Here is a 113,362-nt window from a genome sequence, read left to right on the forward strand (position 1 = left end):
TGCTTGTCACATCGCCGGAAACGCGCTCCTATGTGCGCATGATCATCGAACGCCTGTTCGCGACCCTGCCGGTTTTGTCGCATGTGGAATTGGCCAAGGGGATCGAGATCAAGATTCTAGGTTCCATTTCATGATATCCGACCCCCAGGGCACCATTCTGGCGTTGTTTCTCGCCTTCTGCCGCATCGGCGGCTGCATGATGGTGCTACCGGGGTTTTCGTCAGGCCGCGTGCCGCCGCAGATTCGGCTGCTCCTTTCGGCTGCGCTCTCGATGGCGATCCTGCCGCTTCTCTGGGACACGATCTATCCGGAGGTGTCCAAAAGCGGCGCCACCTACATTGGTCTGATCTTCAGCGAAACGGTGATCGGCCTGATGTACGGCATGATGGCACGGCTCTATACGCTCGGGCTGCAATTTGCCGGCACCGTCATATCGATGCTGATCGGCTTCAATGCTCCGGGCGGCATGGACATCATCGAGGAATCGAACGAGACGTCTCTCACCAGCATGATCAGCTTCTGCGGACTGATGATGCTGTTCATTCTGGACTTCCACCACTACGTCCTGCAGGCGCTGGTTGATTCCTATTCCGTCGTCCCCTTCGGCGGCCATATCGATGCGCGCACCTCGCTGGTATCGGTGACGGACACGCTGGAATCGACCTTTTTCATCATGTTGCGGCTGGCGAGCCCTTTTCTGCTTTACGGTCTGATGTTCCAGATTTCGATCGGCTTCATCAACAAGCTTGCGCCGCAGATTCCGATCTATTTTATCTCCACACCCTATCTGCTGATGGGCGGGCTGTTCATGCTCTATCTCAGTATAGCGGCGATGATCAGCCAGTTCGCCGATGCCTTCCTCGGCGTCTTTAACGGGCATTAGCGGGGCGAGGCGAAAGCTGTGGCAGAAAAAAACCGATCCGAAAAATTGAAGCGCCTCGTCGCCGTACAGCGCCATCTTGAGCGGATAGCGGAAAACGAGCTTGCGGATACGACCCGCCAGCGCAACGAGGTCAGCCAGTCGATGGAAAAGCTGATCGATGCGATCAGCTCGGCCGATCCGGTGCATATGGTGTTTTCGGTCCAATACGCCGAGCGCTATGCCCGCCTGACGCTCAAGGATCAGCAGCTCGACGGCATCCAGAAGCTGATCGAAACGAAGGTCCTGCAAGAGCGCACCAAGGCCGATCGGTTGGAAGATCATATGATGGACGCTCGCGAGTTGGAAACGCGCGAGGCGGACGACAATGCTGTCTATGATATCATCGATCAGCGCTTCGCGGACGCCACGCCAGCCTCCAGCAAGGTTCAAAAACCATAATCACCACGATCTTAGAACAAGGTGGCGTATCGTCGAATGGCCGCCTTGCTCTAACCGTTCGATCCGGCATGACCTTGCTCGATGGTTGCTTCACGCGTCCCGGGATCATGCTTTAGTGAAAGGAAACGTGACGTGGCTATTTCGCCTCCGAGTGATTTGGTCCTGGATGTCGTCCAGGCCGCCAATCCAGCCGACGTGCAGGCGGCCCAGGAGAAGCTCGCGGCCAACAGGGCTGCCTTCGCCGCTACCAGCCTCGCGGAAAACGGCAATGGTTTCGGCTCCACCGTGGACGCGCTTAACAGCGCCGCAACACAGGCCGGCCTGAGCAATGCCAATACGCATACCGCGCCGACGAAAGTTCCGCAGGTCTATCGCAAGTTCGAAGCCATGGTGCTGCAGAATTTCGTAAAGAACATGCTGCCGAACAGCGAAACACTCTATGGCAAGGGCTCCGCCGGCGAAATCTGGAAGGGCATGATGGCCGAGCAGCTCGGCAATACCATCGCCAAGAACGGCGGCGTCGGCATAGCCGAGAAAATGTATCAGGAACAGGTTTCCAAGATGCGCAACACCGGCGCCATCAACTCGGCGACCAATGAGAACGACAAGAAGATGGCCCTGAGCGCAATCACCGATTTCCAGCGAAAGACACTCGCCGCAGCCGATACCAATGGTGACAGCGATACGACGGTCACCAATCAAGACACGCTGACGTCCAAGAAAGTATGAGCGGGGGGAAAAACATGGAAGTAATTTCGAACGACTACCGGATCAAGACGGTCCTTGGCCGCCTGGAGATGATCATCGACAACGAAAATAGCCGGATCGGCACCGATCCGGAATTCGATCTCAAGGTTTCGAATGCTCACAAGAGCCGCTGCCTCTACGAATTGTCGATGCTGTTTCGCGATACCAATCCGGCCGAACTCGCCGTCACCCATATCGAGCAGTTGCACGGACTGAAGAAGAAGCTGGTCTTGAACGCGCGTCGCGTCGAAGCCCATCTCGAAGCCGTTCGAGCCGTCGCCGATATCCTGAAGAATGCGGTGCAGAACGCGGATGCGGATGGCACCTATTCGCAGGAGCAATTCCGCGTTCGTGAGGCCGGATGATCAAGCTCGTCCTCACCGGCCTCTGGGTCTGCGCCGTAACGCTGGCTTCGGTCTATTTTTCGGTGCAGATGGCGACGGCGCCCGCGACCAATCCTGACGACGCCAAGAAGGCGCAGCAGGAATTCGTCAAGGGCGAATCGATCAACGTCCCCGTTATCGCCAACGGCCAGGTGAGCGGCTATTTCATCACCCGTATCTCCTTCATGATGGAGAAGGGCAAGGCGAGCCAGCTACAGACGCCGCTGACGGAATTGACGACGGACGAACTCTATTCATTGCTGGTGGGCAATAAGGCGATCGACATCGCCCATACAGCCAACTTCGATGTTGCGAGCTTCCGCAGCGACATCAAGAAGAACATGAACGAACGCCTTGGCGGCGATTACGTCGCCGATGTTCTGGTCGAACAGCTCGACTACCTCTCCAAGGATGAGATCAACAACGGCGGCGGTGCCGGCAAGAAAACCGTCAAGCCCGTAAAGATCGTCCAGGGCGATCCGACGCCGGACATGGTGCCGAAGGCCGCGGAGTAGGCTTGTTGAACCCCGTGATGGCCGCTCCGGTTACGGAGCGGCCTGCTACGTCCGTCGCCCGAAACAGCGTTAACAAAACCCTGCTTCCCTTCCGCAATTCCGATCGATTTTCCTAACGGAAGCTTGGGATCGCCTTGTTATAAGCACCATCAGCGACGTTTCCGATGTCACCGATTGGACAGGCGGTGGAGGATCTGCGTCGAGAAATTTGCCGGCGTCGGGCGTATGAAGCGTCTGCGGCAGGAGGTCTTGGGTGAATCTGGTCGCAAATTTTGCCGTGCTCGCTTCGCGTCGAATGATTTTCGACTTGCCGGTCTGCGACCTCAATTGGGAAGATGCACTGACCTTCATCAACGAGCTGGCGTCCCTTCCGGTCGGCCAGACCGTCATCTCCTTCGTCAACGCCCACAACATGCTGCTTATGCTGAACGACGGAGGTTATCGCGACGTACTGGCGCAAAACCTTATCCTGCCCGATGGCGTCGGCCTGGATATAGCCTCGCGGGTTGCCCATGGCGTCTCCTTTCCGGCCAATTTGAACGGCACCGATTTCGTGCCGGCTCTGCTGACCTTCATGGAGCGACCGAAGCGTATCGGCCTGATCGGTGGTCGCCGCGATGTTATTGAAAAGGCTGCGGAAAATTTCCGCAAGCATGCACCGTGGCATGAGTTCATCGTCATTGCGGACGGCTATTTCGATAAGGCGCAAAGCAATCTGATCACCGCGGAGGTCGGTCGTCAGAATATCGATGTGCTGGTCGTCGGCATGGGGACGCCGCTGCAGGAAAAATGGGTTGCTGAGCATATCGATGCGCAGCATGCCCGGCTGGTGCTGACGGTCGGTGCGCTTTTCGATTTCGTCTCGGGCACAGTGCCGCGTGCTCCGGCTCTGATGCGCGCACTGCGCTTTGAATGGATGTACCGTCTGCTCCAGGAGCCGAGCAGGCTGTGGCGGCGTTACATGCTCGGCGTACCGCTCTTCCTTTATCAGGTCATCCGACATCAGTTCGGCCGAAAGGAGCGCATTCTGCGTGCCACCGAGCCACAGTCCGCGCCTCTGCTGCAGCTTCCTTCGCGCGACAAGCTTGCCGGCTGATCGCTTTCGCGACGGCTGTTAACCTTTTCTTTGCCATGAAAATTTAGAGTGGGTTAACCATCTGCATCGGTCGCTGACCATGCGCGCGAGATAACCCGCCATGTTCGAAAGCAAGGCCAGGACCAGACCTCACCCCGATGATGCGGAAGCCTTCGAGGCCGCCCGCGGCACCGGGCGCCATGCCTATTTCAATCGCGGGAAGGATGGCTATCTCATTGCAGCCAATATCCAGACGGCCGATCGCCAAGCTGGGAGCGATGCGGAATTGCTGGCCGTCATCCAAAAGATGCTGGACGGCGACCACTATCCTGTCTCTGGGCAGAAAAAATCCGCAGTGGCCGAGGCCAAAGAAGCTCAGCCGTTGCCCGATCGCATCCGCGGCATCCTGCAAAACCGTCCCATCGTTCGCGAAATGATCGTTGATCGGCAGCCGGAGCCGATCGTCGATCAATCATTGGTCTCTCCCCGTATTGAAGACACCGGGATCGACCTTTCGCTTCTGGTCGATTCGCCAGCCGTTTCAACGATCGCGCCCTTGCCCCATCGTAGCTGGACGTTCGGGCTCGGCTCCATAGCCTTCGTCATCGTCGCCTCGATGGCAGGCGCGTTCATTCCAACAATGTTGCCGGCTCCACCGCGTTATGTCTCTCACACCACGCTGCAGATAGAAGGGCAGGGGGCCGCGCGACAAGCGCTTCTGGATGTTACTGCCAAACGCATCGTCGCGCCGTCCTTGCTTTCCGATCTCGTCGCCAGACTGAAACTCGACCGCGATCCGGAATTTACCGGCGATCAGGCCGGCGCGTTCGGTGTTGCTGTGGAATTGCTGTCCGGCAATGGCAACGCTTCCGATGCGCCCTCGCGCGCGCAGGCCGAACTTCGCAAAGACGTCACCGTCACCACGGATCTGCCGAGCGGCACCTTGCATCTCGCCGTCGCCACAGCCAATCCCGCAAGATCGGCCGAGATCGCCAACCGCCTGGCCGATGCGACGATTTACGACGCCACCGCCGCGCAAGGTGCGGCCCTGGTTGGCAAAGCCAGCCCGCCTGCCGACCGGCGCCTGACGGACCTCGATCAGGCCAAGGCCGCCTTAGCCGATTTCAAGGCGCAATATGGTGACGACAAGATCGAGGCGGCGCTGGATCTTCAGCAGCAGCGCCAGCAGTTGGATGGCGAGATCAAAGCCTCCGAAGCCGCAGTACAAAGCGCGAAGGCCCGTGTCTTGGCCGCCAAGTCCGCCACGGCTGCCAGCGTCATGAGTGGCGCGCTGTCGGGCGATCTGTCGTCTGCCGGTCTCGATGATGTGCGCAACCGCTACAGCGCTGCAAAGGTTGTGCTGTCCCAACTGTCGACGCAGCTCGGCCCTCGCCATCCCCGTCTGCTGGCGCAGCAGGTGACGGTCGACACCCTGGCTGCCGATATCCGCAACCAGCTCCAGCGTCTGGTCGCCAACAGCGATGCGACCCTGAAAGATGCAACTGAGAACCGGACGACACTCACAGCGCGAATGACTGCTCTCACCCAGAAAAGCATCGATGTCGACATGGCCCGCCTGGTCCAGTTGCAGGACGAGGTTGCGGCGGCCCAGAGGCGCTATGATGCCGATCTGCAAGACACAGATACGGCTGCGCCCGAAGTCGAGGTGCCGATCGCCGTTATCGCTCCCGCCGTCGCCGCCAAGGCGCCGCTCGACGACAATCTTGCGGGCCGTCAGACCGCGGGTTTCCTGATGGGCCTCGGTGCGGCGCTTAGCCTGGTTTTCCTGCGAAAATGGATGGGTGGGGCGCCGCTTCCGGAGGATCAGACAGCTGGGCGCATCATAGTGCACGAACCGGTTTTCAATCACGACGCCGAGCCGGCCCCGCTGCCGCGACCGATGCCCGACCTGCCGCAACCTCGCTTCGATGTCACCATTCCCGTTGCCAATGATCGACCCGTCGTCACGGGGGAGCTGATACAGGTCCAGCGCGAACTGGCGCAATTGCGCGCGAAAGTGGAGACTTATGCTTCGCGCCGGCAGACGGTGCGCGACTGACCTTGCGGCCGATTTCTCCTTGCAATTACCGCTTTCAGACACCATAGGGCGTTGGCAGGCAAATCAGCCGGGCTGAAGGCTTGTAGATTGCCGCCGAAATTATACCGGGAGATAGGCGTGACGACTGTGATCGATGGCAAGCAGGTGGCTGCTTCGGTAATTGATGCGGTGAAGACGGCGACCGCAGCACTGGAAAAGGACACGGGTGTGAAGACCGGCCTGGCCGTCGTCATCGTCGGCGACGATCCGGCCAGCCACACCTATGTCGGGGCCAAGGGCCGCATGGCCAAGGAATGCGGCTTCACCTCCATCCAGCACACGCTGCCGGCCGAGACGACGCAGGACGAGCTGGCAAGGCTGGTGGCCTCGCTGAACGAGGATGCGTCCATCCACGGCATCCTGGTGCAGCTGCCGCTGCCGAAACATTTGAACTCGGAGGCGATCATCCAGTCGATCCGGCCGGACAAGGATGTCGACGGCCTTCATGTCATCAATGCCGGCAAGCTGGCCACCGGCGATCTCGCCACCGGGCTGATCTCCTGCACGCCGGCCGGCGCCATGTTGTTGGTGCGCCGTGTGCATGGCGAGGACCTGTCGGGTCTTACCGCCGTCGTCATCGGCCGCTCGAACCTGTTCGGCAAGCCGATGGCGCAACTGCTGCTGCATGCCAATGCGACGGTGACGACGGCGCATTCGAAGACCAAGGACCTGCCGGCGGTTGCGCGCAGTGCCGATATCCTGGTGGCAGCGGTCGGCCGGCCGGAGATGGTCAAGGCGGATTGGGTCAAGCCCGGTGCCACCGTCATCGATGTCGGCATCAACCGCATTGCCGCACCGGACAAGGGTGAAGGCAAGACACGCCTTGTCGGCGATGTCGCCTTTGCCGAGGCGGCGGAAGTTGCTGCCGTCATCACGCCGGTGCCGGGCGGTGTCGGCCCGATGACCATCGCCATGCTGATGGCCAATACAGCCATTGCCGCACATCGTGCTGCCGGCAGGCCGGCGCCGAGGTTCTGACCGTTGGAGCATGATCCCGAACCGAAGGACCGCGCAGCGAAAAGTGTGCCGTGGTTTTCGGATGAGATCGTGCCAATTAAATGTGTTACTCGGCCGGCGCCACGCCGGTCGAGGCGCGCACGATCAGCTCGGTTTTCCAAAGTTCCTGCTCGGGAAATGTATCGAGTTGTTTGATCTCGCCGATCAGCCGCTCGGCGACGCGTACGCCCGCAGCGCGCAGCGACGAGCGCGTGGTCGTCAGCGGTACGGTGAAATTCTCCGGTTTCAGCAGCGTCAGCACATCGTCGTGGGCGATCAGCGAAATATCCTCGCCGAGCTTTAGTTTCGCTTGGTTGATGGCGCGCACCGCGCCGAGCGCCAGCACGGTGCTGGAACAGAGGATGGCGGTTGGCCGCTCGTCGAGCTGCAGGATGCGCTCCATGGCGAACAGGCCTTGTTCATCGGTCATCGCCGTATGGCTGACACAAGCTTCGTTCAGCGTCAGGCCGCGTTCGGCAAGCGCTGCGGTCACGCCGTTTTTCCGCCGGATGGCGAAATCGAGATAGATCGGGCCATTCAGCAGCGCAAAACGTTTGTGGCCAAGCTGCAGTAGCAGTTTCGTGGCGTCGTAGAAGGCCGCCTCGTTGTCGATGTCGAGATAGGGGTAATCCGGCTCCGTCCCAAAAGATCGTCCATGCACCAGGAAGGGTATGGACAATGATTTCAGCATTTCGAGGCGTGGATCATGGCCGCGCATATAGGTGATGAACAGCGCGTCGACATTACCGCTGGCGGCAAGTCGCTTCAGCGCACCGACTTCATCGTTCGGATCGGCCGGCGTCAGAACGAAATGGAAATCATGCCGCAACGCCTCTTCACCGAGGCCGGTCAGGAACTCGCTGAAATGCACGTCGGAGGGATGGCCGGGCGCCGTCGGCATGACCAGACCAATGGAGCCGGCCTTGCCGGTCGCCAGACGTTGCGCCGCCTTGTTGGGACGATAACCTGTTTCCCGAACCGCTTTGAGCACCCGCTCGCGGGTCTCGCGATTGACCTCCGGATATCCGTTCAAAGCACGGCTGACCGTGGTCTGCGACAGGCCTAACATTTGCGATAGCTGCTTCAGATTCACGTGGCTCCGCTCCTCCATTTGCCCATTATCAGTGGCGCGATAGCTTCCCCCCGCCATGTTACTGGCTTCCAAAGCGCTTTTGACTATGTAGCAGGCGACGCATTTGAAACAAGGTAATTTGCGAAATATTGATGCTCATTACATGCTGCATCGCGAGATTTAGGTGTATATTAGTCGAATTCACAAATTCGCTTGACTTTGCTCTGCCCGCAATGGAATGAGTGAGTAGCCAAAGCGCTTTGAGAAATGAGCGCGTAACACGCGGGATGTGTTCGGGCTCGTGGGATTTGTATTTGGGAGGACAACCACATGAAGAAATTGTTTTTGATGACCGTCGCCGTTGCAGCCTTGGCCGCCGGTACGGCAATGGCTGCCGATTTGAAGTTCCAGCCAGGCCAGGACTCCAAGTTCAACTGGAAGAGCTTTGACGATTTCAAGTCTGCCCATGCGGATTTGAAGGGCGAGACGCTGACCATCTTCGGACCATGGCGCGGCGAAGATGAAGCGCTCTTCACCAGCGTCCTGAATTATTTCACTGAGGCGACAGGCGTAAACGCCAAATATTCGTCCTCGGAAAACTACGAGCAGCAGATCGTTATCGACACGCAGGCCGGCTCTCCGCCGAACGTCGCGATCCTGCCGCAACCGGGCCTGCTCGCCAACCTTGCCAGCAAGGGCTATCTGACGCCGCTCGGCGACGATCTCGCTAACTGGGTCAAGACGAACTATGGCGCCGGCGATAGCTGGGTTGGCTACGGCACCTATAAGGGCAAGGACGGCAAGGACGCCTTCTACGCCTTCCCCTACAAGGCCGACCTGAAGTCGCTTGTCTGGTATGTGCCGGAAAATTTCGAAGAGGCCGGCTATAAGGTCCCCACGACCATGGAAGAGCTGATCCAGCTTTCCGATCAGATCGTCAAGGACGGCGGCACCCCCTGGTGCATCGGTCTCGGCTCCGGCGGCGCCACCGGCTGGCCGGCGACCGACTGGGTCGAAGACCTTATGCTGCGCACCGTATCGCCGAAGGACTATGACGGCTGGGTCGACAATAGCCTGAAGTTCAATGATCCCAAGGTCGTCAACGCCATCGATGAATTCGGCAAGTTCGCCAAGAACGCCAAATATGTCGCCGGCGGTGTCGCCGCCGTCGCTTCGACCGACTTCCGTGACAGCCCGAAGGGTCTCTTTGCGGTTCCGCCGAAGTGCTACATGCACAAGCAGGCTTCTTTCATCCCGTCGTTCTTCCCGGAGGGAACGAAGCTCGGCCAAGACGCCGACTTCTTCTACTTCCCGCCCTTTGCATCGCATCCGGAACTCGGCAAGCCGGTTCTCGGCGCCGGCACGCTGGCAACGATTACCAAGGACTCGAAGGCCGCTCGCGCCTTCATCGACTTCCTGCAGACGCCGATCGCCCAGGAAGTCTGGATGGCGCAGTCCGGCTTCCTGACCCCGTATAAGGGCGTCAACACGGCTGCCTATGCCAACGATACGCTGAAGAAGGAAGGCGAAATCCTGACGACCGCCACCACCTTCCGCTTCGACGGTTCCGACCTGATGCCGGGTAAGATCGGCGCGGGCGCATTCTGGACCGGCATGGTGGACTTCGTCGGCGGCAAGTCGGCTCAGGACTCCGCCGACGAAATTCAGAAGGCTTGGGACTCCATCAAGTAATCATAACATCGCTGTAGCGCGTCGCCGGTATCTCCCGGCGACGTCCTCTACCCTGTCGCGGCCGATGCCTTGGGGGGCGCCGACGCCGCCTGACGGGTGGCTTCAAAAAAGCAATAAATCGGGAGGGAAGGATGATTTCGCAGATATTGACGGCGGTTGGAGCCATGATATTTGGCGTTGCCGTTTGCGCCGCCTATTTTCTCTTTTCCAACAAGCTGCTGGACATAATTTTCCCGGCAAAAGAGGGTGGTGACGTTCACCGGGTCGCAGTCAATCTGCGTCGCCGAGGCCAGATCCGCCCCTGGCTTTTCCTCGGGCCGGCACTTTTCCTCCTCGCCGTCTACCTGATGTATCCGGTGGTTGCGACGCTCATCCTGTCCTTCTACGGTCCTGACGGCAATCAATTCGTCGGTGGTGCCAACTATGCGTGGGCCATCAACGACAACGAATTCCGCCAGTCGATCTTCAACAATATCCTCTGGCTCGCCGTGGTGCCGGCTGCCTGCACCTTCTTCGGTCTCGTTATCGCCGTTATGACCGATCGCATCTGGTGGGGTAACATCGCCAAGGCAGTCATCTTCATGCCGATGGCGATCTCCTTCGTCGGCGCATCGGTCATCTGGAAGTTCATCTATGAATATCGCGGCGGCACCGACACGCAGATCGGCTTGCTGAACGCGATCGTGCAGCTTTTCGGCGGCACCCCGGAAGTCTGGATCACCATCCCCTTCTGGAACAATTTCTTCCTGATGGTCATGCTGATCTGGATTCAGACCGGCTTCGCCATGGTCATCCTGTCGGCCGCCCTTCGTGGCATTCCTGAGGAAACCATTGAAGCGGCCGTCATCGACGGTGCCAATGGCTGGCAGATTTTCTGGAAGATCATGGTACCGCAGGTCTGGGGCACGATCGCCACCGTCTGGACCACCATCACCATCCTCGTTCTCAAGGTCTTCGATATCGTGCTCACCATGACCAATGGTCAGTGGAACACGATGGTCCTCGCAAACCTGATGTTCAACTGGTTGTTCCGCGGCGGCGGCGATTCCGGCCGAAGTGCCGTCATCGCCCTCGTCATCATGGTCGCCGTTACGCCGATCATGATCTGGAACATCCGTCGTGCAAACGCAGAAACGAAGGGTCGCTGACATGCTTGGAAACCTCGGCCGCATCGGCCCCGCCCGCCTCTTCGTTCACTTCGCGGTTCTGCTCATCGTCCTCATCTGGCTGCTGCCGACGCTCGGTATCTTCGTCACCGCCTTACGCGACAGGGACCAGATCGTCGTCTCCGGTTGGTGGACGGCCTTCGCTGGCTCCACGCAGACGACCGCCGTGCGCCTTGCCGGCACCGACAAGGCAACGCAGGATGGTCCCAACTACGTCATCACCGGCACTGTCGCCGGTGAAGGCAACAGCGGTTACGGCAAGATCGAATCCTTCGGCATGCGCGTGCAGGAGCCGGCCGCCTACAAGGTTGGTTCGCCCGCCGATCTCGGCAATGGCGAGACGCTCACCGTCAATGCCGACGGCACATATCGCTATCAGAAGAATGCCGCTTTCGACGCGGATACGCGTGGCAAACGCATCTATCTGACCATCGCCACCCCGCCACAATTCACCCTGCAGAACTATCGCACTGTTCTGACGGGCGAAGGCATCGGTCAGTCCTTCATCAACTCGCTGACTGTCACGATTCCGGCGACGATTATCCCGATCCTGATTGCGGCTTTTGCGGCCTATGCGCTGGCCTGGATGGAGTTCCCAGGCCGCGCACTTCTGATCGCGCTTGTCGTCGGCCTCATCGTCGTGCCGCTGCAGATGTCGCTGATCCCGCTGCTGCGCATCTATAACGATATCGGCCAGATATTCGGCGTGCCGTCGAAGACCTATCCCGGCATCTGGATGGCGCATACCGCCTTCGGTCTGCCGCTCGCGATCTACCTGCTGCGCAACTACATCGCCGGCCTGCCGAAGGAGATCATCGAGTCCGCCCGCGTCGACGGCGCCAGCGATTTCGATATCTTCGTCAAGATTATCCTGCCGCTGTCTTTCCCAGCACTCGCCTCCTTCGCGATCTTCCAGTTCCTCTGGGTCTGGAACGACCTTCTGATCGCCATGGTGTTTCTCGGCACCGACAAGGATCATCTGGTTTTGACGGCGGCCCTGAATGCCCTGCTCGGCTCGCGCGGCGGCAATTGGGAAATCCTGACGGCCTCTGCCTTCGTCACCATTCTTATTCCGCTCCTCGTCTTCTTCGGTCTGCAGCGCTATCTCGTGCGCGGTCTGCTCGCCGGGTCGGTGAAGGGGGGCTGATCGAAGACCTTTCTATCCATACAGGACCTATTCAGAATGAGCATTGCCTCTCAATCGATTTCGACGGTGGACAAGGACTGGTGGCGCGGGGCGGTGATCTATCAGATCTATCCGCGCTCCTATCAGGACTCCAACGGCGATGGCATCGGCGACCTGAAGGGGATCGCCGTCCGCCTGCCTCATATCGCCGCCCTCGGTGTCGATGCGATCTGGATTTCGCCGTTCTTCACGTCGCCCATGCGTGATTTCGGCTATGACGTCTCCAACTATGAAGATGTCGATCCGATCTTCGGCACACTTGCCGATTTCGATGTGATGATGACCGAAGCCCATCGTCTCGGCATTAAGGTGATGATCGATCTGGTGCTGTCGCACAGCTCCGACCGCCATCCGTGGTTTGTCGAAAGCCGTTCGAGCAAGGACAATCCCAAGGCCGATTGGTATGTCTGGGCCGATGCAAAGCCTGACGGCACGCCGCCCAACAACTGGTTGTCGATCTTCGGCGGTTCGGCCTGGGCCTGGGATCCGACCCGCATGCAATATTACATGCACAACTTCCTGATCTCGCAACCGGACCTGAACCTGCATAATCCTGAGGTTCAGGACCGGCTGCTCGATGTCGTGCGTTTCTGGCTCGACCGTGGCGTCGACGGCTTCCGCCTCGACACCATCAATTTCTATTTCCACGACAGGGAACTGCGCGACAATCCAGCACTGGAGCCGTCGCGCCGCAATGCCTCGACCGCTCCGGCGGTCAATCCCTATAATTTCCAGGAGCATCTCTACGACAAGAACCGTCCGGAGAATCTGAAGTTCCTGCAGCGCTTCCGGGCGGTGCTCGACGAATATCCGGCGATTGCCGCCGTCGGCGAAGTCGGCGACAGCCAGCGCGGGCTTGAGATCGTCGGCGAATATACCTCCGGCAACGACAAGATGCACATGTGCTACGCCTTCGAGTTCCTGGCGCCCGATCCGCTGTCACCGGACCGCGTCGAAGACGTCATGAAGGATTTCGCCGACGCCGCGCCGGAGGGCTGGGCCTGCTGGGCATTTTCAAACCATGACGTAATGCGCCATGTCAGCCGCTGGGGCAGCCTGGTGGCCGATCGCGATGCGCTTGCCAAGCAATATGCGGCGCTGATCCTGACACTGCGCGGCTCGGTCTGCCTCTATCAGGGCGAAGAGCTCGGCCTGACGGAAGCCGATCTTGCCTATCAGGATCTGCAGGATCCCTACGGCATCCAGTTCTGGCCGGAATTCAAAGGTCGGGACGGCTGCCGCACACCGATGGTCTGGGACAGCCAAGTTGCCCAGGGCGGCTTCTCGACGGTGAAGCCCTGGCTGCCGGTAGCGGTGGAGCACATCCTGCGTGCCGTCAGCGTACAGCAGGGCGATGAGAATTCGGTGCTGGAGCAGTATCGCCGCTTCCTCGCATTCCGCAAGCAGCACCCGGCTTTTGCCAAGGGTGAGATCGCCTTTACGGAACCGCAGGGGGACGTGTTGCTGTATACTCGTCACTACGGCAACGAAACCGTCCTCTGCGTGTTCAACATGAGTGCGACGGAGGCAGCGGCAACTCTGCCTGAGGGGAGTTGGCAGGCTCTGGCCGGTCACGGTTTTGCAAGCAACAACTACGGCAACAAGATCGATATTCCGGCCTGGGGCGCTTATTTCGCGCGTCTGGCCTGAGCTTTTGGGGAGGAGAGCATAGATGACGGGACTTGTTCTAAGGGACATCCGCAAATCATACGGAAATGTGCATGTTCTGCACGGCATCGATCTGGATATCCAAGAGGGCGAATTCATCGTCTTCGTTGGGCCGTCCGGATGCGGCAAATCCACATTGCTGCGCATGATCGCCGGGCTCGAGAGCATCACCTCCGGTGACATGCTCATCGCGGGGCAAAAGGTCAACGAAGTGCCGCCGTCTCGGCGCGGCATTGCGATGGTTTTCCAGTCCTACGCTCTCTATCCTCACATGACGGTCTACGACAACATGGCCTTCGGCATGCGGATCGCCAGGGAAAGCAAGCAGGAGATCGACCGCCGTGTTCGCGCCGCGGCAGCGAGCCTTCAGCTTACGCAATATCTCGAGCGCCTCCCGAAGGCCCTCTCGGGCGGTCAGCGCCAGCGTGTCGCAATCGGTCGCGCCATCTGCCGCAACCCGAAGGTCTTTTTGTTCGACGAACCGCTATCGAACCTCGACGCTGCGTTGCGCGTGGCGACGCGTATCGAGATCGCTAAGCTCAGCGACTCCATGCCTGAGACGACGATGATCTACGTCACCCACGACCAGGTGGAAGCCATGACCTTGGCCGACCGCATCGTCGTATTGTCGGCCGGTCGCGTGGAACAGGTCGGCGCGCCGCTTGAGCTTTACGAGCATCCGGCCAACCTCTTCGTAGCGAAGTTCATCGGCTCGCCGGCGATGAACATCATCCCGGCGACGGTCACCGCGACCGGCGCGACGACGACAGTGACGCTAACGGGCGGCAAGGCGGTGGTGCTCGACATCCCCACGGCGGCGTCCGAGCAAGGCAAGACCGCAAGCTTCGGCGTTCGCCCGGAAGACCTGCGGGTGGCGACCGACGAGAATTACCTCTTCGAGGGCGAGGTCTCTATCGTCGAAGCGCTTGGCGAGGTCACGCAACTCTATATCGAAGGCCTGGTGGATGGTGAGCCGATCATCGTCAAGATACCGGGCATTGCAGACGTTAAACGCGGGCAGAAGATGCGCTTTGCGGCCGATAGACAGAAGCTGCATCTCTTCGATGCTGAGGGCCACACCTATCGTAAGCAATAAGGCATCCTCCCAAGGGCGCGGGAGCGCTAGTCCAAGTGTACAAATATAATAAAATGCAACTTGGTCTAGCGCTTCCAAACCTTCTGTTAAATACCGGCTGATAGCCTGAGCTTCGTAATATACTTTAGGGATTTACGACATGGCAGCTTCCGGCACGGCTAATCCAGGCCACCATTTCCTCAACAAGGAAGAGTCCTTCATGTACGACCGCGAGGTGCGGTACAGGATGGAGGATACGATGAACGCGGCGCGGATCGAATATACGGAAAAAGGCGTCATGAACCTGGCTTCACGCCGCTGCGACATCATCCGCATCTCGCAGAGCAGCGCGATCCTGGCGATCCTCACCCAGTATAATCTGCCAAAGCAATTCTATCTCGACATCCCCGATGCCCGCATCACCAAGGTGGGTTGCATCCTGATGAAGATATTCCCCAACAACACGGTGGAAGTCCGTTTCTTGCGCCTTCTGTCGGAGAAGGAAATGAACAAGATCTTCGTCTACAGCACCCACCCTTCGCACCGCGACCGCGTGCTCGATATCCGCGCCTGATTTGAGCTGAAACAAAAAGCCCCGCGCAGCGTCAGCCGCGCGGGGCTATTTTTGGCTGTTATCGTCTCAATGATGGAACAGGACGCTCGCCCCCTGATCGGCCGGGCCGGCGCCGCGGCGGAAGGGGGCGAACAGTTCGCGGCCCATGCCGAATTCGTTCGCAGAGAGGTCGGCGACCACAGGATCGCGTTCGGCCATGTCCGCGGCGTCGACCAGCACTTCCAGCGTGCCGGCAATCGCGTCGATGCGGATGATGTCACCTTCCTTGATACGGGCGATCGGTCCGCCCTCGACAGCTTCGGGGGTGACGTGGATGGCGGCCGGGACCTTGCCCGACGCGCCGGACATGCGCCCGTCGGTCAGAAGTGCCACGCGGAAGCCGCGGTCCTGCAGCACCCCCAGCGCTGGCGTCAGCTTGTGCAGTTCCGGCATGCCGTTCGCCTTCGGGCCCTGGAAGCGGACGACGGCAACAAAATCGCGGTTCAGCTTGCCGTCCTTGAACGCCTGCTGCATTTCAAGCTGGTCGTGGAAGATGACGGCGGGCGCCTCGATGACATGGCGCTCCGGCTTGACGGCGGAAATCTTGATCACCGCCTTGCCGATATTGCCGCGCAGCATCTTCAGGCCGCCATTGGTTTGGAACGGCGCGTCGACGCCCGCCAGCACCTTGGGATCGCCGCTCTTTTCCGGCGCCGGCTCGCGGATGACGCCGCCATCGGCGCCCATCTTCACCTCGATCGAATAGGCGGAAAGGCCCTGGCCGGCGACCGTGCGGACATCGTCGTGCAGCAGCCCCTTCTTCAGGAGCTCTTTGATCAGGAAGCCCATGCCGCCGGCGGCGTGGAAATGGTTCACGTCTGCAAGTCCGTTCGGATAGACGCGGGCAAGCAGCGGGATGATGTCCGAAAGCTCGGAAATGTCCTGCCAGGTCAGCACGATGCCGGCCGCCCGCGCCATGGCGACGAGATGCATCGTATGATTGGTCGAGCCGCCGGTCGCATGCAGGCCAACGACGCCGTTGACGATCGAGCGTTCATCGATCATCTCGCCGGCGGGCGTGAATTCATTGCCCATGGCGGTGATGGCGAGCGCCCGCTTTGCGGCCTCGCGGGTCAGCGCTTCCCGCAGCGGCGTACCGGGATTGACGAAGGAGGCACCGGGCATGTGGAAACCCATGATTTCCATCAGCATCTGATTGGAATTGGCCGTGCCGTAGAAAGTGCAGGTGCCGGGGCCGTGATAGGACTTCGATTCCGCTTCCAGCAGCTCGGCTCGGCCGACCTTGCCTTCTGCAAAGAGCTGGCGCACGCGTGACTTTTCGTCATTCGGCAGCCCCGAGGTCATCGGTCCCGCCGGAATGAAGACGGCCGGCAGATGGCCGAAGGAGAGGGCGGCGATGACGAGGCCCGGCACGATCTTGTCGCAGACGCCGAGGAAGACGGCCGCATCGAACATATTGTGCGAGAGACCGACGCCGGCCGACATGGCGATCAGATCGCGCGAAAACAGCGACAGTTCCATGCCCGGCTGTCCCTGTGTGACGCCGTCGCACATCGCCGGCACGCCGCCGGCGACCTGGGCGATGCCGCCGGCCTCTGCAGCTGCCTCGCGAATGATCGCGGGATAGGTCTCGAAGGGCTGATGCGCGGAGAGCATGTCGTTATAGGAGGTGATAATACCGAGATTGGGCACGCGGTCGCCCGCCAGTGCATCCTTCTCGGAGGGGGAACAGACGGCGAAGCCATGCGCGAGGTTGGCGCAACCGAGTACGGAGCGCTGTGCGCCCGTCGTCGCAGCATTGCGCAGGCGGTCCAAATAGCGTTCGCGTGTCGGCTTCGAGCGCTCGACGATACGTGTGGTAATCGCGGAAATGCGGGCGTCAGCGGCCATGGTCGATCTGCCTCCGTCTGTTCTTGCGCATAATCCCGAAGATCGAATTCGATCTTATCTAGGGAAAGGACTAGGCGCAGACTTCAAATGTCACTGCTATGCCGGTACGCTCTTTCGGGCGCACGGCGCAGCACTGGTTGCTGTGTCTTTCAAGGTCCAATGACGGCCGTTCGGCCTGTCAGGGAGCCCAATAAATCGCGACCGGAGAGGCGGCCCGACGCAGGACGGCGCGGATCGGCATCTCGGTCTCTTCGCCCGGCGCTTCAGCTTTGGCAAGAACGTCCTTTTTGCCTTCTCCCTCGATATGGAGCACCAGCAATCGGGCATCCTGAAGGCTGGAGAAGGTGAACGTCAGCCGGGGTTCGCCGGCCCCTTCGGCTTCCATGGTAATGATGCCGCGCGGGGTCTTCGCATCGAGCGCAGTTGCGAGATTGCTCCCGCCCGGGAAGAAGGAGGCCGTGTGGCCGTCATTGCCCATGCCGAGGATGGCGACATCGAAGGGATGACCGAGAGCCTTGGTCTTTTCGGTGGCGATGACTGCGGCCTCCTCGACGGAAGCCACTGCCTGGTAGAGCGGAAGGAAGTTGGCGGCTGCCGCCTTGTCCCTCAGCAGGTTTTCCTGGACGAGCAGGTGGTTCGAGCGCGGATTGTCTGATGGCACGAACCGTTCGTCGACAAGGGTAATCGTCACCTTGCCCCAATCGAGCGGACGCGATGACAGCGACTGGAAGAAGGCCTTCGGCGTCGAGCCGCCGGAGACCGCGATGCTTGCGGAACCGCGCGCGGCGATGGCGTCCGAGAGGGTCTCGGCTACCTTGTCCGCGAGCTTGCCGGCAAGTTCGGCACCATTGGCGAAAGCATTCATGTTCGCTGTCATCGTCGTTGTCCCGGATTAGATATCGTCGTGCCAGGTGCGGCCGTCACGCTCGATGAGCGCGATAGCTTGGCTCGGACCCCAAGTGCCGGCGGTATAGCCCTGCACCTGCTGGCCGGCTTCTTCCCAACCCTTGAGGATCGGGTCCACCCACTTCCATGCGGCTTCCACTTCGTCGCGGCGCATGAACAGCGTCTGGTTGGAGCGGACAACGTCCATCAGCAGCCGTTCGTAGGCGTCCGGGTTGCGGACGTTGAAAGCCGAAGCGAAGCTCATATCGAGCGAGACGTTGCGCAGGCGCATGCCACCCGGACCCGGATCCTTGATCATCAGCGACTGCTTGACGCCTTCGTCCGGCTGCAGGCGGATGACCAACTGGTTGGCGACGATGCGGCCGGCGGCCTGATCGAAAATGTTGTGCGGAATGGGCTTGAAGGTGATGACGATTTCCGACATGCGGCCGGCAAGACGCTTGCCGGTGCGGATGTAGAAAGGAACGCCGGCCCAGCGCCAGTTGCCGATTTCAGCCTTGATGGCGACGAAGGTTTCGGTGTTGGAGACGCCGCCTTCCAGTTCGTCGAGGTAGCCCTTGACGGGACCGCCTGCGGAAGCGCCGGCGCGATATTGGCCGCGCACGGTCGCCTGTTCGACGTTGGAAGCGTCGATCGGCTTCAGCGCCCGTAGCACCTTCAGCTTCTCGTCGCGGACGGCTTCGGAATCCATCGAGGAGGGGATTTCCATCGCGGTCAAGCAGAGGAGCTGCAGGATGTGGTTCTGCACCATGTCGCGCAGGGCACCGGCCGTATCGTAGTAACCGGCGCGGCCTTCGAGGCCGACCGATTCCGCGACCGTGATCTGCACGTGGTCGATGTGGTCGGCATTCCACAGCGGCTCATAAAGCGCGTTGGCGAAGCGCAGCGCCATCAGGTTCTGCACCGTTTCCTTGCCGAGATAGTGGTCGATGCGGAAGATCTGCTCTTCCTTGAAGACCTTGCCGATCGTGTCATTGAGCTGCAGGGCGGAAGCAAGGTCGCGGCCGATCGGCTTTTCGACGACGATGCGGGTCTGCTTGGTGATCAGCTTGTGATCGTGGATCTTCTGCGAGATATCGCCGAAAATGCCGGGAGCGACGGCGAGATAGAAGGCGCGAACGCGGTCCTTGCCTTCTTCCAGAATCTTCTTGAGCTGATCCCAGCCGGCATCGGTCCTGGCGTCGACCGGCACGTAGAACAGGCGCGCGCAGAATTTCTTCACTTCTGCTTCGTCGTATTCGCCCTTCTTCAGGTGCTCTTTCAGCGCGGCTTCGGCGAACTTTCGGTATTCTTCATGTGAAAGCGCGCTGCGTGATGCGCCGATGACGCGGGTCGGTTCGGAAAATTGGCCTTCGATTTGGCGGTGATAGAGGGCGGGCAGAAGCTTGCGTTCTGCGAGGTCGCCGCTGCCGCCGAAAACGACATAGTCAAATGGTTCAACGGGAATGATTTGGCTGCTCATGAGGTATCTCTCAATCGGTCTTGGTTAAGGCCCCTTTTAATCTAATCGATTTAAAAAGGCCAGTGTGCATCGCGAAATTCAGACTCGGCTTTTAGAGCGAATTGCCCAGATAGGAAATCCACATCGTCATTAAAACCTGTCGCGCAACGCAAACCACGAGAGCGCCAGGAACAGGAGAGGCGCGCGCATGCGTGCCCCACCGGGGAAGGGTGGGATGTTCAACGCCTTGAAAAGCGCAAGATCGTCGGCGTTCCCGAGAACTGTTTTCGCATAGAGTTTACCGCAATAGTTTGACAGCATGACCCCATGCCCGGAATAGCCTCCGATGGAGGTGACGCCGGGCATGACCTCGCGCACGAAAGGCTGGCGCGGCATGGTGATGCCGACGGACCCGCCCCAGGCGTGGGTGATGTTGACGTTGCCGAGGGCCTGATAGATTTCGGCGATCTGGCGGCGGATGTGCTGCGTTATGTCGCGCGGATTGTCGGAAGTGTAGGCCTCACGCCCGCCGAACAGCAGACGTCCGTCCTTCGACTTTCGGAAATAGCGCACCACGAATCGCGAATCCGCCACCGCCTCTCCGCCGGGCAGGACGTCGGGAAACTTGTCGAGCGGTTCCGTGGCGCCGATGAAGGAGCGGATCGGCATGACGTGGCTCGCGGTCACCGGTTCCAGATTGCCGATATAGCCGTTGCAGGCAATCAGCGCGCGGTCGGCGGTAATCGTGCCGCTGTCGGTCTCGATCAGTGTCTTGCCGCCCGATTGCCGGATCGCTTTTGCCGGCGTCATTTCGAAGATCGATGCACCGGCAGCCTGCGCTACCCGGGCCAAACCCATGAGCAGTTTCAGCGGATGGATATGGCCGGTACCCATATCCCTGACGCCATAGAGATAGAGCTTGGAGCCAAGCCGCTCCTGGGTTTCCGCCCGATCCATGAAGCTGACATGCGGATAGCCGTAGCGCGTCGCGGCGATCTCGGCGTTCTCCATATAGGCGCGCTTGTGGCTCGACTTGTGCGTGACATTCATCTGGCCGGGCATGAAGTCGATGTCGATGTCATGCTCGGCGGCAAAATCGAGAAGATGATGCTTGGCATCCTCGGCAAGATCGAACAGCGCCTTTGAGCGCTCGTAGCCGATCTTCTCTTCCAGCTCTTCGGGCCACGAGCGTTGGCCGGTGCCGAGCTGGCCGCCATTGCGGCCCGACGCGCCGTCGCCGAAGCGGTTGGCATCGATGAGCACGACATCGACGCCGCCCTTGGCAAGATTATAGGCAGCCTGCAAGCCGGTATAACCGCCACCGATAATGGCAACGTCGGCGCGACGGGAACCGTCGAGCTTGGGATAGGCCGCGCGAGGGCCGACGGTTGCCTGATACCAGGAAAGGCCCGGCGCGATCGGGCTCTGCCATGCTTCCTGCAATGTCATGGGCGGGCCTCCTCACACGTTGAGCAGAAGGAATTCGCGCTCCCAGGGGCTGATCACCTGCATGAAGGTTTCGAATTCGCCGCGCTTGACGCCGACATAGATGTCGATGAACTCCTTACCCAGGACCTCTTCGAAAGCCGGCTCGTCTTCCAGGAGCGCAATGGCTTCGAGAAGACCGCGCGGCAGGTCGATGGAGCCCTCATTGGCCGAATCCTCGGTCGGCGCCGTCGGTTCAACCTTTTTCATGATGCCGAGCAAGCCGGAGGCGAGCGAAGCTGCGAGCGCCAGATACGGATTGGCGTCCGAGCTCGGCAACCGGTTCTCGACGCGGCGCGCCTGCGGATCGGAGACCGGTACGCGGAAAGCCGTGGTGCGGTTGTCGTAGCCCCAGGCGTTGTTGACCGGGCAGGACATGTTCGGCGCCAGACGCCGGTAGGAGTTCACGTAGGGCGCGAGCATCGCTAGCGCATTCGGTACGTAGCGCTGCATGCCGCCGATGAAGTGGAAGAATTCGGGCGAGGGACTGCCGTCTGGATTGGTGAAAACGTTCTTGCCGGTCTCGATGTTGACCACCGACTGGTGGATATGCATCGCCGAGCCCGCCTGGCTCTGCATCGGTTTGGCCATGAACGTGGCATAGATGCCGTGCTTTAGCGCCGCCTCGCGAATAGTGCGCTTGAACATGAACACCTGGTCGGCAAGCTCGATCGGGTCCCCATGGCGCAGGTTGATTTCGAGCTGTGCCGGACCCTCTTCATGGATCAGCGTGTCGATCTCCAGACCCTGCTTTTCGGAGAAGTGATAGATATCGTCGATCAACTCGTCGAATTCGTTGATGCCGGCGATCGAATAGCCCTGGCCCCCGAGGATCGAGCGGCCTGAACGGCCCTTCGGCGGATGCAATGGATAGTCCGGATCGTCGTTCTTAGCGACGAGATAGAATTCGATCTCGGGCGCCACCACCGGCTTCCAGCCGCGCTCGCGGTAAAGTCCCATGATCCGCTTCAGCAGATTGCGCGGCGTATAGGACACCGCCTCGCCATCGGAATTGACGATGTCGCAGATCACCTGCGCCGTCGGATCGCTTTCCCAGGGGACGACCGAGAGCGTCGAAAGGTCGGGCACCAACTTCAGGTCGCTGTCGCGCGGCTCGTAGCGGAAGTTTTCGGTTTCCTCCGGATATTCGCCCGAAATCGTGTGGCGATAGATTGCAGAGGGCAGGGCCAGCGAGGTGTTGGAGGTGAATTTCGACGTCGGCATCATCTTGCCGCGCGGCACCCCCGCAAGGTCCGGCGTGATGCATTCTATGTCTTCGATCCCGCGCGCCCGTAGCCATTGTGCCGCTTCCTTCCAATTTGCCACGCCGCGGGCCGATCTTAAACTCGGGGGAACTGTTGCGACTTTCGAGACCGGCATAGAAGCTTTCAGCGGGGTCTTTTTCGCAGGCATAAAACACCGTATTTGCGTTGATCGGAGATTGCATCATAACCGCAGTTTGCCAATTGGCGAGGGGGAAACCGCTCGGACTTTCGCCATATGATGGAAAAATGACCATGCAGCGCAGCAATCGATAAAGGAATGAAACGTGGCCGGCAGATATGATGTGATCGTCCTTGGCGCAGGTGCCGCAGGCATGATGTGCGCCATCCGCGCCGGCCAGCGCGGTCGCTCCGTCGCCGTCCTCGACCACGCCGCCGCACCGGGGGAGAAGATCCGGATTTCCGGTGGCGGCCGCTGCAATTTCACCAACATCTATGCCGGCTCCAAGAACTTCCTCTCCGCCAATCCGCATTTCGCCAAGTCGGCCCTGGCGCGCTTCACGCCGAAGGATTTCCTGGCCATGGTCGAGAGCCACGGCATTGCCTGGCATGAAAAGACGCTCGGTCAGCTCTTCTGCGACAACAGCGCCAAGGACATCATCCGTATGCTGACCGACGAGATACGGTCCGCCGGTGTGGATTTGCGGCTGCGCACCGACATCGGCGCGATCGAGCCCGTTGCCGGTGGAGGCTATCGCGTCGCCACAACAGAAGGCGCGTTGTATGCTGCCTCTCTGGTCATCGCCACCGGCGGCAAGTCGATCCCGAAGATGGGTGCCACGGGCTTTGCCTATCGCATCGCCGAACAGTTCGGCCTGCCGCTCATTGAGACGCGTCCAGGCCTCGTGCCTCTGACCCTCGATCCCCAGCTTCTCCAGCGTTTGGCGCCGCTTGCCGGCATTGCCGCGCCCGCCGAAATCCGCCATGGCAAGACGGCGTTCCGCGAGGCCCTGCTTTTCACCCATCGCGGCCTCAGCGGTCCGGCGATCCTTCAGATTTCCTCCTACTGGCGGGAAGGGGACGAGATCACCGTCGCGATCGAGCCCGATATCGACTTATTCATCACGCTGAAAACTGCGCGGCAAGCCAACGGCCGGCAATCGGCGCAGACGGCTCTCGCGGAGATATTGCCGAAGCGGCTGGCGCAGCATTTCGCTGAGGGGGAGGGCATGTCGGGTAATATGGCGGATCAACCCGATAAGCGCCTGCAGCAACTCGCTGCCGCCGTGCAGGCCTGGCCGGTCAAGCCGTCAGGCTCCGAAGGTTATCGGACGGCGGAAGTCACGCTTGGCGGCGTCGATACCGCCTGTCTGGATTCGAAGACGATGCAGGTGAAAACCGTCCCCGGCCTCTTCTTCATCGGCGAGTGCGTTGATGTCACCGGCTGGCTCGGTGGCTATAATTTCCAGTGGGCCTGGGCTTCCGGCCATGTCGCCGGCAAGGCGGCGTGAGGGGCTCGTTCTCATATCGCCTACGCCTCAAGCTCCTGTCATAAGTGCAATTCCCGAAATAACCATGCAGATGCGTCAAATCCGAAGCCGGCAACACGCCGCCGAATTGGCGATTGATCCCGCTGGTATCGTGTTGCCGAAGTAGAACTCGCGGTTACAATGTCTTAAGCCTTACAAGCAAATATTCGCAACATGCGACAATTGCGACTAGGCTCTAGTTCTGGCGTTTTCCTTTCCTACATCTTTATTTTCTACATTGGCGGTTGCCGGAACGACCTTTTGCCGGTTATCGTGTCAGTGCGAAAATGGGATTTAGGCTCATGAACAGAACACAACGTCGCGCTCGCGCCATTGCAATTGCTCAAACCCGTGACAATGCCAAGTTGGTGGCCACTCGGCTGCTGATGTTGGCGACCGGCGCCACGGCTGCCTGCATTGCTTACCTCGCGGTGCGCAGCTTCTAATATCGTCGACCTGATCGGCTTCGGTCGCCATTGCTCGGCGGTCGTTATGTGCGCATACGCGGGACATTCTCTCGGCTGAGCTCTCGCATCCCCTGCATTTCCAGGCTTTCTTCGGGTGTCAAACGCCTTGCGGCTCCCTGCCATAGCCCCTTATCCGAAAATTAATCAATCAGACTCACAATCCGCGGAGATTTTCTGGGGCGCTTCTACAACGTAGAGCCGAAGCAATGATTGCCTCCTGACTCTGGTCAGGACCCCGCCTGCGAACATCTCAAGATTGATGGTTATGCATCCGGTCAGCGCCGTGTGGGCGTCGGCAGGGGGAGCGGTGTATGAGAGGCCAGAGCCACCATGTTCATTGACAAGATCCTGTCCCGTTTCAAGATCAAGACGAAGGTTCTGATCTTCGTCCTGCCCTTCGTCATCAGCATTTCCGCCGTCGGCCTCACCGGGCTCTACGCTTCGGGCCTGCTGCAGGGGCGCATGGAAATCTCCAACAGCGTGCTGCAATCGCTGACGGGCTTCAAGAATCTCTACGGTTCGATGGATGATTTCCTGCGCATTACCAATGAGCAGCAGCGCGACAAGCTTTATCAGGATATCAAATCACAGCAGGGCGTTCTGAATTCAACACTGGCCCAGCTCGACAAGGATGCGGAAGGCCGTGATAATCTGACGGACGCGACGACCAAGACTGCCGACATGGCAAATCTGGTTGCCAAGCTCTGGACGCTGCACGAGCAGGAAGTCGCCTTTCGTAAAGTGATCGACGATGCGCAGAGAGCGCTGATCAGTGCTCGTTTCAGTGTCGATTTCGATGGCCAGCAGTTGGAAGACCAAATGCGCAAGGACCAGGCCGACGCGACGTCGACGCTGCGCGCCGCCGACCGCCTGCTGAAGGGCGGCGATCTGCTCGTTTCCGTTGCCGACGATTTCAACAAGGCCGCGACGCCCGCCGACAAGGTCAAGTTGCTCAAGGATCGGCTGCCTGACCTCAACAAGGCGCAGCGCTCAATCGACCTCGCCGTGCCGCAGAACCAGAAGAGCGTCGTGCAGTCGCTGGTCGGCACCATCAAGGATCTGACCGCCTTCGCTGAAAGTACGGATGTGCCGACGGACGATACCGTCGCCGGCATCAGCCGGCTTCTCTCCCGCTTCCGGCAGATGTCGACCTATACGCAGTTGACGGCAACACAGATGATGCGCCAGGCGACGACGACCTTCGTCGCTTTGGACGCCCGTGTCGTCCAGACCAATTCCGTTCTGCAGGATACCCGTCGCCTCGAAGGCTCGATCTATTCCTTGCAGCTCGTGCTCGCCGACTTCACATCCAATACCAATAAGGACAATCTCGTCCGTCTGCGCCAGGAAGTCTCCAAGCTTGGTGGCGACATGGATACGTTGAACCAGAGCGCCAAGGGCATGGATTTCGCCGGCGATATCGACGCAGCCATCCGCCCGGCCATCAAATCGATGGATGAAGCCGGCGGCAAGCTGGTCGACACCTTCGCTCAGCGCATCACCGAATATGCCAGTGCCCGCCAGCAGCTCGATCAGGTCTGGGGCCAGCTCACCGCCTTTGCCGAAACGCAGAAGCAGAGCGCCGGTACCGAGCGTGATCAGGCAAACTACATCTCGATCCTTGCCACCACACTCGGTATCATCCTCTCGGTTGCCGGCGGCATTGCCCTTGTCTTGACCCTGCAGCGCCCGATCGGCCAGATCACCGCTGCCATGCGCCGCATCGCCGACGGCATGCTGGAAACCGCGATCTCCGGCGAGCTGCGCCATGACGAAATCGGCGACATGGCCCGCGCGCTCGGTATCTTCAAGGAAAACGCGCTCTCGAAAATCCGCATCGAGGAACAGAGCGACGAGGAACGCACTGCCGCCGAGCATGAGCGCCAGCGCAACGACGCCGAAAAGCGCGAGCTCGATCGCCAAATCGATTTCGCCGTCAGCGAACTTGCCGCCGGTCTCGAGCGCCTGGCCCAAGGCGACATCTCTTCGACGATCGAGACGCCCTTCATCGGCCGCCTCGAACAGCTCCGCCAGGATTTCAACAGCTCGCTGTCGCGCTTGCAGCAGACGCTGAGCCAAGTGCGCGACAATGTCGAGATGATCCAGAGCAACGGCAGCCAGATGGCTGCCTCCGCCGAGGACCTGTCGAAGCGCACCGAGCAGCAGGCCGCCTCATTGGAGGAGACCGCTGCCGCCGTCGACGAGATCACCGTCACCGTCCGCTCGTCCGCCGAGCGCGCCAAGGATGCGGACGCGATCGTGCGTGAAGCCAAGCGCAGCGCCGACGACAGTTCCGTCGTTGTCGGTAACGCCATCGACGCCATGGCGCGCATCGAGGATGCTTCACGCCAGATCGAGCAGATCATCGGCGTCATCGACGAAATCGCCTTCCAGACGAACTTGCTGGCGCTGAACGCCGGCATCGAAGCTGCCCGCGCCGGCGAGGCCGGCAAGGGCTTTGCGGTCGTCGCCATGGAGGTGCGCGAGCTCGCTCAGCGCTCCGCCGCGGCGGCGCAGGAGATCAAGGGGCTGATCAACAAGTCGACCCACGAAGTCAATTCCGGCTCGCAGTTCGTGCAGGAAGCCGGCTCTGTATTGGCGCAGATCAGCAGTCAGATCGTCACTATCAGCCAGCACGTGGAAATGATCGCTCGCGCCAGCCACGATCAGGCAAGCGCGCTGCAGGAGGTTAACGCCTCCGTCAACCAGATGGACCAGATGACGCAGAAGAATGCGGCCATGGTCGAAGAGACCACGGCGGCCAGCCGCGAACTGGCCTCCGAGGCGGACGCGCTCCTCTATCTCATCCAGCAGTTCAAGATCGAAGGCGGGCAGGGCGCGGGCTATATGCGGGCGCAAGCCGCCTGACCGCAGCAATCGTCACCATCACAGGCGGACCGGTCGATATCAGGCCGGTCCGCTTTTTTCGTTTTGAGCCATGCATAGCCCGAATCGAGAGCATTCCCGAACCAGGTGAACAGTGCCAAAGGGTCATGGCCGTATTCACGGTAGAAAGCGTCCTCGTTGCGGCGCCATTGCGCGTGGCGGGCTTCGTTCTGCAGTTGGATCATTCTTGCTAAAGCGATGCTGTCGATCACGGGAAGTCTCCATGTTGAAAGGCATCCCTTCAATTACACATAGGAATTTACTTTATAAACAGCCGCTTTCGCCCTATGTTTTTCAGCTATGAAAAATGCCACCTGGGATGCCTATCAGCTTTTCCTCGACGTCGCCCGCGGAGGCGGGCTGACGGGCGCAGCATCTTCGAGCGGTTTGAGCCCGGCAACGATCGGTCGGCGCATGCTGGAATTGGAGAGCCAGGTGGGGCGCTCGCTTTTCCAACGCAGCCAGACAGGCTATGTGCTGACTGGCGACGGCCAGGAACTGTTCGACCAACTGCTGGAGATGGAAGCGGCCGCGCGCAAGGTCGATAGCTGGCAGCGCGATGCCCAAGGCGCAGCAATCGTCCGGATCGCGGCCGGCACCTGGGTCGGCTGGCTGCTCAGCCAGAACATGCCGTCGATCTGCTCAGAGCGGGACGGCTTCCGCATCGATCTCCATCTCGCCGAGCGCCGTGCCAGTCTCGCCCATCGCGAAAGCGACATCGGCATTCGCGCTTTCGAGCCGGAAGAGATCAATCTGGCGGCCATCAAGACCGGCGATGTCGCTTATGCCGCCTATCAGGCGCGCAATATGCGCTTTGCCGGACCAAGACGTTGGATCGCCGTCACAGAAGAAGAGGCGATCTCCGCCTATCTGCGCTGGCCGCATCAAAACCACCGCGAAGCGATCGCGGTAACGGTTAACCGACCGCGCTCCCTTTACGATCTCGTGCTTGCGGGATCTGGCGTCGCCGTTCTCCCTTGCTTCGTCGGCGATCTGGAGCCTCGGCTGGAGCGGGTGGGCGAGGAAGTCACGTCTCTGCGTCACGGGCAATGGATCGTCATGAACGACGCCGACCGCCACCGCCGCGAAATCCGCACCGTGGTCGATCGCATGACCCGCCTGTTGAAGAGCCATGCCGATCTCTTCGCCGGCAACCGCCCTACCTACATATAAAAGCCCCTACATATGAAGGCCGGCGGCCAGAGTAGCCGCCAGTATCTTCGTCCTGGATGAAGGGCTGGCGTTCAGCGAGCTGCGTCGCCCCAGCGATATTCCACCGTCGCGTCGTCCAGCTTTGCCTTCAGCGCCGGATCGAGCTTGAGGTCGATGGCGGCGAGCGTGTCGGTCAATTGGTCCGGGCGGCTGGCGCCGATAATGGCGGAGGTGATCACCGGATTGGCGGCCACCCAGGCGACGGCGAGCTGAATGAGCGAATGGCCGGCCTCGTCGGCGATGCCGCGCAGCTTTTCGATCGTCGCGAATTCGCGTTCGTGCCAGTAGCGCTGCAGATAGTTGGCGCCGGCATTGCGCAGTTGCGAGCTGAAGCGGCCTTCCGTCGGCGCGACGTCGTGCTTGTGCTTGCCGGTCAAGAGGCCGCCGGCAATCGGATTGTAGGGAATGACCGCGATGTGCTGTTCTTCTGCGAGTGGCAGCAGTTCGCGCTCGATCTGGCGGAACAGCAGATTGTAGCGCGGCTGCACGGAGACGAAGCGGGCAGTGCGCAGGAAATCGGCGCGGCCGAGCGCCAGGGCCAGGCGATAGGCGAGGAAATTCGATACGCCGACATAGCGTGCCTTGCCGGAACGGACGATGACGTCGAGCGCCTCCAGAGTCTCGTCGATCGGTGTTTCGCGGTCGTCGGAATGGAGCTGATAGAGGTCGACATAGTCTGTGCCGAGACGCCGCAGCGATGCGTCGATAGCGTCGAGAAGGTGCTTGCGTGATGCGCCCTGATCCCAAGGGGACGGACCGACCTTTCCGACGGCCTTGGTCGCGACGATGAAGCGGTCGCGTCTGCCCTTCAACCAGCGGCCGACGATTTCCTCGGTACGGCCGGCAAGCTGCTCGCCGCCGCCGAGCGGATAGACGTCGGCCGTGTCGATGAAGTTGACGCCGGCGTCGGTCGCCTTGTCGAGAATGGCATGTGCGATGTCTTCCTGCTCGATCTGCAGGCCGAAGGTCATGGTGCCCAGGCACAAGCGCGAGACGCTGAGACCGGTATTGCCGAATTTTTGATACTGCATGGTGGAAACCCTTGAAAAACACGGGTTGAGTTTGCCCTTTGGACAGGGCGGCGAAAACAGGCGGGAGGTTATTCGTAGGATGAGACGGCCCATGTTAGCAAAGCTCATCCCCGCATTCACCCAGGAAGCGGGTCTTGTGTTCACAATCGCGTGCGCTTGCGCGGTGCGGTTCCCGCGGCCGGACCACCGGTTTCCAGCAGATCCGCGAAAGCTTATACTGGCTTACTTTTCCCCCTTGTGGCCTTCGGATTTCCTTTCTAGTCTGACGGGAAAAACAGAGGGTTGGGTATCGCCAAGATGCCCTTGAACAAAACAGGAGAGACTATGAAGTCCATGTTCGCACGGCTCGCAGCAACGGCTTTCGCAGCCGTTTCGCTGGTGACGGCAGCCCAGGCAGAAGACAAGGTCGTCAATATCTACAACTGGTCGGATTATATCGATGATTCGATCCTGGCCGATTTCACCAAGGAAACAGGCATCAAGGTCGTCTACGATACCTTCGATTCCAACGAGACGCTGGAAACCAAGCTCTTGGCGGGCAAGACCGGCTACGACATCGTCGTACCGACAGCAGACTTCATGCAGCGCCAGATCAAGGCCGGTGTGTTCCAGAAGCTCGACAAATCGAAGCTGCCGAACATCTCCAACATGTGGGACATGGTGATGCAACGCATCTCCACCTACGATCCCGGCAATCAATATGCCATCGACTACATGTGGGGCACCAACGGTATCGGCTACAACGTCGACAAGGTGAAGCAGATCCTCGGCACCGACGACAAGCCGACGCTCGATGTGATCTTCGACCCGAAGGTCGCCGCCAAGTTCAAGGATTGCGGCATTTACATGCTCGACGCGCCGAAGGACGTCATCCCGACAGCGCTGGCCTATCTCGGCCTCGATCCGAACTCGACCAAGCCTGAGGATTTCAAGAAAGCCGAGACCCTACTGACATCGATCCGTCCCTTCGTCCGCAAGTTCCATTCGTCTGAATACATCAATGCGCTCGCCAATGGCGATATCTGCATCGCCTTCGGCTATTCCGGCGACATTCTGCAGGCGCGCAACCGCGCCGAAGAGGCGAAGAACGGCGTCCACGTCGATTATTCGATCCCGAAGCAGGCGCAGATGTGGTTCGACGTCATGGCGATCCCGGCCGACGCGCCGCATGTGGCTGAGGCGCATGAATTCCTGAACTACATCATGAAGCCGGAGGTCATCGCCAAGGCAAGCAACTTCGTCGCCTATGCCAACGGCAACAAGGCTTCGCAGCAGTTCGTGAACAAGGATATTCTGGAGGATCCGGCGGTTTATCCGACCGATGAAATCATGAAACACCTGTTCACGGTGACGCCGTGGGATCCGAAAACGCAGCGCCTCGCGACGCGCTTGTGGACCAAGGTCGTGACCGGTCAATAAGTCAGAACAAAGGCCCGGACGGAAACGTCCGGGCCTTTCCTTAGAACCGTGGTTCAGGACGGCGCAGAGCAGTCTTGGATAGGATAATATGAAATCTGAACGCTACCGGGTTGGGGAAAAACCGGAGCGGCATCCATTCATTTCGGGGATAGATGATGAAGTCTCTCGGTAATATCCGGCGTTCCTTTGCTCCTTGGACGGATCCTTCGGCAAAGCCTTATATTTCTTTCAAGAACGTCACCAAGAAGTTCGGCGATTTCACCGCCGTCGACGACCTCTCGCTGGATATCTACAACCGTGAATTCTTTGCTCTGCTCGGCGCCTCGGGCTGCGGAAAGTCCACGCTGCTGCGCATGCTGGCGGGCTTCGAGCAGCCGACGACGGGCGAAATCGTCCTCGACGGCCAGAACCTTGCCGGCACGCCGCCCTATCGCCGTCCCGTGAACATGATGTTCCAATCCTATGCGCTGTTCCCACATATGACGGTGGAAAAGAACATCGCCTTCGGGTTGCGCCAGGATAGCATGCCGAAAGCGGAGATCGCCGAGCGTGTCGCGCAGATGCTGAAGCTCGTCAAGCTGGAGCAATTCGCCAAGCGCAAACCGAACCAGCTCTCGGGCGGCCAGCGCCAGCGCGTGGCGCTTGCCCGCTCGCTCGCCAAGCGGCCGAAGGTGCTGCTGCTCGACGAACCGCTCGGCGCGCTTGACAAGAAGCTGCGCGAGGAGACCCAGTTTGAGCTGATGGACCTGCAGCAGAATCTTGGCCTCACTTTCGTCGTCGTCACCCACGACCAGGAAGAGGCGATGACCATGGCCGACCGCATTGCGGTGATGAGCCATGGCAGGGTCGTGCAGGTGGCGACGCCGGCGGAGATCTATGAAGCCCCTAATTCCCGCTTTGTCGCCGACTTCATCGGTGACGTGAACATCCTCGACGGCAATGTCACGCGCGCAAATGGCGGTACAGTCGAGATCGCGGTCGACAACGGCTTCACGTTGCGCACCGCAACCGGTGAGACGCCCACCGAAGGCAGCCGCGCCGGCTTCGCCATTCGGCCTGAAAAGCTGCGTGTCACGCCGCGCCCGCCGGCCAACGCCTCGGTCAACGCCGCCGAGGGCGAGATCTGGGATATCGCCTATCTCGGCGACATGACGGTTTTCCACGTCAAGCTGAAGAGCGGACAGGTGGTGAAGGCCTCGTCGCTAAATGCGGTACGCGCCGTGGAGGAGCCTTTCGCCTATGATCAGGACGTCTGGGTTTCCTTCGATGAAAATGCCGGTGTGCTGCTGAAGGATTGATCATGAAGACGCTCGGCTCTTCCATCTACCAGCGCCTCGTTATCATCGTTCCCTATGCCTGGCTGCTGATCTTCTTTCTCGCGCCCTTCCTGATCGTCTTCCGCATTTCGCTGTCGACGAAGGCGCTTTCCGTTCCGCCCTATGATCCGGCTTTCAGTTGGTCGGACAGTTTCAGCGATTGGTGGGACAAGCTGCAGAGCATGTCCTTCGACAACTACACCTGGCTGACCGGCGATCCGCTCTATATCAACGCCTATCTCCAGAGCCTGAAGATTTCAGGCATATCGACGATCCTGACACTGATCATCGCCTATCCCATTGCCTACGGCATGGCGCAGGCGCCGCGCAGCATCCGCCCGACGCTGTTGATGCTGGTCATTCTGCCATTCTGGACGAGCTTCCTGATCCGCGTCTATTCCTGGATGTCGATCCTCAGCACCACGGGGTTGCTCAATCAACTACTGATGTCGCTCGGCATCATCCATGAGCCGCTGGTGATCCTGAACACCAACACCGCCGTCTATATCGGCATGGTCTATTCCTATCTGCCTTTCATGGTACTGCCGCTCTATTCCTCGCTGGAAAAGATGGACGGCACGCTGATCGAGGCGGCACAAGATCTCGGCTGCACACCGATCGGCGCCTTCTGGCGCGTCACCTTCCCGCTATCGATCCCCGGTGTCATCGCCGGCTGTATGCTGGTCTTCATTCCGGCGGTCGGCGAGTTCGTCATTCCAGATCTGCTCGGCGGCTCGGAAACACTGATGATCGGCAAGGTGTTGTGGAACGAGTTCTACGGCAATACCGATTGGCCGCTGGCATCCGCGGTGGCAACCATCCTGCTGCTCGTGCTGGTGGTGCCTATCGTCTTCTTCCAGCATGTACAGGCGAAAGCCGACGAGAAGGGGAGATAAGCCATGATCCGGTGGTCCCGCTTCAACATCATCTCCGTCACGCTCGGTCTCGCCTTCCTTTATCTGCCGATCCTGTTGCTGGTCATCTATTCCTTCAACGCCTCGCGGCTGGTCACGGTCTGGGGCGGCTTCTCGACGCAATGGTACGGCCATCTGCTTCGAAACAATGACATGCTCAACGCCGCCTGGCTGACCGTGCGCATCGCGGTGTTCTCGGCGACGATCGCGACAGTGCTTGGCACGCTGGCGGCGCTGACACTGGTGCGCTACACGCGCTTCCGCGGCCGCATCCTGTTTTCCGGCATGATCTATGCGCCGCTGGTCATGCCCGACGTCATCACCGGCCTGTCGCTGCTGCTGCTCTTCGTCACCGCCGGCGTCGATCGCGGCTTCTGGACGATCGTCATGGCGCATACGACCCTGACCATGTGCTTCGTCGCCGTTGTCGTGCAATCTAGGCTTCTGAGCTTCGATCGCTCGATCGAAGAGGCGGCGCTCGATCTCGGCGCGCCGCCTGTGCGTACCTTCTTCGAGATCACGCTGCCGATCATCGCGCCGGCCGTGTTCTCCGGCTGGGTGCTGGCGCTGACGTTATCGCTGGACGACCTGGTGATCGCCACGTTTGCTTCGGGGGCCGGCGCCAAGACTTTGCCGATGCTCATCTACAGCCAGGTGAAGCTCGGCGTGACGCCGGAGATCAACGCGATCTGCACCATCCTGGTAGGCGTCGTCACCATCGGCGTCATCTGCGCCTCCCTCGTCACCAAGCGCCGCGAAGTGCAGCGCCAGAGGGACGAGCAAGCGGCTGCCGCGGCATAAGATAAAGCCGCGGGCGGGGCCTATTGTTGTTGCGGCTGCTGGTCGGACTTCTGCAGCAGCGTCGCGACCGGCGAAATCACCGGATCCGGCCAGGTGCCGCCGATGAAGAAGGGCAGCATCGGCAGCTCCGGCGCATTGGTCGGGTCGCTCGCCTGGATTGCGCCTGACAGCGCCAGTCCGTTGCTGCGGAAGGGGACCACGCCGTTCAGCGTCACCGTTTCGTTGCGCCCTACGATCTTGGCGCTGTGAACTTCGACCGATCCCTTGGCGAAGCTTGCGTCGACGTTCAGGCTGTCGAAATCGAAGGCCGTGTCGGCGATGTCGCTCATCCGGAAAAAGGCCTTGTTGGACGCAAGCGCACGGAAAGCGGAGATGTTGAACTGCCGGAAAGAACCGGTGGCCGAGGTGAAATGCACCTTGCCGGCCACATCACTGAGATTGGCAGCCCAGATCGGTTTCGATGTGCTGAGTGAAAGCTCCATCGATCCCGTCGTTAGCGGCAGTGGTCCGGCAAGGTTGAGCCGGGTGAATAGCCCGCCGAAATCGGCGTTGTGAATGGAGATCTGCAATTTGCCGCCGCCATCGAAATCGCCTTGCGTGACCTCCAGATGCGAGGTGAGCTCTCCGCCCTCGAAGCCGCTGTCGCCGATGTCGAATTTTGCCTTGCCGCCTGCAACCAGCAGGCTGGCGCCGATATCATCGAATTGAAAGGGGCCGAGCACGGCTTTGTTCGACGAGAGCCGCATATCCAGGTCAAGACGCTGCAGCGGATTGCCGTTGAGCAATGCGTCGATGGCAGTATCGGCGGCCAGCCGCATGGAAAATGCCGCCAGGAAAGGATTGAGGTTCATCTGGTCGAAGGCGAGCGTGCCGGAAATCTTCGGCTTGCCTGCCGTCGAATAGCTCAGATCCATGACGCCGGATGCGGCAGAGTCGTTGACCTTGAAGTTCAGATTATTGAAGCGCAGGCCATTTGGGATCGCGGCAACGTCGGCATTGAGGGAGACGTTCTGCAGCGTATCTGCAGCCGGCAGATGCTCCCCGCTCCAGGCCAGGAAAGAAGGCACATTCGGCACGCTGAGATCCAGATTTCCGGCCAGCTCGGCGAAATTGGAAATGCTGGTGGCGCCGGTATAAGTCCAGTTGATCAGCGGCGAGGAGAAGCTTGTCTTCGCATCGACCATCTTGCCGGCAAAGAGCAGCAGAGGCTGGTCGGAATTGAAATCGATCTTGACGTCCTGACCATTGAGACGAGCCAGGATGACGGCGGTCATCGCGCGGGATAGCCGCGGCCAGGAGATGTCGGCATTCACGCCGCTCATCTTGTAGAGGTTGCCGCTGCGGTCATCCGTCATCTCGACGCTGCCGTCCTCGATGGTCAGAGTACCGATGGCGGCATCCTGATCCCGGCTCATCGGCATGCCCTGGTTGGAGGATTTCTCCACCCGTTCGATTGCCTTTGACAGCAGCCCTTCATTCGTCCAGTCGATAAGACCGGTCTCGTCACGCCGGATATAGATCACCGGCCGCAGGAAATGGAACTCATGAAAATGCGCGCGTCCACGCAGCGCGGCAAACAGCGAGAAATCCGCCGAGAGGCTGTCGACATGGCCGAGCACCTTGCCGTTTTTCGTGGGTTCGCGGATGGTGACCTGGTTGAGCGTCACGCGCGGCGTCGGCCAGAACTCCAGCGTCGGGGCGCCCTCGATCTGGGCGCGATATCCTGTCCAGTCCGACAGCGCTTTCTCAATACCGGAGCGCACCAGGCCGCTGGAGATCAGAAATGGGGCGGTTGCCCTGAAAACGGCAAAGACGATGATGATGGTGAGAACGGCGATGCCCGTGGTGCGCGCAACTGCAGGCAACCAGCGCGAGGCAGATCGCATCGTCATCAACCACTTTTTGTTTCTCGACGCTCTCATGATCCCACGCAGACTTTCATACTCATAGCGCTGATATGCCTGTGTTTGCCGGATATAGGAAATGATCGGCGGATGCAAACATTGTACAGCGGGAAGACCGCGACTAACTTTATAATGCGCTGCAGCATGCTATATAAACCGAAAAACCGGGGGAGATAATATGCAAGACAGTCAACCGCTGTGGACCCCATCTGACGAGTTTCGCCATCACAGCCCGATGTTTGCCTTCATGCAGGAGTGCAACCGGCGCTTTGGCCTGTCGCTTTCCGACTTCGGCAGTCTGCATGCGTGGTCGATTGCCGACCGCGAAGCCTTCTGGACGGCAGTGTGGGATTTCTGTGGCGTCAAGGGAAAACGCGGCGAAAGGGCGCTGATCAACGGCGACGTCATGCTGGAAGCACGTTTCTTTCCGGATGCCGAGTTGAACTTCGCGGAGAACCTGTTGTCGAAAAGCGGCGAGGGCGATGCGCTGGTCTTCTGGGGGGAAGACAAGGTGCGTGACCGCTGGTCCTGGGATCGGCTTTCGGCCACGGTGTCACGCTTGCAGCAGGCCTATCGCGCGCTCGATATCGGCAAGGGAGACCGTGTTGCCGCGATGATGCCGAATATGCCGGAAACCATCGCCTGCATGTTGGCCGCCGCCTCGATCGGTGCCATCTGGTCCTCCTGCTCCCCGGATTTCGGCGAGCAGGGCGTCTTGGATCGCTTCGGCCAGATCGAGCCTAAACTCTTTATTGCCTGCAGCGGCTATTGGTATGGCGGCAAACTGCAGGATGTGACGGCAAAGGTCGGCGCCATCGCGCAACGCCTCGGCGCGCCTGCGGTCATCGTGCCGTATGCCGGTGATGCCGATGCGGTCACAGCGGCGACGCCTGATGCAAAGACGCTTGCCGCCTTCATCGCGCCCTTCGAGGCGAAGGCGGCCGAATTCGTGCCCCTGCCGTTTTCGCACCCGCTCTTCATCCTGTTTTCTTCGGGTACGACGGGCGTGCCGAAATGCATCGTCCATTCGACCGGCGGCGCATTGTTGCAGCTCATCAAGGAGCATCGCCTGCATTGTGGCGTCGTCCCCGGCGAAAAAGTCTTCTATTTCACCACCTGCGGCTGGATGATGTGGAACTGGCTGGTGACCGGGCTTGCCGCCGGCGCCACGCTTTGCCTCTACGACGGTTCGCCCTTCGCGCCCGATGGCAATATCCTCTTCGACTATGCGCAGGAGGAAAAATTCGTCCTGTTCGGCACTTCTGCCAAATATATCGACGCGGTGCGCAAGAGCGGCCTGACGCCGAAGACATCGCATGATCTTTCCAGCCTGCGGCTGATGACCTCGACCGGTTCGCCACTGTCGCCCGAAGGCTTCTCCTTCGTCTATGAGGGCATCAAGGACGATATCCAGCTCGCCTCCATCTCGGGCGGCACCGATATCGTGTCCTGTTTTGTGCTTGGCAATCCCTTGCAGCCGGTTTGGCGCGGTGAGATCCAGGGGCCGGGCCTCGGCCTTGCCGTCGATGTCTGGAACGAGAACGGCCAGCCGGTGCGTGGCGAAAAGGGCGAGCTTGTCTGCGCCAAAGCTTTTCCCTCGATGCCGGTGATGTTTTGGAACGATCCCGACCGCGTCAAATATCACGCCGCCTATTTCGAGCGTTTCGACAACGTCTGGTGCCATGGCGATTTTGCCGAGTGGACGGAGCATGATGGTCTAATCATTCATGGCCGTTCGGACGCGACGCTCAATCCCGGCGGCGTGCGCATCGGCACGGCGGAGATCTACAATCAGGTCGAGCAGATGCCCGAAGTCCTCGAAGCGCTCTGCATCGGCCAGGATTGGGATGACGATGTACGCGTCGTGCTTTTCGTCCGTCTGGCGACTGGCGCGGCGCTTACGGAAGATCTGGCCAAGGCTATGAAGACCCGTATTCGCACCGGCGCCTCACCGCGGCATGTGCCGGCGAAGATCATCGCTGTCACCGATATTCCCCGCACCAAGTCGGGCAAGATCGTTGAACTCGCCGTCCGCGACGTCGTGCATGGACGGCCGGTGAAAAACAAGGAAGCGCTCGCCAATCCCGAGGCGTTGGACCTGTTTGCCGGACTGGATGAGCTCAAAAACTGACCCTTCTCTTAAAACTGAGGGGCAAACGATGACCTATGGGCGGTAACCCGGCGTTAAGAGAGATTGGTCAAAGGTAAAATCCAACTTGGGGCCGTTCGCATGAACTAGGACGGCTTGGAGCCGCGAGGCTCCCGAAACATGACGTTGATCGACTCGAGCTCTCGTTAGACAGCATCAATTCAAAGGCAGCGCTATCCGCTGCCTTTTTTTCGTTGTGCATCGCACAAATACGCGCCCGCTCTGTACATTGGCGTGCCGACCAAGTATGTGCACGCTTGAAGAAGAGGCCTGCAACGTGCGGGCCACGATGATCCGCGCCGGCTGGCGCGAAGAATTCCGAAAGACAAGATATGACCGAATTCGAAGGCATCGTTCCTGCGATTGCCCAGGCTTTGGCAAAGCGCGGTTACGAAGCGCTGACGCCGGTACAAAAGGCTATGCTCGATCCTGGCCTCGCCGGTAAGGATGCCCTTGTTTCGGCGCAGACCGGCTCGGGAAAGACGGTCGCCTTCGGCCTGGCGCTGGCTCCGAGCCTGCTGCAGGGCGCCGAGCGCTTCGGCCGCGCCGGTACACCACTGGCGTTGGCGATCGCTCCCACTCGCGAACTGGCGCTGCAGGTCCAGCGCGAGTTGGAATGGCTGTATGAACTGACAGGCGCGACCATTGCCTCCTGTGTCGGCGGCATGGATATGCGTACCGAAAAGCGGGCATTGGAACGCGGCGCGCACATTGTCGTCGGCACACCAGGCCGCCTTTGCGACCATATTCGCCGCAACTCGCTCGACATCTCCGAGCTCAAGGCCGTCGTGCTGGACGAGGCCGACGAAATGCTCGATCTCGGCTTCCGTGAAGACCTGGAATTCATCCTGGAAACTGCGCCGGCGGAGCGTCGGACGCTGATGTTTTCGGCAACCGTGCCGCGTTCGATCGCAAAGCTTGCTGAAAACTACCAGCGCGACGCCGTCCGCATCGCTACCGCCTCGGAAGCCAAGCAGCATGTCGATATCGACTATCGCGCCCTGACGGTCGTCCCGAGCGACAGGGAAAACGCCATCATCAACGTTCTGCGCTACTACGAAGCCCAGAACGCCATCGTCTTCTGCTCGACGCGCGCGGCCGTCAACCATCTGACGGCGCGCTTCAACAACAGAGGCTTCTCTGTCGTGGCCCTGTCGGGCGAGCTCAGCCAGAGCGAGCGTACGCATGCGCTGCAGGCCATGCGCGACGGCCGCGCCCGGGTTTGCATCGCCACGGATGTCGCCGCTCGCGGCATCGACCTGCCGGGCCTCGATCTCGTCGTTCATGCGGATTTGCCGACCAATCCGGAAACGCTGCTGCATCGCAGCGGCCGCACGGGCCGCGCTGGCCGCAAGGGCGTCAGCGCTCTGATCGTGCCGCTCAGTGCCCGCCGCCGTACGGAACGCCTTCTCGAGGCTGCCCGCATCCGCGCGACCTGGGCAAAGCCGCCCTCGGCCGAGGAAGTAAGCGGTCGCGACGATGAGCGTCTTCTCGCCGATCCGGTTTTGTCCGAGCCGTTACGCGACGACGAACGATCTTTCGTCCGGCAATTGCTGGAGCAACATGGCGCCGAACAGGTCGCTGCAGCCTTCTTGCGTCAATATCGCGTCGGTCATTCCGCGCCGGAAGACCTGCTGGATGTTCCTGCTGAGGGCGAACGTAAAAAGCCCCGTCGCGATGAGTTCGCCGCTCCGCGCGATGAGACGCCCTTCACCCGTACCGACTTTACGGACGGCGTGTGGGTGTCGCTTTCGGTCGGCCGCAAGCAGAATGCCGAGCCGCGCTGGCTGATCCCCATGCTCTGCCGCAACGGCAACCTCACTAAGCGCGATATCGGCGCGATCAAGATGCAGCCGGAGGAAACCTTCGTCGAGTTTTCCGCCGAAGGTGCCGAGCGGTTCCTGACGGCGATCGGCCCGGACAAGACGCTGGAACGGGGCATCCGCGTCAAGCCGCTTGCCGGCATGCCGGATTTTTCGCAGGCCAAGCGGGAAGGAACCTACGGAAAGAAGAAGCCCTTCGCCGACAAGGCTCCCCGTCCTCAGGAGGATGGTAAACCAAAATGGAAGTCCGCCCGCAAGCCGGAACGGACACAGGGCGGCGAGGGCGCAGTTTCGGAACGTCCGGGCAATAAGCCCTGGGCCAAGAAACCCGGCAAGCCGAGTTTCGCCAAAAACGACGGCCCTCCGCCGGCGGGCAAGCCGAACTCGCGAGCCAAGCGCAAGGCTACCCGGTCTCAGGGGGAATAGTTTCGGCCTTCTCTGAAAGGAGGAGGCCGCTCAGGCGACTTTTCTGCGAGGCCTCGCCGCGCTGGCGTGACCTTGTGGTCCCGGCAGCGAGCAGCTATTCGAAGAAGACTAGGCTCGCCGGCGATGGCGGCAATGGTTTTACCGCCGCGTTCCGAAAGCCGGCCCGCTGCGCCATCTCGTTCAGATCCTTCTGTGTATAGGCATCGCCGCTTGGCGTCGTGGCCAGCATGGCCAATGAGAAAGCGGCCGCAAAGGGAGGGCTGATGCGATCCTCGTTCGGCACGAATTCCACCGCGATGACCTTGCCCCCGGCGCTAAGGCTTCCCTTGACCTTCCGGAGCAATCCGGCGCAGGTTTCCATATCGAAGTGATGCAAGAAATTCGGGAGAAGGATGAGGTCGTAATCCCCGCCCCAATCGACCTCGAAGGCGCTGCCGGCAATCGTCCTGTAACGTTCCGCCACGCCGAATTCCCGCGCATGATGCTTGGCGAGTTCCAGAACAGAACTCCAATCGACCGCGACGATTTCGGCCGACGGAACGGTCTTGGCGATCTCGATGCCGAACCGTCCGTGGCCGGCGGCAATGTCTAGCACCTTCTTCGGCGGTCTCGCCCAACTGGCCACTTCGGCGGCAACGCCAGCGATACTGACCGCCATGAACGCTCCCATGCCGCGGGCGAATTTCACCCAGACGGGATTGTCCGCCGAAATATTCGCCAACCCCACGGACCCGCCATTGCGCACATAGGAGATCGGATCGTCCAGAAACTGGCTGTTCATCTCGGGTGCGGCGAGGAATTCGACGGCCGCGCCCATATAGGCCGGCGAATGCCGGTCGAGAAACGCGCGACTCGATGGTGTAAGGGCATAGTCGTCGCCCGTTTTCGTCAAAAATCCCTCGACGACGAGGTAGTCACACAGAATGCGCAAGCCGCGTTCTGCGGCATTGGTGGCGGCTGCCAGGGACGCCGCGCTGCCGCCGTCGCCGATCAAGGTGAAAATATCGAGTTCTATGGCGGCCTTGATTGCAGCCGTTTTCCGACATGCAAACATCGCATCCACGATCAGATTGGGCGAAACCTCGTCCATGCCTGCTTCCGCTGCCGTCGATGACATTGGAGCCTCCCCTTGCGTCCAACGACCGGCCGGGATGGCCGATCCCAACGGGGCCAAACTATCCCATAAAAAGCAACCCTGTGTAAGTGAGTAGCTATTTAAGTACTCATAAGGGGTATTGCCGGCTTGCCCGACGAAAAGGCTTATTCTGGAGCGGTTCAGTTTTTCACCGAAATACTGAACTGCTCTATCCCTTTGTTTTCACGCAATTTCGGACGGAATACCGCTACGCACTTTTCCTGGGATTGCTCTAATTCGCCAATACGCGCGGCGACGGGAAAGTGATTTCCACCAGGGTTCCCTCGTTCGGCGCCGAATTGATCGAGAAGTTCGCCCTGTTAGCGTCGACCATGGCTTTGGTCAGCGGCAGGCCGAGGCCGGTGCCGTCGCCGCGTTTGCGAGCATTGGTCGAGACCTGGCGGAAAGGCTTCATCGCCTGTTCCAGTTCCGAGCGGGTCATGCCGACGCCGGTATCGCGAATGCGCATCACCACGCTGCCGTTGCCCTCGTAAGAGGTGGAAACCACGATCTGGCCGCCCGACGGCGTGAAGCGGATGGCGTTCGACAAGATGTTCAGCGCGATCTGCTTGATCGAGCGCAGGTCGGCGACGACATTCGGCACGGCCTGCGACAGCGCCGTGCGGATGATGACTCGCTGGGTGTTCGCCTGTGGCTGCACCAACGACACGGCTTCGGCAATCGCCTCGTTGAGGCCGACAGAGGAAAATTCCAGGTCCATCTCACCGGCTTCGATCTTGGAGATGTCCAGCAGATCGTTGACGATGTCGAGCACGTGCCGGCCCGAGCGGCCGATGTCGGTCGCATATTCGATATAACGGGAATGGCCGATCGGCCCGAAGCGCTCGCCGGCCATCATGTCGGAAAAGCCGATGATGGCGTTGAGCGGCGTGCGGATCTCATGGCTGACGCGGGCGAGGAAATCGGTCTTGTGGGCATTGGCGGTCTCCGCCGCACGCTTGGCATTGCGCAACTCTTCCTCGGTGCGCTTCCACTGCGTGATGTCGCGGATGACGGCGCAATAGCCATTGGAGGAGTTCAGCCGCCCCATGGTCATGAACAGGGGCACGAAGCCGCCTGAGGCCTCGCGACCGATAACCTCGCGGCCATCGTTCAGCACGCTCGCGACGCCATGGCCGGAGAGCCCGGCGAGATAGTCGAGCACAGCTTTCTGGCTCTCATGCGCAAACAGCATGACGAAAGGTTTGCCGCGGGTTTCCTGGTCATCAAAGTTGAAGAGCGCGCTTGCCGAGCGGTTCATCGAGCGGATCTCGCCCTCCTGCCCGATGATGACGACGCCATCCGTTGCCGTTTCCAGGGTCGAACGCAGCTCTTCGATTTCGACCTGCAGCTTGGCGAGTTTTTCGACCATGCGCTCAGGCCGCGCTTCTTCGGGCACAGGCTCCGATGGCGGCGTGGAGGTCTCGCTTTTTTCGAGCGGCATCAGCGCCAGCATCAAAGCGGTGCCGTCCTCCCAACGGATCGATTGTAGCCGTGCGGTGACCGGCACGAGCGCATCGTCGGCGCGTACGACCATCATCGTGCCCGGCCGTTCGGTCTTGCCCTCAAGGTCGTGGCGCTGCAAAAGCGCATCCAGCCCGCCGACATGGTCGAGGTCTGTAAGGCTTTCATAGCCCGTCAGCCGCAGGAATTCCGGATTGCCATGAATCAGCCGGTCGCCGGCATGGACGAGAATGGCAAGCGGCAGTTGGTCGACGATCTCGGCCGACAGGCCATCGCGCATTTTCACGCGTGGCGGAATCGCGGTGCTTAAGACCTCCAGCGGGTCGAAACCTTCTTCCGGCTCGCCGGAGGTTTTCGATCCCTCCAGGTCGGGGGTGGCTTCCTCTTTCGGCTTTCCGATCTCTGCCGGAGGTTCGGCCATGTCCCGTTCGGATCGTGCCGCCTCGTCGGTTTCCGGCACTGTTTCGGCATGCGGCGTCTCTTCGCCAATATTGCCTTCGGCCGGCGCCTCGACGGTGTCGGATAGAATCTCGTCTGCTGCATTCGGCTGCGGGCTGGCGTCGGCGATCTCCTCGGGCTGCTCCAGCCCTTCAGGCTGATGGGCTGATGGCTCGGCGCGTTTGCCGAAGGGATCAAGTTGTCGGGCGATCTCGCGGAAGGCTGCTTGTTCGCTGGGCGACAGGCCTCCTTGCGTCAACGGGCGGCGCTCATGCAACTGGATGACCTTGTCGGATTCGCGGCGGTTCGGCGTCTCGGCAATCTTCAGGGCCGGCGGCTCGTCGTTCCCCGAAGCAGGCTTCTCGGTTGCCTCGGGTCCAGCTTCGTGCGCAGTCTCCTCGCCTGCGGCAACACCGTCCTCCGTCGGAGCATGCAGCGCTTCTTCAGCAATTGCCGGCGCGGCCGTCTCCGCAACAGGCTTTTCTGCAATGCCCGGCATCGGGGCTGCCCGTTCTTCCTCTGCACCCAACGTCAAGCCAAGCTTCATCGGATCTTCGATGGCATCGGAGAGGCGGACGACGCCGAAGCCTCTGAAGCCGTCGAAATCGCGGCTTCGCGTGTAGGTCGGCAAAGCGGCCAGATCGACTGGCACCATCAGGCTGGTCTTTTCCACCGGCCAGTAGATCGTCCGCCCCGACCATGTATCGCGTCGCGCCAGAAGCTCGGCGATCTTCCCGTCCGGATCGAGATTGAAATGCCTGGCAATGTCGGCGAAGGCAACGCCCGTTACCTTCGTGGCATGCGGGCCTACGGCTTCTGCAAACTCGCGCGAGACTTCGCTGAAGCGGCCCTCGGCGTCGATCCTCCAGACGAAGCGCGTGGCGCGACCGTTGCGATGAAAAATGAAACCCTCTGGCTGTCCGACCTCGGAAGCGGCAGCCTCGGCCCTGGCCGGTTCCGCGCTTGCTTCCGCATGCTCCACCGGCCTTTCCGCGGCGCTCGGCGGAAAATCGTCATCGGCCTCCGGGACAAGCTCGTCGGCATGCGCTGCCGCCTCGATCTGTTCCGGCGTCGCGCCGTCCATCATCACCAGCGCATCGATATCCTGGCCTGCAGCATCGGACTGTGCATGTGTCTCTTCATAGTCGGCGGCAGAACCTTCCGGCGCGTCCTCGACCTCTTCGATGTCAGCCACTGCATCAATGACGTCAGGAGACGGCACTTCTGCGGCAGATACGGGCGTCTCCTCGGCCGCTGCGGCTTCGAGTTCCTTCCGCGCCTCTTCCGCCTCCGGCTCGGTCGCTGCGCCCGTGGCAGGGGCGGCAGATGCGCCAGCACCGAGGCTCTCCGCCGGATCGAGATTATTGGCTACGGTTTCGACGACGAAGAGCAGATGCAAGGCAGGGATTTCCGACAGCTTGCCGACGGCGGCGGGCAGATAACCGCGGCCGGTCGGGATCGGCCGCTTGATCAGTCGTTCCGCCTGCGCGCCGGCCATGGTCGTCAACATCTTTGTTGTCTGCGGCGTCACGCCAAGCGCATCGAAGCGGGCGGAAGCAGCGATGACCTCGCCGTCACGTCCGATCACGGCCATGTGCGTATCGGGATCGTCGAAACCGTCGATCATCCGCTTTGCGCTCTCGGCTGCGGCCAGCGGCTTGGAGGAGACCGGTGACGAAAACAGGATCGCCTCTTCGCCTGCCTGGACGCGGATGATTTCGACCGCGGCGTTGACGACTGCGCGCTGGAAGCCGGAGGCCATGCGGATCAGGAAGGTACGCTGGTCGCCGACGGCACCAAGTCCGCGTGCCGTCGCCTCGATCTGCCGGAAGGAGACATCACCGGCTTTCGGCCCTTGGTCGAGAAAATCATAGATGATGTCGAAGCCGAAGAGATTGGCGCCGGCGCCGTTGGCCCAGAGCACGCGATCCATCCCGGTCGAAAACAGCACCATGGCTTCGCCGCGCGCAAAACGCTCCCGAACGCGGGGATGCACGGCAATGTCAATGAATGGGTACTGAATTGCGGGCATGTTCCAACCTGCTCTGCGGGCGTGATCGCCTCTCTTGCTTTAACGCTTTATTAATAACGGCGCCCCGGTTTCAGGTCCAGCGAAGGGCCAGGTTTTCGACTGGCAGGGTTAATGCGTTGTGCACCGCACAAATATGTTGCAATGCACAATAAACTATATTATATAAAGCTCAATCAGTTCACGAAGGGCGCCTCTGAGGAGGGCCCGTATAGGAGCGCTATCATGGCTACTGTAAAGAAAGACGACGTTTTTTCAACGGCTGCATTCGACCCGTCCAAGCTGTCAGAATCCTTCCGCGACTTCGCGGAAAAGGGTGCTGCACAGTCCAAGGAAGCCTTCGCCAAGATGAAGACGGCCGCCGAAGAAGCCGGCAAGACCGTAGAAGCCACTGTGCAGACCGCACAGGCCGGCACTGTGGAAATCGGTCTCAAGGCCATCGACGTGCTGCGCACCAATGCCGAAAGCTCGCTGGCGCACATGGAAGCCCTGCTTCGCGTCAAGTCCGTCGCCGAACTCTTCGAACTGCAGACCTCCTTCATCCGCAAGCAGGCTGAAGTGACCGTCGAGCAGGCCAAGTCCATACAGGAAACCACCAAGAAGGTCGCCGAAAAGCTGGCAAAGCCGGCTAAGGACGCCGCCGAAAAGGCCATGTCCTCCTTCAAGGCTGCTTAATCTTCCAGAAGCCTCCCAAGGCCAAACGTCCCGTTTTCAGGTGAAAACACTGAAAGCGGGACGTTTTAGATTCAAGGGCATAAAGCGTCCTTTGCACGTTGGTCCAAACGCACGACGCTTTGTGGGCTGGGCATCATGCGCAGCTTTTTTATATTGCGGGGAGATAGGACTTGAAATAATTTCAAAGTCCTCGTATGTCACCCCCGTTCGCGGCGACGCGAGCATGTGCGGTTGTAGCTCAGTTGGTTAGAGCGCAGGTTTGTGGCACCTGAGGTCGGAGGTTCGAGACCCCCCAACCGTACCATTTCCACAAAAAATCAGAAAGTTTCCAACTCTCCCGGCCGGTATCCAGCGCCGGTCTCGGATGTTTTGGACACTCTGCGCCGACCGCCATCGCTTGAAAACTGCCGCATTATGGCGTTATCGGCCGCAGGCTATTTCTTGTCCTCAGGCTTCTTTTCGACATGTCCCGGCGAAATCGGATCGCTTGCGGGAAACGTTTCCTCAAGCGCTTCCTCGAGATAGTCGTCCTGTTCTTTGATTTCTTTTTCGGTCAGTTCCGGTTTCTTCTTCTCGCTCATCATCCCAACTCCCCTTGGTGCTTTCAAGGTAACTAGAATATCTCGGGCGCTTGTCCAGCGTACTCGATCCTCGGGCTGACCTTGGAAGCGGCGCATGCTCCCTGTTTCTCGGCAATGTTGCTGCCGACCGCCGTGGTGATGGCCGTCTCGGCCACATCTTTGCGCAGAACCTTGTTCGCTTTCACCATCCCCTGGATTCCACCGCAGCTTTCACGATGGGCCGGCGGAATTTCCTTTGGAACCGCGCATGTTCCCGACCGTTCCCCAATATCAACAGCAAGAGGGAAGGAACTGGCCATGTCCGTGCCACGCGAGCCGATTCCCAAGAAGCCACCGATGCCCGGTCCCGGCTGGACACCGGAGCCGCCGATCCTGGAGCCGGATCCCGACTGGCTGCCGGATGAAATTCCTGTTCCCAATCCCGATGAGAACGAGGAGCCTCCGAAGCATGCCTTAGGCCTGACGTGGCTTCACAAAAACATCCGCCGTTCCTCGCTCACCAGCTCCTGGAGAAAGTCTGCGACGGTACGCACCCGCACCAGATCGCGGGCGCTTTCGTGATAGGTGGTCCAGTAGGCGCGCTTGATCGAGATATCAGGAAGGATGCTGGTCAACTCCGGATATTGCCTGGCGATATAGTCGTGCAGGATACCGATGCCGGCACCGGAGCGCACTGCCTCCGTCTGGCCGATGGCGGTGGAGATTTCGAAAGACGCATCCCAGCTACGCATGATTTCGCCGGAGAAATTCAGCGAGGCGGTAAAGATCAGGTCTTCGACATACCCGATACGCGGGTGCAATTTCAAAGCTTCGACGCTGTCGGGGAGGCCCGCCTGGTCGAGATATGCCTTCGACGCGTAAAGGCCAAGTGTATAGTCCGTCAACTTGGACGAGATCAGGCGGCCCTGTTCCGGACGTTCCAGCGTGATGGCGATATCAGCCTCGCGCTGCGACAGCGAGAAGGAGCGCGGTACCGGCACGAGCTGGATGCGCAGTTCCGGATAGCGCGCGATCAGCCGCCCCAAGCGGGGCGCGAGGAAGGAAACGCCGAAACCGTCCGGCGCGCCAATACGCACCGTGCCGGTAATGGCGCTATCGAGATGGCCGACGCTCGCCTGGGCGCGCAGCATTTCCGTTTCCATGCGCTCCGCCGCATGAACAAAGATTTCGCCCTCCGCCGTCAGCTCGCAGCCATTGGTGCGGCGGATCAGCAGCCGCGTTTTCAGCCGCTCCTCCAGCGTCGTCACCCGCCGGGAGAGCGTCGCGTGGTTGACTCCAAGCCGTTTCGAGGCCGCCAGGATTTGTCCTGTACGGGCAACAGCGAGGAACATACGGACATCATCCCAATCCATCTGCACATCCAGGACTTCAATTTCTGCACAACGGTTGCTTATAACAGCTCATTGATTTGTGCAAATTGAAGTGCCATCCTGCATTCATTCCAGAAAACGAGGAGGCACATCCATGCGTGAGATCGGTCATTTCATTGGCGGCAAGCACGTCGCCGGCACCAGCGGACGCACGAGCAACGTCTACAACCCGGCAACCGGCGAAGTTCAGGCGACGGTCGCGCTCGCCGATGTCGCCGACATCCGCGCCGCCGTCGAAAACGCCAAGGCAGCGCAGCCGAAATGGGCCGCCACCAATCCGCAGCGCCGCGCCCGCGTTTTCTTCAAATTCGTCGAGCTTTTGAACCAGCATATGGACGAGCTGGCGACGATGCTCTCCAAGGAGCATGGAAAGACGGTTGAGGACTCCAAGGGCGATGTCGTCCGCGGCCTGGAAGTTTGCGAATTCGTCTGCGGCATTCCGCACCTCGCCAAGGGTGAGTTTACCGAAGGCGCCGGCCCGGCGATCGACATGTATTCCATCCGCCAGCCGGTCGGCATCGGCGCCGGCATTACGCCGTTCAACTTCCCGGGCATGATCCCGATGTGGATGTTCGCGCCGGCGATCGCCTGCGGCAACGCCTTCATCCTGAAGCCGTCAGAGCGTGATCCTTCCCTGCCGATCCGCCTAGCTGAACTGATGATCGAAGCCGGCCTGCCGGCAGGCATCCTCAATGTCGTCAACGGCGACAAGGCTGCGGTCGACGCCATCCTGACGGATCCGGATATCGGCGCCATCTCCTTCGTCGGCTCGACGCCGATCGCCCGCTACGTCTATGGCACGGCGGCTGCGAACGGCAAGCGCGCGCAGTGCTTCGGCGGCGCCAAAAACCACATGATCATCATGCCGGATGCCGACCTGGACCAGGCCGTCAACGCCCTGATGGGCGCGGGCTATGGTTCTGCCGGCGAGCGTTGCATGGCGATCTCCGTCGCCGTTCCCGTCGGCGAAGACACGGCCAACCGTCTGGTCGAAAAGCTGGTGCCGAAGATCGAGTCGCTGCGCATCGGACCCTACACCGATGACAAGGCCGATATGGGCCCGCTCGTCACCAGGGACGCTTTCAACCGCGTCAACAGCCTGATCGACCGCGGTATCGAAGAGGGCGCCAAGCTCGTCGTCGATGGCCGTGGCTTCAAGCTGCAGGGTTACGAGGACGGCTATTTCGTCGGCGGCAGCCTGTTCGACCATGTCAAACCCGACATGGATATCTACAAGACCGAAATCTTCGGGCCTGTTCTCTCGGTCGTCCGCGCCAAGAATTACGAAGACGCGCTCGACCTGCCGATGAAGCATGAATATGGCAACGGTGTCGCGATCTATACCCGCGACGGCGATGCCGCCCGCGATTTCGCCTCGCGCATCAATATCGGCATGATCGGCGTCAATGTCCCGATCCCGGTTCCGCTCGCCTACCACTCCTTCGGCGGCTGGAAGTCGTCAAGCTTCGGCGATCTCAACCAGCACGGCACGGATTCGATCAAGTTCTGGACCCGCACCAAGACGATCACCGCCCGCTGGCCGTCCGGCATCAAGGATGGCGCCGAATTCGTTATGCCGACGATGAAGTGATGCCCGTCCGTATTGGCTGATATGCACCGCCGCTCAATGCTGATTTGGGCGGCGGTTTTTTGTTGCGGTTATTTTCTGCTGAGTCATCTTGCTCCGGTACGCGTTTTGTTTTAGAACAAAACAAGAACAACTGGAGGACCGTGCGATGCCCGTGACCTATCAGATCGACTATCTCGAATTTCCATCGACCGACGGGTTGAAGACCCGGCGCTTTTTCGAGGAAGCCTTCGACTGGAGCTTCGTCAGCTACGGGCCGACCTATCACGCCATCGAGGCAGCCGGCATCGACGCCGGCATCCAGGGCAATGCGGCAGAAGCCACCGACGCGCCGCTGCCTGTGGTGCGCACGACGGATTTGGAAGCGGCGCAGCGCGCGGTCGAACTCGCCGGCGGCGTGGTCACGCGACCCGCCTTCGACTTTCCCGGCGGCCGGCGCTTTCACTTCCGCGAGCCTGGCGGCTGCGAGATGGCGGTCTGGGTTTCGGCGACCTGAACTAGGGGCCGGGTCGTTGGTGTGGCATTGAAGCCGCAGTCGCGGTGCCTGTTTTTACCTGTCCTATGACGTACTTTATAAAACGCGATTTTCCCATTGATTGCGGCAGGATTTCCTGTTCTCAAATACAACGGTTGAGCGAAACTTTCGCCGAGCGACACACCCCTCGGCGGACGAATTATGCCTATGGCGTTAGCGATCGCCGGTAGCTCAACGCGGCTGCTCTCAAGGGGAACAGCCTTCGGGGAAACAGTATCGGGCACGGGGCACATCAGATCATGGCAGTTGCGGAACAGTCTTACCCATTCGGCTTTAAAAGCGCCTACAAGCGCGCCTCCTTCACTGGCAGCGCAAGAGAATATTTCGGCATCTGGATCGTTAACATCCTACTGACCATCATAACACTCGGCATCTATTCGGCTTGGGCGAAAGTCAGGCGAAACCGCTACTTCTATGGCAATACCGTGGTGCTGGACCACACCTTCGAATATCACGCCAAAGGCAAGCAAATTTTGATCGGGCGCCTGATCGTCTTCAGCTTCCTGGCAGCATTAAATGTTCTTTCCCATGTCGCGCCACTGGCGGCGATTGGACTCTGGATTGTTTTGATTCCGGCGTTGCCGTGGGTGCTGATGCGTGGCTTGCGCTTCAACGCGCGGGTGACCAGCTATCGTAATGTCCGTTTCGATTTCGTCGGGACCTATGGCCAAGCGTGTAAAGCAATATATTTTGGCTGGCTTGTTATGATCATCTCCTTTGGTTTGGCGACGCCAGTGGCCAGCCGCTGGCTCTATTGCTATGTCTTCAATAATTTGCGTTACGGCGACAGGCCGTTTGCGGCCGACCCACCGTTGCGCGAGTTTTACAAGGCTTTCGGTGTTGCGTTCGCAATTCTGATTGGGGGTCTCATTGCCACGACCTTGGCGACTGGCATTATCAGCTCAATTTTCGCCGCGCCAAACAACACCCTGTTGGCGGCAACGCGCGATGTCAGAATCATGTATCTCGGGCTTTTTTTCTATCCGCTCTTTTATGTCGTCGCTCTGCTTTATTACCTGGCGACCGTGCGGAACATTGTCTGGTCATCCATTAAAATTGACCGTCGCGCCGAGCTGTGGAGCGATCTTGGTCGCCGGCAATACGCATGGATCGCGATCTCAAACGTGGTCATGACGTTCGTCACGTTGGGCTTGATGCGTCCTTGGGCCGCGGTCCGCATGCGGCGCTATGTGATCGAGCATACCTCTATCAAGGTCGACGGTGAGATCGGCGTGGTCTTCGATCATATACGTTCGACCGGCAGCGCCATGAGTGCGGAGTATCTCGATGTCGACGGCTTCGACTTTGGTTTCTGATCCGGCATCAATCGCCCGCGGCACCTGGCATCCGCCCCATTCCAGCCGGGCGGTTGCCGCCCGGCTGGTTGACATCGGCGGCTCGCTCACCGTGTTCTCGGATGAGGATGACGACAAGGACAAGCGCCTCGCCTGGGGCATCCGCTCTGACATTGAAATCAGCCCGCGCGTAGGCTCAATTCCGCGGCGCGTCACCTTCAGCAACGAGTCTGTCTTCGAAATCCGCGACAACGACGCCGTCGACGCCTATCTTCAAAGCCGCGGCGAGGGGCGCAGCAGTTTTGTGCACCGGCTCGAGATTGTTCGCCCGCGTATGATCGCCTTCGCCATAGCGACGGCTGTGCTGGCATCGACCATTTATCACTACGCCTTGCCGGCGTTGGTGGAGATCGCCGTGTTGGTGACGCCGCCGGTCGTGCCGGAGATGATGTCTGCGGGTACGTTGAAGACGCTGGATCAGGTGACGCTTAGTCCGAGCAAGCTGCCCGAGGCCAAGCGAAGGGAAATCACCGATCAATTCGAAAAGATCGCTACGCGCGCGGAGGGCGGTGTCGGCCGATACAAGCTGAATTTTCGCGATGGCGGCGTCATCGGCCCGAATGCCTTCGCGCTGCCGGACGGCAATATGGTCCTGACCGACGAATTGGTGGACCTTGCCGGCGGCGATACGGAAATGATCATGGCCGTTCTCGGCCACGAGATCGGCCATGTCGAATATAAACACAGCCTCCGTCAGCTTTACCACGCCGCCGGCGTCGCTGGTTTGGTCATGTTGATTGCCGGCGACGTCGGTTCCGGCGTGCAGGATGTTCTGACCCAAGGCGGCGGCCTCTTGGCGCTTTCCTATTCTCGTTCGGCCGAAGCCCAGGCCGACCGCCGTTCGGTCGAATTGATGCAGGAAGCGGGTATGGACCCGACCGCACTGTCGCGTTTCTTCGATGTTCTGGAAACCAAGCTCGACGATCATTCCAATACCAGCATGCTGTCGACCCATCCGGGCACGCCGGAACGCAAGCAGGCAATTCTCGACTACGCCAAGGAGCTGCGGGCCAAGCAGAGCGAACCGGAAACAACCGGCATCCGCCCGCCGAAATCGGACTGACAGCCGATATCTCCATCAGAATAACGTGAATGTGAATTTCATCTTTTGGAATTGTTCAAAACTACGAAAGGCTCTATATACCTCTCGAACCGTCCTATGCGGCCTTGATTCCAGGAGATCGGCATGCGCTTGACCAAGCAGACCAACTACGCAGTGCGCATGCTTATGTATTGCGCCGCCAATGAAGGCCACTTGAGCCGTATCCCGGAAATTGCCAGAGCCTACGGTGTTTCCGAGCTGTTTTTGTTCAAGATTTTGCAGCCGCTCACCAAGGCTGGCCTTGTTGAAACCGTGCGTGGCCGCAATGGCGGCGTGCGTCTCGGCAAGCCGGCGACCAATATCAGCCTGTTCGACGTCGTCCGGGTGACCGAAGATAGTTTTGCAATGGCGGAATGCTTCGAGGAAGGGGTCGTCGAATGCCCGTTGGTCGATAGTTGTGGCCTGAATTCGGCGTTGCGCAAGGCGCTCAATGCCTTCTTCGACGTGCTGACGGAATATTCTATCGACGACCTCGTCAAGGCCCGTCCGCAGATCAATTTCCTGCTCGGCTTGACGGACGCGGATCACAGGGCGATAGCCAAAAAGCCGGCGATCACGGCGCCCGCCGCCTGACATTGAATTTGTGTAGATTTTCAGTCCGCGGCTACCTGAGGTGGCCGCGGATTTTCATTTGTATTGCCACGTAATATTAGGGCAAATTATTAGTATTTTCGAAGAAGCAAGCACGAAATTATTCAGATTGCGTCTAAAACGCGCACGATTTCGCCAGATTGTTGCCAATCCAAGACCTTTTTTGTCTGAAAATTTCCAAACTCCACAATTTGGAAAAAATTTAGGCGGTGCGTGTTGCTTTCGCACATTAAATAGCGTTCCATCGGCGCGATCCGGATAGGAACCTTTGGGGATCCACGGCTTCAAAAGAAGAACAAACCTGGGAAACGATATCATGAAAAAGATCTCTGTCCTGTTGGCAGTGACAGCCTTGACTTCGGTCATGGCGACGTCCGCCTGGTCCAAAACGCTTGTCTACTGCTCGGAAGGTTCGCCGGAAGGTTTCGATCCGGGAATTTATACCGCCGGCACCACCTTCGATGCCTCTTCGCGTACGGTCTACAGCCGCCTCGTCGAGTTCAAGCACGGCAGCACCGAGGTTGAGCCGGGCCTCGCCGAAAGCTGGACCGTTTCCCCCGACGGTAAGGAATACACCTTCAAGCTCCGCAAGGGCGTGAAGTTTCAGACCACCGATTTCTTCACTCCGACGCGCGATCTCAATGCTGACGACGTCATCTTCTCCTTCAACCGCCAGCTCAAGGAAGACAGCCCGTGGGCCAAGTATGTCGCCGGCGGGTCCTATGAATATGCTGCGGGCATGGGCTTCCCGACCCTCATCAAGTCGGTCGACAAGGTCGATGACCTCACCGTCAAGTTCGTGCTGAACCGTCCGGAAGCGCCGTTCATCGCCGACCTCGCGATGGATTTCGCATCGGTTCTTTCGAAGGAATATGCCGACAAGCTGCAGGCCGACGGCAAGATGGAACAGATGAATCAGCAGCCGCTCGGCACTGGTCCGTTCACCTTCGTCGCTTATCAGCCCGACGCAGTCATCCGCTACAAGGCGAATGAAACCTACTTCAAGGGCAAGGAAAAGATCGACGATCTCGTCTTCGCGATCACGCCAGACGCATCGGTTCGCGCGCAGAAGCTGAAGTCCGGCGAATGCCAGATCATGCCTTATCCGAATGCCGCCGACATCAAGGACCTCCAGACCGACAAGAGCCTGAAGGTTCTCGAACAGCCGGGCCTGAACGTCTCCTATCTCGCCTACAACACGCTGATCGCTCCCTTCGACAAGGCCGAAGTGCGCAGGGCGCTGAACATGGCCGTCGACAAGCGGGCGATCGTCGATGCTGTCTTCCAGGGTTCTGGCTCCGTTGCAACCAACCCGATCCCGCCGACCATGTGGTCCTACAACAAGGACATCAAGGACGACCCGTACAACCCCGAAGAAGCCAAGAAGATGCTCGAAAAGGCTGGCGTCAAGGATCTCAGCATGAAGATCTGGGCGATGCCGGTTTCGCGTCCCTACATGCTGAACGCACGTCGCGCCGCCGAACTGATGCAGGCCGACCTCGGCAAGATCGGCGTCAAGGTCGAGATCGTCACCTATGACTGGGCTCAATATCTGAAGCTCTCCTCCGCCAAGGACCGCGATGGCGCGGCCATCCTCGGCTGGACCGGCGACAACGGCGATCCGGACAACTTCCTTGACACGCTGCTCGGCTGCGACGCAGTCGGCGGTAATAACCGCGCTCAGTGGTGCAACAAGGAATTCGACGATCTCGTGAAGAAGGCCAAGCAGACTGCCGACGTCAAGGAGCGCACCAAGCTCTACGAACAGGCACAGGTCGTCTTCAAGCGCGAAGCTCCGTGGATGACCATCGACCATTCCGAGGAGTTCATTCCGATGAGCACCAAGGTTTCCGGCTACGTGCAGGATCCGGTCGGCGTTCACCGCTTCGATGGCGTTGATATCGCCGAATAACGGACACGCTCTGAAATACCCGGTCGAAAACCGGGTGAAGCCGGCGGTCAGGCAATTTGCCTGACCGCCGGAAAACTTTGGACATCTGCCATGTTGCGATTTCTTTTCAGCCGCCTTGCGGTGCTGATCCCGACATTTCTCGGCGTATCGATCGTCGCTTTCTCTTTCATCCGCCTGCTGCCCGGCGATCCCGTCATGCTGTTGTCGGGCGAGCGCGTCATGTCGCCGGAACGCCACGCCCAGATCTCCCATGATCTCGGCTACGACCGCCCGCTGGTCGTTCAATATGGCAACTACATCTGGAATGCGCTGCACGGCGATCTCGGCACCTCGATCACCACCAAGCGCGACGTCTTAACCGACTTCCTGACCTTCTTCCCGGCAACGCTGGAACTATCGATCTGTGCCATGATCCTGGCGATCTGTCTTGGCATCCCGGCCGGCGTTTTTGCCGCCGTCAAGCGCGGCACATGGTTCGATCAGAGCGTGATGGGGGTGGCCCTTGTCGGCTATTCCATGCCGATCTTCTGGTGGGGCTTGCTGCTGATCATCGTCTTCAACGGCTATCTGCATTGGACGCCGGTTTCAGGCCGTATCGGGCTTATCTATTTCTTCAAGCCGATCACCGGCTTCATGCTGATCGACAGTCTTTTGTCCGGCCAGAAGGGCGCCTTTGCTTCCGCGCTCAACTCGCTGATCCTGCCGACTGTCGTACTCGGCACCATTCCGCTCGCCGTGATCGCGCGGCAGACGCGTTCGGCCATGCTGGAAGTGCTGGGCGAGGATTATGTCCGCACCGCCCGCTCCAAGGGTCTCGCGCCGCTGCGCGTCGTCTCCGTGCATGCCCTGCGCAACGCCATGATCCCGGTCGTCACCACCATCGGCCTGCAGGTCGGCGTGCTGCTCGGCGGCGCCATCCTGACGGAAAGCATCTTTTCCTGGCCGGGTATCGGCAAGTGGATGATCGACGCTGTCTTCAAGCGCGATTATCCTGTGGTGCAGGGTGGCTTGCTGCTGATCGCGGGCATTGTCATGCTCGTCAATCTCGTCGTCGACCTGCTCTACGGCTTCATCAATCCACGCATTCGTCACTAGGAGCGGCCCATGAGCACGGTAAGTCTCAAATCCGACCGCCCCTCCGCTCTTGCGGAGTTCTGGTATTATTTCTCGCGTAACAAGGGCGCCGTCATCGGGCTGGCGGTCTTCGTCTTCGTTCTGTTCTTGGCGATCTTCGCCGGTGTGGTCGCCCCGCATGATCCGGACGCCGCCTATGGCAGCGCCATGCAGCGCCTGCCGCCCGTCTGGGCCGAAGGCAGCAATAGCAGCTTTCTCCTCGGCACCGACGCCAATGGCCGCGACCTTCTCTCGCGCCTGATCTACGGAACGCGGTTCTCGCTGTTCATCGGCCTGGTGGTCGCCTCGCTTTCGGCGCTCGCCGGCATCCTGATCGGCCTGGTCGCCGGCTATGTCCGCGGCCGCACCGATACGATCATCATGCGCATCATGGATATCATCCTTGCCATTCCCTCGTTGCTCTTGGCTCTCGTGTTGGTGGCGATCCTGGGGCCGGGCCTGACGAACGCCATGATCGCGATCTCGATCGTCAACCAGCCGCATTTCGTCCGCCTGACACGCGCTTCGGTGATGGCCGAGCGTGACAAGGAATATGTCATCGCCTCGCGCGTCTCCGGCGCCGGCCCGCTTCGCCTGATGTTCAAGACCATCCTGCCGAACTGTCTGGGGCCGCTGATCGTACAGGCGACGCTCGCCTTCTCGGCCGCGATTCTCGATGCCGCCGCACTCGGCTTTCTCGGCCAGGGCGCGCAACCGCCTACGCCGGAATGGGGCACGATGCTCGCGGATTCGCGCGAATTCTTCCAGAGCAACCCATGGCTCGTCACTTTTCCCGGTCTCTGCATCCTGATCACGGTTCTCGCCATCAATCTGATGGGCGACGGCCTGCGCGATGCCTTCGACCCGAAGCTGAAGAGGTCGTGATGCCGCTTCTCGATATTGAAAATCTCACCGTTGAATTCCAGACCGCGTCCGGCCTGTTCCGGGCGGTGGACGGCGTATCGCTCACCTGCGACAAGGGGGAAATCCTCTCGATCGTCGGCGAATCCGGCTCCGGCAAGTCCGTGTCCATGCTGGCCATGATGGGGCTTCTGCCCTGGACGGCGAAGATCACCGCCGACCGCATGCTGTTCGACGGCAAGGACCTGCGTGGCATCTCGGCACGTCAGCGCCGCCACATCATCGGCAAGGATATGGCGATGATCTTCCAGGAGCCGATGTCGAGCCTCAACCCGTGCTTCACGGTCGGCTTCCAGCTTGGCGAGACGCTGCGCATCCATATGGGTCTCGACCGCAAGGCGCGCCGCGAGCGTTCGATCGAGCTTTTGAACCTTGTCGGTATACCGGCGCCCGAAGATCGCCTGTCGAACTTCCCGCACCAAATGTCGGGCGGGATGAGCCAGCGCGTCATGATCGCCATGGCGCTTGCCTGCAATCCGAAGCTTCTGATCGCCGACGAGCCGACCACCGCGCTCGATGTTACCATTCAGGCACAGATCCTCGATCTGCTTGTGCGCCTTCAGAAAGAACAGGGCATGGCGCTGGTGCTGATCACCCACGACATGGGTGTGGTGGCCGAAACCGCTGAGCGCGTGCAGGTGCAATACGCCGGCCAGAAGGTCGAGGAGCAGCCCGTGAAGGCACTGTTCCGCGATCCGCATCATCCTTATACGGCGGCACTTCTTTCGGCGCTGCCGGAACGGGCGGTAGTCGGTGAGCGTCTGCCGTCGATCGCCGGTGTCGTGCCCGGCCAGCATGATCGCCCCTCGGGGTGTCTCTTCGCACCGCGCTGCTCGTTTGCGACTCCCGAATGCGACCGCGGCGTCAAGCGCCAAGGTGTCGAGCTCGGCGTGACGCTCTGCAACTATCCGCTGGAACACGGCAAGCCGCTCGGCCATCCCGGCCTTGTCGCCACGCAGGCAGGAGGCATTCAATGACGGACGCTGTCCTCGAGGGGCGCGATCTCGCCCGTTTCTACACCGTCAGGCGCGGCGCCTTCAAACCGGAGGCGACCGTCAAGGCGCTGAACGGCGTCAGCTTCAGCCTGCAGTCCGGCCGCACGCTCGCGGTCGTCGGCGAATCCGGTTGCGGCAAGTCGACGCTCGCCCGCCTGGTAACGATGATCGAAGACCCGACAGCCGGCGAATTGCTGATCGACGGCAAGCCGGCGAAGCTTGGCGACCGCAGTCTGCGCAGCGCCGTGCAGATTGTCTTCCAGAATCCTTACGGCTCGCTCAATCCGCGCCAGAAGGTCGGCTCCATCCTCGAAGAACCGCTGAAGATCAACACCGATGATGATGCCGCCACGCGCCGTCGCAAGGCCGAGGAGATGATGGCGCGCGTCGGCCTGCGCCCGGAACATTACGATCGCTATCCGCACATGTTCTCCGGCGGCCAGCGCCAGCGCATTGCCATCGCTCGCGCACTGATGCTGCGGCCGAAGGTACTGGTACTCGATGAACCGGTCTCCGCGCTCGACCTGTCGATCCAGGCTCAGGTGTTGAACCTTCTGATGGACCTGCAGAAGGAAATGGGGCTGGCCTATCTCTTCATCTCGCACGGTCTTTCAGTCGTTCGCCACATCGCCGACGACGTGATGGTGATGTATCTCGGTCGTCCGGTCGAGACCGGCACGGCGGAAGAAGTCTTCGCCCGCCCGCGCCACCCCTATACCGCCGCTCTGTTGTCGGCGACGCCGATCGCCGACCCTGAGCGTGAGAAAAACCGCATCCGTCTGCAGGGTGAATTGCCGTCTCCCCTCAATCCTCCGACCGGCTGTCACTTCAACCCGCGCTGCTGGCGTGCGCAGGACCATTGCCGCCAGGTGACGCCGGAATTGTTGGGCGAGGGAACGCATAAATTCTCCTGTTTCTACCCGTTGGATTGATGGCTGGAACCACCGTGAGCGATATATCGAAGGCACCTCTCGCCATCATCATCATGGGCGTCAGCGGTAGCGGCAAGTCGTCCGTCGGCGAAAAGATGGCGGCGCGGCTGGACTTGCATTTTGTCGAGGGTGACGCGCTGCATCCCGCGGCCAATGTCGAGAAGATGAGCAAGGGCATTCCGTTGACGGATGAGGATCGATGGCCTTGGCTCGATCTGATCGGTCAGCAGATCGCGGCGAGCCTGGCGAAAGGCGAAGCGATCGCCGTGTCCTGCTCGGCTTTGAAGCGCACCTATCGCGAGCGTTTGCGGGCCGCCGCCGGCGGGCACCTCTATTTCGTCTATCTCGACGGCTCGAAGGAACTGCTGACCGAACGCATGGGCGAGCGCAGGGGCCATTTCATGCCGGCGTCACTTCTTGAAAGCCAGCTACAAACGCTGGAAGTGCCGACCGGCGAACCCGGCGTTGTGACGGTTGGCATTGATGACACGGTCGACGGTATCGTCGAGGCCGCGCTCATGGGCCTCGACGCGATCCGTTGACGCCCTTAAATTAGGGCGCGAACCGGTCCGGTGCGTAAGCCGAGATATCGATGAACGGCTTTTCACCGGTAATCAGCTCAGCCAGCACGCGCCCGGTCACGGGGCCTAGCGTCAGGCCATGATGGGCGTGGCCGAAGGCGAACCATAGGCCATTGTGGCGCGGCGCCTTGCCGATGATCGGCATCATGTCCGGCGTGCAGGGACGGGCGCCCATCCAGGGCTCCGGATCAAGTCGCTCGCCAATCGGAAAGACGGTGCGGGCGACGGCTTCGGCGCGGTCAAGCTGGATCGGTGTTTTTGGCGCATCGCGCAGGGCAAATTCCGCCCCGGTCGTCAGCCTGATGCCGCGGTTCATCGGCGCCAGGAAATAGCCGCGCTCGGCATCCAGCGTCCAATTGTTGAGGATGGCATTGCCTTCGGCGGCGTAGTGCATGTGATAGCCGCGCTTGACGCCCAACGGAAAAGCATAACCGAAACGCTTCGTCACGAGATCAGCCCAGGGGCCGAGAGCGACGACGACATCCTCGGCCTCGATCGAGCCCTCCGACGTCACCATCTTCCACTGGGAGCCGGACCGGCCGAGCGAGACGGAGTCGCCGATCGCGAAACGCCCGCCAATGCTCTCGAAATAAGCACGGTAGGCGGCGATCAGCCCATGCGGATCGAGCACGGACCAGGGATCGCGCCAGCGCAGGCCACCCGAGAAGCTGCCTTTGATATGCGGCTCCAGCGTCGCGATATCGGCACCGGTCAGCGCGTCGTAGGCGATGCCGAATTCGCGGTTGAGACGTTCGGCCTCGGCGACTTCCGCATCGCGTTTCTCGTTCGTGCGGAAAATCTCCATCCAGCCGTTCTTGCGGATCAGTTCCTCGGCGTGAGAAGCTTCTATCAGATCCTTGTGCTCGCTGATGGAATGCTCGATCAGCGGCGCATAGGCGCGTGAGATCATCTCATGCCGCTTGGTGTTGGAATTCCACCAATAGCGGGCAAGGAAGGCGATCTGCCCCGGCAGCGCACGCAGATGATAATGCGCGTCGATGCGGTTGTTGAAGGCATAGCGGAGAAGAAGGCCGAACTGCTGCGGAAAACCGTAGGGCACGACGCCCTCGCGCTGGATCAGGCCGGCATTGCCGAAGGAGGTCTCCTCGCCGGGCGCTTTGCGGTCGACGAGAATGACCTGGCGCCCGCGCCGCTGGAGGTGGATGGCCGTCGATACGCCGACGATGCCTGCGCCGAGCACGATTGCGTCTTTTGTCATGTTCCCTGCTATCCGCATGCTTCATTTATTTGCGCATGAACTCGTCCAAAAACCGTTTCCTGCTTTTGGGGATCATGCTCCAAGTATCGAAAATGCCTGCCAAAATGCTGCGGCGCAAATGAAAAATGCGATCAAGCCATGACCTCTCTCAAAGCCGCATTTTCAGCGCGAATACGCACGGTGAGGATGGCGGCGTTAAGCAGTGAAAAGATCAGGGCGTAGAGCGGCAGACCAAAGGCGAGCGGCAGCGCGGCGATCTCGCCGATGACCACCGCATAGTTCGGATGGCTGAGGAAGCGATAGGGCCCGCTCGTCACCAAAGCAGCGCCCGGCAGCACGATGATCCGTGTCGTCCAGCGCCCTTTCAGTGTCGCCAGCACCCAGATGCGCAAACCCTGCAGCACCATGAAGACAACGAACCAGACAGGACTGATCGGACGGCCGGCGGCCAGAAACCACAGGCCGATGAGCCAGACCGCGTGCATCGCCACCATGTAGGGATAGTGTTCCGATGCGATCTCGCGCGCGCCGCGCGCAAGGAGAGTGGCGGTGTTGCGGCGCGCGTACACCAGTTCGGCCAGCCGCTGCAGGGTGACGAAGGACAGAAGCGCGATCGATGGCCAGAGCATCAGGCGACCCTCTTCAGCGTAACGCAGCTGGCCGAAAAGCCGGGCCCCATGGCGACCAGGGCCGAACGTCTCGGCAGGCCGGCGATAATCGCACGCTCGAGCACGAAGAGTACCGTCGGCGATGACATGTTGCCGTAGTCGCCGACCACCTCGCGTTCGATATCCAGCGAGCCGGGTTCGAGGCCGAAGGCGGTCTCCAGTGCCACCAGCACCTTGGTGCCGCCGGGATGGCAGATGAAGCGGTCGACATCCGATATCGTCAGGCCCGCGCGCTCTAGAATGCCGGCGACGGCGGGCTTGATATTCGCTTCGGCAAAGGGCGGCAGCGATTGGTCCAGGATGATGCCGAAGCCCGTATCGTCGATCTTCCAGCCCATGATGCCGAGAGTATCGGGAAAGAGATGCTCGCCCGTCGATTCGATCTCCGCGAGACCATCCTTTCCGGCGCGCAGGATGCAGGCGGCCGCGCCGTCGCCGAACAGCGCTGTCGCGACGATGTTCGGCCGCGTGAGTTCGTCCAGCCGGAAGGCGAGCGAGCAGAGTTCGATGGCGACGAAAAGTACGACGGCGCCCGGACGGTTCTTCGCCATGCGCGAGGCGATGCCAAGGCCCGAAACGCCGGCCGCGCAGCCGAGGCCGAAGACCGGCACACGCTCTATATCGGAGCGGAAGCCCATCTCGCGCGCGAGCCGTGCATCCAGGCTCGGCGTTGTAACGCCGGTCGACGACACCGTGACGATGCAGTCGACCTCCTCGGCTCTCAGACCGGCACGTGTCAGCGCGTTGGTAGCGGTTTTCCTGAAGAGTTGGCTTGCGACCTCGGCATAGGCTTCCATGCGGTCCTGCCAGCCATGCGACTGTTCGAACCAGGAAAGCGGACGGGCGACATAACGCTTGCGGATGCCGGCGCTTTCGAACACGCGGGCGAGATGCTTGAACTCGCGAAAACGATCGGCAAACAGACGGCCGGCGGTCTCGGCAGCCTCCGATTGGTAGATGATGTTGTCGGGCGTGGCGACAGCCAGACTGACAAGCTTGACGGTATCGGTCACTTGTTTCTCCTTGCGACCCTCGGCGGGTACGTATGTGGAAACACGCGAGTATCAGGAATTATTCGCGTGGTCTCCGTCACGAAAGAGTGACGGGAGGTCGTGACTACAAGCGCAAGAAAAATATTCGGTCGCTGCGAATAAAATGAACGGATGGCGTGTTCACCCATCGCAACGTTCATTTTTGCCAAGGAGCAATCCCATGACGACTACCGCTTTCCGCCTGGCCTCCGTCGCTCTCGGCGCCTGCCTCACCCTCGGCGCTTTTACTGTCCCGGTTTTCGCGATCGGCGACGATAGTAGCACGACTCCGACCTGCAAGAAGGGCGAGATCTACGACAAGAAGGCGAAGAAGTGCGTGAAGCAGCAGGGCGCCAACATCACCGACGAAAACCGCGCCGACTATGCTTACTCGCTCGCCAAGAAGGACCACCGCTATGAAGAAGCACTGGCGGTTCTCGACACTATGCAGAATCCGAACACGGCAGAAGCATTGAACTATCGCGGCTATGCCACCCGCAAGCTCGGCCGCACGGATGAAGGCATTTCCTATTACCTGAAGTCCGTCTCAATGGACCCGAAGTATTCGCTGGTTCGCGAATATCTCGGCGAAGCCTATGTCATCAAGGGTCAGATCGACCTTGCCAAGGACCAGTTGAGCACGATCAAGACGCTCTGCGGCAACACCGCTTGTGAGGAATATCAGGATCTGAACAACGCCATTCAGAATCCGTCGAGCCTCTGATTTCAAGCGTCGGACCTAAGATGGCCGCTATAGGCAGTCAGCATTCAGAGGGATATTCGAGTGTCAGTCGCTCATTCCACAATTTCTGCTTATAGTCGGGTAAGATCGGAACCGCCGGCAAGACCGGCGATTCCCAAAAACGCGAACCTCGCGGAGGGTGCCATAGCGAGCGAAGAGGATATCAGGGCGGGTCTGTCGCAGCATCTGACGCGGCTTTGGCGCTATGCCGTGGTGCTGTCTCGCCAACGCGACGTGGCAGATGATCTGGTGCAGGCGACCTGCGTCAGGGCGCTGGAGCGGGCTGACCAGTTCGCGGCCGGCACACGGCTCGACCGATGGTTGTTTTCGATCCTGCACTCGATCTGGCTGAACGAGATTCGGTCGCGCCGGGTGCGCATGGGGCAGGGTTTTGTCGATGCCGACGAAACATTGGTTTTCGACGGCGCGCGCCAGACGGAGACGCATATTCTCGCCGGCCAGGTGCTGAAACAGGTGCAGGCGCTGCCGGAAGCGCAGCGCACCGCGGTATTCCTCGCCTATGTCGAAGGATTGTCCTATCGCGAGGTGGCGGAGGTTTTGGATGTGCCGATCGGAACGGTGATGAGCCGGCTGGCGGCAGCGCGAGCAAAGCTTGCTGATGGCATCGGATCGGCAGACTGTGCGCGGCTTTCAGGGGGTGGGCGACTGGGGAACGAGAATGAGTAAATTGGACAACAACAATATGCCCTCGGACGAGCTGCTTACCGCCTTCATCGACGGCGAGCTGGGAGCGGCCGAGCGTGACAGGATGGAAAAGCTGATCGCTGACGACGTTCGAGTGGCGGAACGTTTCGATTTCCTATCGCGCAGCGATCTGCCTTTCCGTGAGGCATTCGAGCCTGTGCTTGCCGCGGCCCCAAGCGCCAAGCTGGACGCTATGCTTGCCGCCATCCCTTCCACAAAGGAGCAGAAGAAAGCCGCTTCGGGCATCAGCCGCCGTGGCTTCCTGTCGGCGATCGCTGCCTGCCTGGTCGTGGGCATCGCCATCGACCGCGCCGCGATCGGCATCAACCATCGCCTTGCCAAGCCGGACGAGGGGACCGAGTGGCGCGCTGTCGTCGCCGAATATCTTTCCCTCTATACGCCGGATACGCTGAGCGCGCCGGCGGGCGATCATGCTGAACAGGCTGCGCAATTGAGTGAAGTCGGCTCCAAACTCGGCCTCACGCTGACGCCCGAAACCGTCGCCATGCCCGGCGTCGATTTCAAGCGTGCCCAGGTCTTGAATTACGACAGCAAACCTTTGGCGCAGATCGCTTATCTCGACCCCGAAAGCGGGCCGATGGCGCTTTGCATCATTCCCTCGACCAGGGGTACTTCCGAACCGGACATGGAAAACCGCCGCGGCATGAATGTCGTCTACTGGTCGAACGCCACCCACGCCTTCATGCTGATCGGCCATTCGCCGATCGACCGGATGAAGACGCTGGCGGATGGCGTCCGGGCGAGCTTGGCGGTTTGACGTTGGCCTTTTTCCCAGCGACGCGCAGGGGTTAACTCCCGCAAATCACGCGATTCAAAAAGAATTTGGCGAAAACTCATCCTGCTGATATTCTCCACCCAACGAAAATCGAATGAGCGCCTGCAGCATGCCTTTCGGCCTTGCGCGGCGCGGTGGAAAAGATACGTGAGTGACCCCGACAGCGGCAAAATGCCGCAGGCAGACGGGGCGTCGGTAGCAGAGCGCAGGAAGGGTAAATCCTCCCGGCGCGCTAAGCGTAAGCGCGGCGGTTCCGGCCGTCCGAACGCTTATTCTGCGGAGGCCAACCAGACCGGCACGTCCAGTCCGGTGGCGACACGCCCAGCAGATAACGACGCCGGTTCTCCGGCCAAAAAGCGCAAGCGCCGCCGCCGTTCCCGTGGCGGAGCGCATGATGGTGTGCAGCATGCCTCCTCATCACAGCAGCATCAGGTTTCCGCCTCTCAGGAACATCGCGTTGCGGGCGAGCACGGCCATGCGCCTTCGCACAAGAATGGCAAGAACAGGCGCAAGCATCGCAGCAAGCGCGGTCTGCAGGGCCGCCCGCTGGTGCACGAAAAGACGGCACAGATCGTCGTTCCTGCCGCCAATGTCACTGCTGAGCATACTCCCGCTCACAATGACCACCATCATGACCGGCATCCGCCGCAGCAGCGTCGCGACGGCCATGCGCCATATCACCATGCCGATGGCGACACCCGGCCCGTCGATCTCTACGCGGCGCTCGATCTCGGCACCAACAATTGCCGCCTGCTGATCGCGCAGCCTACGCGCCCTGGTCAATTCCGGGTCGTTGACGCTTTTTCTCGCATTGTCCGTCTCGGCGAGGGCCTTGGCGCCAGCGGCCGGCTCTCAAGCGATGCGATGGACCGCGCCGTCGAGGCTCTGCGCATCTGCGCCGGCAAGTTGAAGACGCGTGAGATCCGCCGCATGCGACTGATCGCAACCGAAGCATGCCGCGCGGCGGAGAATGGCGAAGCCTTCCTCGCCCGTGTCACGGAAGAGACCGGCCTGCGGCTCGAAATCATCGATCGCGAGACGGAGGCGCGTCTTGCCGTCTCCGGATGTTCGTCGCTGGTTGGTCCCGAGGCGCGCTCGGTCGTGCTCTTCGATATCGGCGGCGGCTCCTCGGAAATCGCTGTCATCCGCATTGGGGAGAACCGCTCCAGCCGGCTTGCCAATCACATCACTCATTGGACCTCGTTGCCCGTTGGCGTGGTGACGCTCTCGGAACGCCATGGCGGCCGCGACGTCACGCCGGACCTGTTCGAGGCGATGGTGCGAGAGGTCTCGGGCATGCTCGAACGCTTCGATTGCCCGCCCGTCGAGGAGGCTGCCCGCGACAGCGGCGATTTCCATCTGATCGGCACGTCCGGCACGGTGACGACGCTCGCCGGCGTCCATCTCGATCTGCCGCGCTACGACCGGCGTCGGGTCGACGGCGTCTGGCTGTCCGACGACGAGGTGACGGCAATGCAGGCGAAGCTGCTTTCCTGGGACTTCGCCGGCCGCGCCGCCAATCCCTGCATCGGGCCGGACCGCGCCGATCTGGTGCTGGCGGGCTGCGCCATTCTCGAGGCGATCCGCCGCCGCTGGCCAAGCCCACGCATGCGTGTTGCCGATCGCGGCCTGCGCGAAGGACTGCTCACCGACATGATGGCGGATGACGGTGTGTGGCGGCGCGGCCGCTCGCGCCGCGGCCATCGACCGAAGGATACGAAGGGACCGCAGGCATGACCAAGCCAACGATCGCCGGCAACCGTACCGGCCGCAAGCTCGGCCAGCGCGTCAAGAAAAAGAAGCTGAAAGCCTCTTCGCGGCAATGGCTGGAGCGGCATATCAACGATCCTTATGTGCAGCGTGCCCAGCTTGAAGGCTACCGCGCCCGTGCTGCCTTCAAGCTGCTGGAGATCGACGAGAAGCACCATATCCTCAAGGGCGCACGCCGCATCATCGATCTCGGCGCTGCGCCGGGAAGCTGGTCGCAGATTGCCGCCAAGGTCACCGGATCGACGGAAGAGGATATCCGCGTTGCTGCAATCGATTTCCTGGAAATGGCGCCGCTGCCGGGCGTTGCCATTCTGCAGCTCGACTTCCTCGATCCGGACGCACCGCAGCGACTGATCGACGCCGTCGGCGGCACGCCCGATCTGGTGATTTCGGATATGGCCGCGCCGACGACCGGCCATCAGCGCACCGATCATCTGCGCACCATGCATCTCTGCGAGGTCGCCGCGCACTTCGCAGTCGAGGTCCTTTCCGAAGGCGGACATTTTCTCGCCAAGACCTTCCAGGGTGGCACGGAACGCGACCTGCTGACGCTGCTGAAGCAGAATTTTCGCCAGGTCATTCATGTGAAGCCAGGCGCATCCAGAGCTGAGTCAGTGGAGATGTTCCTGCTGGCGAAAGGCTTCAAGGGTCGCAAGACGGACGACGAAGCAACGAGCGCTTGATTTAGCCATCGCTTTTGTCCGATGATGCAGTCCCATCGGCATCGCAGGCAGCGCATTCTTACCATGCTTCTTTACGTCACTCTCGGCTCCAACGATATTCCGCGTGCACGCAGCTTCTATGATGCGGTGATGCCGATCCTCGGCTACCGGCGTCAACGCGAATCGGATGAGGAAATCGGCTACGCCGCCGATGGCGATGTCCGCTGCCGTTTCTGGGTGGTGGTTCCCTACAATCACCGCGCTGCTACGATCGGCAATGGCTCGATGGTGGCTCTGCACGCTGAAAGCCGTGCCGATGTCGACGCCTTTCACGCCGCGGCCCTTGCCCATGGCGGCAAGGATGAGGGCAAGCCGGGCCTGCGCTCTTTCCATGCAAATTTCTATGCGGCTTATGTGCGCGATCCCGACGGCAACAAGCTCAGCGCCGTCTGCGAGCGGCCTGAATAGACCTCTCAGCGTTTCTCGAACGAACTACTTCACCGCCGGTTGCTGGTGCTGCGGCATCTGCGGCTGCATCGCGGCCACACGTTTTAGTCCGGCCTTGTGACCGGAGACCGTGGCGCCGGCGCTGCGGTCCATCCGGATGAAGGGAATGGTCGCAACGACGGTCAGGATGGAGATGCAGAAGAAAGCGATATGGAAATCGCGAACCTGCAGCTCGGTGCCGCTGAAGAAGGTCGAGGTTTCCAGGATCATGGCGGCGACGGCGACGCCGAGTGCCAGGCTGATCTGCTGCATGACCGAGCTCATCGACGTGGCCTGGCTCGCTTGCTTGTCGCTGATGTCGGCGAAGGCGAGCGCATTGATGCCGGTGAAGAAGAACGAGCGCGAGAAGCCGCCAACCAGGAGCACGCCGATGATAATGAGATGCGGCGTCCACGGCTGGAACAGGCCAGTGCAGATCGTGGTGATCGTCGTGATCCCTGCCGCCGACAGCAGCGCGGTCTTGAAGCCGACGGCAGTGAAGACGCGGCGTGCGATGAACTTGGTGCTGATGGCGCCGATGGCGCCGGCGAAGGTGATCAAGCCCGATTGGAACGGATTGAGGCCGAAGCCGAGCTGCAGCATCAGCGGCGTTAGAAAGGGCATAGCGCCGATGCAGATGCGAAACAGCGTGCCGCCGGTGACGGACGCGCGAAAAGTAGCGTTCTTCAGCAGCTGCAGATTGAGGATCGGCGCCGGATGACGGCGCGCATGGCCGATGTAAAGGAAGCCGCAGATGAAGCCGATGAGGACGGCCGAGATTCCGATGAACGGCGGTAGTGCCGGCAGGCTAATGACCGACATGCCGAAGACGACGCCGGCGGCCGCGAAGGACGTCAGCAGGAAGCCAGTGAAATCGAGCTTTGGCGGCATGGTCGCCTCGACCTCCGGCAGGAAGATCGACGACAAGATGACGCCCAGAATGCCGACGGGCACGTTGATCAGGAAGATCCAGTGCCAGGAGGCGTAAGTGGTGATGAAGCCGCCGAGGGGCGGTCCGGCAAGCGGGCCGACGAGGGCGGGAATGGAAAGTAGCGCCATGGCCGAGACCAGGTCGCTCTTCTGTGTCGTGCGCACCAGCACAAGGCGCCCGACCGGCGTCATCATCGAGCCGCCGAGACCTTGCAGGAAGCGGGCTGCGACGAATTCCAGCAGGCCGCCCGAGAAGGCGCACATGATCGAACCGATGACGAAGACGCAGATGGCAAGCCGGAAGATGTTCTTCGCCCCGAAGCGATCCGACATCCAACCGCTGATCGGGATGAACACCGCCAGCGACACCATATAGGATGTCAGCGCAAGTTTCAGCGTGATCGGACCAACATGGAGATCCGCCGCGATGGCCGGCAGCGCGGTCGCAATCACGGTGGAATCCATCTGTTCCATGAAAAGAGCGACGGCAAGGATCAGGGGAACGATGCGATTCATAGGCATATGCCTTGGTGGGTCGTGTCTTCGGGGAAGGGGCCCGCCTGAGACGGGCACCCGCTCTGTAGTCCTATGTGCGGCCTCTGCCAATCCCCGATTCTGCCCTGTGGCTTCTTGGAGATCACGTCTTCGTGATGCCGCTTGCAGCCCAGTATAGGATACCAAGTTTGACATATGCTAAACGCATGGAAATGCTAAACGCATAAAACGTCGTTTTGTGTATTAGCGGATCTGGATGGATATGTCATGGCGAAATTATCGACCATGAAAGATCGTATACCAGCTTGCCGTTGCCGATGACGATGACAGGCGCAGCTTACGCTGCCACCATTGGAGAAAATGAGATTATGACAGCCGTTGTTCTGCCGCCCGACACCCATCATTTCAAGTTGGGGTCCTGCACCATCACCGTCGTCAAGGATGGTGCGAACATTCTGGACAATCCCTGGGAAATCTTCGGGTCGAACCAGGCTCCGGAAACGGTGCAGAAGCTTTTGGCGCAGAACTTCTTGCCGACCGAAAAGCTCGTCAACAGCTATGCACCTGCTATCATCGACACCGGCACCGACGTGATCGTCGTCGACACCGGCTTCGGCCCCGCCGGCCGCGCTCGCGGCTTGGGCCGTTTTCGCGAAGGTCTGAAGGCTGTCGGCTACACGCCGGAGCAGGTGACCGTGGTCGCTCTGACGCATCTGCATGGCGACCACATCAGCGGGTTGATAGAGGACGGCGCCCCGGCCTTCCCGAACGCACGCTACGTCACCGGCGAGATCGAATATGAATTCTGGACCGACAAGGCCCGCGAAGGGACACCTGCCGAAGGCGGCCACAAGGCGGTGCTTGCCAATGTCGTGCCTTTTGCCGAAAAGATGACCTTCCTCAAGGAAGGCGATCAGATCGTCAACGGCATGACAGCCATGCTCGCTCCCGGCCATACGCCCGGTCATCTCGTCTTCCACCTGCAGTCGGATGGCAAGCAGCTGGTGATGACGGGCGATGTCGCCAATCACTACATTCTCTCGCTTGGCCGCCCGGATTGGGAAGTGCGCTTCGACGCCGACAAGATCCAGGCCGCCAAGACCCGTCGTCGTGTCTTCGACATGATCTCCGCCGATCGTATCCCCTTCTTGGGTTTCCATATGCCGTTCCCGGCAGTCGGTTTCGTCGAAAAGCATCAGGACGGTTTCCGCTACATCCCGAAGACCTATCAGTTCGATCTCTGAGATCGAACTGCCGCGCAAGATTTAGGCCAATCTCGAAAGCCCGGTCGTGCGCCGGGCGCTTTTCCCTATTCCCTTCCTGTCATAGACGTGTTACCAGCCCTCGCCAACTTCCAAGCAACACTTGCAAGATCGCCCGGTAGACGATTCGTTCCGGAGCCGTCCTGCTTTTCACAGACGAAGGAATTTGGCCATGGCACGCATTATTGAAACGTCAACCGGGTTGGATGCTCTGACATTCGACGACGTGCTCCTGCAGCCGGGACACTCCGAGGTCATGCCCGGCCAGACGAACATCGCCACCCGCATCGCCCAAGACATCGAACTCAACCTGCCGATTCTGTCAGCGGCCATGGACACCGTGACGGAAAGCCGTCTCGCCATCGCCATGGCCCAGGCTGGCGGCCTTGGCGTCGTCCATCGCAACCTGACGCCGGTCCAGCAGGCCGAAGAGGTCCGCCAAGTCAAGAAGTTCGAAAGCGGCATGGTGGTCAATCCGGTAACGATCGGTCCGGAAGCAACGCTTGCCGAAGCGCTCGGCCTGATGCGGGCGCACGGCATTTCCGGTATCCCGGTTGTCGAGAAGTCGCATCGCCTCGTCGGCATCCTCACCAACCGTGACGTCCGCTTCGCCTCCGATCCGGAGCAGAAGATCTACGAATTGATGACCCGCGAAAATCTCGTCACGGTCAAGGACGGCGTGCAGCAGCAGGAGGCCAAGCGCCTGCTGCACCAGCACCGCATCGAGAAGCTGCTGGTCGTGGACGGCGAGGGCCGCCTCGTCGGCCTGATAACCGTCAAGGATATCGAGAAGTCGCAGCTCAACCCGAACGCTTCGAAGGATGCGCAGGGCCGCCTTCGCGCCGCCGCCGCCATCAGCGTCGGTGACGATGGCTACGAGCGTGCCGAGCGCCTGATCGAGGCCGGCGTCGACTTGTTGGTCGTCGATACCGCCCACGGCCATTCGCAGCGTGTCCTCGACGCCGTCACCAGGGTCAAGAAGCTCTCCAACTCGGTTCGTATCATGGCCGGCAATGTTGCCACCTATGACGGCACACGGGCGCTGATCGACGCCGGCGCGGACGCCGTCAAGGTCGGTATCGGCCCCGGCTCCATCTGCACGACCCGCATCGTCGCCGGCGTCGGCGTGCCGCAGCTCGCCGCCATCATGTCGGCAGTCCAGGCCGCGCAGGACCAGAACATCCCCGTCATCGCCGACGGCGGCATCAAGTTCTCCGGCGACCTTGCCAAGGCGATCGCCGCCGGCGCATCGGCTGCCATGGTTGGCTCGCTTCTCGCCGGAACGGATGAAAGCCCGGGTGAGGTCTATCTTTATCAGGGCCGTTCTTTCAAGGCGTATCGCGGCATGGGTTCCGTTGGCGCCATGGCGCGTGGCTCGGCCGATCGCTACTTCCAGGCGGAAGTGCGCGACACGCTGAAGCTGGTGCCTGAGGGTATCGAAGGCCAGGTCCCCTATAAGGGTTCGGTCTCGGGCGTGCTGCACCAGCTCGCCGGTGGCCTCAAGGCTGCGATGGGCTACGTCGGCGGCGCCGATCTGAAGGACTTCCAGGAGCGCGCTACGTTCGTACGTATCTCCGGTGCAGGACTTCGGGAAAGCCACGCCCACGACGTCACGATCACACGCGAGAGCCCGAACTATCCGGGCGCCGGCGTCTGATCTATGCAGGGTAGCGCTCAAGGCAACGCCAGGTCTCTTCAAGGCCTGACGGCAGTCCTCGCGGCCTTGTCCTTGGCGCTCTTCGCCTGGATCTATGCGGGCTTTGTCCCCGCCTTCCGCGCCGCAGCCGGCGGGCAGGAAATGCTGGATGCGCGCATCGGCGGCTACGAGTCGGAAGATGTCGTCGCCATGGTGCGATATCTCAAAGATCAGCCCGACCCGGCGGCGATCCTGCATTCCATGTATCTCGGGCCGGAGCTCGTCTTTCCGCTGGTGCTGAGCGGCTTGCTGTTCTGCCTGCTGCGATTGGTCGGGCCGGGCGGCACTTTTTTCGGCCGGCCGATCCGGCCTGCGGTGGTCGCGCTAATCTTCTTCCTGCCGATTTTCTACGGCGTGATGGACTATTCCGAGAACATTGCCGGCTTACTGCTCTTTCCGCCGGCTGCGCCGCCTGATGGCACCGTGACGCTGCTCTCGGGTCTTCTGCCGGTCATCGTGCGGCTGAAGTTCCTGTCACTGGTCGTCACCATCATTCTACTGGCCCGTTTCGCGATTCTTCGCTACCTGTCTCCGGACGGTTCCAAGCCGTCCTGAGCGGTTGTTTCTGCCGTTCAGCAATCCCTAGAGCGGTTCAGCGTTTCACGGAATCGCTTTCCCGCTCTATCCCTTTGTTTTACGCAATTCCGGACGGAAAACCGCTTCGCACTTTTCCTGGAATTGCTCTAAGGAGTTGGCGGCGTGACCGGCTATGAAATGTTCTGGCCCATGATGGCCCATGCGGTGCTTGTCTATATTCTTTACGCGCTGTTAGGCTTGCGCCGCCGGAGTGCGGTGAAGGCCGGCAAGATCAGGCAATCGCAATTTCGCGAAAATTACGCTGCTGACGAGCCGGCGCAAAGCCTGGTGGTGCGTAACAATCTCGCCAATCAGTTCGAACTTCCCGTGCTCTTTTATGCTTGCTCTATCGCGCTATTCGTCGCCCAGGCGGATAATCTGCCTGCCGTCATCCTGGCCTGGATCTTCGTTGGGTCGCGCTACGCCCACACCTTCGTGCATGTCACCAGCAACAATCTACGCTATCGCAGCCCGCTTTTCGCCATCGGCTATATTGCTCTTGCCGGCATGTGGGGCTGGCTTGCCGTTTGGATGACGTTCTCCTAACCAAACTTGCGTTTTCGCGGGGAACAACCTGCGGTAACGTATTTGTGTTCTTCCTTTACCATCCCACTGCACTCCATTGACCTATCTTGTCACGGGGTGGCTTTGCTTTGGGATGCGGGCTGCCGGGGAAAGATGAGGAGGAACACAATATGAGCATGGATAAGCCCATCGTGACCCAGGCGATGATCAATGCTTACGACGAATATACGCACCTGACGCTCGATCGCCGCGGTTTTATGGAAAAGCTGACGAAGCTCGCGGGCTCGGCAGGGGCCGCGGCCGCGATCGCGCCGTTGCTTGCGGCCAACAAGGCTAGCGCCGAGATCGTTGCCGCCGATGACAGCCGTCTCGAGACGAAGGATGTCACTTACCCTGGCAAGGGTGGTGAGATGAAAGGCTATCTCGTTCGGCCGAAGGGTGCTGGCGGGAAGCTCGGCGCTGTGATCATCATTCATGAAAATCGTGGTCTCAATCCGCATATCCGCGATGTCGCCCGCCGCATGGCGCTGGAAGGTTTCATCACATTGGCGCCGGATTTCCTGTCGCCCCTCGGCGGCACGCCGGAGGATGAGGACAAGGCACGCGACATGTTCACCAAGCTCGATGCGGAGCAAACGGTCGCTAATGCCGAAGCGAGCCTGACCTACCTTTCCAAGCTCGACGGCTCCAACGGCAAGGTCGGCGCAATCGGCTTCTGCTGGGGCGGCGGTGTCATCAACCGCTTCGCTACCAAGTCGCCGGAGCTGAAGGCCGGTGTTGCCTACTATGGTGCGCAGCCGGCGGCAGCCGATGTGCCTGATATCAAGGCGGCGCTTCTTCTGCATTATGCCGGTCTCGACGAGCGCATCAATGCCGGCATTCCCGCCTATCGCGAGGCGCTGGAAAAGGACAAGAAGACCTTCGAGATATTCGTCTATGACGGCGCCAATCACGCCTTCAACAATGACACCTCGGCCGCCCGTTACGACAAGAAAGCCGCCGATCTTGCTTGGAGCCGGACGGTGGCGTTTCTGAAGAAGTACCTGGCTTAAGCTAAGCGATTAGCGACACGGGGATTGGACTCGATAATGGCTTGGGCCGGCGCGTCCATGTCCTGCCGTGACTGCGCCGCCAGCCCAGCCGATCTCGCGTGCAGGCTGCGGATCGCTATGCAAAGGCGGCAGCCACGCTTCGGCCTTTGTTGCCCATAGCGCATTTGTATCATTATATTACACTTAAAATTGAACTTTTCTCATTTACGCGCATTGAACAAGCGTGTGGCATAAGCTGGCACACGCCCCGGCGTCGTTCCGAGTGACAATGAAATGGGAAATGCATGAGTCCGGAAAACCCCGCTCGCATCAAATTCCGCAAGCAGCCTAAGCAGGAACGCAGTATCCACCGCGTCGATGTCATTTTGTCGGCCGCCGCACAACTGATCGCCGACAAAGGCGTCAGCGCCATGACAATGACGGAGCTTGCCACCGCTGCCGGCGTGCCGATCGGTTCCGTTTATCAATATTTTCCTGAGAAAGCCGCGATCGTAACGGCGCTGTTCGACCGCCACGCCGTTCTCGTCCAACAAAAGACGACGGAAGTCTTCAGCGCCGTAAAGTCCCTCGATCACGCTGTCGATCTCGTCTGCGGCGTGATCGACTGGTATTATCGCGAGTTCCGCGGTGATCCGACCTATATGGGCGTGTGGCTGGGGACGGAGACGGACCGGGATCTTCTGAAGTTGAACATACAGCACAGTAATCGCGTCGCCGAAATCTTCCTGAAGGGCATCGAAGCCTATCTTCCGGCCGACAGTCAGATCGACCTGCAGGCCCGCACCCAACTCTTCAGCCACCTCATCGGCGCCTCCGTCCGCCTCGCGATCATGAGCGAGAGGAGCCTTGCGATCCGCATGCTCAACGAATGGAAACAGGTGATCCGGGCGACACTGTTCGCCGAGCCCAGTGGCGAGGCAACCGGCAATAGGCAAACTATTCTCCAGAATTCCGTAACAGACGCCAGCAGCGGCAGCTCTCGGTCTGGAGCGGACTAGGAGCTGTCGCAAGAGTCTCATTTAGTCATCTACGTCTTTGACCGCTATGGGACGAGCCGAAATAGCGTTATCGCGAAACTCCCGCTTCTCACCAATGTCCGGGCGATGTTTCGCTCGTCACATAATTTTTGGCTTCGTCGAACCAGCGCGACGCGGCCTGTGCAATTTCCTCGTGATTAGGAGCAGCCTCACTGGCCCAAACGACGATGCCGTCGGGGCGAGCGACCTGCAACCGAAGGCATCCTTTCGCCGAAAGTCTGCAATTGGCGAAAAGTTGCCGTTCATTCTCGACCGCCTACTGCCTAAACATCACCAGCCCGGCAGAATATGCCCGGCGCGTAGACGCGGATAGTAGCGCGTAAAGGTCTTCACATCGCCGTCGAGATCGTCGTCGACCACAGCCGGTGTGATGTTGTCCAGACAGGCGGAGATGTGGGCGGTGATGGCGTTCATCAGCGATACCGAAAGGCCCGGCCGCTTCATGATGCCGATCTGCACCGGGGGGAGCGGCGGGAAACCGTCCGCCTGGCTCAGCACCTTCATGCCGGTGCGAAGCGCCGATTCCGGCATGACCGATACCGCCATGCCGGCAAGCACAGCAGCGGCAACCACCGTGCAGGACCAGCTGGTGAACAGGATCTGATAGTCGCGGCCGCCGGCATCGAGCGCCGAGCAGGCAAGCTGCCGCCACTGGCAATCGCGACGCCCGACGGCGAGCGGAATAGGTGCATCGTCGCGTAGCGGATGATTGGCCGAGCCGACCCAGCAGAGCGGCTCCGTCCGCACAACATCGGACATTCTCTCACGCGGATTATGGGTGACCAGCGCGATATCGAGCTCGCCGCGATGCATGCGTTCGGCCAGATCCACCGAGGGTTCGCAGACGATGTAGAGCTCGACGTTCGGATGCGTCTTGGCGAAGCGGCCGATGATCTCAGGCATATAGCGGTCGGCATAATCATCGGGTGTGCCGATGCGCAGCGTGCCTTCCAGCCGGTTGTCATCGAAGGCGGCGATCGCCTCGTTATTCAAGCGGATGATGCGGCGCGCATAATTGAGCAGCTTTTCGCCTTCCGCCGTCAGGCGGTTGCCGCGGCCATCCTTGATGAAAAGCTGTTTTCCGACGCGTTCTTCCAACCGGCGCATCTGCATGGAAACCGCCGACTGCGTCTTGAACACCCGGTCGGCCGCCTTGGTGAAGCTGCCCGAATCCACAATGGCGATGAAGGTCTGCAACTGATCGATATCAAGCGGCGCGGCCATGATCTCACCTATAAAAGAGTTTGATAATTATCATTAGAAACATTCGTTGGACTGATCAATAGGGCTTTGGCATCTTCCTAATGCAAATCAGCATACCAATCGGACAGAACCTCCTGTCGAACTCCTCCCAGTCGACGCTCCTTCTCCGGACTTCCGGGAAGGGGCTTGGCTAGCGTGTGCCTGAAGGAAAGGACCATGGAAATGCGCACGACAGATCGGACATTACATCTCGGCCACGCAAGGCCGTCGCTGCCCTTGACGGCACGCCTGACGCTTGCTTTCGATAAGATGGCATCCGTCTGGCGCGCATTCCGCAACCGCCGCGAGATCAATTATTTGAATGAGCTGAACGACAGCCAACTGATGGACATCGGCTTGACACGCCATGACGTCACGTCGGCGCTTAACACCTCGACCTTCTTCGAGGACCCGTCCAGCTATCTGACCAACTCCGCGCGTCGCCGTACGCGCTTCTTCGGCTTCACCAACTTCCGTCGTTGAGGCCGATTAAACGTTTCCCCGCAGGGTGATAGCCAATAAGCCCTGCCTCTTACCCGGTGTTCGGTTCAGTATCGACACCGGGTTTTTTCTTTTGGAGACGGCGTCGCCCCAATGGTAAGACTATCGGGGAAATTGCCTTGTCTTTCGAATGCCTTATGTTGGGACCAAGCTAAAATGCGAGGGCTACGATAATGGCGACAGTGATCCTCTTCCATTCCGTGTACGGGCTGCGCCCCCTCGAACTGGACGCTGTCGAGCGTTTGCAGGCGGCAGGACACAAGGCGTTCGCGCCCGATCTCTATGACGGTTGGGTCGCCAGCTCAATCGACGAAGGCTTCGGATTAAAGGATGAGACCGGTTGGCAGACCATCTGCGAACGGGCGGAATGGGCGATGGCGGGCCTGCCGCCGTCAACAGTTCTGGCCGGATTTTCAATGGGCGCGGCAGTTGCGGCAAGTCTTTGGCCGAAGCGGCCCCAGACCGCTGGCGTGCTCTTCCTTCATAGCATCGCCCAAATCCCGGAAAGCGCTCGCAAGGGCTTGCCGGTGCAGGTCCATCTTGCCGATCCGGATCAATTCGAACCTGCGGAGGATGTTGCCGCGTGGCGATCTGCAGCCGCGCGATCAGAGATCGCGGCCGATGTCTTCACCTATCCGGGTGCAGGCCACCTCTATTCTGACGCCAGCCTGCCGGATTACGATGCCAAGGCGGCCGATCTCACATGGAGCCGCGTCATCCGTTTCCTCGATGCACTCTAAGCCACCTTGAACCAAAGGCTGATGTCGCTTAGATTACCGGCCATCAGTCATTCCAACAGGATGTGTGCCGCAATGGATTCCAACCCGATCGCAACGCCAATTTGCCTTGCCACCGGGAAACGTCATATCCATGCCTGCATCCATTGTCCTCTCCAATCTTTCGTGGTCCACGCCTGACGGCCGGCCGCTTTTCTCGAATATTGATCTGAGTTTCGGTGCCGAGCGCACCGGTCTCGTCGGCCGCAATGGTGTCGGCAAGAGTACCCTTCTCAAGCTCATTACCGGCGAGCTGCAGCCTCAGTCCCGAGCGATATCTTTCGGAGGAAGTCTCGGCGTTCTGCGCCAGAGCGTGCAAGTGGGACCCGACGAAACGGTCGCCGATCTCTTCCAGGCGACCGGAGCGCTTGCCATTCTCCACCGTGCTGAAGCGGGTGAGGCAACAGCCGAGGAACTTGCTTCAGCGGACTGGACACTGGAAAAGCGCATCGCTTCCGCTCTCGATCGTGCCGGGCTCGATGCCACGCCCGAGACGCTTCTTGATGCGCTGTCTGGCGGGCAGCGCACGCGCGCTGGCCTTGCCGCGTTGATTTTCACCGACCCCGATTTTCTCATTCTGGACGAACCGACGAACAATCTGGATCGCGAGGGCCGCGAAGCCGTGATCGAGCTGCTTGCAAATTGGCGGGCCGGCGCGATTGTCGTCAGCCATGACCGGGAATTGCTCGACACGATGGATGCCATCGTCGAATTGACCTCGCTTGGCGCCACGCGCTACGGCGGCAATTGGAGCCAGTATCGCGAGCGCAAGGCTTTCGAGCTTGCCGCCGCCGAACATGATCTTGCCGATGCGGAGAAGCGCGTTGCCGAGGTTGCCCGTAGCGCACAGGCAACGGTGGAGCGGCAGGCGCGAAGGGATCGTGCCGGCAAGAGGAAGGCCGCCAAGGGCGACATACCGCGCATCATGCTGGGCGGGCTGAAAGAGCGGAGCGAGATGACAGGCGGCGAAAATGCCCGCCTTGCCGAACGCCGGCGCACGCAGGCACTTGGAGACGCCGCCGCTGCCCGCGAGCGCATCGAAATCCTCCAGCCTCTGTCGGTCAGGCTTCCGCCGACCGGACTGCCGGCGAGCAAGGTCGTTCTGAAGATCGACGGTGTGACGGCTGGCTATCAGCCCGGCCGTCCGATCATCAGCGATCTCACTTTCGATATCACGGGGCCGGAGCGCATTGCCGTCACCGGTCCGAACGGTTCGGGCAAGACGACGTTGCTGGCGCTGATCTCCGGAGAGTTGCAGCCATGGGTCGGGACGATCCGCGTGATGACCACGATCTCTATACTCGACCAACAGGTGAGTCTTCTCGATCCGTCACTCTCGATCCGCGATAACTTCCGGCGGATGGACCCCCAGGCGGATGAAAATGCCTGCCGCGCGGCGCTTGCCCGGTTCATGTTCAGGGCCGACGCTGCGCTTCAGATCGTATCTACATTGAGCGGCGGCCAGTTGCTGCGCGCCGGCCTCGCGTGCGTCCTCGGTGGACCGACGCCGCCGTCGCTGCTGATCCTCGACGAGCCGACAAATCATCTCGACATTGATTCAATCACCGCAGTCGAGGCAGGCCTGCGCGCATATGACGGCGCCCTCCTGGTTGTCAGTCACGACGAAGTATTTCTGGAAGGCATCAAGATATCGCGCCGGCTGGAACTGTCTTCGCGACAGGCTGTCGAGGTGCTGATTACGGAATGAGAAAAATACGCTGTTTGGTGGCAGCTGACCGCCCGGGTCGGCTTTGGCCGATATTGCTTCGGGAAAATGAGAAAGCGAGGCCGCCAAATGGCGGCACTGCTCTTGGCGCGGGCCTTCCGTTGCGCCGCGTTCGTAGCGACCTGCGAGACGCAGGTTATTGCTGCGACGGTGCCGACTTGTCGATCTTTTCCCGAACCTTGTTGGCCAATGCGGGGTCGTGTTGCGCCGCCGTCAGAATCGATGTGAATTCCTCGACAGATATGTCCGGAGAAGCTTTAACGGCCTCAACCATCTGCGTCTTGGCTTCGGTCTGCAGCTTTTGCTTCGCCACTTCGTCCGACGTCGCCCCAATTTTGGCAGAATAGTCCTGCCTGACCTTGTCGACTTTCAGATAGGCAACGGCAAAGGCCTCGATTTTCTGATCGCTGACGGCCGCACCGTTGCCATCGGCCGGCGCTTGTTGCGTCGGCTGCTGCTCTTGCGCCTGGGCTACTTCCACTGCCAACGCCGGGCTAAAGGTCATCAAGCTGAAGACCGCAGCGGTCAACGTTGCAACGGGTGTATAACGAGTGATCATATCCATTCCTCTGTAACGTGGATGATTTGAGATGATTTGATCGGCGGCAAGACCGCCTCAGCCGTCAGAGGGCCAAGTGAGTTGGTCACGATGGAACGTCTAAAAGTGCTTGGTGCGGCGACATCGGGGCGATTTGCTGACCATTGAGCGGCGGCTTTGTGGTCGCCGATGTGTCCGAAGGTGAGGCGAACCTGCGTGATTAACCGACAAAAACATCGGTTGCCGGCCAATCCTCGCGTCGCCGCAATCAACGTCTCCGTCGGAATACCGCCACACTTGTTACTCTCACTGATCGATTTCCGATGCCAAACTACCTCACGACTAGCAACGAGCGATGAGCAGCGAATGGAAACGCGTTTGAGCAACCAAGCGCGGGAATTCGCCCAACAAAGGAGGTTTCAGAAGCCATGACTACATCAGCCGAGAACGGACGGACAGGCGGACGGCCTGCCATGCAAACACCACCGCTCGTGTCGCCGCAGGAGTGGGAGGCGGCCCGCGAGCGGCTGCTCGTGAAGGAAAAGGCCGAGACCCGCGCCCGTGACGCCCTGGCCGCCGAGCGCCGGCGAATGCCGTGGATGGCCGTGGAGACGGCGTATACGTTCGAGGGGCCCGCGGGCAAGGCCAGCCTGCTCGACCTGTTCGATGGTCGGCGTCAGCTAATTGTCTACCGTGCCTTCTTCGAGCCGGGAGTGTTCGGCTGGCCCGATCATGCCTGCCGGGGCTGTTCCATGGTGGCCGACCAGGTGGCCCACCTCGCCCACCTGAATGCCCGTGATACAACCCTCGTTTTCGTCTCGCGTGCGCCTCAGGCTGATATCGCGCGGCTGAAGGCGCAGATGGGCTGGGAGGGGATACCGTGGTTTACCCTCACGGACAGCTTCGACGCCGATTTCGGCGTCGGCGAGTGGCACGGCACGAACGTATTCTACCGCGACCGCGACCGCGTGTTCCGCACCTACTTCATCAACAACCGCGGCGACGAGCAGATGGGGGGCACCTGGAACTACCTCGACATCACGCCTCTGGGCCGGCAGGAGGTCTGGGAGGACTCGCCTGAGGGCTATCCTCAGACCCCAACCTACAAGTGGTGGAACTGGCACGACAACTACGTCGAAGAGGCAGCGCCCGACAAGAAGTGGGTCGAGGTGTCGGACGCCGGAGAGGCTGCATTCCGGAACCAAGACGCAAACACCAGGCCATGAGCCAGACCGGCTCCGTCTGAGTGGTCCGCAACCGGCCGCAGCGCCATCATTTGGCGCTGCGGTTCGTGCTGCCATATCCGGGAATTGCGCAACGACTTGAATTTCTGGCTTGATGGAAAGCGGCCATCCGCTAGGAAACCGGCTTGGAGGTACGCCAATCCAGAAAAGCTGCGTAAAATGCCGCAAACAATGCGAGCGATGCCGATATGAGCATCATAACGAGCAGCGCATGGATCGTACCCGACTGCGCAAGAAACAGACCGGCAATAGATCCCATGAGCGCTCCGCCAGCGAGTCTCATTGCAGCAGACAGCCCCGCGGCGGTGCCGGCGAGATCGGGGCGCACGGACAGCACGCCGGTGTTGGCGGCGGGCATGGTCAACCCATTGCCTATGCCGATGAACATGCTCGGCCCAAAGAACGCAAGAACGTGAGTGATGCCCGACCTCGCGAGGGCCAGGCCAACCAACAGCCCCACGCATGTGAAAAGGCGTGCGACGATGAGGATAATGCTCAGCGCATTTCGGGAGGCGTAGCGGCCAGCCAGGTAGCTACCCAGGATGAAGCCCGCGGGAACCATTCCCATGTAAAAGCCCAGTGTCGCACTTGATCCGCCGAGCGATTGACCAAGTGCCAACGGTGCGCCTCCCAGGAAGATATAAAGCGTTCCCATGGAGCAGGCCATGCACAGTGTATAGGCCCAGAACCGTGCCGAGCTCAGGAGTTGAGTATATGAGGCGAGATAGTTTGCATGCGATCTCGATGCGCGTGTGGAGGTTTCCCTTAGCTCGCGTATGGACAAGGCGAGGACAGCCGCACCGAGGATAGCCAAGACAACGAAGATCGCCCGCCATCCGAACAGCTCGTCCAACAACCCGCCAAACATGGGGCCGACCATGGGCGCAATCGCCCATCCCATGGAGACATAGCCAAGTCTGCTTGCCGCTCCGCGGTCGCCCGATGTTTCCTTGACAACGACGAGAGCCACGGAAAAGCAGGCGCCGATCGACGCTTGCATCGCTCGAAAAACGAGGAAAACACCGATATTGGGAGCAAAAGCGCAGCCAGCCGACGCGACGATGAAAAGGGAGACGGCGATCAAAGCGACCGGCCTGCGCCCATAACGATCCGATATTGCGCCAGCGACGATTTCTATCAGGGCTGTGACGATCGTATAGCCGCCAATCGAAAGATTGACGAGTGCGTAATCGGCGTGAAACGCAGCGGCAATCTTCGGCAGCGACGGTAAGATCATGTTCACCGGCAGCACCGAGATCGCCGACAGCAAGATGAGGGTTGTTAGTCGAGGCGGAGCTTTCGTCGGAGCTGCGACCGTTTTTTCGGTCATTTGCGTGTACGAAGTCTGAAGGGGATTGTCGCCCGTCATGGTCTTCTCGTCCGTTTTGTCAGTGGGATATTGTGAAAATCTGACGAGGCGGCGGCCCAAACTCCGGGCATAAAAAAGGCCCCGTCAGGAGCCTGCTTACCGCGCATGGGTGCTTTCGCCGGATAGTTATACCATCCTGCCCATGCGCCCTATCACCACTACGAGAACCATTGCGATCTTCATGCAGCTATAGCTAGACAGGATTTCGCGCGTCGTCAACGCATCATCTTTTCAGTGCTGATGGCTTGCGGCCCACCGCCCTCGCAGGCTGCAGCGTCTCGGGACTGCCAGCCGCCAAGCTTGGGACCATGTCGATCCACAGTTGCCAAAGGCCGATAAAGCGCCCCGAGCTGATTCAGCTTACGAAGATTGGTAACTTCTGCTGCTGGCGCTAGATCCTGCTCGCTATTCTTCGATGCTGGAATTCCGGTTGGTAGCACCTGGCGCCAAGCAGTGCGAAAATATCGCCAGAGGTGGGCGAGGACGACTCCCTCACTTCGCAAAGGATTAAACGGCGAGCTTCAGTTATGTTTCGGAGCGGGCTTACCTTCCGCTTGCACGTAGCTGTCGAAAATCGCTTCCATGTTCTTCTGATAGTTCTTTTGCACTTCCAGGCCGCTGTCGAACATGGCGTTGAACATTTCCGTATAGGCGGCCATGTCGACGGCAGGGGTGGCAGGTTTGGCCTTTGGTTGTTCTTTCGGCGGCTCCGCGGGCATCGGGAAGTTGCGCATCATATCCTGGAATGCCTTGGCGAAGGGATTGTCGAGGAAGGGGTTGGCGGCAGCGGTCGGCTTTTCGCGCTCGACTGATTGAGCGCCGAACATCAGCTCCATTGCTTGAGTGAAAGGATTGTCGAAGATGCTCGCCTGCGGTGTCGGCTGTTGCTTTGGCGCAAAACCGATGGTTTGCAGCCAGTTCTGCATCATCTCGCCCATCGCCGTGTTGAGGAACGGATTGGCCATCTGAGGCATCTGGCCGCTGGTTTCCTTGAACAGGCCGCCCATCAGCGTGTCGGCCATGACGGGCAGCATGCGCTTGTATATCTCCTGGCCGATGCCGGTCATCTGAGCGGCCTGCGCGGCGATGGCGCGGGATACTTCCTTGGAGCCGAACAGCCGTGCCAACACGTTGTTGCCGTCGGCAATACCCTCCGGCGTGAAGGCCTTGCTCATATCCTCGAAATATTTGGCATAACTGCCGGAGGTGATGTCCTGCATTACGCCCATGAAATTGTAGGGGTTCGTCGCGCTGCGTTTGAACCCTGAGGAAAAGGCGGGCATCAGCGCCGCCATGGCTTTGGTCGCCTGTTCCTGTGCGAGGTTGAACTGCTTGGCCATGGCCTCCGTGGCGGCGCCGTTCTGTGCCTGCATCATCATGTCGAAGAGTGGCAGCATTGAAGTCCCTTTCCCCGCAATCATGCCGCCCCGGAATCAGAAGGCGTGCAATTCTAGCAGTATAGCGGGAAAAAAGACGGCGCATACCGGTTTCTGCCGGCGCGTGGCCGCAGCAAATCGGACCGAAGCAGGCCTGTTAGTATTGATATTCCTCGAAGACCGGCTCGACCGACTGGTTCCAGCGGCCGTGATAGAGCATCAGCAGATCGTCGGCGAGCGTACCCTTCTTGGCGAGCACTTCGTCCAGCGGCGCCAGGAAGACGCTTTCGTCCTGGCCATCGCCGTTCAGCCGGGCGCGGCTCTTTAGGCCGTTGCGGGAAATGCCGACGACCTCGCGCGCCACGTCGAACAGGCTATGGCCCTTGATGCCGGCTTTCAGACCTTGCACCGGCACGACATCGCGCAGTGCGTTGACCTCTTCGAAGGTCCAATTCTTGGTCAGTTCGTCAGCGGCGGCTAGTGCTGCATCGTCATAGAGCAGGCCGACCCAGAAGGCCGGCAGGGCACAGATGCGCCGCCAAGGGCCGCCGTCTGCGCCACGCATTTCCAGGAAGCGCTTGAGGCGCACGTCGGGGAAGAGGGTGGAGAGATGGTTCGTCCAGTCGCCCATCGTCGGCTCCCAGGCGGCGATCTCGCCCTTCAGCGCGCCGTTCATGAACTGGCGGAAAGTGACATGAGTGCAGTCGTGATAACGGCCGTCGCGAACGACGAAATACATGGGAACGTCCAGTGCCCATTCGACATAGTCATGGAAGCCGAAATCGTCGCGGAAGGTGAAGTCGAGCAGACCGGCGCGGCGGTTGTCCGTATCGCGCCAGATGTCGCCGCGCCACGAGGAGAGGCCGTTCGGTCTGCCTTCGGTAAAGGGTGAGGATGCAAACAGCGCAGTCGCCAGCGATTGAAGCTTCATCGACACGCGCATCTTGCGGCGCATGTCCTCTTCCGAAGAGAAGTCGAGGTTCACCTGGATCGTGCAAGTCCGGTACATCATGTCGAGACCCTTTGTGCCGACCTTCGGCATGTAGCGGCTCATAATGTCGTAACGCGATTTCGGCATGCGCGGCGTCTCAGCCAGCGTCCATTTCGGGCTGCCGCCGATGCCTAGGAAACGGATGCCCATGGGCTCGGCGATTTCGCGCAATGTCGCCAGGTGCTGGTTCGATTCCTTGCAGGTCTGATGAATGTTTTCGAGCGGCGCGCCTGACAGTTCGAACTGGCCGCCGGGCTCGATCGAGATCGCGCCCATGCCGGTCGGCTCGCCCAGCCCGATAATGTTGTCGCCATCCATGATCGGCTCCCAACCGGACTTCTCCTGCAGGCCCTTCAAGAGCGCGGAAATGCTGGCGTCGCCAAAATAGGGCACGGGGCTGTTGTCGGCGCGGAAAAACACGAATTTTTCGTGTTCCGTGCCGATGCGGAACTGCTCCTTCGATCTGCTGCCGGCGGCCAAATAAGCCGTCATGTCCGAGACCGAAGAGAGCGGAGTCTGGTCGGTGGTGTCGCGCGCCATGGGTATACCTTGATCTCGGAAGGGAGCCCGCGCAAGCCGCAGGCCAATTGGAAGGGTGATTGACGCGGATTGAGGTACGGTGCAAGTGAATTTCTTTCAAGGGTCGTTCAAAAAAATAGGATTTTGTGTCTGGAAGCTGTGCTGGGGCGGTAACCGATACCGCCGCGCTTGCACAAGCGTTCAAGACGCCCGACCGCCATTCGAAATAGTCTCGCCTTTCCATTGACGACGGGAGGGCACACCGATGTTCGAGCAGACTGGGCTTTATCCAATCCTGACGCTGCTTCTGGCGTCTTTGATCATTATGGGCAGCCCGGGTCCGTCCACCATCAGCGCCACGGCAGTCGGCGCCGTCTACGGCTTCCGCGGATCGATGAGTTATGTAGGCGGTCTCATCGTCGGCACGGTCGTCGTACTGCTCGCCGTGGCAGTCGGCGTCGTCGCAGTTTTGCTGTCGGTACCGCATGGCGCGTCGGCGCTTACCGTCATCTCGACCGTCTACATCATCTATTTGGCCTTCAGAATAGCCACTGCTCCGCCGCTCGCACGCCGTAGCGACCACGTGAAAACACCCGCATTCACCGGCGGTTTTCTGCTGGCGGTCGCCAATCCCAAGGCATATCTGGCGATTGCCGCAGTCTTTGCCGGCGTCAGCCTTTTCAAGGACCAGCGCACGCTCGACGCGGTCATCAAGATAATGTTGCTCAGCATGATGATTGTCATCATTCATCTGTGCTGGCTTCTGGTCGGGGCCTCGCTGTCCCGTTTCCTTCAGAACCCGACCATTTCGCGTACCGTGAACATTTCCTTGGCGGGAATATTGATCGTTACGACCGCGCTCGCACTAGCGGGTTGAAAAACCATTGTCGGACAGATCAAGGCCCTGTTCGCGGTCATACTGGCAAGGCTAGTTCCAGTCCCCGATAGCCGCTTGAATGACCGCCATGGCTGCCACCGCCGCCGTGTCGGCGCGCAATATCCGCGGGCCCAGGGGAATGGCGGTGACGAAGTCGAGGCTGCGCAGCAGCGTGCGCTCCTCTTCCGAAAACCCGCCCTCCGGGCCGACCAGCAGCGCCAGATGTTTCTCCTTGACCTCAGCCAGAAGCGGCAGCGGGTTCTGTCCGGCATCGCCTTCGTCGCAGTAGATGATCCGGCGCTCCTTCGGCCAGCGCGCCAGGAGATCGGCAAGCCTCATTGGTTCGGCCACATCGGGAACGCCGAGAATGCCGCATTGCTCGGCCGCCTCGACGACGTTGGCCTTGAGTTTGTCGAGATTGGTGATCTTGCCCTGTACATGCTGCGTCATCACCGGCTGCAGCAGGCCGGCGCCCATCTCCACCGCCTTCTGCACGAGATAGTCGAGCCGCCCCACCTTCAGCGGCGCGAAGAGGTAGTGCAGGTCGGACGGGGCGGGTTGCGGTCGCGTTTCCTCGACTGGCGTCAGCAGGATGCGCTTGCGCGAGGGAAAGGAGACGCCGGCCTTCCATTCGCCGTCACGGCCGTTGAAGATCAACAGCTCGCCACCATCCTCCATGCGCAGCACATTGGCGAGGTAGTTGAATTGATCCCGATCGGCTTCGATGCCGACATTCGCTCTGATATCCGAAACCACGAACAGCCGCTGCATGCGGAAATTGGCGCGCATGGGTAATCCCTTAAATGAAGAGCGCGACCATAGCCCAATATACCGCCGCGGCAAGCATGGCCGAAACCGGGACGGTGATGGCCCAGGCGGCGATAATGGTCATGAAATGCGAGCGGCGCACGAGGCGTCGGCGATGGATTTCATCCGGATTATGCTCGTCGGCTTCCTCCATCTCGCCCCATGCGATTCCCGAGGCTTCGGCCTTCGTCCGCATATAGGCCAGACGGCGCTTCGAGTGGCTGGTGTACCATTCGCGGAAGAAGCCAACGCCGAAGACCGCTCCGATGGCGATATGGGTCGAGCTGACGGGCAGGCCGAACCAGGAGGCGACGATGACGGTGAGGGCCGCCGACAGCGCCACGCAATAGGCCCGCATGGGGTTGAGCTTGGTGATCTGCTCGCCGACGAGGCGGATCAGACGCGGACCATAAAGCAGCACCCCGATGGAAATGCCGCAGCCGCCGATCAATACGACCCAATAGGGCGCGGTATATTCGGTCGCGCCCCCGACGATACTCAGACTGCCGCCCAGGCTGACGCCACGTACGATCGCCGCCAGCGGGCCGATGGCGTTGGCGACGTCGTTCGCGCCATGCGCAAAGGACATCAGCGCCGCCGAACAGATGAGCGGCAAGCGGAAAAGTTTGCGCAGCGAGCTATTCTTGTTTTCGCAGCCGACGGACTGTGCCGCCACCAGCGGTCTTGCACCGAACCAAGTCACCAAGCCGATGCCGATACCGATCGCGATGGTCGGGAAGCCGGCGACTGTACCCTTGGGCGCGAGCTGCAGGACGAGATAGGCCGTGAAGGCGCCGGCCATCAACCCTATCAGGATCGGGATCCAGTATTTGGCGGCTGCGATCTTGTCGTCGCGATAGATGATGAAGGTCTTGATGAAAAACAGAAAACCGGCGGCGATCGTACCACCGAGAAGGGGCGTAACCACCCAGCCGGCGGAGATGGCCGCCATCACGCGCCAATTGACCATCTCCGGCCCGACGGCCGCAGCGCCTGCGCCCACCACAGCGCCGACAATCGCATGCGTGGTCGAAACCGGCGCTTTCATCCAGGTGGCGAAATTGATCCAGAGAGCGGCGGCCAACAGCGCTGCCATCATCAGCCAGGCGAGCTTGCCGCTGGTGATGATGCGGTCGGTATCGATGATGTGCGAGGAGATGGTCTTGATGACCGGTCCGCCTGCGATCGTGGCGCCCAGAATTTCGAAGATTGCCGCCATGACCAGAGCTTGCGTCATGGTGATGGCGCGCGCACCCACCGCTGCGCCGACATTGTTGGCGACGTCCTTGGCGCCGATATTCATGGCCATGTAGCCGGCGAGCGCCACGGCGGCGATGATCAGGGTTGCGCCCGGCTGGTTCAGCACGTGAATGCCGGCAAAGATCATGGCGAGGCCGAGGAAGATCAGGCCGATACTGGGAGCGATCAACCGTTTCGTGACATGATTGGCCGCATCCTCGACATAGGTGAGCTTGTCGAGATCCTTGTCCAGTGTGCGTTTTGTCGGTGTCGCCGGTCGGTCGGGCATGCCATTCTCTGAATCGAAATGTATAGTCTTACGCCGCCTGGCAGGCCACGCAATGTTTGGCAATCATTCCGGCGAAATTCGTTGGGAATATGTTGCGGCTTACTTGGCCTCTGCCACGACAGGTTTTGCCGCCATCCGCCGCTCGAAGGCAAGGATGATATCACGCAGCTCCGGCTCGCGGACGCGCTTGACCGCTTCGCTGCAGGAAACCCACTCGATCGAGCGCTCACCCTTTTCCTTGAAATTCTTGGCGAGATCGTTGACGTCGAGCGCATAGACCTGAACCCGGCAAGGCACCTGGATGCCGTCCTTCAGAACTTTGGCATAGCTGAATGCGCCCAGCGGTTCGGTCTCTACCGTGCCGCGCACGCCGGCTTCTTCGAAGGCTTCGCGGGCCGCTACTTCATGCGACAGCTTACCCGGCATCGGCCAGCCCTTGGGAATGACCCAGCGGCCGGTGTCGCGGCTGGTCAGGAGCAGCACCTCCAACTCACCCGTCTTCTTCTTCATCCGATAGCAGAGCGCAGCATATTGCTGTCGCGGCGGGCGCCGAAACATGAGCTGCACATCATTTGCGATACGGGTGAGAATAGCCAAGGGTCGGGTCACCTTTAGGAATTGGAGTTTAGAATCAGCAATATATTAGCATTACATGGAAAAATTGTGCATTCCATTCGGCTTAATATGGTATTTCCCCACACTTTTGTTGAGTGCTCAATAGATAAAAATAGGAGGATTCGGCCTCTGATATTCGCCAGCGATTGTGCTGTTAGCGACATTGAGCGCTATTCGCATGCCGCAGATGGCGTAATCGCTCCGTAACTCTTCCCATCATACCGGCAAACAAGCTAAATCTCCGTTATGTCTGAACGCTCTCCGCCGCAACGTCTTCCGCCGATGAACGCGCTGCGCGCTTTCGATGCCGTTGCCCGCCGGGGTAGCATTCTAAAAGCAGCCGACGAACTCGGTGTCGTGCGTGGCGCTATACGCCAACAGCTTGCTGTGTTGGAGACTTTTTTCGGCATTGCGTTGTTCCAGCGCGATGGCCGCCGCCTGGTGCTGACGGAGAAGGGCAGGGCCTTTGCCGACTCCGTCGGTGTCGCCTTCGGCATTTTGACGCGAGCTTCGGCCGAGCTTACGGCCGGTGAGCGCCGGACGCTTCGCCTCGGCGTCCCCTCCGCCTTCGTCGTCTGGTGGCTGATGCCGCGCGTCGCCGATCTGCAGGCTGCACTTCCGGACGTCGATGTCGACATCATCCCGATGCCGACGGTCGAATCGCTGGCGCGCCATCGCGATCTCGACGCCGTGATCATGGGCGGCGAATATCGGCCGGCGTCTGACATCACCGCCATTCGTTTCATGGAAGACGAATTCGGCCCGGTGGCGACGCCGGACCTCGCAGCCAGCCTCGACCTTTCCGCCGGCGTCGAAGCTCTTGCCGGTGCGGTCGCCCTTGCAAGCCGATCTGCGCCGCGTCTTTGGGATGATTGGTTTGCCGAGAGCGGCCATGCGCCCATTCGCTTCGCCCGTAATCGCGAATTCGAAGATCTGCTATTGGCGATCGGCGCCGCCCGCTCCGGTGTCGGCATCGCCATCGTCCCACGCACCGCCATCGGCGAAGATATCGATCGCGGCACGCTGGTGGCGCCCTATGGTTTCATCGCAAGACCCGCAGGATACAGCCTCAGCATCCGCAGCGGCGATGCGAAGGATGCGGCTTTTGTGAGGCTCGCCGATTGGCTGGTTGGGGCAGGGGCAGCCCTCGTCTGACAATGCTGTAGAACTCAAAAGACACCACTGAGTGCATATGGCACTTTTTCTGCCCTATTGCTCAATCCAATGTCCATAGACAGACCGCTATTTCCCGTGGGAGATCGAGGCAACGACAGATCGCTGCCAGGAGCGCATTTATGGACCAGCCTTCCTCTCTTTCCCGTATCGATTGGGTTGCCCGGAGTTGTCGGCTGCTTGCCGCCACGGCAGCGGAATTCAGCCAGACTCGACCCTTCGCCGGCCTGACGATCGGAACCGGCATCCATCTCGAGCCGAAGACGGTGGCGCTGTTGATTACGCTGCGCGCCGGTGGCGCACGCCTCGTCTGCACCGGGAATCTCAACAGCACCCAGCCGGAAACCGTCGGTTATCTGCGTGCGCAGGGCATCACCGTTTTCGCCACCCAGACCACCGATGCCGCCGAGCACGGCGCAAGCCTCGACGCCATCCTGGCGGAAAAGCCGGACCTGCTGCTCGATAATGGCGGTGATCTCTTCGCTCGCGCCGCTGAGCGACCCTATGCGAACCTCTTGGGCGGTACTGAGGAGACGACATCCGGCCGCACCCGGCTGCTGCCGATGCGTGACAAGCTGGCCATGCCGGTCCTCGTCATCAACGACAGCCCGATCAAGCAGTTCGCCGAAAACAAGCACGCCGTCGGCCAGAGCCTGTTCGAGAGCTATCTGCGCTTCACCAACCGCTCGACCAACGGCAAGCGGGTCACCGTCTTCGGCTACGGCGCCTGCGGCAAGGGCACGGCGGCCTGTTTCCGCAACGCGTTTTCCACGGTCAGCGTCGTCGATATCGATCCAGTGACGACGCTGGAGGCGCATCTGGATGGCTTCGTCACGCCGCTGCGCGCTGATGCGATCCGTTCCGCCGACATCCTGATCACCGTCACCGGCTATCCTGATATCGTGACAGCGGCTGACCTGCCGCTGATCAAGGATGGGGCGATCCTGATGAACGGTGGTCATTTCCCGCATGAGATCGATGTCGAAGCCTTTCGGAACAGTCCGGATGTCGCCGGCGTCGATCGTTACGAAGCCGAGCATATCGAGACCATCCGCATGCGGGACGGTCGCGCTTTCCACGTTCTCGGCGCTGGTCACATGGCCAACCTCGCCGGCCCGCGCCCGCTGGGCAATACTGTCGAATCCATGGACCTCGGCTTCGCGCTGCAAGCCCGCTGCCTGGAGCGCGTGGCAATGGGCGGTCTTGGCAAGGAAGCCTGCGTCATTCCCGTGCCGGCCGACATAGATGCCATGGTGGCCTCAGCCTATCTCGATCTGGCGCGATAGAGCTTCCGCTCTCACGCGATCTCGACCACGACCTTGCCTTGTACTTGGCGGTTCTCAATGAGGGCATGCGCCTTGTCGACATCGGCCAGCGTGAAACGATGGGGATCAAGTCTGGGCAAAAGCTTGCCGGCCTCGATCAGCTTCGTTGCTTCACGCATGATTTCGCCATGATGCTCCCGGCCTTCGCCGGTGAGCAGCGGCAGCAACGTGAAGACGCCGGAGTAGCTCGCGGCCTTGAAAGACAGCGGCGCCAATGCATGCGTTCCCCAACCAAGCGCGCTGACCACATGGCCGAACCGGCGCACGGCTTGAAAGGCAGCGTCGAGGTTGGCCCCGCCGATGGTGTCATAGACAAGATCGAAGCCTTGGCCGCGGGTATAGGCTGCCACGTATTCTTCGACGGTCCGATCGCGATAATCGATCGGCGTTGCCCCAATACTGCGGATGTAGTCGGCCTTGGCGCCGCCGTCGACGGCATAGACATCCGCACCGAAGGCTCTGGCGATCTGCACGGCGACATGACCGACGCCGCCAGCACCACCGAGCACCAGCACCTTCTGACCTGCCTGCACATGAGCGCGGTCGACCAATCCTTCCCAAGCGGTAATGGTGGCCAGTGGCAGCGCGGCTGCTTCGCGCATAGAGACGTTGTGCGGCCTCAACGCCAGCAAACGGGCATCGACCGCGGCATATTCCGCCAGGGATCCCTGGTTGCCGCCAACGCCACCGGTCATGCCGTAGACCTCATCGCCGACACGAAAATCGGAGACACCGTCGCCGATTTCCTCGACGGTGCCGGCAAGATCGATGCCGAGAACCGCGGGGAAGGGGTGGCGGGCATGGGCGGCCCCGCCCGCACGGATTTTCGTGTCGAGCGGATTGACCCCGCTGGCAGCGATGCGAACGAGGACCTGACCGGGACCGGGTTTCGGCGTGGGGATTTCCGCCAGCCGGAAGGGTGAATTCGGGCTGTCGACGTAAAGGGCTTTCATGCTGGAAGGAGTGGGCATCGTTGCCTCCTTGAGTTTCGATGCGGGAAAGATGGGACCATCAAGAAGGAATGGAAACTTAAGATTTTGTACGATATCCATGCATTTTTGTTTGGTACTCGGAGTGCACATGAACTGGAGCGATGTCGAAATCTTTCTCGCCATTGTCCGCGAAGGAACGCTCGGAGGCGCAGCGCGTAGGCTTGGGCTGACGCAGCCGACCATGGGCCGTCGCCTGAAAGTCTTCGAAGCGACACTCGGACAGGTGCTGTTTCAGCGCACGCCCGATGGCTTCGTACTGACGGACGAGGGGACGGCCATCTTAGCCCATGCCGAGCGCATGGAGGAGGAGGCGTTGGCGCTGCGGCGCGCACTGGCGGGACAGGAGCGTCAGTTGGAGGGAGCGCTCCGGCTCTCGTCGTCGGACTGGTTCGGCGCGCACATGCTTGCGCCGGTGCTTGCCGAGTTCTCGTTGCAGCATCCGAAGGTATTGGTCGAGCTGGTCACCGATGCGCGCTTGCTCAATCTCTCCCGCCGCGAGGCCGATCTCGTCTTCCGCATCACGCCCTTTACCGAGCCCGATGTTACCTCGCGCAAGCTCATTCACATCGAATACGGCCTCTATGTCGCAAATGGAGCCAGGCATCCGAGCCAGGGTGATGGCGCCGGCGCAAGGCTCGTTACCATGGACGAAGCCTTCGGCGGCATGCCCGATGTCGCCTGGCTGAAGCGTGTCCTTCCAAAGGCCGAAGTGGCGATGCGCAGCAACAACAGGGATGTTCAGGCAAGATTTTGTGCCCGGGGCGCTGGCCTCGCCGTCTTGCCTCGTCCTCTCGGCGACGCGATCGCCGGTATCGAGCGGGTGGACCTCGGCGAAGCCCCACCCGGTCGCGATACCTGGGTCGGCTACCACCGCGATCTTAAGCGGCTGGCACGGTTACGCACGCTGCTGGATCTTATTATCGAGCGCTTGGCAAACTAACTAAGCCTTCAGTGCCTCCGGCAATAGCCGATCGTAGAGCGCAGCCATTTCGTCGCCAAAACAGCAGAAAACAATTTCATCGAAATCGCCGCCGATGCTCTCGGCGACGACAGTGCGTGTCGCGATCCCGGCGGCGGACTCGGTGGGGAAACGATAGACGCCGGTGGAGATGGCCGGGAAGGCGATAGACTTGAGGCTGTGATCCCTGGCAAGGCCGAGGCTGTTGCGATAGCAGCTTGCGAGCAAATCGTCTTCGCCCCGTCCACCGCCATTCCAGACCGGGCCGACCGTATGGATCACATGTGTTGCCGACAGGCGATATCCCCTGGTGATCTTGGCCTGCCCGGTCTTGCAGCCGTTCAATGTCCGGCATTCCGCCAACAATTCCGGCCCGGCAGCACGATGGATAGCCCCATCCACACCGCCGCCGCCGAGCAGGCTGCTGTTGGCGGCATTGACGATGGCATCGACTGCGAGCTGGGTGATGTCGCCAAGGATGACGGTGAAGCGTGTGTTCGACACCGCTGAAAGGTCGGAGCGAATGATTTCCAAAGCGGGCATGACAACACTCCCGGGTGCTTAGGATTGTGGTATTGGTGGCCTACCGTTCCCAATAGGGGACCGGCCCGTAAAGTTCCGCCAGAAAGTCGATAAAAACACGCACCTTCGCCGGCAGGAACTGGCGGCTGGGATAGACGGCCGAGAGTGTGACGCTATGTGAGCCTTCATAGGCCGGCAGTACCTGTACCAGGCGACCGTCCTTGAGTTCGGGGCCGACATCCCAGGTGGAGCGGAGCGCAATGCCGAGGCCGGCAATGACGGCTTCGCGAATCACTTCACTGGAATTGGTGATCAGCCTGCCCTCGGGCCGAAAGGTCAGCGCGCCCTTCGGTCCATCCAGCCGCCACGGATCGTGATTGTGTGGCGGCAGACAGGTGTGGCGCCGCAAATCGTCGATATCCAGCGGCATGCCATGGGCGGCGATATAGGCAGGCGAGGCGCAGAGCACGCGGCGCACCAGCGCCAGGCGCCGGGCAACGAGGCTGGAATCGGTGAGTTCCGCAATGCGGATGGCGAGATCGTAGCCGCCGCCGACGATATCGGTGAACTCGTCGGTCAGCACCAGATTGATCGCCAGGTCCGGATGCGCCTGCATGAAAGCCTTCAGATGCGGGGCGATATGCAGCCGGCCGAAGGAGGTAGGGGCCGAAATCTTCAAGGTGCCCTGCATCTGCGCGGAACGGCCGGCAATGTAGGCCTCTGCCTCCTCCAGTCCGGCGAGGATGGCGAGCACCCGGTCGTAAAAGCCCTGACCGGCCTCGGTCAGCGAAATCTGCCGCGTCGTGCGCTGCAAAAGCCGTGTGCCGAGCCGATCCTCCAGCCGCTTGATTCGCTTGGAAATAACGGCCGGCGAAAAGCCGAGCGCACGGCCGGCGAGCGACATGCTGCCGGTCGTGACGACACTGGCGAAGATTTCGAGATCCCCAAGATTGGTCATGGCGCCTTATTTGTTCCTCTTTTGGCATAAATGCTTATCATTTACGCCAATTTCGGGAAAGTGGTAAGCGTGATATGGCGTTAAAAAGAGGGGCGTCCATATTCGGGTGCAGGAGGAGAACGCCATGGCCGAGGCCATTTCATTTCTGGCGCCGCGCGCTGATGTCCTTGCCCGCCGCCGCGAGATCGTCGCAGATCTTGCTGATCTCTTGCCTTCGGAATGTCTGATCCATGAGCCGCGCGAGCTCATGCCGTTTGAAACGGACGCTTTCATTTCCTATCGCCGCATGCCGCTCGCGGTCGCCTTGCCGCGCACGACGGCCGAGGTCGCGGCCGTGATGAAATATTGTCACCGCTACGGTATTCCGGTGGTGCCGCGTGGCGCCGGCACATCGCTCTCCGGCGGCGCTATTCCGCAAGAAGATGCCGTGGTGCTCGGCCTTTCCAAGATGAACCGCGTTCTCGACGTCGATCTCGCCAACCGTACGGCGCGGGTGCAGGCCGGGGTCACCAATCTGCACATCTCCGAAAGCGTCTCTGCGGACGGTTTTTTCTATGCGCCCGACCCGAGCTCTCAGCTCGCTTGCACCATCGGCGGCAATGTCGGGATGAATTCCGGCGGCGCACACTGTCTGAAATACGGCGTCACCACCAACAATCTGCTCGGCGTCAAGCTGGTACTGACCGACGGCACGGTGATCGACCTCGGCGGCAAGGCGCTGGATGCAGCGGGTTATGACTTGCTCGGACTTGTCTGCGGTTCGGAGGGCCAGCTCGGCATCGTCACGGAAGCAACGGTGCGGCTGATCGCCAAGCCGGAAGGTGCGCGACCGGTCCTCTTCGGTTTCGACACCTCGGAGGAGGCGGGCGCCTGCGTTGCCGACGTCATTGCCGCCGGTATCGTCCCCGTCGCCATCGAGTTCATGGACAAGCCGGCGATCGAAATTTGCGAAGCCTTCGCCCATGCCGGCTACCCGCTCGATGTCGGCGCGCTGCTGATCATCGAGGTCGAGGGTTCGGAAGCGGAAATGGACGACATGCTGAAAAGCATTGTCGAGATCGCCCGCGCCCACAACGTAAAGACCGTACGCGAGTGCCAGTCGGCGACCGAGGCGGCGCTGATCTGGAAGGGGCGCAAGTCCGCCTTCGGCGCAACGGGCCGCATTGCCGACTACATCTGCATGGACGGTACCGTGCCGCTCAGCCAGCTCTCTTATGTCCTGAAAAAGACGTCTGAAATCGTCGACCATTACGGCCTGCGCGTTGCAAATGTCTTCCATGCCGGTGACGGCAACATGCATCCGCTGATCCTGTTCAACGCCAATGATCCCGAAGATGCTGCGAAGGCGGAAGCGGCGGGCAACGATATCCTCCGGCTCTGTGTCGATGCCGGCGGCTGCCTGACGGGCGAGCATGGCGTCGGCATCGAAAAGCGTGACCTGATGCGGCACCAATATGCGGAGGCCGATCTCGCCCAGATGATGTCGGTGCGCGCTGCCTTCGATCCCGGCTGGATCCTGAACCCCTCCAAAGTTTTCCCGTTGGACGGGCGTAACGCAGGATGAGAGAATTTCTACCGAAGACGGAAGGCGAGGCGGCAGCCATCATCCGCGATCACGCCACGCGTGGCGCCACATTGGCTATAGTCGGTGGTAACACCCGTGCCGGTTTCGGCAATGCCGTTGCCGCAGAGACTATACTAAGTTCGTGTGGGCTTACCGGTATCGTTGCCTATAACCCAGGTGAGATGGTGATGACCGCGCGAGCCGGAACGCCGGTTGCCGACATCGAGGCGGCGCTGGCCCAGAGCGGCCAGATGATGGCCTTCGAGCCAATGGATCACCGGCCGTTGATGGCGACCGAGGGCGAGCCGACGATCGGCGGTGTCTTCGCCGCAAACGTCTCCGGCCCACGACGTTTCGTAAGCGGAGCCGCACGCGACAGTCTGCTCGGCGTCCGCTTCGTCAATGGCAAGGGCGAGATCGTCAAGGCCGGCGGACGAGTCATGAAGAACGTCACCGGCCTCGATCTGGTCAAGCTTATGGCTGGTTCGCATGGCACGCTCGGCCTTCTGACGGAAGTCACCTTCCGCGTGCCGCCGCGACCGAAGACGGAGGAGACGATCATCGTTTCCGGCCTGAACGACGCCGAGGCGGCAAATGCCATGGCGGCGGTCATGGCGCTGCCGCTCGATGTGTCAGGCGCGGCGCACCTGCCGCTGACCGTCGCCTGGACGTTTCTGGATGGCCAGCTGCCGGAGGGCGAGGCGACCGTACTGCGCATCGAAGGTTTGGCCGGCTCTGTCTCGGTTAGGGCGGAGAAGCTGGCGTCCGCCATGCGCCGCCTTGGCCCAGTGACGCGGCTGGCCCAAGCTGAAAGTCACCGGCTATGGCGCGAAATTCGCGATGTGAAGCCCTATGTCGACGACACGATGTGCCCCGTCTGGCGCGTTTCGGTCGCCCCCAGTGCCGGCCACCAGCTCGTTGCGGCGCTGCGCCTCGAAGCCGGCGTCGATGCCTATTACGATTGGCAGGGCGGTCTCGTTTGGATGCGCATGGAGGCAGAGCCCGAAGGCGATGTTGTACGCCGCTATATCCACGCCCTCGGCGGCGGTCATGCCACTTTGCTTCGCGCCGCAGTCGCTGCTCGCGCGACGACCTCCGCCTTCCAGCCGCAGCCTGAAGCCGTGGCTTTGCTGTCGGCGCGCGTCAAGGAAAAGTTTGATCCTGCGGGGATTCTCAATCCGGGTAAGATGGCGCCATGAGGAAGACTGCCTGATGCAAACCAACTTCACCCTTGCCCAGCTTGCCGATCCGCATGTCGCCGAATCCGAGGCGATCCTGCGCAAATGCGTGCATTGCGGCTTCTGCACCGCCACCTGTCCAACCTATGTGACGCTCGGCAACGAACTCGACAGTCCGCGCGGCCGAATCTATCTGATCAAGGACATGCTGGAAAACGGCAGGCCGGCCGATACCGAGGTGGTGACGCATATCGACCGCTGTCTCTCCTGCCTTGCCTGCGCGACCACCTGTCCGTCGGGCGTCGACTACATGCACCTGGTCGATCACGCCCGTATCCATATCGAGGAGACCTACAAGCGGCCCGCGATGGACCGGTTGACGCGCAACGTGCTGGCCGCAGTCCTTCCCTATCCCGGTCGCTTCCGCTTGGCGCTCAACCTTGCTCGCTTCGGGCGACCGTTCAGGGCGTTGATGAAACGCATTCCGGCGCTGAGCCCCTTCGTTGCGATGCTCAATCTCGCACCGCGCTCCATCCCGGCGCCGTCGCCTTTCGCCAAGCCCGGACGGCATAAACCGCAGGCGGAGCGACGTGGGCGGGTGGCGATCCTGACCGGGTGTGCTCAGCCTGTGCTCGATCCGGCCATCAACGAGGCGACCATCCGGCTTCTCACTCGCCTTGGCGTCGAAGTGGTGGTGCCGGAAGGCGAGGTCTGCTGCGGTTCCCTGGTTCATCATATGGGCCGCGAGGAACAGGCGCTGGCCAGCGCCCGCGCCAATATCGATGTCTGGATGCGGGAGATCGAAGCTGGGGGGCTCGATGCGATCATCATTACGGCGTCCGGCTGCGGCACGACGATCAAGGACTACGGCCACATGCTGCGGCTCGACCCCGTCTATGCCGACAAGGCCGCAAGAATCTCGGCGCTCGCCAAGGACATTACCGAATATCTCGCGGGCCTCGATCTGCCATCGCACATGCCGCGCGGCATCACTGTCGCCTATCATTCCGCCTGCTCGATGCAGCACGGCCAGAGGATCACCATGGCGCCGAAACTGCTGCTGAAGGCAGCGGGTTTCACTGTGCGTGATCCGGCTGAAGGGCATCTCTGCTGCGGATCGGCCGGCACCTACAACATCATGCAGCCGAAAATCTCCGGCGAGCTGAAAGTGCGCAAGGTCAGGAATCTTGAGGCAACGAAGGCCGATATCATCGCGACCGGCAATATCGGCTGCATCACGCAGATCGCGACGGGAACGGGGATGCCGATCCTGCACACGGTCGAATTGTTGGATTGGGCCTATGGCGGAGAGAGGCCTGGAAAGCTGGATGGGCTCGAGCTGGCAGTCGGCTAAAGCCATTCCAGGAAAAGTGCAAAGCGGTGTCTGAAATTGCGAAACATAAGGCGGTTCCACAATTCGGTGAAAAGCTGAGCCGCTTAGTGCGGCCGGCTCGGCGAGGATGGCCGGTGTGCCTGCCATTCCACTTCGAATTTGTCGGCGTCGATAAGCGTCAGGCTTATCCGGTCTTGCCCGTCCTGGAAGAAGACACCGTCGACCAAGCCGGCAACACCGTCGTAGAACGAACCTTCGACGAGGCTGCAGACACCCGCCATCCCGGGCTTCCGGCCAGAGAGATCGGTAACGGACATACATTCCCTTCGGCCATCGGCAAACACGTCGATGAGCCGCGGGACGTCTCCTTCGGCGTCAACCTCGTAGTAGATGACGACCGGCTCCTCGCTTTCCGGATGGATCCAGTCGCATCGGTAATAGGAAAAACTCATGCGCCATTGTCTATCACGGAAACCCCTAAATCGGAATCGACTTAGGGGTTCGACAATAGCAATGGCCGGATCTCTTAGAAGTTGAACGATACGCCGAAATCGATGGCATGGGTGAAGACATCGGTCTTCAGGTTAGCGCCGCTATCGATCGGGACGTTCACGAAGTTGTAGTTGCCCTTGTATTCGACGAAGGTCGCCCAGTGCTGGCTGATCTGGTAGCTGACACCAGCCTGCGCCTGCAGCGATGCGCCGCCGAACTCGTAATCGAAGGTGCGACCGGAGGCGCGTGTCACTTCGACATGCGGCACGTTGATACCGGCGCCGAGGCCGACATAGGGCGTCCACTTGCGGCTCGGATCCTGGAAGCGATAGAGCGCGTTAAGCGTCAGCATGTTAAGGCCGTCGGTGAACTCGAAATGCGACCAGCCGGGTGTGTTGCCGAGATCGCCATAGACCTTGGCGTGCGTGTAGTCGAGCGAGACACCCCAGTTCGACTTGTTGAACTCGTCCAGCCACCAGATGCCGCGAAAGCCGAAATAGGGCGGCATCTTGAAGGATTTGCCTGACCAATTTGGATCGAAATCAGCGCCGTCAGACGTCTTGACGTTGGTGCCGGTCGCGCCCTGGACGCCGCCGTAGGCAGAAAACTGCATTTCCGCCGAGGCCGAGCCGGCGCCGAAGACAAAAGCTGAAATCGCAAGCGCGGCGACGGCCGGCTGCCCGATGCGAAGTGCACGATGCATGTAAAATCCCCGAATGGCAAAGTGTCGCTATCTAAGCGTGCTTCTGTGACAGTTCTATTGCGGCTTAGGTGGGGAAGCTGACACCAAACTGAATCAAAGCGGCAGTTTGCCGGGCGTGGAACACGATAAATTTAGAGTTGTTACACCTGCGCCACAGTGCGTGTTGCCAGACATGTAAGCCGCGGCCACATCTCCTTGCTGGATCGCTCACTCCAGGCGGCTAGGCGACGCCCTGCTCCGGCATCGGCTCCGCTCGCAGCCGCGCCGCGTCCCGCCCGGGGGACGCTCCGAACATCCGGCTGTATTCGCGGCTGAATTGCGAGGGGCTGTCGTAGCCGACATCGAAACCAACGGCGGCGACGTCACCCGTCTTGGCGAACAGCCGGGCGCGGGCTTCCAGCAGGCGGATTTGCTTCTGGTATTGCACCGGGCTCATGGCCGTCACCGCACGGAAATTGCGATAGAACGTTGAGGGAGTCATCCCGGCGGCGCCAGCCAGATCTTCGATCTTGAGAATCTCGGCATAATGGGTCCTGATCCAGCGGATTGCCCGGCCAATCTGCGACAGCCGGCTGTCGATAAGGCCGATCTGGCGCACGATCGCGCCTTGCTCGCCGGTGAGCAGTCGCCAGAGGATTTCCCGTTCCAGCATCGGTCCAAGCACTGCCGCATCGCCCGGACGATCGATAAGTCGAATGAGGCGAATGATCGAATCCAGCAATTCCGCCGGGGCGTCGCTGACGGCCATGCCTGCCGGCTCGCTGACGCTGAGCTCGCCCAAGGAAGCCTCCAGCAGCAGCGTTGCGATCACCTCTGGCCTGAGGTTCAAGCGAAAAGCCAGATAGGGTTCTTCAGGGCTTGCGCGCACCACATGGCTGACAATCGGCAGATCGACTGAAACGACAAGATATTGGCCGGCACTATAGTCGAACAGCTTATCGCCTAGCACGGCGCGTTTCCCACCTTGCGCGACCACCGCAAAGGCGGGCTCGGAAACGACGTTGACCGGCGGGGTCGGAGCAGCCGACGCGACCAGCCGCAAGCCAGGAAGCGGTGTCAGGTGACTGCCGCAATGGGCTGAGATCAGCGAGCGAAGTTCGGCGAGCGGTTCCATGATCCTACTCAAACAGGCAGGCTTGCCGCGCGCAAGCCTCGGAAGCATGTTTCAGTCATCATTGAGAGAATCGTGCAAGAATATGCAGGGATCGGTCTACTGCTTCGTCCTCGCTGTATGCTTTCATAAGGCTCCATGACAGGAGACCAGACATGCAGAAAACATGGTTCATCACGGGTGCCAGCCGCGGGCTCGGCACCCATATCGCCCAGGCCGCGATCCGCGCCGGTGACCGCGTGGTTGCCACCGGTCGCAAGCGCGAAAGCGTCACCGCAGCACTCGGGCCGGACAGCGATCAGCTTTTTGCCGTCGCGCTCGACGTCACCGATGCCGCCCAGGTGCAGGCATCGATCGACGCGGCGGTCTCTCGCTTTGGAGGGATCGACGTGCTGGTCAACAATGCCGGCTATGGCCACCTCGGCTTCTTCGAGGAAAACACGATGGAGGATGTGGAGACGCAGTTCGACACCAATCTCTACGGCGTCTTCCGCGTCACCTGGGCCGCGTTGCCCGTTATGCGCGCCGTCCGCAAGGGTCTGATTTTCAACGTCTCGTCGGTCGGCGGTTTGCGCGGTTCGGAATTCGGTTCCCTTTACTGCGCGACCAAGTTCGCCATGGAAGGCTTTTCGGAATCGCTCGCCGTCGAGGTCAAGCCTTTCGGTATCTCGGTCACCATCGTCGAGCCGGGCCCCTTCCGCACCGACTTTCTGACGCCGGAATCGCTCCGTGTCGGCGTCAAGACGATAGCCGATTACGACGAGCGCCGGGCGATGTTGCGCGCCTCCTTCGAGCAGCGCAACGGCTCTCAGCCGGGCAACCCGCAAAAGCTTGCCGATGCCATGGTGGTGCTCGCGAACGAAGCCGAACCGCCGATGCGTTTCCTCGGCGGTCAGTTTGCGGTCGATGCTGCAAGTGCGAAACTTAGGGCAATGCAGGCGGAGTTTGATCGCTGGCGAGACTTGGCAATCGGCACGGATGGGGACAATCCCGCCTGATCGCGCACATCAACTGAAGGGCGGATATTGGCCAGCCTCGGACCGGCTAACAGCCGGTCCTTTGCTTTTGTCATCCTGGGCCTGCCGAAGGGCGCTTCTCAGCTGCCAAACATCGTGCGCAGGACATCGATGCCGCGGTCCTCGAAGCTCACTTCGCCCTGGCGATTGCCGGGGCCGACGACGATGACCTTGGTGCCGACCGGGGTGCGATCATAGAGATCGATGACATCCTTGTTCATCATGCGGATGCAGCCGGACGACATGTTCAGACCGATGCTCCAGGGCTGATTGGTGCCGTGGATGCGAAACGCCGTGTCGTTGCCGTTGCGATAGAGGTACATGGCGCGGGCGCCGAGCGGGTTGCCTTCGCCGCCTTCCTGAAAGGTTGGCAGCTTGTGGCCTTTCTTGGCCTCACGGACACGCATCTCCGGGGGCGGCGTCCAGCCCGGCCATTCGGCCTTGCGGCCAACCTTGACGACGCCCGACCAGCCGAAACCGTCGCGCCCGACGCCAATGCCGTAACGCCGCGCCCGGTTATCGCCTTGGATGAGATAAAGATATTTGTTGTTGGTATCGACGATGATCGTACCCGGCGCTTCATTGGTCGTCAGCCGCACGATCCGCCGCTGAAACTGCGGCTTGACCTGTCCCTGCGGCTCGGTCGCCACGCGGATGACATCGGTGCGCGTCACTTGCGCGACATGAGGTGCAGAGGTGCTGAAGGCCGCGGCATCCGATGCCGCCATAAGGCACGACATAACAATGCCCGCCGCCGCCACGACCGGTAGTATTGACTTCATCTCTCATTCCCCTCTCGAGTTATCCGGCAAGAAACTAACGAAACTTACGAGAGGATCAAGATGAAACTGTAGATGGCAGGGATCGAGGCAATGGAGCCGCTGTTCCGGTGCCTGGGGTATTATCGTTGGGTTATATCGATGCTCGCAATATCGTCGCTGCGCCCGATGAACCGTGCGCAGCAATCTTGGTAGCTATCACATCACTATAACACGCGTCCCGACCTTCACGCGGTCGTAGAGATCGATCACGTCCTCATTGCGCAGACGGATGCAGCCGGATGACACGGCATTGCCGATGGTCCAGGGAGCATTCGTGCCGTGAATGCGATAGAGGGTCGAGCCGAGATACATGGCGCGGGCGCCGAGAGGGTTAGCTTCGCCGCCCTCCATATGGGCCGGCAGATAATGCCCTTTTGCGGCTTCGCGCGCCAACATTTCCGATGGCGGCGTCCAATCTGGCCACTCCTGCTTACGAGTGACGGTATGGGCACCGGCCCATTCGAAGCCGGGTTTGCCGACGCCGACACCGTAGCGCCGCGCCTTGCCGCCATCCATCACCAGGTAGAGGAAGCGGTTGTTGGTATCGATGACGATGGTGCCAGGCTTTTCCTTGGTTTGGTAGTCGACGATCTGTGGCAGGAACTGCGGGTCGAGTTGGCCGCGGATTGCCGGATACTGTGGTCGCACAACAGCGACCGGCTGCACGATGGGACGTGCAAACAAGCCGCGCGGCTGGATCACCCGCCGCACTTGCGGATTGACGACCTGGTTATCCGCCGGATTGTTCACCGGGTTGACTGCCTGGCGCACTACAGGGCGAGTGGCATAGACGGCCGGCTGCACATTGGCGCCGCCGAGTTGCATCACCCAAGGGGCGGTCAAGTCGGGGCTGACGATGACTGGCGGGCGCGACTGGTAACGGTCGTCGGCGAAAGCGTTGGACGCGAGCAGGGTCAAGGCGCCTGCAGCGAATAAAATGCATTGTTTCATCATCGGACAAACTCTCTACAAATGGGCCGAGGATGGGCGTAATTGCGCCCGGTCCCGAATATGGTGCCACTTGCACGCCAGCGAATAGTAAACTTCTATTCATCAAAATGCCGCGAAGCCGATAAACCTTTGTCAGGGTTACTACTTGGTTTGGAAAGACGGTTTGCAAGTGGTAAACCTTGAATCGAGATGACTTGCCTTCGAATCGTCCTCTCGGTCTTAAGCATTTGATTGGCCTGATCTTATCCGATAGCTGCCTGCCAGTTTTCGAGATCATGCTCTGAAATAGAGGACGAACTGCGAAAATGGCCGGAACGGGCATCATTACCGGTGAGGATGGCAAGGACCGCTGCTTTTGGCACGGCAATCTGCCGGAATATCAGCGCTATCATGACCAGGAATGGGGCAGGCCTGTCATCGATGACATCAGGCTCTTCGAAAAGATCTGCCTGGAGGGATTTCAATCCGGCCTGTCCTGGTTGACGATCCTGCGCAAGCGCGAGAATTTCCGTGCCGCCTTTGCCGGTTTCGATTTTGAGAAGGTGGCCAAGTTTGGCGAGGCCGATATCGAGCGTTGCCTGGGCGATGCCGGCATCATCCGCCATCGCGGCAAGATCGTCTCGACCATCAACAATGCCCGCCACGCCATCGAGCTGCGCCAGGAATTCGGCTCGCTGGCGCGCTACTTCTGGAGCCATGAGCCGGCAGCCGCAGAGCGTCCGGCCCTTGTCGACTATCCAACCATCGCCGCCAATCCGACGACACCCGCCTCGGTGCGGATCTCGAAGGATCTGAAGAAGCGTGGCTGGACCTTTGTCGGTCCAACCACGGTCTACGCTTTCATGCAGGCCATGGGCCTTGTCAACGATCACATTGAAGGCTGCTATTGCCGGAAAGAGGTGGAGGCGATGCGCAATGCATTGGTGCGCCCATGAGGCATTTGCTGCTTGCCTTTTCCCTGCTCATTTTCGCTGTGCTTGGCGGTCAAGCCGCCTATGCGCAGGATACCCAGGATGATGACAGCACACAGGGTGCCCAGCAGACGCCGCTTCCGGAACTCGACCGTGGCGAGACCGTCGAAAAGCTCGGTTTCCCCGCTGTCGTGGAGAAATTGACGGGCTGGACGAAGTTCGGCAAGGGCAAGGTCTATACGCTGCCGCTCAAGAAGGGCCAGCATGTCCGGGTCACCTTCAGCTCGAAGAGTAAATACGCCTATATGGCGATCTTCGATCTCTCCTCGAATGATGACGAATCCTTCTTCGGCACCGACGAAGACGGCATGACCGCCGATGTCACCGTCAATGAGGACACGACATGGCTGATCAAGCCCTATTACTCCCGCGTCACCCGCCGCCGCGGCCTCGGAGCACCCTACGAAATCCTCATCGATCCCAACCCGCCGGCCACACAGCAACCGGCAGGTCAAGAGCAGAACCAGCCGGCGGATCAAGCACCTTCATTGTTTCCCAAAAAACCGGCAGGCCAAGCGCCGTCGCTGTTTCCCAGCAAATCTTCTCAACCGCAGTAAGTTTTTTTTGATTGCTGCCCGTTATAGCTGATTGCTTCGGCTACGGGTGGATCATGCTAGTTCTGGATCAGGGATTTCTGGGGAGTTATCCGTGCGGCTCGCGCATGGGTATTGTCTTTGCAGGCGCCTTGGCTGCTCAGGCTGCAATGCTCGCGGCATACGTGGTTGCCACCCGTTGGCCTGAAAATCCCGTCGAGATGCTAAACAGGGATCCGTTTGTTACACGCCGGAACTGCATTATTTTCGCTATCTGGCTAATAGTGTCGTCCTTAGTCGCCGTCGTCTGCATGTGGTCGCGCACCGAGACGCTTCTCGCCATGGACGCGAACTTCATCGTCGAGACGAGTTGCGAGGGGCCGTTTTCCGGCGAATATCTGTTGGATCGCGCAAAGACAAGGGTCAGCTACATAACGGAGACAACGATTGGACACACCTCCATGCGGCGCGCAGAAATCCCCAATTGGTATGGATACAGACGCAGAGAAGAGAACTATCTGGAGCTGACCGAGCCAGGCAAAGATCGGACGCTTTATGTTCAACTGGACAATAGCCGGAATCTCGCCAATCTGGCCGAACTCTCGCCGAGAGCTATCAGCAGCTACATGGACTACAAGAGAGATAGGAAGATCAACGGATTTCCGAAACCAGCGACGATACCGCAACTGGAGCCGCCTTTCCAAAAGATCGTTCGCAGGTTCTGAAGGCCTTCAGCCCAGTCCCCCGATCACCCCTTGCAACTCCCCGAGATGTCCGATCTTCCGAAACCTCGGGGCCTCAGTCGGCTCCTCGACATGTTCGAAGGCCCAGGTGAGTTCGTGCGGCACGAAGACGCCGTAGCTGCCGGCGGCGAGCGCGGGCACGATGTCGGATTTCAGCGAGTTGCCCACCATCATCGCCCGTTCCGGCCCGTCGCCGACTTTCGAGAAGATACGACGATAGGTTGACGCATTCTTGTCGGAGACAATTTCGATGGCATCGAAGAGATCGCCGAGGCCGGATTGCGCGAGTTTGCGCTCCTGATCGAAAAGATCGCCTTTGGTGATCAGCACCAGCAGATAATTGCCCGCCAACGCTTCCAGCGTCTCCCGGACATGGGGAAGCGTTTCGACGGGATGGGCGAGCAGATCGCGGCCGATGTCGAGGATTTGTGCGACCACGGTCGTCGGTACCTTGCCCTCGGTGATCTCGATCGCTGTCTCGATCATGGAAAGCGTGAAACCTTTGATGCCGAAGCCGTAGTGGCGCAGATTGCGCTTCTCAGTTTCTAGCAATCCTTGGGAAATGTTTTCACTCTCGGCATAGTCGGCAAGCAGTTCGGTGAACTGCTGTTCCGTCAGACGGTAGAATTGTTCGTTCTGCCAGAGCGTGTCGTCGGCGTCGAAGCCGATCGTGGTCAGCGGGCGCTGCGTCATGGAAATTCTTGCCCTTGCGGATTGTATGGATGCGAGAGTCTATCGCGCGCCGAAACGGAGGCAAGAGCGAAGCGCCGGTAACTGCATCGTGATCGGTGCCGGGTATCGCGTTGACATCGGATTCCGGTGCATTATGTCGATGTTGTCTCGATGGCAGCGGCGCCAAGACCGCTACTCGACGACTTTCTCCGGACCTCCCAAGACAGCGCGGATGAGCGGCTGTCATGCCGAGGCCAATAGCCAAGAGATAAGAATTCACCGGCCGGAAGCCACCTTCCGACGGACTACAAGGGAATTTCCTCAGATGCGTTACAACCAACTCGGCAATACCGGCATGTTCGTCTCCGAACTTTGCCTCGGCACTATGACCTTCGGCGAAGCCAATCCCAACAGCAACTGGGGCGCCATCGCCGATGTCGACCAGGCAACGGCCGACAAGATCGTCGAAAACTCGCTCGCAGCCGGCGTCAACTTCATCGACACCGCTGACGTCTATTCCTTCGGAAACTCGGAAAAGCTGCTCGGCCAGGCGCTGAAGAACGTCGGCGTACCGCGCAAGGATGTCGTCATCGCGACCAAAGTCTACGGCGTCATGGGCGATAAGCCCAACGACCGCGGTGCGTCGCGCGGCCATATCATGGATTCGGTCGAAGCCAGCCTCGAGCGGCTGCAGACTGATCATATCGACCTCTACCAGATACACGCCACGGATTCGGTGACGCCGATTGATGAGACGCTGCGCGCTCTCGACGATCTCGTTTCTCGCGGATTGGTGCGCTATGTCGGCGTCTCCAACTGGCAGGCCTGGCGCATCGCCAAGGCGCTCGGCATCTCCGAACGCCGCGGCTTTGCACGCTTCGAAACGGTGCAGGCCTATTATTCCATCGCCGGGCGCGATCTCGAACGCGAAATCGTGCCGTTGATGGCGGAAGAGAAGCTTGGCCTTATGGTCTGGTCGCCGCTTGCGGGCGGTCTTCTTTCCGGCAAGTTCGGCCCTGGCGCGCCCGGCAACGGCGAAGGTCGCCGCGCCAGCTTCGACTTTCCGCCGGTCGACAAGGATCGCGCTTGGGCTTGCGTCGCTGCCATGCGCGAAGTGGCCGAGAAACACGGTGCGAACGTCGCCACAGTGGCGCTAGCCTGGATCCTGGCGAAGCCCTTCGTCACCAGCATCATCATCGGCGCCAAGCGTCTCGATCAGCTCGACCAAAATCTGGCCGCCGTCAAACTGAAACTGGATGCAGACGATCTCGCCAAACTCGACGAAGTCAGTGCGCTGGCTTCGGAATATCCCGGCTGGATGATCCCGCGCCAGGGCGCCGCTCGCCGGCCGCAGCCTTTCGAACCGAAGGCCTGAGCCGTCGAATCACGAATGAAGTGCCGCCGCCTCGCAAAGGTGGGACGGCGGCGCCTGCCGTTCGTCACGGCTCGAAGTCCGATCTGTTGATACCCACGGCCGCCGGGCTGTTGTCTCATCATCCCGGTCTGCAATTGGAGCTCATCGGCGATGCCCGTAACTTCAATCTGACCCGACGCGAGGCTGACATGGCCCTGCGTCTAGCGAGGCCGGCCGACATGGCCAACAGCAAAGTGGTGGCGCGGCGGATCGCTACCCTGAACTACGCAATCTACGTGGCAGCCGGAAAACGCGATCAAGCGGAAAGACTGCCCTGGCTAGTCTATGAGGATGGGATGATGCATTTGCCGCATGCCCGCTGGATCGCCGCGCAGGTGGAAAAATCGGGCGAAGGCAGCGCTCTTGCGGTGAATGACGCGGAAGCATTGCTGCAGGCCGCGATCGCCGGATTGGGCCGGGCGCTGCTGCCTGTAATTCTGGTCGAGCGTGTCGACGGGCTCTGCCGCGTCGATATCGATGACAAGACCTTGCCGGTGCGGGAGGTGTGGCTGTTGACGCATGCCGAGCTTCGCCACCTCGCCCGGATTCGAGCGGTCGCGGAATGGCTGGATCGGGTGTTTCATATTCCACAGTCTAAGAAAGGCTAATGGCGACGAGAGGCGACAGAAATGCCGCCTCTCGCTTTGCTTTTTCCCGGCTTATTTGCCGTGCTTCTTCAGCCAGGCGTTCATCTCCTTGATTTCGGCTTCCTGCGCCTTGATGACGTTCTCCGCCAGTTTGCGCAGCTCCGGGTCCTTGCCATATTTGAGCTCCACCTTGGCCATGTCGATCGCGCCCTGGTGATGCGGGATCATGCCGCGGACGAAATCCGCGTCGGCATCGCCGCTGTAGGTGATCATCATATCGTTGTGCATCTTGCCCATGACATCGTTGAATGCCTTGCTGGATGCGCCCTGGTCGCCCATCGGCTTGCTCATATCCATGCCGGACATGTCGTCGGCGAGGGTGGGGATGGCGAGGGAGAACGCGAAAGCGGCGGCGAGGATGATGGATTTTGAAACAGGCATGAAAATTCCTTTCCGTTTCTGGACGGCATCTGAAGTCTTGCGCGGAAAAATCCGCTTCGTTGATGGATGAAAATCAGGAACGCGTCAGGCGAAACGGGGAGGCGGCGCTGTTGGCGCTGGACGGGAATCATGAAGCCGCTGGCCATGCGCCGGCGCCGGGTAGGAGAATGCCGGAGCCTTGCCGTCGTCCACCGCAAGCCATGGCGCCATCGCGAGGCAGGCGGCACAAGATGGCACATGCGCCATACCCTCGGAGCAGGGGTTATCCGGTTTCTTGTCGGTGTGTATGGCCATGGAACCGTGATCCATGCCGGGCATGCCTGCCATGACGCCGTTTATGTTCATGCTGGAGATTGCCGGCGTCCCCGTCTCTGAATCACAGACGGGGCAATTCGCCAGCGCCGGCATGGCGCCGTAGAACAGCCAGGCTATCAGCATTGTCCAGATCGCGAAGAGACGCATGAAGGAAGCCTAAATTCGTGTCCGCAAAAGGCAAGCGAAAATTGGGTCTGCCAACGATGGCAGGAATTCACGACGTCAGTTTGATCTCGCTGAGGATTTCGACGGGATGGGCTCTGACGCTATCCGCGACATCGAACGTCACGGCAAATCTTGCCGGCGTTTCCGTTGCCCATTTCAATGCAGCCTCGGCGGATGTCATGGGGATGTTCATGGCGATCGTGCAATGAGGCCGCCAATGGTCGGGACGATAGTGATGGTGACACAGCATGGGATCGATCTCGCTGTGAAGGGCGTGGTGTACGCGCCGCAAAGCGCTGTCGTCGATGGGACAAAGCCACAGCACCAGCAAATCGTTTGGAAAATGGCGGATGCCTGAAAATTCCACTGACACCACAGGAGAGCCATGAAAAACCTTGCGAACTGCGTCGTGGAGGCGAGCAGGCGAAATGTCCTCGTAGACCGCCAGCGTCAGATGGGGAGGGTAGTTCAGCCCCTCCATTGATGGGGTCGTTTCGAAGACGCTGGCTTGCCGCCAGAGATCGAGAATCGGTGTCGCCGTATCGTTGGAGCATTTCAGGCTGATTGCGTAGGGCACGGCTTCTATGTCCCCTTCTGTTGCTTCTGTCCGTTTTGTTGGTTTTGACGGACGACAATATACAACAATCCTTGCCGCATCCCGCTCTATCCGCTAGTTAACCGCCACTGTTCCCGTACCGGATTATCCAACAAATGAGCGATAAACAGAAGAAACCGCAAAAGCTCAAGGCCCGCCTGCCGCGTGGCTTTGTCGATCGTTCGGCGGGCGATATTCGCGCCGTCAACGAGATGACCGCTAAGATCCGGGCTGTCTATGAGCATTATGGTTTCGATCCCGTCGAGACACCGCTATTCGAATATACCGATGCACTTGGCAAATTCCTGCCCGATAGCGACCGTCCGAACGAGGGTGTGTTTTCGCTGCAGGATGATGACGAGCAGTGGATGTCGTTGCGCTACGACCTGACGGCGCCGCTCGCCCGTCATGTCGCGGAGAATTTCAACGAGATACAGCTCCCCTACCGCACCTATCGCGCCGGCTATGTTTTCCGTAACGAGAAGCCGGGTCCGGGCCGTTTCCGCCAGTTCATGCAGTTCGACGCCGATACGGTCGGCGCGCCGGGCGTGCAGGCCGATGCCGAAATGTGCATGATGATGGCCGATACGCTCGAAGCGCTCGGCATCAAGCGCGGCGATTACGTGATTCGCGTCAACAATCGCAAGGTTCTGGACGGCGTTCTCGAAGCAATCGGCCTCGGCGGAGACGACAAGGCCGGCCAGCGTCTGAACGTCCTGCGCGCCATCGACAAGCTCGACAAATTCGGCCCGGAAGGGGTGTCGCTGCTCCTCGGGCCAGGCCGAAAGGACGAGTCGGGTGATTTCACCAAGGGCGCCGGGCTGGATGCGGATCAGATCGAAAAGGTGCTCTTCTTCGTCGGCATCAAGGATTATGCCGAAAGTGCTGTCCGGCTCGCAGAGCTGGTCGCCGGTACATCCAACGGCAGTGAAGGCGTCGAGGAACTGAACCTGATCGGCTCGCTGGTCACCAGTGCCGGCTATCAGTCAGACCGCATCAAGATCGATCCATCTGTCGTGCGTGGCCTCGAATATTATACCGGCCCGGTCTACGAGGCCGAGCTGCTGTTCGACGTCACCAATGAAAAGGGCGAGAAGGTCGTCTTCGGCTCGGTCGGTGGCGGCGGCCGTTATGATGGGCTGGTATCGCGCTTCATGGGCCAGCCGGTTCCAGCGACTGGCTTCTCCATCGGTGTCTCGCGCCTGATGACGGCTCTGAAGAACCTCGGCAAGCTCGGACAGGATGAGGTGATCGCACCCGTCCTCGTCACCGTCATGGACGGTGATGTCGAGGCCATGGGCCGCTATCAGCGCTTCACGCAGCAGCTACGCGCTGCCGGCATTCGCGCGGAGATGTTCCAGGGCAACTGGAAGAAGTTCGGCAATCAGCTGAAATATGCCGACCGCCGTGGCTGCCCGATCGCCATCATCCAGGGTGGCGACGAGCGTGCTGAGGGCGTCGTCCAGCTCAAGGATCTGATCGAGGGCAAGCGCCTCTCCGGCGAAATCGAGGACAATGCGAGCTGGCGCGAAGCCCGCGTCGCGCAGGAAACCGTGCCCGAGGCCGAATTGATCGCCAAGGTGCAGGCGATTTTGGCGGCACAAGCGGAAGATCGTAAGAGGGCGGGATAAATGCCCCTGATCAACCTTCCCGATTTCGCTGATGATCTTCTGGCCGAATTCGTCGCCCGTCGGACGGAGCGGGTGGATACGCCGATCATCCAGCCGGCCGAGCCGTTTCTGGATATGGCGGGCGAAGACCTGCGCCGTCGTATCTTCATGACCGAGAACGAGACCGGCGCCAGCCTTTGCCTGCGTCCGGAATTCACCATTCCTGTCTGCCTGCGCCATATCGAGACTGCAACGGGCACGCCGAAGCGCTATTCCTATCTTGGCGAAATCTTTCGCCAGCGTCGCGAAGGCGGCAATGAATTCTATCAGGCCGGGATCGAGGATCTTGGTGATCGCGATATCGCCAGCGCTGATGCCCGCCTCATTGGAGACGCCATCGGTATTCTCGATCGGCTGGTGCCGGGCAGGGCGCTATCGGTGACACTCGGCGATCAAGCGGTGTTCGAGGCGGTCGTCCAGGCGCTTGGCCTGCCGTCCGGCTGGCAGAAGCGGTTGGTTCATGCCTTCGGTAATATGATGCATCTCGAAACGCTGCTGGCGCGGCTGGCAAGCCCGCAGCCGGTGACCGGCCTTGAGCCACATGTGCTGGATTTTCTGACGCGCGGCGATGAGCCGGGGCTTGTCATGCATATAGACAGTACAATGCAGGCGACCGGTTATTCCACCAATGCCAGCCGCTCGCCGCAGGAGATCGCCCGTCGTCTTCGCGAAAAGCTGGTCCTGTCGGAAA

Annotated in this window: 106 protein-coding genes, 1 tRNA gene and 1 pseudogene (2 of these 108 running past the window's edge); 69 read left to right on the forward strand and 39 right to left on the reverse strand. The window is 60.4% G+C overall.

Features of this window, described 5'->3' with window-relative positions; all coding sequences use genetic code 11:
* The 9 genes from flhA to FHT86_RS19470 all read left to right on the forward strand — a co-directional run.
* Positions 1-134, forward strand: the final stretch of a protein-coding gene (flhA, locus tag FHT86_RS19430) for a flagellar biosynthesis protein FlhA (protein ID WP_133708455.1). 1,954 nt of this gene lie to the left of the window's left edge; the window shows 134 of its 2,088 coding nt (coding positions 1,955-2,088); the start codon falls outside the window, past its left edge; its stop codon occupies positions 132-134.
* Positions 131-883 (forward strand): flagellar biosynthetic protein FliR, encoded by a 753-nt coding sequence (fliR, locus tag FHT86_RS19435; RefSeq protein WP_133708456.1) that lies wholly within the window; start codon positions 131-133, stop codon positions 881-883. Before flhA ends, fliR begins: the two co-directional genes overlap by 4 nt.
* 18 nt (positions 884-901) lie before the next feature.
* Complete coding sequence (locus FHT86_RS19440; RefSeq protein ID WP_133708457.1) at positions 902-1,321, forward strand: hypothetical protein; 420 nt, start codon at positions 902-904, stop codon at positions 1,319-1,321.
* 132 nt (positions 1,322-1,453) lie between these two features.
* Positions 1,454-2,050: a rod-binding protein gene (locus FHT86_RS19445; RefSeq protein WP_133708458.1), complete on the forward strand. Its 597-nt coding sequence runs from the start codon at positions 1,454-1,456 to the stop codon at positions 2,048-2,050.
* A gap of 14 nt (positions 2,051-2,064) precedes the next feature.
* Positions 2,065-2,433, forward strand: a complete 369-nt coding sequence (locus FHT86_RS19450) for a hypothetical protein (protein ID WP_133708459.1) — start codon at positions 2,065-2,067, stop codon at positions 2,431-2,433.
* Positions 2,430-2,966: a hypothetical protein gene (locus FHT86_RS19455; RefSeq protein WP_133708460.1), complete on the forward strand. Its 537-nt coding sequence runs from the start codon at positions 2,430-2,432 to the stop codon at positions 2,964-2,966. The genes FHT86_RS19450 and FHT86_RS19455 overlap by 4 nt, the downstream gene beginning before the upstream one ends.
* Positions 2,967-3,219: 253 nt before the next feature.
* On the forward strand, positions 3,220-4,062 hold the full coding sequence (locus tag FHT86_RS19460) for a WecB/TagA/CpsF family glycosyltransferase (protein WP_133708461.1): 843 nt from the start codon (positions 3,220-3,222) through the stop codon (positions 4,060-4,062).
* A gap of 100 nt (positions 4,063-4,162) precedes the next feature.
* Positions 4,163-6,100, forward strand: coding sequence for a succinoglycan biosynthesis protein exop (locus FHT86_RS19465; protein ID WP_133708462.1), 1,938 nt, complete (start codon positions 4,163-4,165; stop codon positions 6,098-6,100).
* Between the two features lie 117 nt (positions 6,101-6,217).
* A complete protein-coding gene (locus tag FHT86_RS19470; protein WP_133708463.1) occupies positions 6,218-7,117 on the forward strand; it encodes a bifunctional methylenetetrahydrofolate dehydrogenase/methenyltetrahydrofolate cyclohydrolase in 900 nt (299 codons plus the stop codon).
* An 85-nt stretch (positions 7,118-7,202) separates the two neighbouring features.
* Here FHT86_RS19470 and FHT86_RS19475 read toward each other — a convergent pair whose 3' ends face one another.
* Positions 7,203-8,228: a LacI family DNA-binding transcriptional regulator gene (locus FHT86_RS19475; RefSeq protein WP_133708464.1), complete on the reverse strand. Its 1,026-nt coding sequence runs from the start codon at positions 8,226-8,228 to the stop codon at positions 7,203-7,205.
* 309 nt (positions 8,229-8,537) lie between these two features.
* On the opposite strand from FHT86_RS19475, the gene FHT86_RS19480 reads away from it, so the two are divergent.
* From FHT86_RS19480 to FHT86_RS19505, 6 genes are all read left to right on the forward strand, one after another.
* A complete protein-coding gene (locus FHT86_RS19480) occupies positions 8,538-9,899 on the forward strand; it encodes an ABC transporter substrate-binding protein (RefSeq protein WP_133708465.1) in 1,362 nt (453 codons plus the stop codon).
* Positions 9,900-10,030: 131 nt separating this feature from the next.
* Positions 10,031-11,047, forward strand: coding sequence for a carbohydrate ABC transporter permease (locus tag FHT86_RS19485; RefSeq protein ID WP_133708466.1), 1,017 nt, complete (start codon positions 10,031-10,033; stop codon positions 11,045-11,047).
* A gap of 1 nt (position 11,048) precedes the next feature.
* Positions 11,049-12,212 (forward strand): carbohydrate ABC transporter permease, encoded by a 1,164-nt coding sequence (locus FHT86_RS19490; protein ID WP_133708467.1) that lies wholly within the window; start codon positions 11,049-11,051, stop codon positions 12,210-12,212.
* Between the two features lie 36 nt (positions 12,213-12,248).
* Entirely contained in the window at positions 12,249-13,901 is a 1,653-nt protein-coding gene (locus FHT86_RS19495; RefSeq protein WP_133708468.1) for an alpha-glucosidase, read from the forward strand.
* A 22-nt stretch (positions 13,902-13,923) separates the two neighbouring features.
* Positions 13,924-15,015, forward strand: a complete 1,092-nt coding sequence (locus tag FHT86_RS19500; protein ID WP_133708469.1) for an ABC transporter ATP-binding protein — start codon at positions 13,924-13,926, stop codon at positions 15,013-15,015.
* A gap of 139 nt (positions 15,016-15,154) precedes the next feature.
* Positions 15,155-15,568 (forward strand): hypothetical protein, encoded by a 414-nt coding sequence (locus FHT86_RS19505; RefSeq protein WP_183868845.1) that lies wholly within the window; start codon positions 15,155-15,157, stop codon positions 15,566-15,568.
* Positions 15,569-15,634: 66 nt separating this feature from the next.
* Here the strand turns inward: FHT86_RS19505 and edd are convergent, their stop codons facing one another.
* The 5 genes from edd to FHT86_RS19530 all read right to left on the reverse strand — a co-directional run bounded on the left by edd (position 15,635) and on the right by FHT86_RS19530 (position 22,703).
* On the reverse strand, positions 15,635-17,458 hold the full coding sequence (edd, locus tag FHT86_RS19510) for a phosphogluconate dehydratase (RefSeq protein ID WP_133708470.1): 1,824 nt from the start codon (positions 17,456-17,458) through the stop codon (positions 15,635-15,637).
* 178 nt (positions 17,459-17,636) lie between these two features.
* On the reverse strand, positions 17,637-18,335 hold the full coding sequence (gene pgl, locus FHT86_RS19515; RefSeq protein ID WP_133708471.1) for a 6-phosphogluconolactonase: 699 nt from the start codon (positions 18,333-18,335) through the stop codon (positions 17,637-17,639).
* A 15-nt stretch (positions 18,336-18,350) separates the two neighbouring features.
* Positions 18,351-19,826 carry a glucose-6-phosphate dehydrogenase gene (gene zwf, locus FHT86_RS19520; RefSeq protein ID WP_133708472.1) on the reverse strand — a complete coding sequence of 492 codons (1,476 nt, stop codon included), beginning with the start codon at positions 19,824-19,826 and terminating at the stop codon, positions 18,351-18,353.
* 129 nt (positions 19,827-19,955) lie between these two features.
* The gene (locus FHT86_RS19525; RefSeq protein ID WP_133708473.1) at positions 19,956-21,254 is read right to left on the reverse strand and encodes an FAD-binding oxidoreductase; all 1,299 of its coding nucleotides are present in this window, start codon (positions 21,252-21,254) and stop codon (positions 19,956-19,958) included.
* A 12-nt stretch (positions 21,255-21,266) separates the two neighbouring features.
* The gene (locus FHT86_RS19530; protein ID WP_133708474.1) at positions 21,267-22,703 is read right to left on the reverse strand and encodes a glutamine synthetase family protein; all 1,437 of its coding nucleotides are present in this window, start codon (positions 22,701-22,703) and stop codon (positions 21,267-21,269) included.
* Between the two features lie 136 nt (positions 22,704-22,839).
* Here FHT86_RS19530 and FHT86_RS19535 point away from each other — a divergent pair, with 136 nt between their 5' ends.
* The 3 genes from FHT86_RS19535 to FHT86_RS19545 all read left to right on the forward strand — a co-directional run bounded on the left by FHT86_RS19535 (position 22,840) and on the right by FHT86_RS19545 (position 27,377).
* Entirely contained in the window at positions 22,840-24,024 is a 1,185-nt protein-coding gene (locus FHT86_RS19535; protein ID WP_133708475.1) for an NAD(P)/FAD-dependent oxidoreductase, read from the forward strand.
* Positions 24,025-24,344: 320 nt separating this feature from the next.
* The gene (locus FHT86_RS19540; RefSeq protein ID WP_166656857.1) at positions 24,345-24,488 is read left to right on the forward strand and encodes a hypothetical protein; all 144 of its coding nucleotides are present in this window, start codon (positions 24,345-24,347) and stop codon (positions 24,486-24,488) included.
* Positions 24,489-24,839: 351 nt separating this feature from the next.
* Complete coding sequence (locus FHT86_RS19545; RefSeq protein WP_133708476.1) at positions 24,840-27,377, forward strand: methyl-accepting chemotaxis protein; 2,538 nt, start codon at positions 24,840-24,842, stop codon at positions 27,375-27,377.
* Here the strand turns inward: FHT86_RS19545 and FHT86_RS19550 are convergent.
* Positions 27,353-27,607 (reverse strand): hypothetical protein, encoded by a 255-nt coding sequence (locus tag FHT86_RS19550; RefSeq protein WP_133708477.1) that lies wholly within the window; start codon positions 27,605-27,607, stop codon positions 27,353-27,355. The two genes, FHT86_RS19545 and FHT86_RS19550, sit on opposite strands and share 25 nt — an antisense overlap.
* Before the next feature lie 88 nt (positions 27,608-27,695).
* Here FHT86_RS19550 and FHT86_RS19555 point away from each other — a divergent pair, with 88 nt between their 5' ends.
* Positions 27,696-28,568: a LysR family transcriptional regulator gene (locus FHT86_RS19555; RefSeq protein WP_133708478.1), complete on the forward strand. Its 873-nt coding sequence runs from the start codon at positions 27,696-27,698 to the stop codon at positions 28,566-28,568.
* Positions 28,569-28,639: 71 nt separating this feature from the next.
* On the opposite strand, the gene FHT86_RS19560 is transcribed toward FHT86_RS19555, so the two are convergent.
* Positions 28,640-29,638 (reverse strand): aldo/keto reductase, encoded by a 999-nt coding sequence (locus tag FHT86_RS19560; RefSeq protein ID WP_133708479.1) that lies wholly within the window; start codon positions 29,636-29,638, stop codon positions 28,640-28,642.
* Positions 29,639-29,971: 333 nt separating this feature from the next.
* Between FHT86_RS19560 and FHT86_RS19565 the strand changes: the two genes are divergently transcribed.
* The 4 genes from FHT86_RS19565 to FHT86_RS19580 all read left to right on the forward strand — a co-directional run bounded on the left by FHT86_RS19565 (position 29,972) and on the right by FHT86_RS19580 (position 34,088).
* Positions 29,972-31,057: a polyamine ABC transporter substrate-binding protein gene (locus FHT86_RS19565; protein ID WP_246779591.1), complete on the forward strand. Its 1,086-nt coding sequence runs from the start codon at positions 29,972-29,974 to the stop codon at positions 31,055-31,057.
* Positions 31,058-31,212: 155 nt separating this feature from the next.
* Entirely contained in the window at positions 31,213-32,355 is a 1,143-nt protein-coding gene (locus FHT86_RS19570) for an ABC transporter ATP-binding protein (RefSeq protein ID WP_133708481.1), read from the forward strand.
* Between the two features lie 2 nt (positions 32,356-32,357).
* The gene (locus FHT86_RS19575) at positions 32,358-33,269 is read left to right on the forward strand and encodes an ABC transporter permease subunit (RefSeq protein ID WP_133708482.1); all 912 of its coding nucleotides are present in this window, start codon (positions 32,358-32,360) and stop codon (positions 33,267-33,269) included.
* A gap of 3 nt (positions 33,270-33,272) precedes the next feature.
* Positions 33,273-34,088 (forward strand): ABC transporter permease subunit, encoded by an 816-nt coding sequence (locus FHT86_RS19580; protein WP_133708483.1) that lies wholly within the window; start codon positions 33,273-33,275, stop codon positions 34,086-34,088.
* A gap of 20 nt (positions 34,089-34,108) precedes the next feature.
* Here FHT86_RS19580 and FHT86_RS19585 read toward each other — a convergent pair whose 3' ends face one another.
* Positions 34,109-36,010 (reverse strand): AsmA-like C-terminal region-containing protein, encoded by a 1,902-nt coding sequence (locus FHT86_RS19585; RefSeq protein ID WP_133708484.1) that lies wholly within the window; start codon positions 36,008-36,010, stop codon positions 34,109-34,111.
* Between the two features lie 160 nt (positions 36,011-36,170).
* On the opposite strand from FHT86_RS19585, the gene FHT86_RS19590 reads away from it, so the two are divergent.
* Positions 36,171-38,123, forward strand: coding sequence for an acetoacetate--CoA ligase (locus tag FHT86_RS19590; protein WP_133708485.1), 1,953 nt, complete (start codon positions 36,171-36,173; stop codon positions 38,121-38,123).
* Positions 38,124-38,473: 350 nt separating this feature from the next.
* Complete coding sequence (locus FHT86_RS19595; protein ID WP_133708486.1) at positions 38,474-40,390, forward strand: DEAD/DEAH box helicase; 1,917 nt, start codon at positions 38,474-38,476, stop codon at positions 40,388-40,390.
* Between the two features lie 94 nt (positions 40,391-40,484).
* Here FHT86_RS19595 and FHT86_RS19600 read toward each other — a convergent pair whose 3' ends face one another.
* The gene (locus FHT86_RS19600) at positions 40,485-41,507 is read right to left on the reverse strand and encodes a methyltransferase (protein ID WP_133708487.1); all 1,023 of its coding nucleotides are present in this window, start codon (positions 41,505-41,507) and stop codon (positions 40,485-40,487) included.
* Positions 41,508-41,757: 250 nt separating this feature from the next.
* Entirely contained in the window at positions 41,758-45,459 is a 3,702-nt protein-coding gene (locus FHT86_RS19605) for an ATP-binding protein (RefSeq protein ID WP_133708488.1), read from the reverse strand.
* A gap of 222 nt (positions 45,460-45,681) precedes the next feature.
* Here FHT86_RS19605 and FHT86_RS19610 point away from each other — a divergent pair, with 222 nt between their 5' ends.
* Together FHT86_RS19610 and FHT86_RS19615 are read left to right on the forward strand one after the other, a co-directional pair.
* Entirely contained in the window at positions 45,682-46,131 is a 450-nt protein-coding gene (locus FHT86_RS19610) for a phasin (RefSeq protein WP_133708489.1), read from the forward strand.
* Between the two features lie 227 nt (positions 46,132-46,358).
* Positions 46,359-46,435: transfer RNA gene (locus FHT86_RS19615), tRNA-His, on the forward strand.
* 130 nt (positions 46,436-46,565) lie between these two features.
* Here FHT86_RS19615 and FHT86_RS19620 read toward each other — a convergent pair.
* The 3 genes from FHT86_RS19620 to FHT86_RS19630 all read right to left on the reverse strand — a co-directional run bounded on the left by FHT86_RS19620 (position 46,566) and on the right by FHT86_RS19630 (position 48,064).
* Positions 46,566-46,712, reverse strand: a complete 147-nt coding sequence (locus FHT86_RS19620) for a hypothetical protein (protein WP_166656846.1) — start codon at positions 46,710-46,712, stop codon at positions 46,566-46,568.
* A gap of 32 nt (positions 46,713-46,744) precedes the next feature.
* On the reverse strand, positions 46,745-47,011 hold the full coding sequence (locus tag FHT86_RS19625; RefSeq protein WP_166656858.1) for a hypothetical protein: 267 nt from the start codon (positions 47,009-47,011) through the stop codon (positions 46,745-46,747).
* A 171-nt stretch (positions 47,012-47,182) separates the two neighbouring features.
* A complete protein-coding gene (locus FHT86_RS19630) occupies positions 47,183-48,064 on the reverse strand; it encodes a LysR family transcriptional regulator (protein ID WP_133708492.1) in 882 nt (293 codons plus the stop codon).
* A gap of 112 nt (positions 48,065-48,176) precedes the next feature.
* On the opposite strand from FHT86_RS19630, the gene FHT86_RS19635 reads away from it, so the two are divergent.
* From FHT86_RS19635 to FHT86_RS19685, 11 genes are all read left to right on the forward strand, one after another.
* On the forward strand, positions 48,177-49,673 hold the full coding sequence (locus FHT86_RS19635) for a CoA-acylating methylmalonate-semialdehyde dehydrogenase (RefSeq protein WP_133708493.1): 1,497 nt from the start codon (positions 48,177-48,179) through the stop codon (positions 49,671-49,673).
* 145 nt (positions 49,674-49,818) lie between these two features.
* A complete protein-coding gene (locus tag FHT86_RS19640; RefSeq protein WP_133708494.1) occupies positions 49,819-50,166 on the forward strand; it encodes a VOC family protein in 348 nt (115 codons plus the stop codon).
* A 278-nt stretch (positions 50,167-50,444) separates the two neighbouring features.
* Positions 50,445-51,521, forward strand: coding sequence for a YjgN family protein (locus tag FHT86_RS19645; protein WP_133708495.1), 1,077 nt, complete (start codon positions 50,445-50,447; stop codon positions 51,519-51,521).
* Positions 51,493-52,623: a M48 family metallopeptidase gene (locus FHT86_RS19650; RefSeq protein WP_133708496.1), complete on the forward strand. Its 1,131-nt coding sequence runs from the start codon at positions 51,493-51,495 to the stop codon at positions 52,621-52,623. The genes FHT86_RS19645 and FHT86_RS19650 overlap by 29 nt, the downstream gene beginning before the upstream one ends.
* 123 nt (positions 52,624-52,746) lie before the next feature.
* Positions 52,747-53,235 (forward strand): iron-responsive transcriptional regulator RirA, encoded by a 489-nt coding sequence (gene rirA, locus FHT86_RS19655; protein WP_133708497.1) that lies wholly within the window; start codon positions 52,747-52,749, stop codon positions 53,233-53,235.
* Between the two features lie 334 nt (positions 53,236-53,569).
* The gene (locus FHT86_RS19660; protein ID WP_133708498.1) at positions 53,570-55,165 is read left to right on the forward strand and encodes an ABC transporter substrate-binding protein; all 1,596 of its coding nucleotides are present in this window, start codon (positions 53,570-53,572) and stop codon (positions 55,163-55,165) included.
* 90 nt (positions 55,166-55,255) lie between these two features.
* Complete coding sequence (locus FHT86_RS19665) at positions 55,256-56,260, forward strand: ABC transporter permease subunit (RefSeq protein ID WP_133708499.1); 1,005 nt, start codon at positions 55,256-55,258, stop codon at positions 56,258-56,260.
* Positions 56,261-56,269: 9 nt separating this feature from the next.
* A complete protein-coding gene (locus FHT86_RS19670; RefSeq protein WP_133708500.1) occupies positions 56,270-57,163 on the forward strand; it encodes an ABC transporter permease subunit in 894 nt (297 codons plus the stop codon).
* Positions 57,163-58,176, forward strand: a complete 1,014-nt coding sequence (locus FHT86_RS19675; protein WP_133708501.1) for an ABC transporter ATP-binding protein — start codon at positions 57,163-57,165, stop codon at positions 58,174-58,176. The genes FHT86_RS19670 and FHT86_RS19675 overlap by 1 nt, the downstream gene beginning before the upstream one ends.
* Positions 58,173-59,126 (forward strand): peptide ABC transporter ATP-binding protein, encoded by a 954-nt coding sequence (locus tag FHT86_RS19680; RefSeq protein WP_133708502.1) that lies wholly within the window; start codon positions 58,173-58,175, stop codon positions 59,124-59,126. Before FHT86_RS19675 ends, FHT86_RS19680 begins: the two co-directional genes overlap by 4 nt.
* Positions 59,127-59,140: 14 nt before the next feature.
* The gene (locus FHT86_RS19685; protein ID WP_409527602.1) at positions 59,141-59,668 is read left to right on the forward strand and encodes a gluconokinase; all 528 of its coding nucleotides are present in this window, start codon (positions 59,141-59,143) and stop codon (positions 59,666-59,668) included.
* Between the two features lie 10 nt (positions 59,669-59,678).
* On the opposite strand, the gene FHT86_RS19690 is transcribed toward FHT86_RS19685, so the two are convergent.
* From FHT86_RS19690 to FHT86_RS19700, 3 genes and pseudogenes are all read right to left on the reverse strand, one after another.
* Positions 59,679-60,926 (reverse strand): NAD(P)/FAD-dependent oxidoreductase, encoded by a 1,248-nt coding sequence (locus tag FHT86_RS19690; protein WP_133708504.1) that lies wholly within the window; start codon positions 60,924-60,926, stop codon positions 59,679-59,681.
* Positions 60,927-61,057: 131 nt separating this feature from the next.
* Positions 61,058-61,555 carry an isoprenylcysteine carboxyl methyltransferase family protein gene (locus tag FHT86_RS19695; RefSeq protein ID WP_133708505.1) on the reverse strand — a complete coding sequence of 166 codons (498 nt, stop codon included), beginning with the start codon at positions 61,553-61,555 and terminating at the stop codon, positions 61,058-61,060.
* Positions 61,555-62,610: pseudogene (locus tag FHT86_RS19700) on the reverse strand (type III polyketide synthase); the annotation flags it as partial. The gene FHT86_RS19695 and the pseudogene FHT86_RS19700, both read right to left, overlap by 1 nt.
* Positions 62,611-62,806: 196 nt before the next feature.
* Between FHT86_RS19700 and FHT86_RS19705 the strand changes: the two are divergent.
* The 6 genes from FHT86_RS19705 (at position 62,807) to FHT86_RS19730 (ending at position 67,768) form a co-directional block, all read left to right on the forward strand.
* On the forward strand, positions 62,807-63,349 hold the full coding sequence (locus tag FHT86_RS19705) for a tetratricopeptide repeat protein (protein ID WP_133708507.1): 543 nt from the start codon (positions 62,807-62,809) through the stop codon (positions 63,347-63,349).
* 60 nt (positions 63,350-63,409) lie between these two features.
* Positions 63,410-64,054 (forward strand): RNA polymerase sigma factor, encoded by a 645-nt coding sequence (locus FHT86_RS19710; RefSeq protein WP_133708508.1) that lies wholly within the window; start codon positions 63,410-63,412, stop codon positions 64,052-64,054.
* 16 nt (positions 64,055-64,070) lie between these two features.
* Entirely contained in the window at positions 64,071-64,850 is a 780-nt protein-coding gene (locus FHT86_RS19715; protein ID WP_133708638.1) for an anti-sigma factor family protein, read from the forward strand.
* Positions 64,851-65,015: 165 nt separating this feature from the next.
* Positions 65,016-66,605 carry a Ppx/GppA phosphatase family protein gene (locus FHT86_RS19720; RefSeq protein ID WP_133708509.1) on the forward strand — a complete coding sequence of 530 codons (1,590 nt, stop codon included), beginning with the start codon at positions 65,016-65,018 and terminating at the stop codon, positions 66,603-66,605.
* Positions 66,602-67,321, forward strand: a complete 720-nt coding sequence (locus FHT86_RS19725; RefSeq protein WP_133708510.1) for an RlmE family RNA methyltransferase — start codon at positions 66,602-66,604, stop codon at positions 67,319-67,321. Before FHT86_RS19720 ends, FHT86_RS19725 begins: the two co-directional genes overlap by 4 nt.
* A gap of 63 nt (positions 67,322-67,384) precedes the next feature.
* Positions 67,385-67,768, forward strand: a complete 384-nt coding sequence (locus FHT86_RS19730; protein ID WP_133708511.1) for a VOC family protein — start codon at positions 67,385-67,387, stop codon at positions 67,766-67,768.
* 24 nt (positions 67,769-67,792) lie between these two features.
* Here FHT86_RS19730 and FHT86_RS19735 read toward each other — a convergent pair whose 3' ends face one another.
* Positions 67,793-69,232 (reverse strand): MFS transporter, encoded by a 1,440-nt coding sequence (locus FHT86_RS19735; RefSeq protein WP_133708512.1) that lies wholly within the window; start codon positions 69,230-69,232, stop codon positions 67,793-67,795.
* Between the two features lie 296 nt (positions 69,233-69,528).
* Between FHT86_RS19735 and FHT86_RS19740 the strand changes: the two genes are divergently transcribed.
* The 6 genes from FHT86_RS19740 to FHT86_RS19765 all read left to right on the forward strand — a co-directional run bounded on the left by FHT86_RS19740 (position 69,529) and on the right by FHT86_RS19765 (position 75,320).
* Positions 69,529-70,455, forward strand: a complete 927-nt coding sequence (locus FHT86_RS19740) for an MBL fold metallo-hydrolase (RefSeq protein ID WP_133708513.1) — start codon at positions 69,529-69,531, stop codon at positions 70,453-70,455.
* A gap of 190 nt (positions 70,456-70,645) precedes the next feature.
* Complete coding sequence (guaB, locus tag FHT86_RS19745) at positions 70,646-72,130, forward strand: IMP dehydrogenase (RefSeq protein ID WP_133708514.1); 1,485 nt, start codon at positions 70,646-70,648, stop codon at positions 72,128-72,130.
* A 3-nt stretch (positions 72,131-72,133) separates the two neighbouring features.
* Positions 72,134-72,724 carry a hypothetical protein gene (locus FHT86_RS19750; RefSeq protein WP_133708515.1) on the forward strand — a complete coding sequence of 197 codons (591 nt, stop codon included), beginning with the start codon at positions 72,134-72,136 and terminating at the stop codon, positions 72,722-72,724.
* A gap of 144 nt (positions 72,725-72,868) precedes the next feature.
* The gene (locus FHT86_RS19755; protein ID WP_133708516.1) at positions 72,869-73,291 is read left to right on the forward strand and encodes an MAPEG family protein; all 423 of its coding nucleotides are present in this window, start codon (positions 72,869-72,871) and stop codon (positions 73,289-73,291) included.
* A gap of 155 nt (positions 73,292-73,446) precedes the next feature.
* Positions 73,447-74,322, forward strand: coding sequence for a dienelactone hydrolase family protein (locus tag FHT86_RS19760; RefSeq protein ID WP_133708639.1), 876 nt, complete (start codon positions 73,447-73,449; stop codon positions 74,320-74,322).
* Positions 74,323-74,606: 284 nt separating this feature from the next.
* A complete protein-coding gene (locus FHT86_RS19765; protein ID WP_133708517.1) occupies positions 74,607-75,320 on the forward strand; it encodes a TetR/AcrR family transcriptional regulator in 714 nt (237 codons plus the stop codon).
* 88 nt (positions 75,321-75,408) lie between these two features.
* Here the strand turns inward: FHT86_RS19765 and FHT86_RS38915 are convergent, their stop codons facing one another.
* Both FHT86_RS38915 and FHT86_RS19770 read right to left on the reverse strand, forming a co-directional pair.
* Positions 75,409-75,552 (reverse strand): hypothetical protein, encoded by a 144-nt coding sequence (locus FHT86_RS38915; protein ID WP_409527603.1) that lies wholly within the window; start codon positions 75,550-75,552, stop codon positions 75,409-75,411.
* A 77-nt stretch (positions 75,553-75,629) separates the two neighbouring features.
* The gene (locus FHT86_RS19770) at positions 75,630-76,583 is read right to left on the reverse strand and encodes a LysR substrate-binding domain-containing protein (protein ID WP_133708518.1); all 954 of its coding nucleotides are present in this window, start codon (positions 76,581-76,583) and stop codon (positions 75,630-75,632) included.
* A 201-nt stretch (positions 76,584-76,784) separates the two neighbouring features.
* On the opposite strand from FHT86_RS19770, the gene FHT86_RS19775 reads away from it, so the two are divergent.
* The 3 genes from FHT86_RS19775 to FHT86_RS19785 all read left to right on the forward strand — a co-directional run bounded on the left by FHT86_RS19775 (position 76,785) and on the right by FHT86_RS19785 (position 79,586).
* Positions 76,785-77,084 (forward strand): DUF1127 domain-containing protein, encoded by a 300-nt coding sequence (locus FHT86_RS19775; protein WP_133708640.1) that lies wholly within the window; start codon positions 76,785-76,787, stop codon positions 77,082-77,084.
* A 191-nt stretch (positions 77,085-77,275) separates the two neighbouring features.
* Positions 77,276-77,842 (forward strand): dienelactone hydrolase family protein, encoded by a 567-nt coding sequence (locus tag FHT86_RS19780; RefSeq protein WP_133708519.1) that lies wholly within the window; start codon positions 77,276-77,278, stop codon positions 77,840-77,842.
* 130 nt (positions 77,843-77,972) lie between these two features.
* The gene (locus FHT86_RS19785; protein ID WP_133708520.1) at positions 77,973-79,586 is read left to right on the forward strand and encodes an ABC-F family ATP-binding cassette domain-containing protein; all 1,614 of its coding nucleotides are present in this window, start codon (positions 77,973-77,975) and stop codon (positions 79,584-79,586) included.
* Positions 79,587-79,740: 154 nt separating this feature from the next.
* Here FHT86_RS19785 and FHT86_RS19790 read toward each other — a convergent pair whose 3' ends face one another.
* Positions 79,741-80,169, reverse strand: a complete 429-nt coding sequence (locus FHT86_RS19790; protein ID WP_183868848.1) for a DUF4168 domain-containing protein — start codon at positions 80,167-80,169, stop codon at positions 79,741-79,743.
* Between the two features lie 401 nt (positions 80,170-80,570).
* On the opposite strand from FHT86_RS19790, the gene FHT86_RS19795 reads away from it, so the two are divergent.
* Complete coding sequence (locus FHT86_RS19795; RefSeq protein WP_166656859.1) at positions 80,571-81,368, forward strand: DUF899 domain-containing protein; 798 nt, start codon at positions 80,571-80,573, stop codon at positions 81,366-81,368.
* Between the two features lie 130 nt (positions 81,369-81,498).
* On the opposite strand, the gene FHT86_RS19800 is transcribed toward FHT86_RS19795, so the two are convergent.
* The 3 genes from FHT86_RS19800 to FHT86_RS19810 all read right to left on the reverse strand — a co-directional run bounded on the left by FHT86_RS19800 (position 81,499) and on the right by FHT86_RS19810 (position 85,662).
* On the reverse strand, positions 81,499-82,755 hold the full coding sequence (locus FHT86_RS19800) for a multidrug effflux MFS transporter (protein ID WP_133708523.1): 1,257 nt from the start codon (positions 82,753-82,755) through the stop codon (positions 81,499-81,501).
* Between the two features lie 521 nt (positions 82,756-83,276).
* A complete protein-coding gene (locus FHT86_RS19805; RefSeq protein WP_133708524.1) occupies positions 83,277-84,152 on the reverse strand; it encodes a DUF937 domain-containing protein in 876 nt (291 codons plus the stop codon).
* Between the two features lie 136 nt (positions 84,153-84,288).
* The gene (locus tag FHT86_RS19810; protein WP_133708525.1) at positions 84,289-85,662 is read right to left on the reverse strand and encodes a glutamate--cysteine ligase; all 1,374 of its coding nucleotides are present in this window, start codon (positions 85,660-85,662) and stop codon (positions 84,289-84,291) included.
* 244 nt (positions 85,663-85,906) lie between these two features.
* Between FHT86_RS19810 and FHT86_RS19815 the strand changes: the two genes are divergently transcribed.
* Positions 85,907-86,518 (forward strand): LysE family translocator, encoded by a 612-nt coding sequence (locus FHT86_RS19815; protein ID WP_133708526.1) that lies wholly within the window; start codon positions 85,907-85,909, stop codon positions 86,516-86,518.
* Between the two features lie 51 nt (positions 86,519-86,569).
* On the opposite strand, the gene FHT86_RS19820 is transcribed toward FHT86_RS19815, so the two are convergent.
* From FHT86_RS19820 to FHT86_RS19830, 3 genes are all read right to left on the reverse strand, one after another.
* Complete coding sequence (locus FHT86_RS19820; RefSeq protein ID WP_133708527.1) at positions 86,570-87,307, reverse strand: 16S rRNA (uracil(1498)-N(3))-methyltransferase; 738 nt, start codon at positions 87,305-87,307, stop codon at positions 86,570-86,572.
* Positions 87,308-87,317: 10 nt separating this feature from the next.
* On the reverse strand, positions 87,318-88,853 hold the full coding sequence (locus tag FHT86_RS19825) for an inorganic phosphate transporter (protein WP_133708528.1): 1,536 nt from the start codon (positions 88,851-88,853) through the stop codon (positions 87,318-87,320).
* Between the two features lie 99 nt (positions 88,854-88,952).
* The gene (locus tag FHT86_RS19830; protein ID WP_166656860.1) at positions 88,953-89,450 is read right to left on the reverse strand and encodes an NUDIX hydrolase; all 498 of its coding nucleotides are present in this window, start codon (positions 89,448-89,450) and stop codon (positions 88,953-88,955) included.
* Positions 89,451-89,714: 264 nt separating this feature from the next.
* Here FHT86_RS19830 and FHT86_RS19835 point away from each other — a divergent pair, with 264 nt between their 5' ends.
* Positions 89,715-90,623 carry a LysR substrate-binding domain-containing protein gene (locus tag FHT86_RS19835; RefSeq protein WP_133708529.1) on the forward strand — a complete coding sequence of 303 codons (909 nt, stop codon included), beginning with the start codon at positions 89,715-89,717 and terminating at the stop codon, positions 90,621-90,623.
* Positions 90,624-90,763: 140 nt separating this feature from the next.
* Positions 90,764-91,927: an adenosylhomocysteinase gene (locus tag FHT86_RS19840; RefSeq protein ID WP_133708530.1), complete on the forward strand. Its 1,164-nt coding sequence runs from the start codon at positions 90,764-90,766 to the stop codon at positions 91,925-91,927.
* A gap of 11 nt (positions 91,928-91,938) precedes the next feature.
* Here FHT86_RS19840 and FHT86_RS19845 read toward each other — a convergent pair whose 3' ends face one another.
* Positions 91,939-92,937, reverse strand: a complete 999-nt coding sequence (locus FHT86_RS19845) for a zinc-dependent alcohol dehydrogenase family protein (protein ID WP_133708531.1) — start codon at positions 92,935-92,937, stop codon at positions 91,939-91,941.
* Between the two features lie 109 nt (positions 92,938-93,046).
* On the opposite strand from FHT86_RS19845, the gene FHT86_RS19850 reads away from it, so the two are divergent.
* Positions 93,047-93,898: a LysR family transcriptional regulator gene (locus tag FHT86_RS19850; RefSeq protein WP_133708532.1), complete on the forward strand. Its 852-nt coding sequence runs from the start codon at positions 93,047-93,049 to the stop codon at positions 93,896-93,898.
* Here the strand turns inward: FHT86_RS19850 and FHT86_RS19855 are convergent, their stop codons facing one another.
* The gene (locus FHT86_RS19855) at positions 93,899-94,459 is read right to left on the reverse strand and encodes an O-acetyl-ADP-ribose deacetylase (protein ID WP_133708533.1); all 561 of its coding nucleotides are present in this window, start codon (positions 94,457-94,459) and stop codon (positions 93,899-93,901) included.
* Between the two features lie 40 nt (positions 94,460-94,499).
* The gene (locus tag FHT86_RS19860; protein WP_133708534.1) at positions 94,500-95,396 is read right to left on the reverse strand and encodes a LysR family transcriptional regulator; all 897 of its coding nucleotides are present in this window, start codon (positions 95,394-95,396) and stop codon (positions 94,500-94,502) included.
* Positions 95,397-95,520: 124 nt separating this feature from the next.
* Here FHT86_RS19860 and FHT86_RS19865 point away from each other — a divergent pair, with 124 nt between their 5' ends.
* Genes FHT86_RS19865 through glcF form a run of 3 tightly spaced genes read left to right on the forward strand, consistent with a single transcriptional unit; the run spans position 95,521 to position 99,492 of the window.
* Positions 95,521-96,960: an FAD-linked oxidase C-terminal domain-containing protein gene (locus FHT86_RS19865; RefSeq protein WP_133708535.1), complete on the forward strand. Its 1,440-nt coding sequence runs from the start codon at positions 95,521-95,523 to the stop codon at positions 96,958-96,960.
* Positions 96,957-98,159 carry a glycolate oxidase subunit GlcE gene (glcE, locus tag FHT86_RS19870; RefSeq protein WP_133708536.1) on the forward strand — a complete coding sequence of 401 codons (1,203 nt, stop codon included), beginning with the start codon at positions 96,957-96,959 and terminating at the stop codon, positions 98,157-98,159. The genes FHT86_RS19865 and glcE overlap by 4 nt, the downstream gene beginning before the upstream one ends.
* Before the next feature lie 13 nt (positions 98,160-98,172).
* Positions 98,173-99,492 (forward strand): glycolate oxidase subunit GlcF, encoded by a 1,320-nt coding sequence (gene glcF, locus FHT86_RS19875; RefSeq protein ID WP_133708537.1) that lies wholly within the window; start codon positions 98,173-98,175, stop codon positions 99,490-99,492.
* An 83-nt stretch (positions 99,493-99,575) separates the two neighbouring features.
* On the opposite strand, the gene FHT86_RS19880 is transcribed toward glcF, so the two are convergent.
* The 3 genes from FHT86_RS19880 to FHT86_RS19890 form a co-directional block, all read right to left on the reverse strand.
* On the reverse strand, positions 99,576-99,923 hold the full coding sequence (locus FHT86_RS19880) for a DUF6881 domain-containing protein (RefSeq protein WP_133708538.1): 348 nt from the start codon (positions 99,921-99,923) through the stop codon (positions 99,576-99,578).
* A gap of 74 nt (positions 99,924-99,997) precedes the next feature.
* The gene (locus tag FHT86_RS19885) at positions 99,998-100,666 is read right to left on the reverse strand and encodes an outer membrane protein (protein ID WP_133708539.1); all 669 of its coding nucleotides are present in this window, start codon (positions 100,664-100,666) and stop codon (positions 99,998-100,000) included.
* Between the two features lie 220 nt (positions 100,667-100,886).
* Complete coding sequence (locus tag FHT86_RS19890) at positions 100,887-101,780, reverse strand: AraC family transcriptional regulator (RefSeq protein WP_133708540.1); 894 nt, start codon at positions 101,778-101,780, stop codon at positions 100,887-100,889.
* A gap of 152 nt (positions 101,781-101,932) precedes the next feature.
* On the opposite strand from FHT86_RS19890, the gene FHT86_RS19895 reads away from it, so the two are divergent.
* Positions 101,933-102,775 (forward strand): oxidoreductase, encoded by an 843-nt coding sequence (locus FHT86_RS19895; protein WP_133708541.1) that lies wholly within the window; start codon positions 101,933-101,935, stop codon positions 102,773-102,775.
* 98 nt (positions 102,776-102,873) lie between these two features.
* Here the strand turns inward: FHT86_RS19895 and FHT86_RS19900 are convergent, their stop codons facing one another.
* Positions 102,874-103,575, reverse strand: a complete 702-nt coding sequence (locus FHT86_RS19900) for a L,D-transpeptidase (protein ID WP_133708542.1) — start codon at positions 103,573-103,575, stop codon at positions 102,874-102,876.
* Between the two features lie 195 nt (positions 103,576-103,770).
* On the reverse strand, positions 103,771-104,568 hold the full coding sequence (locus FHT86_RS19905) for a L,D-transpeptidase (protein ID WP_133708543.1): 798 nt from the start codon (positions 104,566-104,568) through the stop codon (positions 103,771-103,773).
* A gap of 302 nt (positions 104,569-104,870) precedes the next feature.
* On the opposite strand from FHT86_RS19905, the gene FHT86_RS19910 reads away from it, so the two are divergent.
* Genes FHT86_RS19910 through FHT86_RS19920 form a run of 3 tightly spaced genes read left to right on the forward strand, consistent with a single transcriptional unit; the run spans position 104,871 to position 106,794 of the window.
* On the forward strand, positions 104,871-105,500 hold the full coding sequence (locus FHT86_RS19910; RefSeq protein ID WP_133708544.1) for a DNA-3-methyladenine glycosylase I: 630 nt from the start codon (positions 104,871-104,873) through the stop codon (positions 105,498-105,500).
* A complete protein-coding gene (locus FHT86_RS19915; RefSeq protein WP_133708545.1) occupies positions 105,497-106,093 on the forward strand; it encodes a hypothetical protein in 597 nt (198 codons plus the stop codon). Before FHT86_RS19910 ends, FHT86_RS19915 begins: the two co-directional genes overlap by 4 nt.
* Before the next feature lie 53 nt (positions 106,094-106,146).
* A complete protein-coding gene (locus tag FHT86_RS19920; protein ID WP_133708546.1) occupies positions 106,147-106,794 on the forward strand; it encodes a hypothetical protein in 648 nt (215 codons plus the stop codon).
* A 6-nt stretch (positions 106,795-106,800) separates the two neighbouring features.
* Here the strand turns inward: FHT86_RS19920 and FHT86_RS19925 are convergent, their stop codons facing one another.
* Complete coding sequence (locus FHT86_RS19925; RefSeq protein ID WP_133708547.1) at positions 106,801-107,505, reverse strand: HAD family hydrolase; 705 nt, start codon at positions 107,503-107,505, stop codon at positions 106,801-106,803.
* Between the two features lie 304 nt (positions 107,506-107,809).
* Between FHT86_RS19925 and FHT86_RS19930 the strand changes: the two genes are divergently transcribed.
* Positions 107,810-108,859, forward strand: a complete 1,050-nt coding sequence (locus FHT86_RS19930) for an aldo/keto reductase (protein ID WP_133708548.1) — start codon at positions 107,810-107,812, stop codon at positions 108,857-108,859.
* A gap of 86 nt (positions 108,860-108,945) precedes the next feature.
* Positions 108,946-109,506, forward strand: coding sequence for a LysR substrate-binding domain-containing protein (locus FHT86_RS19935; protein WP_246779579.1), 561 nt, complete (start codon positions 108,946-108,948; stop codon positions 109,504-109,506).
* 51 nt (positions 109,507-109,557) lie between these two features.
* On the opposite strand, the gene FHT86_RS19940 is transcribed toward FHT86_RS19935, so the two are convergent.
* The 3 genes from FHT86_RS19940 to FHT86_RS19950 form a co-directional block, all read right to left on the reverse strand.
* Complete coding sequence (locus FHT86_RS19940) at positions 109,558-109,926, reverse strand: DUF305 domain-containing protein (protein ID WP_133708549.1); 369 nt, start codon at positions 109,924-109,926, stop codon at positions 109,558-109,560.
* A gap of 84 nt (positions 109,927-110,010) precedes the next feature.
* On the reverse strand, positions 110,011-110,388 hold the full coding sequence (locus FHT86_RS19945) for a hypothetical protein (protein WP_133708550.1): 378 nt from the start codon (positions 110,386-110,388) through the stop codon (positions 110,011-110,013).
* Positions 110,389-110,455: 67 nt separating this feature from the next.
* On the reverse strand, positions 110,456-110,983 hold the full coding sequence (locus tag FHT86_RS19950; protein WP_133708551.1) for a 2'-5' RNA ligase family protein: 528 nt from the start codon (positions 110,981-110,983) through the stop codon (positions 110,456-110,458).
* Positions 110,984-111,117: 134 nt separating this feature from the next.
* Here FHT86_RS19950 and hisS point away from each other — a divergent pair, with 134 nt between their 5' ends.
* A complete protein-coding gene (gene hisS, locus FHT86_RS19955; protein WP_133708552.1) occupies positions 111,118-112,632 on the forward strand; it encodes a histidine--tRNA ligase in 1,515 nt (504 codons plus the stop codon).
* Positions 112,633-113,362, forward strand: the 5' portion of a protein-coding gene (locus tag FHT86_RS19960; protein ID WP_133708553.1) for an ATP phosphoribosyltransferase regulatory subunit. The gene runs 389 nt beyond the window's last position; the window shows 730 of its 1,119 coding nt (coding positions 1-730); it begins with the start codon at positions 112,633-112,635; the stop codon falls past the right edge of the window.

This window comes from Rhizobium sp. BK313 (assembly GCF_014193655.1).
Classification (GTDB): Bacteria; Pseudomonadota; Alphaproteobacteria; order Rhizobiales; family Rhizobiaceae; genus Rhizobium.

Bases quoted from the DNA above. Each gene is read 5' to 3' on its own strand.
- fliR (WP_133708456.1), top strand. From the start codon at position 131: ATGATATCCGACCCCCAGGGCACCATTCTGGCGTTGTTTCTCGCCTTC.
- FHT86_RS19450 (WP_133708459.1), top strand. From the start codon at position 2,065: ATGGAAGTAATTTCGAACGACTACCGGATCAAGACGGTCCTTGGCCGC.
- FHT86_RS19455 (WP_133708460.1), top strand. From the start codon at position 2,430: ATGATCAAGCTCGTCCTCACCGGCCTCTGGGTCTGCGCCGTAACGCTG.
- FHT86_RS19465 (WP_133708462.1), top strand. From the start codon at position 4,163: ATGTTCGAAAGCAAGGCCAGGACCAGACCTCACCCCGATGATGCGGAA.
- FHT86_RS19480 (WP_133708465.1), top strand. From the start codon at position 8,538: ATGAAGAAATTGTTTTTGATGACCGTCGCCGTTGCAGCCTTGGCCGCC.
- FHT86_RS19485 (WP_133708466.1), top strand. From the start codon at position 10,031: ATGATTTCGCAGATATTGACGGCGGTTGGAGCCATGATATTTGGCGTT.
- FHT86_RS19490 (WP_133708467.1), top strand. From the start codon at position 11,049: ATGCTTGGAAACCTCGGCCGCATCGGCCCCGCCCGCCTCTTCGTTCAC.
- FHT86_RS19495 (WP_133708468.1), top strand. From the start codon at position 12,249: ATGAGCATTGCCTCTCAATCGATTTCGACGGTGGACAAGGACTGGTGG.
- FHT86_RS19500 (WP_133708469.1), top strand. From the start codon at position 13,924: ATGACGGGACTTGTTCTAAGGGACATCCGCAAATCATACGGAAATGTG.
- FHT86_RS19505 (WP_183868845.1), top strand. From the start codon at position 15,155: ATGGCAGCTTCCGGCACGGCTAATCCAGGCCACCATTTCCTCAACAAG.
- edd (WP_133708470.1), bottom strand. From the start codon at position 17,458: ATGGCCGCTGACGCCCGCATTTCCGCGATTACCACACGTATCGTCGAG.
- pgl (WP_133708471.1), bottom strand. From the start codon at position 18,335: ATGACAGCGAACATGAATGCTTTCGCCAATGGTGCCGAACTTGCCGGC.
- zwf (WP_133708472.1), bottom strand. From the start codon at position 19,826: ATGAGCAGCCAAATCATTCCCGTTGAACCATTTGACTATGTCGTTTTC.
- FHT86_RS19525 (WP_133708473.1), bottom strand. From the start codon at position 21,254: ATGACATTGCAGGAAGCATGGCAGAGCCCGATCGCGCCGGGCCTTTCC.
- FHT86_RS19530 (WP_133708474.1), bottom strand. From the start codon at position 22,703: ATGCCTGCGAAAAAGACCCCGCTGAAAGCTTCTATGCCGGTCTCGAAA.
- FHT86_RS19540 (WP_166656857.1), top strand. From the start codon at position 24,345: ATGAACAGAACACAACGTCGCGCTCGCGCCATTGCAATTGCTCAAACC.
- FHT86_RS19545 (WP_133708476.1), top strand. From the start codon at position 24,840: ATGTTCATTGACAAGATCCTGTCCCGTTTCAAGATCAAGACGAAGGTT.
- FHT86_RS19555 (WP_133708478.1), top strand. From the start codon at position 27,696: ATGAAAAATGCCACCTGGGATGCCTATCAGCTTTTCCTCGACGTCGCC.
- FHT86_RS19560 (WP_133708479.1), bottom strand. From the start codon at position 29,638: ATGCAGTATCAAAAATTCGGCAATACCGGTCTCAGCGTCTCGCGCTTG.
- FHT86_RS19565 (WP_246779591.1), top strand. From the start codon at position 29,972: ATGTTCGCACGGCTCGCAGCAACGGCTTTCGCAGCCGTTTCGCTGGTG.
- FHT86_RS19570 (WP_133708481.1), top strand. From the start codon at position 31,213: ATGAAGTCTCTCGGTAATATCCGGCGTTCCTTTGCTCCTTGGACGGAT.
- FHT86_RS19575 (WP_133708482.1), top strand. From the start codon at position 32,358: ATGAAGACGCTCGGCTCTTCCATCTACCAGCGCCTCGTTATCATCGTT.
- FHT86_RS19580 (WP_133708483.1), top strand. From the start codon at position 33,273: ATGATCCGGTGGTCCCGCTTCAACATCATCTCCGTCACGCTCGGTCTC.
- FHT86_RS19585 (WP_133708484.1), bottom strand. From the start codon at position 36,010: ATGAGAGCGTCGAGAAACAAAAAGTGGTTGATGACGATGCGATCTGCC.
- FHT86_RS19590 (WP_133708485.1), top strand. From the start codon at position 36,171: ATGCAAGACAGTCAACCGCTGTGGACCCCATCTGACGAGTTTCGCCAT.
- FHT86_RS19595 (WP_133708486.1), top strand. From the start codon at position 38,474: ATGACCGAATTCGAAGGCATCGTTCCTGCGATTGCCCAGGCTTTGGCA.
- FHT86_RS19600 (WP_133708487.1), bottom strand. From the start codon at position 41,507: ATGTCATCGACGGCAGCGGAAGCAGGCATGGACGAGGTTTCGCCCAAT.
- FHT86_RS19605 (WP_133708488.1), bottom strand. From the start codon at position 45,459: ATGCCCGCAATTCAGTACCCATTCATTGACATTGCCGTGCATCCCCGC.
- FHT86_RS19610 (WP_133708489.1), top strand. From the start codon at position 45,682: ATGGCTACTGTAAAGAAAGACGACGTTTTTTCAACGGCTGCATTCGAC.
- FHT86_RS19620 (WP_166656846.1), bottom strand. From the start codon at position 46,712: ATGAGCGAGAAGAAGAAACCGGAACTGACCGAAAAAGAAATCAAAGAA.
- FHT86_RS19625 (WP_166656858.1), bottom strand. From the start codon at position 47,011: ATGGCCAGTTCCTTCCCTCTTGCTGTTGATATTGGGGAACGGTCGGGA.
- FHT86_RS19630 (WP_133708492.1), bottom strand. From the start codon at position 48,064: ATGGATTGGGATGATGTCCGTATGTTCCTCGCTGTTGCCCGTACAGGA.
- FHT86_RS19635 (WP_133708493.1), top strand. From the start codon at position 48,177: ATGCGTGAGATCGGTCATTTCATTGGCGGCAAGCACGTCGCCGGCACC.
- FHT86_RS19640 (WP_133708494.1), top strand. From the start codon at position 49,819: ATGCCCGTGACCTATCAGATCGACTATCTCGAATTTCCATCGACCGAC.
- FHT86_RS19645 (WP_133708495.1), top strand. From the start codon at position 50,445: ATGGCAGTTGCGGAACAGTCTTACCCATTCGGCTTTAAAAGCGCCTAC.
- FHT86_RS19650 (WP_133708496.1), top strand. From the start codon at position 51,493: ATGTCGACGGCTTCGACTTTGGTTTCTGATCCGGCATCAATCGCCCGC.
- rirA (WP_133708497.1), top strand. From the start codon at position 52,747: ATGCGCTTGACCAAGCAGACCAACTACGCAGTGCGCATGCTTATGTAT.
- FHT86_RS19660 (WP_133708498.1), top strand. From the start codon at position 53,570: ATGAAAAAGATCTCTGTCCTGTTGGCAGTGACAGCCTTGACTTCGGTC.
- FHT86_RS19665 (WP_133708499.1), top strand. From the start codon at position 55,256: ATGTTGCGATTTCTTTTCAGCCGCCTTGCGGTGCTGATCCCGACATTT.
- FHT86_RS19670 (WP_133708500.1), top strand. From the start codon at position 56,270: ATGAGCACGGTAAGTCTCAAATCCGACCGCCCCTCCGCTCTTGCGGAG.
- FHT86_RS19675 (WP_133708501.1), top strand. From the start codon at position 57,163: ATGCCGCTTCTCGATATTGAAAATCTCACCGTTGAATTCCAGACCGCG.
- FHT86_RS19680 (WP_133708502.1), top strand. From the start codon at position 58,173: ATGACGGACGCTGTCCTCGAGGGGCGCGATCTCGCCCGTTTCTACACC.
- FHT86_RS19690 (WP_133708504.1), bottom strand. From the start codon at position 60,926: ATGACAAAAGACGCAATCGTGCTCGGCGCAGGCATCGTCGGCGTATCG.
- FHT86_RS19695 (WP_133708505.1), bottom strand. From the start codon at position 61,555: ATGCTCTGGCCATCGATCGCGCTTCTGTCCTTCGTCACCCTGCAGCGG.
- FHT86_RS19705 (WP_133708507.1), top strand. From the start codon at position 62,807: ATGACGACTACCGCTTTCCGCCTGGCCTCCGTCGCTCTCGGCGCCTGC.
- FHT86_RS19715 (WP_133708638.1), top strand. From the start codon at position 64,071: ATGCCCTCGGACGAGCTGCTTACCGCCTTCATCGACGGCGAGCTGGGA.
- FHT86_RS19725 (WP_133708510.1), top strand. From the start codon at position 66,602: ATGACCAAGCCAACGATCGCCGGCAACCGTACCGGCCGCAAGCTCGGC.
- FHT86_RS19730 (WP_133708511.1), top strand. From the start codon at position 67,385: ATGCTTCTTTACGTCACTCTCGGCTCCAACGATATTCCGCGTGCACGC.
- FHT86_RS19735 (WP_133708512.1), bottom strand. From the start codon at position 69,232: ATGAATCGCATCGTTCCCCTGATCCTTGCCGTCGCTCTTTTCATGGAA.
- FHT86_RS19740 (WP_133708513.1), top strand. From the start codon at position 69,529: ATGACGATGACAGGCGCAGCTTACGCTGCCACCATTGGAGAAAATGAG.
- guaB (WP_133708514.1), top strand. From the start codon at position 70,646: ATGGCACGCATTATTGAAACGTCAACCGGGTTGGATGCTCTGACATTC.
- FHT86_RS19750 (WP_133708515.1), top strand. From the start codon at position 72,134: ATGCAGGGTAGCGCTCAAGGCAACGCCAGGTCTCTTCAAGGCCTGACG.
- FHT86_RS19760 (WP_133708639.1), top strand. From the start codon at position 73,447: ATGGATAAGCCCATCGTGACCCAGGCGATGATCAATGCTTACGACGAA.
- FHT86_RS19765 (WP_133708517.1), top strand. From the start codon at position 74,607: ATGAGTCCGGAAAACCCCGCTCGCATCAAATTCCGCAAGCAGCCTAAG.
- FHT86_RS19770 (WP_133708518.1), bottom strand. From the start codon at position 76,583: ATGGCCGCGCCGCTTGATATCGATCAGTTGCAGACCTTCATCGCCATT.
- FHT86_RS19775 (WP_133708640.1), top strand. From the start codon at position 76,785: ATGCGCACGACAGATCGGACATTACATCTCGGCCACGCAAGGCCGTCG.
- FHT86_RS19780 (WP_133708519.1), top strand. From the start codon at position 77,276: ATGGCGACAGTGATCCTCTTCCATTCCGTGTACGGGCTGCGCCCCCTC.
- FHT86_RS19785 (WP_133708520.1), top strand. From the start codon at position 77,973: ATGCCTGCATCCATTGTCCTCTCCAATCTTTCGTGGTCCACGCCTGAC.
- FHT86_RS19790 (WP_183868848.1), bottom strand. From the start codon at position 80,169: ATGGATATGATCACTCGTTATACACCCGTTGCAACGTTGACCGCTGCG.
- FHT86_RS19795 (WP_166656859.1), top strand. From the start codon at position 80,571: ATGACTACATCAGCCGAGAACGGACGGACAGGCGGACGGCCTGCCATG.
- FHT86_RS19800 (WP_133708523.1), bottom strand. From the start codon at position 82,755: ATGACGGGCGACAATCCCCTTCAGACTTCGTACACGCAAATGACCGAA.
- FHT86_RS19805 (WP_133708524.1), bottom strand. From the start codon at position 84,152: ATGCTGCCACTCTTCGACATGATGATGCAGGCACAGAACGGCGCCGCC.
- FHT86_RS19810 (WP_133708525.1), bottom strand. From the start codon at position 85,662: ATGGCGCGCGACACCACCGACCAGACTCCGCTCTCTTCGGTCTCGGAC.
- FHT86_RS19815 (WP_133708526.1), top strand. From the start codon at position 85,907: ATGTTCGAGCAGACTGGGCTTTATCCAATCCTGACGCTGCTTCTGGCG.
- FHT86_RS19820 (WP_133708527.1), bottom strand. From the start codon at position 87,307: ATGCGCGCCAATTTCCGCATGCAGCGGCTGTTCGTGGTTTCGGATATC.
- FHT86_RS19825 (WP_133708528.1), bottom strand. From the start codon at position 88,853: ATGCCCGACCGACCGGCGACACCGACAAAACGCACACTGGACAAGGAT.
- FHT86_RS19835 (WP_133708529.1), top strand. From the start codon at position 89,715: ATGTCTGAACGCTCTCCGCCGCAACGTCTTCCGCCGATGAACGCGCTG.
- FHT86_RS19840 (WP_133708530.1), top strand. From the start codon at position 90,764: ATGGACCAGCCTTCCTCTCTTTCCCGTATCGATTGGGTTGCCCGGAGT.
- FHT86_RS19845 (WP_133708531.1), bottom strand. From the start codon at position 92,937: ATGCCCACTCCTTCCAGCATGAAAGCCCTTTACGTCGACAGCCCGAAT.
- FHT86_RS19850 (WP_133708532.1), top strand. From the start codon at position 93,047: ATGAACTGGAGCGATGTCGAAATCTTTCTCGCCATTGTCCGCGAAGGA.
- FHT86_RS19855 (WP_133708533.1), bottom strand. From the start codon at position 94,459: ATGCCCGCTTTGGAAATCATTCGCTCCGACCTTTCAGCGGTGTCGAAC.
- FHT86_RS19860 (WP_133708534.1), bottom strand. From the start codon at position 95,396: ATGACCAATCTTGGGGATCTCGAAATCTTCGCCAGTGTCGTCACGACC.
- FHT86_RS19865 (WP_133708535.1), top strand. From the start codon at position 95,521: ATGGCCGAGGCCATTTCATTTCTGGCGCCGCGCGCTGATGTCCTTGCC.
- glcE (WP_133708536.1), top strand. From the start codon at position 96,957: ATGAGAGAATTTCTACCGAAGACGGAAGGCGAGGCGGCAGCCATCATC.
- glcF (WP_133708537.1), top strand. From the start codon at position 98,173: ATGCAAACCAACTTCACCCTTGCCCAGCTTGCCGATCCGCATGTCGCC.
- FHT86_RS19880 (WP_133708538.1), bottom strand. From the start codon at position 99,923: ATGAGTTTTTCCTATTACCGATGCGACTGGATCCATCCGGAAAGCGAG.
- FHT86_RS19885 (WP_133708539.1), bottom strand. From the start codon at position 100,666: ATGCATCGTGCACTTCGCATCGGGCAGCCGGCCGTCGCCGCGCTTGCG.
- FHT86_RS19890 (WP_133708540.1), bottom strand. From the start codon at position 101,780: ATGGAACCGCTCGCCGAACTTCGCTCGCTGATCTCAGCCCATTGCGGC.
- FHT86_RS19895 (WP_133708541.1), top strand. From the start codon at position 101,933: ATGCAGAAAACATGGTTCATCACGGGTGCCAGCCGCGGGCTCGGCACC.
- FHT86_RS19900 (WP_133708542.1), bottom strand. From the start codon at position 103,575: ATGAAGTCAATACTACCGGTCGTGGCGGCGGCGGGCATTGTTATGTCG.
- FHT86_RS19905 (WP_133708543.1), bottom strand. From the start codon at position 104,568: ATGATGAAACAATGCATTTTATTCGCTGCAGGCGCCTTGACCCTGCTC.
- FHT86_RS19910 (WP_133708544.1), top strand. From the start codon at position 104,871: ATGGCCGGAACGGGCATCATTACCGGTGAGGATGGCAAGGACCGCTGC.
- FHT86_RS19915 (WP_133708545.1), top strand. From the start codon at position 105,497: ATGAGGCATTTGCTGCTTGCCTTTTCCCTGCTCATTTTCGCTGTGCTT.
- FHT86_RS19920 (WP_133708546.1), top strand. From the start codon at position 106,147: ATGCTAGTTCTGGATCAGGGATTTCTGGGGAGTTATCCGTGCGGCTCG.
- FHT86_RS19925 (WP_133708547.1), bottom strand. From the start codon at position 107,505: ATGACGCAGCGCCCGCTGACCACGATCGGCTTCGACGCCGACGACACG.
- FHT86_RS19930 (WP_133708548.1), top strand. From the start codon at position 107,810: ATGCGTTACAACCAACTCGGCAATACCGGCATGTTCGTCTCCGAACTT.
- FHT86_RS19940 (WP_133708549.1), bottom strand. From the start codon at position 109,926: ATGCCTGTTTCAAAATCCATCATCCTCGCCGCCGCTTTCGCGTTCTCC.
- FHT86_RS19945 (WP_133708550.1), bottom strand. From the start codon at position 110,388: ATGCGTCTCTTCGCGATCTGGACAATGCTGATAGCCTGGCTGTTCTAC.
- hisS (WP_133708552.1), top strand. From the start codon at position 111,118: ATGAGCGATAAACAGAAGAAACCGCAAAAGCTCAAGGCCCGCCTGCCG.